Origin of the sequence: Tatumella saanichensis, assembly GCF_000439375.1 — a bacterium.
GTDB lineage: Bacteria > Pseudomonadota > Gammaproteobacteria > Enterobacterales > Enterobacteriaceae > Tatumella > Tatumella saanichensis.
Genome location: NZ_ATMI01000041.1, coordinates 57,672 through 173,014 on the forward strand (window position 1 = coordinate 57,672; position 115,343 = coordinate 173,014).

Below are 115,343 nucleotides of genomic sequence, written 5' to 3' on the forward strand. Positions count from 1 at the left end.
GACCGGTACCATCATGGCACCGCCTATTCCCTGAAGGATACGCGATAGGATCAGTTGATTAAGATCCGCTGACAGCGCACAGCACAGAGAGCCTATTGTGAAGATCACAATAGCGCTGCAAAAAACATTACGGACACCCACTCGGTCTGCCAACCAGCCACTCAGAGGCAGCATCACTGCAACGGTGAGTACATAGCTGACGATCACCCGGTGCATACTTAGCGGGCTGACATTCAGGGCGTGTGCCATGGAGGGCAGGGCTGTGTTAACAATGGTGGTATCCAGCGACTGCATAAAAAAACCAAAGGCGACGATCCATAACTGCCAGCGCACTGAGGGCGGAGTGGACTGGTTTACGGGATCGGGAGTTTCACTCATCAGGTTTCTCCTGAAGCTGAGCTAAAAAGTCAGCATAATCATTATCCGTTGCCTGCTCCCAGGGCGATACACGGTACAATTGCTCAGTCGTCTACAATGAGACCTTTTTATCTTACCCTTTTTTAATGCATTAAGGGGGAAAGGCTGTTGATTGGTTGCTAAAGATCATCATAGCTTGGCATTTTAGGACAAAACTGTGCTTAGCGTCTTTAACCGGAAGGGATGTCGAACATTCCGATATGATACTCAATCGTGCTGGGGAAACTGCTCGAGGTGACGTTGTGACAGAACAGAATAGGGTTATGATTAATACTCAATAAACTCTTAATACCACATCTTTCAGCGGCCAGTGAGCCGGTGGTTTAATTTGTGTTGGAATGACTGCCCACCAAACATTGGTGACACCCCACCTTTTGTCGGAGAGTTTGCCGTTTGGCAGGCAGCGTTGAGATAATTTTATTTCAGGTTGCAACAGCAAACGGATTGTAGAATGGCGTTTGAATAAAAGAGGGTAGACGGATAATTCTGCTATCGCATCCTTACTGTGGGTGAAGGCGAAAAATAGGTAAAGAGATACAGTTATCTAAGGAAGGAGAATTTAGCCAATCGCTCACCGAGAAAATATACAATGGCCGAGAATAATTCCAAGGCCAGAGTGAGGGAAATCGTTGAGCCTGTGAGTCATGGTCAGGGTATCTCGATAATCAATATTATGACCAAGTAAAGCCACCAGCGCAGTTAGGCTATTTGTGATGAGGGAACGTTGATTGTCCCCCGACACTGAGATGTCGGGAGACGTTGGGATCACCAGCCGAAGCCCTGTCCCCGTTGCATTAAACTGATACAGTAAGACGGGTCCTGACGGGCTTTTTCCTGCTGTTTAGAGGATAAATCGCTCCAAATAGAGAGAACCCGCTCACCGGCACCACGGTTGTAGGAGTGTCTTTGCAGTGCATAGTCTGCATTGGTTCCCTCAGTGATATTTTTAAGCATCGCTCTCAAGGCATCATCTTTGATGTCGTAGTGTCTACCGGTTATGGTACACAGCATAGATCCGTAATACCGTATGTTCTCCTGAGTCACATAGGATGGCATTAAGAAAAAACCAACCACTGCGATAACGACTAAGTACCACCACTTAAACTTTTGAAACATTCTATAAGCCCGATCTGATTTATTTGGAACGCCCGACATCAGCGTTCATTATCTTTTATTATAGCCCTTAAAAGTTCCGTAGATCGAGGGGGGAAGGCAATATCAGTGCAGGATGGCATTTGTGGTAAAAATTCACAACGCTTCATTAAGGAATAATGCTAATTTATTTCTTAATGAATGAATAATTGTGTTATGAAACCGTGCGGTTCATACTCTATTACCGAAATATACTGCTGGCAGAACTTGTATTGTGTTATCTGCTGATGAGCGATTAAGCGGGTGATTATCTTCGGACCGAACTGTTGTTGATACGATGTTTATTATTTTACCTGAATTAGAAATGTTTTTCCTGTGTCAGGGAATTAAGGCCTGAGTGATGAATAAAATCTCTTTTCCAATAGCAGTAATTATTACCGGAATTGTCTCCGGAGTTGGCGGTATGCTACTGGCGATGCTTCTTCATACGGTACAGCACTGGACGTTTGGCTACAGCCTGGATGCCATTATCAGTCCTGAAAGTTTTCTCAGTGGCGTCACCCATGCCAGTGGTCTTCGGCGGTTTGCGGCATTAGTGTGTGGCGGATTGGTGGCTGGCGTTGGCTGGTGGCTATTGGGGCGTTATGGCAAAAAACGTGTCTCGGTAGACAGTGCCGTCAAAAATCCGGATAAACCCATGCCAGCCGGCACCACCTTTATTCATGCATTGCTGCAAATTATCACAGTCGGCATGGGTTCTCCTCTGGGCCGAGAAGTGGCCCCCCGAGAAGTTGGTGCGTTAGGCGCCACAGGATTAGCCAGCCTTCTTAAGGTATCCAGTGAACAACGGCGGGTATTGATCGCCTGTGGTGCGGGGGCTGGATTAGCGGCGGTGTATAACGTTCCTCTGGCCGGTGCCATATTTACCCTCGAAGTACTGTTAGTCTCATTCCAATGGTCCTGTATTTTGCCAGCGATATTGACCTCGGCGATTGCCGCAGTCATCGCCAGTCTCGGCCTAGGCAGTGGTAGCCAATATCATTTCCCTACTGTTCACTTTAGCCACAGTTTGTTTTTGTGGGTAGTGCTAACTTCTCCGTTATTTGGCGTGGCGGCCAGCTATTTCAGACGTTTTACCAATAAGGCGAAACAGGGAGTAAAGCAGAACTGGCAGATGCCGGTATTGTGTCTCATGAGTTTTGCTTTGACGGGATTACTGGCTGTCTGGTTCCCGCAACTACCGGGAAATGGTAAGGGGCCGACTCAGTTAGCATTGCAAGGCACCCTCGATGGATCACTGTCGCTGGCGCTTTTAGTGTGCAAAGTGGTGGTTATTATCTGTGTGTTGAGAGCCGGTGCGGAAGGCGGTGTGCTAACCCCAGGTCTGACGGTGGGTGCTTTGATGGCAAATGGCCTGTTTTCGCTGTTCTCGCCGCTGCTGTCGGTCAGTGCTAAACCTGAAATCGTATTGATCGGTGCGGCGGCATTTCTGGGAACGTCAATGTGTATGCCGCTGACTGCGATTTTTCTGGCGCTCGAATTTACCCGTGCAGACAGCTCTCTGGTGGTTCCGTTGGTGATTGGCGTGGTGATAGCCTATTCTTCCAGCCTCCTATTGGAGAAGTCTAAGGCATAGTCGGGACGGGGCGACGTGCCAGCCGTCCCTCACCCTGCAAATCCACCTGTATTAGGTACTCGACCGGCGGCGTTTATCGAGTTTGTCCATCATCAGGAATACCACCGGGGTGGTGTACAGGGTTAACAACTGGCTGATAACCAGGCCGCCGGCGATAGCGATCCCTAGGGGCTGGCGCAGTTCGGCACCGTCCCCTGTGGTAAACACCAGTGGCAAAGCACCGAACAACGCGGCCAGTGTCGTCATCAGTATAGGGCGAAAGCGCAGTAAACAGGCTTGGTAAATCGCCTGTGCGGCGGTCAAGTTGGTCTCTTTTTGTGCCGACAGGGCAAAATCGATCAGCATAATGGCATTTTTCTTAACGATACCAATTAATAACAATACCCCCAACATGGCAATCATGCTGAAGGGGGTTCCTGACAAGCGCAGGGCAATAAAGGCCCCCACCCCTGCGGGTGGTAAGGTCGAAAGAATAGTGATCGGGTGAATAAAGCTTTCATACAGGATGCCGGTCACAATGTAGACAATCGCGATAGCGCCGAGGATCAGCCATAGCTGGTCTGACTGGCTGTCGCGAAACAGTTTCGCATCGCCGGCAAACTCGCCGCGAACCGAGGACGGGACACCAAGGCTGACCATAGTTTTTTCTATGGCATCCGATGCTTGTGAGAGGGCTGTACCGTCTGTCAGGTTAAAGGATAGCGTTGCCGCTGCGGACAATCCTTGGTGATTCACCGAGGTCGGCGTATTGCCCGGTGCCCAGTGGGCGATTTCTGACAAGGGGATCGGCTGCCCAGCGCGGTTAATCAGGTAGAGCTGATTGAGGGCTGACGCATCACGGGTATAGCGAGGATCCACTTCCAGCACCACTTTATACTGGTTCATCGGTCGGTAAATGGTGGAGATTTCACGCTGCCCAAACGCATCATTGAGCAATGCATTGACTTGAGCCACATCCAGTCCCAGCCTAGCCATCGCTGCCCGGTCATAAACCAGTTGTAACTCACCACCATGATCTTCTTGGTCGGAGCTGAGGTCCGTCAGCTCCGGCAATTTGCGAAACGCTGCCAAGACTTTCGGTGACCACTCACGCAGGGCGCTGAGATCATCGGACAGCAGGGTGTATTGGTAACTGGCATTCGATGAGCGGCCACCGGTACGAATGTCCTGTACCGGGTTGAGATAGAGTCGTGCCCCGGGTTCCTTCGCCAAGGCGATACGTAAACGGTCTATCACTTGACGGGCGGTGACGTTTCTCTGTGAAAGGGGCTTCAGAGAGATATACAGCGAACCACTGTTGGTCCGCATGCCACCGGTAAAACCGGTAACGTTATCTACCGCCGGATCTGCACTGACAATTCGCATAAAGTCTGCCAGTTTGCCGCGCATGGCTTGGAAAGAAATGCTCTGGTCGGCAGTAATGTTACCGGAGATACGGCCAGTATCCTGTTCAGGAAGAAAGGTTTTAGGCAAACCGATAAATAGCACCACTGTCAGTGCCACGGTAGCCGCCAGGACGGTCAGCGTTAGTTTCGGATGATCCAGTACTGGGCGCAGCGAGCGGGCGTAGCCTCGCTGTAACAGGTCAATAAATCGGCGAAATAGACAGCGACGATGAGCGGTATCCGACGTGGGTAACGCCAATAATCGGGCACACATCATTGGCGTTAGCGTCACAGAGATAAACAGCGAGATTAGGATCGCTACTGATAAGGTGATGGCAAATTCATTAAAGAAACGGCCCACTAATCCACCAAGAAACATCAGGGGCAGAAATACTGCCACCAATGACAGACTCATCGCCAAGACGGTAAATCCAACCTCGCGTACCCCCTGACAGGCGGCCTTAAAAGGCCGAATACCGTTTTCCACATGGCGGGCGATATTTTCTAACACCACAATGGCATCATCCACCACAAACCCGGTGGCGATAGTCAGCGCCATCAGCGACAGATTATTCAGGCTAAAGCCGCACAGGTACATGGCGGAAAAACTGCCAATCAAGGAGACCGGTACCACCATTGCCGGGATCAGCGTTGCGCGGGCGGAGCCGAGAAAGAAAAATACCACCAAGATCACCAAGGCGACAGCAATGACCAACGACTGTTCCACTTCATCCAGTGATGCACGAATAGTGGGAGAACGATCTTGGGCAATGCTCAGCTGGATGGCGGCGGGGATCTCGGCCTGCAACTGCGGCAGCCGTTCGCGGATCCGGTCCACGGTAGCTATCACATTAGCATCGGCATTTTTACGGATCATCATCAGGATGGCCGGTTTTCCATCACTCATACCAATATTGCGAGTATCCTGCACATCATCACTCAGGGTGGCAACATCGCTCAATCTGACCGCCGCCCCTTGGTTGTAGTGAATAATCAGTGAGCGGTATTGGTCAGCGCTATCCAGCGCATCGTTAGTCGCTAAGTTCCAGCGCTGGTCACCACTGTCGATAGCCCCCAAAGGACGACGTTGGTTAGCATTACTGATACTGCTGCGCACTTGTTCGAGAGAGATCCCTCGGTTAAACAACGCTTGTGGACTGACATCAACACGAACCGCCGGTAGAGAGCCTCCACCAATAGTGACATCACCGACCCCGTCAATCTGAGAAATCGTCTGCGCCAAACGGGTCGTTGCAAAATCATACAGCTGCCCTCGAGAGTAGGTGTCTGAGGTGAGGGTCAGGATCATTACCGGCGCATCAGAAGGGTTCACTTTATGATAGGTCGGCCGTGAGGGCATCCCACTTGGCAGCAGACTTTGTGCCGCATTCAACGCCGCCTGCACATCCCGAGCGGCTCCGTTGACATCGCGGTTTAGGTCAAAGATCAGAATGATGCGAGTGCTACCCAGGGTGCTGGTGGAGGTCATTTCACTGATGCCAGCAATCCTTCCCAGGGATCGCTCTAGGGGCGTGGCAACAGAGGACGCCATGGTTTCCGCTGAGGCGCCAGGAATATTCGCGGCCACTACCACGGCAGGAAAATCGACCTGTGGCAGTGCCGCCACTGGCAGCATGCGCAGCCCCAGTAGCCCGGCCAGTACAATTGCCAAGGCAATCAGTAGGGTGGCTACTGGGCGACGGATAAACTCGTCAGCGCGGATCACTGCCTTTTCTCCGACAGAGAAGCTATGGCGGTACGACGTTGTTTTAAACGCCGCGATAGGCTATCAAACATCAGATAAATGACTGGCGTGGTAAATAAGGTCAGTACTTGGCTGACAATCAAACCACCTGCCATGGCGATACCCAGTGGTCGACGCAATTCAGCCCCGACACCGACACTGAGCATAAGCGGTAAAGCCCCGAACAGTGCAGCCAGAGTGGTCATCAAGATAGGCCGAAAACGCAACAGGCAGGCCTGGTAAATGGCTTGGCTAGGACTCATTCTCTGCTGGCGTTCTGCAGAAAGGGCAAAATCGATCATCATGATGGCATTTTTCTTAACGATGCCAATCAGCAGGATGATAGCGATGATGGCAATGATATCCAGTGGATGCCCGGACAGCATCAGCGCCAATAATGCGCCGACACCGGCGCTAGGCAGCGTCGACAGAATTGTCACTGGGTGGATAAAACTCTCATAGAGGATCCCCAGCACGATATACATACAGATAATGGCGGCGACCACCAGCCAGACGGTGCTACTCAGGGCTGCGCGGAAGGCGAGGGCACTGCCCTGAAACTGAGTGACAATATCAGCCGGTAACTGCAACGACTGGCGAATATTGTTGATCGCACCCACCGCGCTACCCAGTGAGTCACCGCGAGCAATATCAAAAGAAACCGTTGCCGAAGGGAACTGGTCAAGATGATTCACGCTCAACAGCGTACGCTTAGGGGTGAGGGTCGCTAGGGCGGTGAGGGGGACTGTCCCCCCGCTGCTATTGGTCAATCTGATATCCTGCAGGGCTGCCAGGCCCGGTTCTCGACGAGTGTCCTGTCCGAGCACCACGCGGTACTGATTAGATTGTGTGTAAATGGTAGAGATCAGCCGCTGGCCGAAGGCATCGTAGAGCGCATTATCGATATCTGCCATGCTGATGCCTAAGCGGCTAGCCGTGTCACGATCGACGCGGATCATGGCTTCACTGCCCTGATCTTGCCAGTCACTGCTCACATCTCGTAGTGCCGGTGAGCGTTGCAGGGCTGTTACCAGCCGTGGCAGCCACTCTGCCAGTACGGACTGGGAGGGAGCCTGCAGGGTAAATTGATAGGGCGTACGGCTGGCGGTGGTATCAATGGTCAAATCTTGCACGGCCTGCAGCCACAGGCGGATCCCGGCGACTTGACTGACCGACTGTTGTAACCGCTGCTCAATAATAGGAATGCGATCCTGGCGTTGAGACAGCGGCCGTAGGGTAATCTGCAGGCGTGATTCGTTCAGGGCAGCGTTGGTACCATCGATACCGACGAAGGCCGTCACGTTTTCAACATCGGGATCTTTACCAATAATGGCGGCGACCTGACGGGTTCGATCGGCCATCCCTTGCCAAGAAACGGTTTGTGGTCCCTGCAGGGTGGCTTGGATCAGGCCGTTATCCTGTGCAGGGAAGAACCCTTTGGGGATCATTACCCACAGCAGTATGGTTAACATTAGGGTGCCGAACGCTACCCCAAGAGTTAGCCAACGATGACGGAGCACCCGGGTCAACATGCGGCCATAACCGGCAACCAGTCGATCGAACAGCCGCTCGCAGGCTAAGGAGAAACGGTTCTGTTGTGGATGAGCGCCACCTTTTAGCATCCTGGCGCACATCATTGGCGTGAGCGTCAGGGAGACCACTGCGGAGATCAAGATAGAGACCGCCAGGGTGACTGCAAATTCACGGAATAAGCGGCCAACCACATCACCCATAAATAACAGCGGGATCAGTACGGCAATCAGTGAAATGGTCAGAGAAATAATGGTAAAGCCAATTTCACCCGCGCCCCGTAGCGCCGCTTGTAAGGGCGATAAGCCTTTTTCGAGGTGACGGGAGATATTTTCGATCACCACAATCGCATCATCGACCACAAAGCCAGTGGCAATGGTTAGCGCCATCAGGGTCAGATTATTAATGGAAAAACCAAGCAGGTAGATGGCAGCAAAGGTGCCTATCAGTGACAGGGGCACTGCCACCGCAGGAATGATAGTCGCCGGTATATTGCGCAGAAACAGATAGATAATCATAACCACCAGCGCAATCGCCAGCAGGAGTTCAAAGCGAGTATCGCTGACCGAGGCGCGGATATTTTGCGTCCGGTCGCTGACCAATTGCACGGATACGGATGCTGGCAGCGAGCTTTTCAGTGATGGCAATAAGGCTCGGACACTGTCGGCGGTGGAGATAATATTAGCACCGGGCTGGCGCAGAATATTCAGGACAATCGCCCCCTGGCCGTTATTCCATGCCCCCAGCCACTGGTTTTCAGCCCCTTCGGTGACGGTCGCCACATCGCCGAGACGCACCGGCGCATTATTGCGATAACTGACGATCAGTTGGCGGTAGTCATTGGCGTCTCTCAGTTGGTCGTTGGCCGACAAGGTCAGTGAGCGTTCTGCACCATCGAGGCTGCCTTTCGGGGTATTGACATTAGCATTACCAATGGCAGTACGAATATCTTCGCTGGTCAAGCCGAGTGCTGCCAGTGCGGGGGCATTAAGCGCCACCTGTATCGCAGGACGTTGGCCGCCGGATAAGGTCACCAAGCCGACACCACTGACTTGAGAGATTTTCTGTGCAATTCGGGTTTCGACCAAGTCTTGTACCCGGGTCAGGGGGAGGCTTTGGGTCGTGACCGCGAGTGTGAGGATCGGCGGGTCCGCCGGATTCACTTTGTTGTAGACCGGTGGGTTAGGCAGATCGTCGGGCAGATAACTCATGGCGGCGTTGATGGCGGCCTGGACTTCCTGTTCAGCAATGTCGAGTGGCAGCGACAACTGAAATTGCAGAGTGATCACCGATGCACCGCCAGAGCTTGCAGAAGACATCTGTTTGAGGCCAGACATCTGCCCAAGCTGGCGTTCTAACGGAGCGGTGACGGCTGACGTCATGACGTCGGCACTGGCACCTGGGTAGCCAGTCACCACCTGAATGGTCGGGTAATCCACTTCCGGTAAAGCCGATACCGGTAAAAATCGATAGCCCATTATCCCTGCCAGTACGATAGCGATCATTAGTAAGGTGGTGGCAACAGGGCGCAGGATAAATCGGCGAGACGGGCCGCCCTCCTTGACTGGCGTTAACTCACTCATTAACGGAGCTCTCCTCGGTCGTCTCCGCCGCGGACTGCGGATTGACAACCTCGACCAGACTGCCTTCGGTGAGGCGGTCGATGCCATCGGTTACCACCTTTTCACCGGCTGTGACACCTTGAGTGATCACCTGCAGGTCGCCGGTTTGCATACCGGTGGTCACCGGTTGGCGTCGTACTCGATTATTCGCGCCGACCACCCAGACAAAGTCGCCGTCAGAGCTAGTTTGTAAGGCAGGCAGTGGTAGGGTTAGGGCATTTTTTAAGGTGCCGGTTTGTAGGCGGATGTTAACGAATTGATTGGGGAAAAGCTGGTCATCTTCATTACTGAAACGGGCTTTCAGTTTTAAGGTGCCGGTAGCTGCGTCAATCTGGTTGTCGAGGCTCAAAAGGCTACCGCGGGCCAGAAGATGGGTATCGGTACGGTCCCGGGCTTCGGCCAGTAGCGGACCCTGACGCTGTGCTTGCACAATGCGATCAATCACGGCTTCCGGTACGGTAAAGACGACATCTGCAGGATGAGTCTGGGTGATGACGACAATACCGCTACTGTCTGAGGCGGTTATCGTGTTACCAGCATCGACCTGCTTAAGGCCAACCTGTCCGCTGATCGGCGCAGTGATGCGGCTATAGGTTAGGTTTAGTTTGGCGCTATCAATGGCCGCTTGGTCGCTTTTCAGTAAGCCTTCGCTTTCTGCAACTAGGGCTTGTTGGTTATCCAGTTCCTGTTTGGCTACCAGTCCGCTCACTGACAGCTTCTGATAGCGTTGTAAGTCGGCACGTGCATTGGTGAGACTGGCTTGATCTTTTGCCAGCTGCCCTTGTGCTTGCAGCAGTGCGACCTGAAACGGCCGTGGGTCGATTTCTGCCAGTAACTGTCCCGCTTTTACCTGCTGGCCCTCACGGAAATTGAGCGACATCAGTTGACCCTCGACGCGGCTACGCACGGTGACGGTCTCAGAAGCCGTGACAGTTCCCAGTGCCGACAGTTCGCGGGGCAGTGTCTGGGTTTTTACCTCTGCCACCTGCACCGGCGTTGCAGTCCTGCGGTTATTTTGGGTCGACGCTGCTGTGGACGTAGCGGTATCCGACGGCGCCGCATGCCAGAAATGAACCCCGGCGAGTAGGGCAATAATCATCAGAAAAAGGATCACGAAAACGCTGGTGACACGTTGTTTTGCTTTCATGCTGTTATCTGCTCTCCTGCATCAATCAGGCCATTATCCGCACTATGGCTGTTCAGTATAACGGCAAAAATCCCATGAAAGTTGAAGGAAATAAGGAAACAGCAGTTAGATAGGGAGCGATAAAGGGAAACACCGGGGATGCCCCCGGTGAGGCAGCCATTAACGGAACAGATTTTTCGCCCAGCGGGTTAATCCCAAGGTAACCGAGCCAAAATCATCACCGCTGGTAAGAGGGGTCTCCGGCAGAATTGCTGATAAGGCCGCGCGCAGCAATGGAGAACGGGCACTGCCGCCAGTGAGGTAAACCACTTGCGGACGCGTCGCCGAAGTCTCGATGACTTCCTGTACCTGACGGATCATTTTCTCCATCGGCTGGGCGATGGCTTCTTTCATCTGGCTGACATCCAAGGATGCGGATAGCTGGTCGGCAATATAAGAGAGAGGGATCTCGGTATTTGTCTGCTGTGACAGCCTAATTTTGCTTTCTTCGGCGCTGCGGACTAACTGGTAACTCTGTTTGGTTTTCCACACCTGTAACAGATGGCTGACCTGGTCGGCATGCTCAGCATCTTTAATCATCTGACGCAGCAACTGCGCACATTCGGCGGAATAAAACTGGCTCTGTGCGGCGACATCATTGATCGCGACGGCATTCCACCATGGCAGGGCAGGGAGGGCGGTGCCTTTGCGGGTACTGCCACCCAGGCCCATTAACGGCATCAAGGTTTTAAACGCCAACATAATGTCCAGGTCGTTACCGCCGACACGGCATCCGCTGTGGCCAAGTAGGCTTTCGGTACGGTCAGCCCGTTGCTGCCACTCTGGGCCCATCAGTAGCATCGAGCAGTCGGTGGTACCCCCACCGATATCGACCACCAGGACTCGAGTTTCCTGTTGTAGGGTTGCCTCAAACTCAAGCCCCGCCGCGACAGGCTCATACTGGAAAGCGGTATCACGGAAACCGGCCCGCTGGGCCGCCCTTAGCAGGATATTTTCCGCCTGCTGATTGGCTTCCTCACCACCAGGGCCTTGAAAGTTCACCGGGCGGCCAATGACAGCTTGAGTAATGGTCTCCCCGGTCTGTTGCTCTCCCTGCTGGCGAATATGCAGCATCATGGCGCAAACCAGATCCTCGAAAAACGCAATTTGTTGGGATTTTAGCCCTGGCGCACCGAGGAAGGATTTCGGCGATTTAACAAACCAAACATCTTCCGGGTCGGCGATATAGTTTTCCAGGGCTTGCATACCAAAACTGACACTCTGTGTCGTGACCGGCATATCCTCTTCACGGTTGAGCCGCAACGCAGTTTGCAATAACGCGGTATTTTCCGGCGTCGGAAAGGGGATATCATGACAGCGATACAGCCATTCGCTGGGTACCGTCCGTAAAGGTGCGGCAATCATGGAAGGCAGTAACGGCGAGTCCTTTTCCAGTAACAGCTGACGAAATACGCCGTCCTGTTCAGTGGCTATTGAGCAGTTAGCTGTGCCGTAATCAAATCCGATAAACATAGTGCGCCCCCGCGAAGAAAAAAAGGGGGCGACTTTACCCTGTAACGATGACTGCGTAAATGCTGATGTGTTAATAGGCCTGCGAGCTGTGCAGCAGATCGGCGCGAGTATAAGGTTTTTCGATGCCTGCCAAGCGGGCAGACAGCGAGGCCAAAAATTGCTGAGTAGTGGCTGGTTGACCTTTGACGATGATCAGCAATGGGATCACCGCCAACAGCAAGGCTTGAAATAGGCTCACTTTTTTCAGTGCAGTGCGGCGCTGAATCAGTAGATACAGCGAGCTTAAACTGAGGCCGAGTAGCGCGCCACTGATCACTTCACTGGGTGAGTGCGCATGCAGTTGTAGACGGGAAAAACCTATCGCCAGCGGCAACAAGTAGCCGGCAGTCACGAGGAGTCGCCGCCAAGCAGGACGGCGGCCGCCGGTCAGCATCCACATCATGACTGGCCAAAAGGTGGATGACATGGTGGTGTGTCCACTGAAACCGGTAAAATTATAGGCTTTAATACCGAGAAAAAAACCGAGAAACAAGATCTTGGAGAGACTTACGGTTAGGCCAGCGGTACCAAAGGTTACCAACCAGCCAAACGCCGTTTGCCAACGCCCGCTTTTGCATAATAAGAATACCGCCAGCAGCAGTGCAGTAGGCAGCAGCAACATGCTGTCACCGAAGTAAGTCAGATTTTTCCAGTTCATAAGTGTTCCTGGTAATAATAAGTCTTCCTGATATTTTCACGGCAGGGTGAACGGGCGCTGCTCCAGCGAGCGCGGCAGTATACTCAACAATATCGCTGGCGACTATGGTTAAAGTCTTAAGATTGATTGCGCTTTTTTCTGGCATCAGCAAGATGAAATCCCTATAATCGCCGCCGTAAACCCTCTCATTCTGCCGGCTTTTTGTCCGTTTCAGACAGATCCGGCTCCAGTTTCAGGTCTTTAAAACGTATGACTGACTCGTCCTATCCGTGCGTAATCGTGGGCATTGCCGGCGCCTCTGCATCCGGTAAAAGTTTGATTGCCAGTACGCTCTATCGTGAAATTCGTGACCAGGTAGGTGACGAACATATCGGCGTTATCCCCGAAGACAGCTATTACCGGGATCAGAGCCACCTCACTATGGAAGAGAGGATTAAGACCAATTATGACCATCCGAATGCGATGGACCATGATTTATTATTGTCACATTTACAGGCGATCAAAGCAGGACATGCGATCGACCTCCCTCTTTACAGCTATTCAGAGCATACGAGGATGAAAGAAACCCGTAAGCTACCGCCGAAGAAAGTGATTATTCTAGAAGGTATTCTGCTGCTGACGGATGCACGTTTACGTAATGAGCTGAATTTCTCGATTTTCGTGGATACACCGCTGGATATCTGCCTGATGCGCCGTATGAAACGTGACGTTAATGAACGTGGTCGCTCTATGGATTCGGTAATGACCCAGTATCAAAAAACTGTCCGGCCGATGTTTTTACAGTTTATTGAACCTTCGAAACAATATGCTGATATCATCGTGCCAAGAGGCGGTAAGAACCGGATTGCAATTGATATTCTGAAAGCCAAGATTAACCAGTTTTTTGAATAATAACAGGTCGGAAGGGGGTAACCGCTTTCGGATTTTCAGTAACAGGGAGTAGAGCATGAGATTGTGTGACCGTGATATAGAAAGCTGGCTGGACGATGGCAGGCTGGACATTTCACCCCGCCCGCCCGTCGAACGGATTAATGGTGCCACAGTTGATGTGCGTCTTGGTAATCAGTTCCGGACGTTTCGAGGGCATACTGCCGCCTTTATCGATCTAAGCGGTCCTAAGGCAGAAGTCAGTGCCGCCCTGGATCGCGTAATGAGCGAAGAGATCATCCTGCCAGAAGGGGAAGCTTTTTTTTTACATCCCGGTGAACTGGCGCTGGCGGTGACCTTAGAATCTGTGACACTGCCAGATGACCTGGTAGGCTGGCTGGACGGGCGTTCATCTCTGGCGCGGTTAGGGCTGATGGTCCACGTAACGGCTCACCGTATTGATCCAGGTTGGAAAGGCAGGATCGTGCTGGAGTTCTATAATTCAGGCAAGCTGCCACTGGCACTGCGCCCTGGTATGCTTATCGGGGCACTCAGCTTTGAGCCTTTGTCGGGGCCAGCGGCGCGTCCTTATAACCGCCGTCAAGATGCCAAGTATCGTGATCAACAGGGCGCGGTTGCCAGCAGAATAGATAAAGACTAAATCCACGCTCAGGGGAGAGTATGAAGAGACTGATCACTACACTGGCCATATTGCTTGTGGTTATCGTCGTCGGGATGACCGCCCTAGTCATGCTGGTCAATCCTAACGACTTTCGCCAGTATATGGCTCAGCAGGTCGCGAAACGCAGTGGTTATCAGCTCTCCATTTCCGGTGATTTACGCTGGCATGTGTGGCCACGGCTGAGCATTCTTAGTGAGCAGGTCTCTCTAACCGCCCCCGGGGCCACTGTTCCAGCGGTTACGGCAGAAAATATGCGGCTCGATGTGGAATTGCTGCCGCTATTATCTCATCAGCTGAATGTCAGTCAGGTGATGCTAAAAAATGCCGTTATCCGTGATATTCCAGAGGCAACCGGGCAGCATAAAGCTGGTGCACCGGTCGCCCCTCAAGATGAAGAAAACCTCTCCTCTGTCACTCGTGGCTGGAGTTTCTCTATTCGTCAACTTACCCTCGCCGACAGCCTGTTTATCTGGCAGGATGCTCAGGGCAATCAGATGAATTTTCGCGATCTGAACCTGAGTCTGTCCCAGGATAAGATGAGACAAGGTGAGTTCAATTTCAGCAGCAAAATTTCACGTAACCAGCAGAACCTGAAATTAAATATTAACGGTTACCTGGATGCCACCCACTATCCCCAGCAACTGAATCTTGATATCCGTCATGGAGGCTATCAGATTTCAGGCGTCGACCTGCCAGCGGAAGGCATTTCCGGTGAGGCAGTGTTTACAGCCTCCTGGCAACCTGCCGGTGAACAATTTTCTGTCACTAACTTGGCATTGCATGCTAATAACAGTGATTTCTCTGGCAATGTTTCCGGACAGCTATCCCCTTCTTTAACACTGCAGGCTGCACTCACTTCCCAAAATGCAGATTTTGATCGGTTACTGGCTCCAACAGTGAGTCATGATAATCCGACCACCGCCAGACAGGCCAAAGCACCGGTAATTGCTGACAGTGATAGTCAACCTTTACAGGACAGCTGGCTACGCAGTGCTACGATGGCAATCAGTATTCATGCTGGAACTGCTCAGTGGCGTGGACTGCAATTAAAACAGCTTGAACTCTCTGCCCACAATAGTGCTGGCGTGACACATCTTGAGACTTTGAGCGGAGCTTTGGGTAATGGCCATTTCTCGTTGCCGGGACAGCTTGACTGGCGAGGTAACCAGACCCGAATTAACTTGGCACCAGTATTGACGAATATTGATCTGCAACCGGTGCTGGCCTTCCTGCAATTACCTCCAGTACTGAAAGGTGAGGTATCTTTACAAGGGCAGTTTAGCGGTAATGGTCTGTCCCATGCGGATATCAGTCGTCAGTGGCAAGGTAACGGGCAACTGGCCTTGAATCATGGCCAGACCGGTAGCCTCAATCTGCAGCAGATGGTCAGTGACACCGTTGCTCGAAACAGTGGTCGAGTACGTTATTCTGCCCCTAATGACAATACCCTGCCGATGTTGGCTGGCAGTTTCCGCCTTGATCCAGGCGTGCTTAGCTTCACCGATTTACAGGGGCAGGGCAATGATGTCCGCACCCATGCGCAGGGACAAATTAACCTGAATCAGCGTACTCTGGATATGACCTTCAATTTTGCCATGTCAGGCTGGCAAGGGGACCCGAAACTGGTGAAACAGCTTTCCGGGCTGGCTATCCCGGTACGTCTCTACGGTCCGTGGAATCATCTGCAGTATTCACTGCCGGTGGCGGAAATCCTTAATGATACTGTGCGCCAGAGAATGAAAAAACGGCTGGACAAGTGGCTAGATACGCCTGCCATTGGCTCCTCACAATAAGCGACCAAATTGGCCGCGTGAGTAGTGACTGACTGGATAGCATTAGCCAAGAAACAGTTGCTGGAGATGAGATCAGAGGATGCTTAAAAAGACCTTAGGCAATCACTTTTTGTCTAAAGGATCCGATAACCTGTAGTACCCTGCTCATATGATCCTTAATTGTCTCTGCTGAAAAACGGAAAAAATATGACTCAATTAAAAGCTGTCATTCCTGTTGCCGGTCTGGGTATGCATATGCTCCCTGCCACCAAAGCGATCCCGAAAGAAATGCTGCCCATTGTCGACAAACCTATGATTCAGTATATCGTCGATGAGTGTGTCACTGCGGGTATCAAAGAGATCGTGCTGGTCACCCATGCTTCGAAAAATGCCGTTGAGAATCACTTTGACACCACTTATGAATTAGAAGCGCTGCTAGAACAAAGGGTAAAACGCCAACTGCTGAGTGAAGTCAAATCCATCTGTCCGCCGGGTGTGACCATCATGAATGTCCGGCAGCCTCAGCCGTTAGGATTAGGTAACGCCATCCTTTGTGCAAGACCAATGATTGGTGATAATCCCTTTGTCGTCCTGCTGCCCGATATTCTGTTAGATGCCCGCACCGCTGACCACCTGCGCTATAATTTGGCCGCCATGATTGAACGTTTCCATGATAACGGTCATAGCCAAGTACTCTGTAAGCATATGCCCAGTGAAGACTTATCTGAGTATTCAGTGATCACCACTGGTGAACCGCTGGAAAACTCAGGTGATATCAGTACTGTTGAACAGTTTATTGAAAAACCGGAAAAAGGTAGTGCTCCGGATTCTGACCTCTGTGCGGTCGGGCGTTATGTATTGTCTGCATCCATCTGGGATGAGCTGGAAAAAACAGAGGCAGGTGCGTGGGGCCGTGTTCAGTTAACTGATGCGATTGCTTCCTTAAGCAAAAAAGAAGAGGTCGAAGCCTTGTTACTGACCGGCGATGATTATAACTGTGGTCGGAAACTGGGATATATGCAGGCATTTGTCAGTTACGGATTACAGAATACTTCACAGGGCAGGGATTTTCGTGAGACCATTCGTAAAATTATCAGCAACTAAATAATAATACGGCTTTTTATTAACCGGAGTAGTTTATGTCAGTTTTAGTTACAGGTGGGGCAGGCTATATCGGATCACATACTGTGCTTGCACTTCTTGAGCGTGGTGATGATGTGGTGGTGCTGGATAATCTGTGTAATGCTTCAGAGGAGTCATTGCGCCGTGTTGCGCAGTTAGCGGGTAAGACGCCGGTATTTGTTGAGGGTGATATCCGTGATCGTCAATGCCTACAAGGATTATTCGCTGAGCATAATATTACCGATGTCATCCACTTTGCTGCCCTGAAAGCCGTCGGTGAATCCACCCGTATGCCGTTGGAATACTACGAAAATAACGTTGCTGGCACAGTGGTCTTACTCGAAGAGATGCGTAACGCTGGAGTGTGGAATTTTATTTTCAGCTCTTCTGCCACCGTCTATGGAGAAAATGCCCCCGTACCTTATGTTGAGACCACGCCAATCGGCGGCACTACCAGTCCTTACGGCACATCGAAACTAATGATTGAGCAGGTGATTCAGGATTTTGCCCGTGCTGAATCCCGTTTTAATGCCATTGCCTTGCGTTATTTCAACCCTGTCGGTGCTCACCACTCCGGTGAAATCGGTGAGGACCCAGCTGGTATCCCGAATAACCTGCTGCCTTATATCGCCCAAGTGGCTATAGGGAAGCTGGAGCGACTGGGTGTATTTGGAGATGACTACCCGACCCCTGATGGAACGTGTCAGCGTGATTATATTCACGTCGTCGATCTGGCTGAAGGGCATCTCAAGGCCCTTGACCATCTGCAAAACAGCCAAGGCTGTAAAGCCTATAATCTGGGTGCCGGTAAAGGTTACTCAGTGTTAGAGATGATCAAAGCCTTTGAAAAAGCCAGCGGTAAAACCATTCCGTTTGACATGAAACCGCGCCGCAGTGGTGACTTGGCCGCATTCTGGGCGGACCCTTCGCTTGCTGAACGTGAACTGGGGTGGAAAGTGAGCCGCGGTATCGATGAAATGATGAGCGACACTTGGCGTTGGCAAAGCAAAAATCCCAACGGTTATCGTTAAACCCCAAATTTAAGTGCTATATTAGCGGAGTTAAATTCCGGCAGGCCAGGTTATTACCTGGCCTGACATTGTGGACATGGCCAGTGTTCAGGTAGCTGAAAAGCCTGGGGCGGTAGCGTGTCTAAATTTATGATACGCAGCCTTCGGGCCTGGATTCGGATAGGTACAATGAAGTTTTCTGTAGGTTATTTAGTCGATGTTATCTCAGTACTTACTGAGAAAGAGCTCAAAGTTAGGTACAAAAGCAGCTTTCTAGGGTATCTGTGGTCAATCGCTAACCCATTATTATTCGCACTGATTTACTATTTTATTTTTAAATTAGTGATGCGGGTACAGATCCCCGACTATACCGTATTTTTGATTACAGGATTATTTCCTTGGCAGTGGTTTGCCAGTTCTATTGGCAATTCATTATTTTCTTTTATCTCCAATGCGCAGATCATTAAAAAAACGGTGTTTCCACGTTCAATCATCCCGTTTTGTAATGTTTTCATGGAGTTTTTACACTTCTTGTGCACGATACCGGTCATCGTCGTATTTTTGTTTATCTATGGTATGACGCCATCGTGGTCGTGGCTGTGGGGGATCCCCTTGATTAGTTTGGCCCAGATGTTGCTGACTCTGGGACTATCGCTGGCATTGAGTTCATTAAACCTGTTCTTCAGAGATCTTGAGCGTTTTATCCCGTTAGGGATTATGTTGATGTTTTACTGTACACCAATACTTTATTCTTCGGATTTAATCCCAGAAAAATATCACTGGATGCTAAACATTAATCCTATCTCCGAAATGATGCTGGCATGGCGCGACTTATTTATGAAGGGTATTATCCATTATGATGAAGTCGCAAGTATGTATATGTATGCTTTGATATTTCTGGCCGTAGGTAGTTTTATCTTCAATAAACTTAAATTTCGGTTTGCAGAGATTTTGTAATGACAACCGCTATCGAATTCAAAAACGTATCGAAATCTTATCCACTGTATCACCATATCGGCAGTGGGATAAAAGATCTGATTTTTCATCCGAGTAGAGCATTGTCATTGCTTAAAGGACGAAAGTATAAAGCCATCGAAGATATCAGTTTCACGGTAGAGAAAGGTGAAGCGGTAGCATTGATCGGCAGGAACGGTGCTGGGAAAAGTACTTCGCTTGGGCTGGTGGCTGGGGTAATCAAGCCTACAGCGGGTAAAGTGACCACTCATGGCCGCATCGCATCCATGCTTGAACTGGGAGGGGGGTTTCACCCTGAGCTTACCGGACGTGAGAATATCATTCTAAATGCGACATTACTGGGATTACGTAAAAAACAAGCCTTGGAAAAACTCGAAGACATTATTGCGTTTTCAGAGTTAGGTGAGTTTATCGATGAGCCTATTCGTGTTTATTCCAGTGGGATGTTGGCCAAACTTGGATTTTCAGTGATTAGTCAGGTTGAGCCTGAAATACTGATTATTGATGAAGTGCTTGCTGTCGGTGATGTTTCTTTTCAGAAGAAGTGTATTGAGACCATCAGAGAGTTCAAAAAAAGAGGGATTACCATCCTATTCGTCAGCCATAATATGAGTGATGTTGAAAAAATTTGTGATAAGGTCATTTGGATAGAAAATCATAAATTACAGGCTGTCGGTAAGGCTGATATCATTATTCCACAGTATTTTAGCGTAATGTCATAATATGAAAAAAATTAAAATTTATACTAGCCACCATAAGCCGAGCGCTTTTCTCAGTGCGTCTTGTATCGAACCAATACACGTAGGAAAAGCTAATTCTCTAAATACAATTGGTTGTGAGGGGGATGACCGAGGAGATAATATCTCTTTAAAAAACCCCTTTTATTGTGAACTGACTGCTCAGTATTGGGCTTGGAAGCATGCCGATAAAGATTGTGATTATATTGGCTTCATGCATTACCGCCGACACTTGAACTTCTCACAAACACAGAATTTTCCTGAAGATACCTGGGGGGTTGTGGTACACCCCGTGATCGATGTTGACTATGAACAAAAGTTTCAACTCACCGATAAAGGTATCGAAAGTGCCGTTGAAGGTGTTGATATACTTTTGCCTAGAAAATGGTCTGTGCTCAATGCAGGGAGTAAGAACAACTACATCCATTATGCTAAGGGTGAATTTCTCCATATCGAAGACTACGATCTAGCATTAAAAATTCTTCTGGAAATGTATCCTCAGTATCAGGAAAGTGTTGAGAAGTTCAACAATGATACCGAAGGGTATTACACCAATATGTTTGTAATGAAAAAACCAATTTTTGATGAATATTCAGAATGGTTATTTTCAATTAATGATGAATTTGAAAAGCGTTTTTCTTTTAGAAATTATAATGCTCAAGAAAAACGTGTTGTCGGTCATATTTCGGAACGCTTGTTCAATATATTTATTATTCACAAGCTGCAAAATAACCCAGAACTGACCATCAAAGAAGTCCAGCGCACTTTTGTTGCTAATGAAACCTTCAATGGTAAGGTTCAACCAGTATTTGAAAAAAATGCGGTGCCCGTGGTTATCTGTTTTGATGATAATTATACCATTTCAGGTGCTGCTCTCATCAATTCATTGGTTAAAAATTCTGATCCTGCCCGTAATTACGATATTGTGGTATTGGAAAATGGCATCTCCTATAACAATAAGCAGCGACTGAAAGCCTTACTTAATAATGCTGAGAATTTAAGCCTTAGGTTTTTTGATATCAATGCGTTCAGTGAACTGACATCCGTACATACTCGTGGTCACTTTACGGCGGCAACTTATGCGCGCCTATTTATTCCCCGTCTATTTGCACTGTACGATAAGGTGCTATTTATCGATGCAGATACGATCGTCGAAAATGATGTGGCTGAGCTTGCTGAGATTGATCTCGCCGAGCATCTAGTGGCGGCAGTTCGTGATATCGTGATGGAAGGGTTTGTCAAATTTGGGGCGATGTCAGAGTCCTCTGATGGTATTATGCCAGCGAGAAAGTATCTCATTTCTACACTGGAAATGCCAAAAACTGAAAATTATTTTCAGGCAGGAATCATCCTGTTTAATATTCAACAAATGGTAAAAGAAAATACCTATAAAAAGCTCATGGATGCCATGACCGAGAAACAATATTGGTTTCTGGACCAGGACATCATGAATAAAGTTTTTTATGACCGCGTGCTGTATCTGCCTCTGGAATGGAATGTTTACCACGGTAATGGTAATACTGATGATTTTTATCCGAATCTTCAGTTGGCAACCTATAATGAATTTTTACAGGCCAGAAAAAAACCTAAAATGATCCATTTCGCAGGTGAAAATAAGCCGTGGAACACCCGACATGTGGATTATTTCGATAACTTTGAGAAGTATCTTAACGCTACTCCTTGGCAGAATGTATTAATTGAAAGATTATCACCGATGCCCACAGCACAGGCTCAACAGGCTCCGGTCGCCGAAAAGGTACTGTTTCAGACCAAAGTAAAACGTAAGCTTATGCCATTGGTTGACCGATATGCACCTACCGGCAGCCGCCAACGTAACACTATGATTAAATACTATTACAGACTTCGCAGAAAAATTTTGGGGTAATAATGAATAATAATAAAAAAATCCTTATCGTTGGGGCCGGTTTCTCCGGGGCAGTGATCGGACGTGAGTTAGCTGAAAAAGGTCATAGTGTTAAGATTATTGACAGTCGTCCACACATTGCCGGTAACTGCTACAGTGCGCGTGATACTGAAACCGATATTATGGTCCATACTTATGGGCCGCATATTTTCCATACTGACAATCAGCAGGTATGGGAATATGTTAATCGCTTTAGTGAAATGATGCCGTACACCAACCGAGTGAAAGCGACCGTACTCGACCAGGTTTTTTCTCTACCAATTAACCTGCACACGATCAACCAGTTTTTTAAAACGACTTGTTCCCCGGAACAAGCGAAAAAGTTGATCGAAGAGAAAGCTGACACCTCTATCACTGATCCGCAAACCTTCGAAGAGCAGGCAATGCGCTTTATTGGTAAAGAACTCTATGAAGCGTTCTTTAAAGGTTACACCATTAAGCAGTGGGGAATGTCCCCGGCGGAATTGCCTGCCTCTATCCTGAAGCGTCTGCCGGTTCGATTTAATTACGATGATAATTATTTCAACCACAAATATCAGGGCATGCCGAAAGAGGGCTATACCGTACTGGTTGAAAATATCCTCCGTCATCCGAATATCGAGGTTGAACTGAATCGTAGCTACCAGGACGCTGACTCGGATGACGCTGATCATGTGTTCTTTACTGGCCCGCTGGATGCATACTATCAGTATGCCTTTGGTCGTCTGGGCTATCGGACCTTGGATTTTGAAACCATCCGACATCAAGGTGATTATCAAGGAACGGCTGTGATGAACTATTGTTCAGAACAGGTGCCGTTTACTCGTATTACTGAACATAAATATTTTTCACCTTGGGAACAGCACTCTGGTTCAATTTGCTATAAAGAGTTCAGCCGTAAATGCGAGGAAGATGATATTCCTTACTACCCAATTCGTCAGATGGGTGAGATGGCTATGCTCGAAGAATATGTTAGCCTGGCGGAAAAAGAGACTAAAGTCACTTTTGTCGGCCGATTGGCAACGTATCGCTACTTGGATATGGATGTGACGATTGGTGAAGCATTGAAGGTGGCTGAACTCTATTTGAATAGCATTGACAGTGGTAAACAAATGCCGGCTTTTGCGGTTAATGTAAGATGAAGATCGTCAGTCTGATCGTTACCTATAACCGGTGTGAGAAATTGCTGACAACATTGGAAGCAACCCTAGCACTTCCTTTCAGTACTGTTGTGGTTGTGGATAATTGCTCCTCAGACGGTACGTCGGAAATTCTGGCTCAACAAAATGATCCACGATTGGAAGTCCTCACCGCTACACAAAATTGCGGAGGGGCTGCAGGGTTTGCACTGGGAGCCGAATATATCGCTCAACACGTTAAGTCAGACTGGGTTCTTTTTTTTGATGATGATGCTTATCCGGACAGCAGTTTTATCGAACGATTTCAGGAAATTTGTCGTCCGGAGTATTCTTTGTATTGTGCAAAGGTGCTCGATACAAAGGGGCAGTTGTGTAAGATGAATGTTCCTTGGAGGACTTCCCAAGGAACATTCGCCTCTAGTCTAAAATATCTCAAACGGCCACAGGATTTTATTCCACAGGTTGACCAGGTTACTGAGGTTGTAACATTTTCCTTCGTTGGTTGCGTAATAAGCCATGATTTGCTTGTGAGGACATGGCAGTTCATAGATAAAGATATTTTTATCTATTTCGATGATGTCTTCTACTCATGGAAATTACATGTTGCAGGTAAAAAAATCCTTTATCATCCTAATCTAGTGATTCATCACGATATAAAAACTTCCCCGACGGACAGAGTCCCTGCTTGGAAAGTCTATTATTTGGTGAGAAATATGTTACTCTCACGATATATCCTTGCTGGGAAGCCGTTTTTTAGTATGACCGCCATTTCATTACGGTTGATAAAATATCTATTGTCATCGTTACGTGGTCCGGAGAGAAAAAAGCGAATTTATTTTTTCTTTAAGGGCGTGATGGACGGAGTTCTCAATCGCAGGAAGAGCCTCTGAACACTATCCTGAAATCATATGAATAAAATATGTTATTTTATAAATTCCGACTGGTACTTTGATCTTCACTGGTTAGAAAGAGCCCTATCCGCTAAGGGTGCGGGTTATGATGTCTGTGTGATAACCCGTTTCCATGGTGATGAGTTTCTAAAAAAATTTACCGAACTGGGACTGCAATGCTTTCCGCTGCCACTACAAGAAAGGTCCTATAATCTCTTCGGATTTATAAGTTCGGCCCTTAAAACATTTAAAATACTCAGTAAAATTAACCCCTCAATTGTCCATTGTGTGACCATCAAACCGATCATCATTGGTGGGGTCTACTCACGTTTCCGTAAAACACCGATGGTCGCCAATATTGTCGGACTTGGCCGTGTTTTTGAACCCCGCCGTTGGTATGAAAACATTCTCAGAAAGCTGGTATGTCTGCTTTATAGCACTATTTTCTCTAATCCCCGCAGCCATATTGTTTTTGAACATCAGGATGACTTAGCAGTATTTAGTCGTTATGTAAAATTCAATCATCATTACGCATCAGTTATTGATGGTTGTGGTGTGGATACCCGTTTATATGGCTATTCTGAAGAAGCTGAAAGCGGGGTACCTGTGGTCTTTTTTGCCAGCCGTATGTTGCACAACAAAGGCCTAACGACACTGATCAACATCCGAAAAAAACTGGCAGCTGAGGGGATACCTTTCAGACTGTGGGTGGCTGGCATTTTGGTTGCTGACGATCCTGATGCTATCCGTGAAAATGAGATTGAACGTTGGCATTCAGAGGGCGATATTGAGTGGCTGGGTACCCGTAAAGATATCGACTCCTTGATTTCTCAAGCAAACGTCGTGGCGCTACCTACTATGTATCCTGAGGGTGTACCGCGGATTTTACTGGAAGCTGCTTCAAAAGGACGTGCCTGCATCGCCTATGATAGCGGCGGCTGCAAAAGTATTATTGTTGATAGTATTACCGGTTATCTGGTGCACAAAGGTGACGAAGAGCGATTTGGTGCACAGTTGAAAAAATTGCTGACAAGCCCTGAACTTCGCCAAAGGATGGGGCGTAACGGGCGCAATCTGGTCATTGAAAAGTTTTCATCCAGTGGCGTGATCGATAAAACAATGGACGTGTATAAAAATATCCTTCGATGAGCCTTTTCATCAATACTTGGCGCAGACTGCGTTTACAGTCATGACTGATTAGCGCGGTGATGCTCAGTCCTTACACTGTCATTGCCGGATTGTGCGGAAATACTGGTGCACTCTTCCAGATGCTGGTAGTTTTAATGCAAACTTTTATCGTTCATCAGTAAATTATATTATCAGTGAACATACCCTGAGTTGATCTGACAGGAGATTGAGATGTCCAAGCAACAAATCGGTGTCGTCGGTATGGCGGTAATGGGCCGTAACCTGGCTCTTAACATTGAAAGCCGTGGCTACACCGTGTCAATTTTTAACCGTTCTCGTGAAAAAACCGATGAAGTTATCGCTGAGAACGCAGATAAAAAGCTGGCACCTTATTACAGTGTTGAAGAATTTGTTGAATCATTGGAAAAACCGCGTCGTATCCTGTTAATGGTTCAGGCCGGTGAAGCCACAGACAAAACTATCGCATCTCTGACTCCACACTTGGATAAGGGTGATATCTTGATCGATGGTGGTAACACCTTCTACAAAGATACCATTCGTCGTAATAAAGAACTCTCGGAGCAGGGTTTTAACTTTATCGGTACCGGTGTTTCCGGTGGTGAAGAAGGTGCATTGAAAGGGCCTTCTATCATGCCAGGCGGTCAGAAAGAAGCTTATCAGCTAGTTGCTCCTATCCTTGATCAGATTGCTGCTCGTGCAGAAGGCGAAGCTTGTGTTGCCTACATCGGTCCTAATGGTGCTGGTCACTATGTGAAAATGGTTCATAACGGTATCGAATACGGTGACATGCAGCTGATTGCTGAAGCTTATTCTTTACTGAAAGGTGCACTGGGTCTGAGCAACGAACAGCTGGCTGAGACCTTCAGCGACTGGAATGCCGGTGAACTGAACAGCTACCTGATCGACATCACCAAAGATATCTTCACTAAGAAAGATGAAGAAGGGAAATACCTAGTTGATGTGATCCTTGATGAAGCCGCGAACAAAGGAACCGGTAAATGGACCAGCCAGAGCTCTCTGGATTTAGGCGAGCCACTGTCGCTGATCACTGAGTCTGTATTCGCCCGTTACCTGTCATCACTGAAAACTCAGCGCGTTGCTGCCTCTAAAGTGCTGAGCGGTCCAACGGCCAAGACCATCACCGAAGACAGTGCTGGCTTTATCGAAAAAGTCCGTCGCGCGCTGTATCTGGGTAAAATCGTCTCTTACGCCCAGGGCTTCTCTCAGTTACGTGCTGCCTCAGAGCAATACGATTGGGATCTGCAGTACGGTGAGATCGCCAAGATCTTCCGTGCGGGTTGTATTATCCGTGCTCAATTCCTGCAGAAGATCACTGATGCTTATGCAGAGAACGCAGAGATTGCAAACCTGCTGCTGGCGCCTTACTTCAAGAATATCGCTGATGAATACCAACAGGCGCTGCGTGATGTGGTCGCTTACGCGGTACAGAACGGTATCCCAACACCAACCTTCTCTGCAGCGATTGCTTACTATGATAGTTATCGCTCAGAAGTGTTGCCTGCTAACCTGATCCAGGCGCAGCGTGACTACTTTGGTGCGCATACTTATAAGCGTATCGATAAAGAAGGGACTTTCCACACCGAGTGGTTAGACTAAAGTTTTAGTAGGCCGTAATCTCAAACCCGAAGATAATCTCTTCGGGTTTTTTTTCGGCACTCATCAGTGTCCTAGTCTGAGTCGTTAGATTGATTAAGAATTCTGGAATATTCTCAATGTTTTTACCTATTGATACCTGTATCCTTATTAAAAATCATCATTACTGGTCATTGTAATATCATAATGATTGATAAAATAAGGAAGGTATCATGTCAGCGCCAAAAATCACTGCTATTATCACCACTTATAATGCTGAGAGTTATATCTCTGAAACTCTAGAAAGAATTTCGGAGCAGACACTGGCTGAAATTCAGGTGATTTTTATTGATGATGCTTCCGATGATAATACTGCTGACATTATCCGCAATAAATGTGACAGTGATACGCGTTTCAAATTGTTGATCAATGATGATAATCATGGAGCAGGCTACTCGCGAAATCGTGGAATGGAATTTGCTCAGGGCGAATATGTCATTTTCTTAGATGATGATGACATTTACAGTTATGAGATGCTTGAACGCTCATATAATCAGGCAAAGGATACCGGCTCTGATATTGTTGTGTTCCGCAGCAATACCTTGGATGACAATAACGGTAAAATTACCGATGCTGACTGGACGATTTCCCGCGGATCATTGCCTGATACTCAGACTTTTACGGTATCGGACGTCAGGAACAACTTTTTTCGAAGCTTTATCTGGTGGGCATGGGATAAACTGATTAGTCGTGATCTGATTATTCGCAGTGGATTACATTTCCAAGAAATCCGTACCAGTAATGACCTGTACTTTGTCTGTGCAATCATGTTGCAGGCAGACGCAATCAGTGTTTGTGATGAGGTATTAATTACTCATAAAGATAATCGCCAAGGTTCACTTTCTAATACTCGTGAACAGTCGTACCAATGTTCTTTAGAGGCTATCGAAAAACTGAACGGTTTTATCCTATCGTCTGAAGAATATGCGAGCTTGCGTCAGAACTATCTTAATTATAGTGTTGATTTTCTAAGTTGGAGTTTATCGACACTCAAAGACTGGCAGGCCTACAGCCATTTCTATCTATTGCTACAAGCCTATTTCCGCCAGTATGCCATTGCAGAGCGTTCAGAGTTTGAGACAACCTATTTGGCAGATACCTATGAAGCATTGATCAGCAGCCGCCCAGAAGTGATGCTGATGGATCTAAAATGCCGCCTTGAAAATGATATCCGTCATCTGACACAAGCCAATCGTGAGAGCCAGCATCAGATTAGCGAACTGACCACCGCTAATCAGCAGCTCCATTTCAATCACGAAGCCTACGAAACCGGACATCAGCATTTACAGTCACAGCACGACTCACTGCAGAATGAATGCCAAGCATTGGCACATCAGGTGCAAATCCTGACAGGGAAAAAAAATGAGATGACCGCAGCTCTGGAAGCGCAGATTGAGCAGAAAACTGCTCTTGAAAATACCCTGCACACGAGCTTGGAAGCAAACCAACGCCTGACTGTAAAAGTTGAAGAATACCAACATGAACTTCAACGCTTACGAAATAGCCTCTGGGGTAAGCTCTATCAGCTTTTCTCTGGTGGCAATAATAAAAACTAATCCCCGTTAAAGGAACAGGGTAGGCCCATAATTTGGGCCTACCGCTCTAATATCCCTTTATGGTACCAGCAGCGGCCCTTCACGTTTTGCTTCTCCCCCCGCTAGGCGCACCACCAGCATACCTGCAGTCGCAAAACGTACCCAGTGGCGGGCGTATAACAGCCCGGCATGCTGGCAGACCAGTGGCGTGAGTTGATCACTGATCGGATCAAGGATTTCAGCTACCACTTCCCCTGCATTTATCCACTCTCCTGGCTCACGGGTATAGAGGATCACCCCGGCGTGTGGAGCTGTCAGGTATTCACAACCTGCCAATTCTGCCTCCAGCGGTGCAGGAAATTCAGGTAAAGGCGGCACCGGGCCATCGATATAGCCGAGTGCTGTCAGACCATCAATAATCCCCTGAGCATCCTGACGAGCCTGCTCATGACTGACATCTCGGGCTCCGCGTAATTCTAAGGTCACGGGTTTCAGGGCTTCAGGTAGTGGATATTGTGCTGAAAAATGCCGCTGTAGGGTATACCAAGGCTCAGCACAGGCCTCATCAAAGGGTTCCCCCCCCGAAATGTCGGCAATCAATGCCGTCTGACAGCCGAGATAATGGCCGAGTACCGACACTTGTGGCCAGGCTTGCGGAGTGGTGTATAGGTGAGCAACCGCCTCCCAGTCACAATGAATATCAATCATCAGATCAGCTTTACACGCCATTTTCATCAGGATAGCCCGCTGAGATTCAAGCTCAGTGGCTGGCCAATAGTCATTGAAATAATCATCGATGGCGTCACGGATCACTCGGCGATTATGCTCAGCATTGTCCCCAAGATTAGGTTCTACCCGCGCGGCTAGACTCTCCCCGAGGGCGGGAAACTGGCGGTTAAAATCTTGGCCGGAAAGGCTATCGAAGCGACCTAATGGCTGTCCTTGTAAATGCTGTGAGAAACCCAGCGGGTTCGCGACGGGCACAAGCGTGATAGCGGCACGTAGCTTACCCTGACTTTCAAGGGTACTGAATTGTTGCTTTAGATACCATGCCACGGCTACCCCGGGTAGTTCATCGCAGTGAAGGGCGGCTTGGATATAGACGTGGCGGTCCTCACTGTCACCATAGTGGTAGCTGGTGATTTGCCGCTGGGTACCGAAGGTACCAGAACGTATCGGATGGCAGTGTTGCTGCATCGAGTGTGTTTCCTGCATCAGGGCAGGTGTTCATGGTGGAAACCTGCAAGGGAGACTGGCTGAGACGTAGAGAGCCGGGTATCAGAGTAATACCCGGCCTGAGTGTTTATTTCGCTGAAATATCAGTAGTGAAATATTTTTTCTGCAGTTTATCAAAGGTGCCGTCAGCTTTGATTTTCTCGAACGCGGTATCGAGAGCAGTACGCAGTTCGGTATCCCCTTTACGTAGGCCGATCGCAGTTCCTGGGCCGATAATCGGGTCTTCTACGGCTGGACCGGATAAGGCAAAGTCTTTACCTGCCGGCGATTTTAAGAAGCCGATACCTGCTTGCGCGCCATCAGTAAATTCAGCATCAATACGTCCAGCTACGAGGTCATTCTCAACCTGAGCTTGATCGCCGTAAGAGACGATATTCACGCCATTCGGCTGCCATTTGGCGCGAGCATAACGCTCCTGAACGGTTCCTTGCTCGACACCGATGCTTTTCCCTTTCAGAGACTCAGCGGTCGGCAGTAAGCCGGAACCTTTACGGGCCACCAGCATCACCGGCGTGTTATAGATGGGAACGGTAAAGTCGATTTGCTTCAAGCGTTCTTGGGTCAGGCCCATATCCGACAGGATCGCGTCAAATTTGCGTGCTTTCAGGGCTGGGATCATGCCATCAAATTCATTTTCTACCCAAACACATTTAACATCCATTTGCTTACACAAAGCATTGCCGAGGTCGATATCAAAGCCGACCAGTTTTCCATCAGAAGTCTTGGACTCAAAGGGCGGATAGGTAGGGTCCACGGCGAAACGTACTTGCTGCAGTGCAGCTTGACTGATAAAAGGAGCGCCTGCCAGTAAGGCCGTCAGCAAGGATAAACGTAATTTACGGGTGAAAGTCATAGTCTGCACAGTCCTGATAGTGTTGTTGTGATAGTCAATGAGCTCCCGCCTTAGATGACGGGTTATTATCGAACGGGCAGAAAACCGCTGCTGCCCGACGTGATGGGGTCACTCTTTAGTTAATCTATCATATTTTATCATCTGAAACAGACGGTACGCAGAGATAATCATTATGATCCTGTCTGAGAAGGTAAATCCTTTCCGCGGTTAGCGATGGTATGCTGATACCAGTAGTAACTTTTCTTGCATATCCGGCGAGTACTCCCTTGGCCATAATCATCTAAATCAACATAAATCAGTCCGTACCGTTTCTCCATTTGTGAGGAGGAGCAACTGACGATATCAATCGGCGACCACAGACAATAGCCAATCACTGGGATACCGTCGTGGATAGCCTCCAATACCGAACGCAAATGGCCCTGAAGATACGCAATCCGGTAATCATCGTTGATGATCCCCTGGTGCGGAGTATCGAAATAGCCGATGCCGTTTTCGGTGACCATCAGTGGCTTTTGCCAGCGATCCCAATAGATATTTAGGACGGTACGCAGACCTACTGGGTCAATGGCCCAACCCCAAGGGTTTGCTTCCAATAACGGATTGGCACGGCAGTGTTCTGCAGTCTGTGCCACGGTATCACGGTCACTGATCGTGGTGTAGTAGTAAGAGAACGACATAAAGTCAGCGGTATGGCTGAGGGACTGTTGATCATCATCGGTGATGTGTAACGGAATATCCCTGTCAGCAAAATAGCGTAACGCATAGCCTGGATAGCGCCCGCGCAGCAGCACATCTGCCATATAAAACTCCATCTGGTTACGCTGTAGCGTAGCCAGCACATCCTGCGGCTCCGTCCCCGACGGATAGGCGTAATCGCAATACAGCATCACACCAATTTGCAAGTTTGGGTTGAGCTGCTGTGCAAACTGTTTAATTTTGGCTGAGGCCACCATTTCATGATGAACTGCCTGATATTTGGCAGTGTGAATATTCGCCACACTGTCTTCGGGGATCCCAAGGTGGTTAAAGGATTCGAAGTGGATCATATTAATTTGATTGACGGGTATCCAATATCGTACTTGATGCTGATAGCGCTGCAGGCAGACTTTGGCGAAGCGTACAAAAAAGTCGATTAACCGTCGGTCTGACCAGCCGTGATACTCGAGTGCCAGTTGCAGCGGCATTTCATAGTGGGAAAGGGTGATTATCGGTTGCATTCCATGACGACAGATGGCCGATATCAGCCGGTCATACCATTCCAAGGCGTGTGGGTTGGGCTCGACCTCATCGCCGCGGGGAAATAGTCGTGACCAGCTGATTGAGGTACGAAAGGCTTTAATACCGGTGGCGGCAATCAGCTTTAGATCTTCTTCATATCGATGGTAAAAATCGATACCAAGCCGCTTGGGAAAAACACTGTCGGTATCAGCCATTAACCGGCGGATAGTGGCACTGTCGATCTCTTTGTTAGAGAGGCTGCTTAGGGCTTTATCGGGAGTAAAACGGTTAATGTCGGCCACACTCCAGCCTTTTCCTCCTTCTTGCCAAGCCCCCTCGGCCTGATTGGCGGCGATGGCGCCACCCCATAAGAAATCGTGCGGGAACCGTTTTTCGATAGTCATGGAGTTGCTTCCTGTGTCGTGGGTACGCGGTTGCGGTAGCCGAACATCACTACCATAAGTGCGCTGCTGGCCAATGTAATGCCCACCGAGGCCAGATAGAGGCCAGTTGGACTGAAAGCCGGTATGCCGGGCAGGCTGGCAAATGACCACGTCACCATATTGACGCGGTAATAGCCGTTGAACCCACCGCCAATGGCGGCGGCGATGGCGGCATAAATAAATAGTCGGCGGAATGGCATCATCACTCCGTAAATAATGGGTTCTGTGACGCCACTGATCATCGCCGGCAGTAGCGCGCTATTCAGTAACCGACGTAGCTTTTGAGGAGGGCGTGTCAGTAAGACACCGAGAGCTACGCCCATCTGCGAAAAGGCAGCCATACCACCGATAGCAAATATTGGGTCTCCGCCCTGAGCCAAGTTAGCCAGTATCACTGGGACTAACCCCCAATGCAGGCCCATCATCACAATAAAGGTATAAACGGCACCGACGAACACGCCACACAGTAGGCCATTAGTGGTTTGCAGCCAGGTAATGCCCCGTGCCAGTTGTTCACCGAGAGCCATACCGAATGGACCAAACACCAACAGGGTGACTGGAATAATGATCATTAGGCAGAGCATGGGCACCAGTACTAACTGTAAAAAATCCGGTAACAGGGCCAGCAGTCCTTTTTCCAGCCAGTAGCCAGCGCTGACAGCAATAAAGACCGGAAAGACACTGTAGGCGTATTGCGCAGACAGTAGAGGAATGCCCAGAAAGTTGCTGTCCGGCTGGCTGAGCAGTCCGGTTAGGGCGGGGTCTAGCAGGGAGGCTCCGATAATCAGGCCCATATAGGGGTTAGCACCGAGGCGTTTGGCCAGCGAGCACCCCAGCAAGGCAGGTAAAAACCAGAAAGGGGCATTGGCGATCACCGCCAGAACGTGATAACTGCTTTGTGTCGCCATGGAGGGAGTGACAGCCGCTATCACTGTCAGTAGTACTTTCAGCATACCGCCCCCGGCTAATAGACCGATCAGCGGCAGAAAACCCCCAGAAAGGATATCGAAGAGGGCCACTTTTTTCCTCTGCTTGGGAGACTCGGATGCAACCGCCCCGGATGGATATTGGCCTGACAGTTCGGCCAGTTGCTGGTAAACCGCCGTCACTTGGTGGCCGATGATAATCTGATACTGACCGTTGATCGTCACCGTGCCCAGCACACCGTCAAGTTGGCGGATATGGGCATCATTGCAGGCCTCAGGGCGAGCAAGTTGTAGGCGCAACCGCGTTGCACAATGGCTGAAATGGCGAACGTTATCCTTGCCACCGACGGCCTGTAACAGTTGCACTGCTAGGACTGAAGACACTGACATCTGACCTCCCTGTTCGAGTTCTATCCATCACTCCACGCTAAAACAGCCCTTTATTGCTGGCAACTGGATCCATTTTCAGATTTAGGAAAATGAGGAGGTGGCCGCCGTCAGCAGGCTTGTCTGGTGGAGCAGATGACAGACTGTGCTGACCAGCATCTGTGACGAAAAGTAATGGGAGCGGAAGAATCCTGGGATGCGACTGAAGTCTAAGGTGTAATCAAAACCCGGTGATGGGCAGGCAGTGAAGCAGATAGTGGTAGACCGGCTCAGTGGTATAACTAACTCCGGATGGTGCCGCCGCCAGTCGCCGGTCAGGTCGGTCAGTAGCACCGTGTCGCACTGGCGGATAAAGGCGGCTAACAGTTGGCTGTCACTCTGGCGGTGCAGTTGGTAGACCTTACGTTGGTCACAGGTTAGCACCTCACGCAGTAAGCTGGAGCAGGTAAAACTGTAGTCATTTCCGAGCAGCAACAGTTCGCGGCTACTAAACAATGCGCTGGCAATCTGTCGACAAGTGGCCTGGGAGAGGTGGCGATGGATAACCTGTTGCCAGTCTATTTCCTGTAGTCCCGGTTGTGGGTAAGAGGTGGAGGGCGACAGCCAAGCACCTGGGTAAGGCTGTAGATCCTGTTTAAGTGCGAGGAAGCGGGGATAACCGAGCTGTTTACAAAAGCGAGTGACACTGGGCGGTGTGGTATGGGCCTGCAGCGCCACTTCTTCAATGTTGATGGCGGGAAACTGATCTATTTTACGCAGTAATACCAGCGCGATACGGACATTTACCGAGTTTTTTCGGCAGTTAAACAAGTACTCTGAGAGTCTGGTATAGACCGGACTGGAATAATAATTCATCGGACCCTCCCATAAGGTGCTAGTCTGCAGCTTAGCGTGATTCGGAATGGGGTTTGGCGATCGGTCACCGAAAATTTAATAATGGCAGTAGAATTTTAGGCGGGGAGAGCGGGGAATTATTGTAAAACGCCGTCCCGGCGGGTTACCGGGACGGATAGCAGCTGATTACTCTGCTTTTTGATGACGAGCACGCAGATTATTGATCACTGCGCTAAGGTCGAGTTCCTGATCTTGTAACAGTACCAGCAGGTGGTAGACCAGATCCGAGGCTTCGTTAGTCAGTTCGAAGCGGTCATTGACGGTAGCCGCCAGTGCAGTTTCAACCCCTTCCTCACCCACTTTCTGAGCGATACGTTTGGTGCCGCGGGCGTAGAGACTGGCCGTGTAGGAGCTGTCCGGATCCGCCGACTTGCGTGCGGCCAGTAATTGCTCTAACTGATAAAGGAATCCCCAGTCGCTTTCTGCTGGCGAGAAGCAACTGCTGGTACCGGTATGGCAGGTAGGCCCCAGCGGATTGGCTAAGACCAGCAGACTGTCATTGTCACAATCTGGGGTGATACTCACGACTTTCAGGAAGTTGCCGGAGGATTCGCCTTTGGTCCATAAGCGGCCTTTGGTGCGTGACCAGAAGGTCACATTGCCGCTGGTCAGTGTCTCTTCCAGCGCCTGTGCATTCATATAGCCCAGCATCAGGACTTCGCCTGAGACTTTATGCTGAATGATGGCAGGGATCATGCCGTCGGTTTTTTCCCAGTCGAGCTGGGAGAGTTGTTCTGCGGTTAGCACGCGCGGATCTCCACATCATTGGATTGCAGGAAAGCTTTTAACTCTGCAATATTAATCAGTTGTTTATGGAACACTGACGCCGCCAGCGCACCGTCGATATTGGTGTCTCGGAACGCCTCTAAGAAGTGCTGCATGGTGCCTGCGCCGCCGGATGCAATTAACGGCACATGACAACGTTCACGGATCATTTTCAGCTGTTTGAGGTCATAACCATTACGCACGCCGTCCTGATTCATCATATTGAGGACAATTTCGCCAGCGCCACGTTTCTGTACTTCCTGTACCCAATCAGCAGTCTGCCACTGGGTCACTCGGGTCCGGGATTCATCCCCGGTGTACTGATTAACATGGTATAGACCGGTATTTTCATCACACCAGGTATCGATACCCACCACGATGCACTGTACCCCAAAGCGATCCGCCAGACGGCTGATCAGGTCCGGGTCTGCCAGGGCTGGCGAGTTGATCGAAATTTTATCAGCACCGAAGGAGAGCAATTGCGCGGCCTGCTCGGCAGATTTGATACCACCCGCCACACAGAACGGGATATCAATCACTTCTGCGACCCGAGACACCCAGCTTTTATCCACCACGCGCTCATCGGATGAGGCGGTGATATCATAAAAGACTAATTCATCGGCACCTTCTTCTGCATAGCGTTTTGCCAGCGGGACGATATCACCAATAATTTCGTGGTTACGGAACTGGACGCCTTTGACGACCTGGCCGTCGCGCACGTCCAAACAAGGAATTATCCGTTTTGCCAGCATGCAATAGCCTCCGTCACGGTGAATTTACCTTCCAGCAGGGCACGACCAACGATCACGCCTTTGACGCCACTGTTACGCAGGGCAGCGATATCGTCCAATGAGCCGATGCCACCGGAGGACTGAAACGCCACCTGCGGATAGCGGGCGGTCACTTCCTGATACAGCTCGACGTTAGAACCAGCCAAGGTACCGTCGCGGGAGATATCAGTACAGAGTACATGTTTCAGGCCCACAGACTGATAATCTTCGATGACTTGTTCCAGAGTGATACCACTGGCTTCCTGCCAACCGCTGATCGCTACTTCTTTGCGCTGATTTTCATCAATTCGGATATCCAAGGCTAGGACAATGGCATCGGCACCGAACTCGTTAAACCAGGCTTTCACTTCTTGTGGCTGACGGATAGCGGTCGAGCCTACCACCACCCGTGCAGCACCGGCGGCCAATAAGGCGGCCACATCTTCGCGGCTACGAATACCGCCACCTACCTGTACCGGCACGGAAACGCCGGACAGTAATTTTTTCAGCAGTGGGATCTGTCGGGCGGCCGGATCTTTAGCACCGGTCAGGTCAACCAGGTGCAGTACCTCGGCACCTTCCTGCTGGTAAGCCTGCAGGCGTGGCAGCGGATCATTACCGTAATCACGTTGCTGGGCATAATCTCCCTGATGTAGACGAACAACAGTACCTTCAATCAGGTCAAGAGCGGGGATAATCATTACATCTCCAGGAAATTTTTAATCAATTGAGCGCCGGCTTTTCCTGAACGCTCTGGATGGAACTGTACGCCGTAGAAATTATCCTTCTGCACCGCAGCGGAGAACGGCTGACCGTAATCACATTGGGCGATGGTGCAAGCATTCACCGGCATGGCGTAGCTGTGCACAAAGTAGAAATAGCTTTCCGCAGGAATATTACGGAACAGTGGGTGGCCGGCTTGTGGCGTTAGCTGATTCCAGCCCATGTGCGGCAGTGGCAATGAACCGGTTTCCATCTGCGCCACCGGCTCATGGATAATATCCAGAGTATCGATGCCGGTATTTTCTTCGCTGCGCTGACCTAGCAGTTGCATTCCCAAGCAGATCCCCAGCACCGGCTGGGTACAGGTCTTAATCAGTTCTACCAGTTCGCGTTCACGCAGCTGTTCCATGGCGGCACGGGCGGTGCCTACGCCTGGCAGAAATAATTTATCGGCGTTGAGGACCACGTGCTTCTCTCGGCTGACGACAGGTTGATAGCCGAGACGTTCTACCGCCCATCTCACCGAAGAGAGGTTAGCGCAGCCAGTGTCTAAAATAACCACATCCATTACAGAACTCCCTTTGAGCTCGGCAACGTATTACCGTTGACCTGAATGGCTTGGCGTAAGGTACGACCAAAGGCTTTAAACAGACTTTCTGCACGATGGTGATCGTTGTGACCTTTGGTTTTCAGGTGCAGGGTACAGGCCATGCTGTAGGAGAGTGAGCGGAAGAAGTGCTCGATCATCTCGGTGCTCAAATCGCCGACCCGCTGGTAATTAAACTCGGCCTTATACACCAAATAAGGCCGACCAGAGATATCCAACGCACAACGTGCCTGACATTCGTCCATTGGTAGCACAAAGCCGAAACGGCCAATACCGCGCTTATCCCCCAGCGCTTTTAGCAGTGCTTCACCCAGCGCCAAACCCGTATCTTCGACAGTATGGTGATCATCGATATAGAGATCGCCTTTAACATCAATATTCATGCGGAAACCGGCGTGGGTCGCAATTTGATCCAGCATATGGTCAAAGAAGCCGACTCCGGTACTGATTTTGCTGTCACCTTCACGGTCCAGCCATACCTCTGTGGTAATACGCGTCTCTTTGGTATTGCGTTGTACCAGAGCATGACGGTCTCGACGGGTCAGACGCTCGGTGATCTGCGGCCAGAAGTTTTCTTCTTCAGCATAGCGGATCCCCTGGATGCCCATATTCTCTGCCAGAGTGATATCGGTTTGACGATCGCCGATCACGTAGCTGTTGGCTTGATCGATCACACCGTCTTCTAACCACGGCAGGACCATCTTGGTGTGGGGTTTACGACAGTCACAGCCATCTTCCGGCTTATGTGGACAAATCAGCACTTCATCAAAATGGATCCCCTGAGAGGTGAACACCTGCATCATCAGGTTATGCGGGCCGTCAAAATCGGCTTGAGGAAAACTGTCGGTGCCCAGACCATCCTGATTGGTGATCATTACCAGACGATAACCGGCAGCCTGCAAGCTCAGTAACGCAGGGATAACCCCGGCCTCAAAGCGCAGTTTGTCCAGACGATCCACTTGGAAATCAACGGGAGGCTCGGAAATCAGGGTACCGTCGCGGTCAATAAACAGGGTTTTCTGGTTCATGCGTTCTCCGCAGATGTCATGTTGTTCAGGGCAGTCATTAGGATTTCGCATTCCTGTCGGGTGCCGATAGAGATACGCAGGCAGCCAGCCAGACCTGGGTTTTTATTCTGATCGCGCAGAATAATGCCCTGATCCCAAAGGCTACGGAACACCTGCGGGGAGTCGTCAAATTTTGCCAGTAAGTAGTTGGTGGAGCTGTTATAGGCAGCGGTCACCAGTGGACAGGCCTGTAACTGTTCCAGCAGCCATTGACGGGTGTCATTCAGCTCTGCCACACGCTTGCGCATGGCCGCGAGGCCCTCGCGACTCAGTGCCTGGGCGGCGATGTCCGCTACCGGCGTGGACAGCGGGTAGGGGGCAATCACTTTTAACAGCAGGCTTATCACCTCTGGGCTGCCGAGGGTAAAACCACAGCGCAGCCCTGCCAGCGCAAAGGCCTTGGAGAGAGTACGCAGTACTACCAAGTGCGGATAATCACTGATCCAGCCGGTTAGAGAGGCTTCTGGACAGAAATCGATATAGGCTTCATCGGCAATCACCAGTGCTTTACCGGCGGTGGCTTCCAGAAGCTTACGAATATCTTCACTATTCAGCAGGTTACCGGTTGGGTTATTCGGGCTGCACAGATACAGCAGCTTTACGCCATCCAGCTGACTGAGGATGGCGGGCAGATCCAGTTGCCAATCCTCGCGGGCAGGAACGGTGATCGCCTCAATGCCAAAGGTTTCCGCGCTGACGCTGTACATGCCATAGGTCGGCGGACAAAACATAATTTTATCCTGTCCCGGCTCACAGAAAGCGCGCATCAGCAGTTCGATACCTTCGTCAGCACCACGGCTGACCAGCACCTGATTGCTCTCCAGTCCGCAGTAACCGGCGTAGCGTTCGATCACCTGCACGGGCTGACATTCCGGGTAACGGTTCAGTGTCTGTTGAGTGAGTTCAAACGGCACTGCCAGCGGATATTCATTAGCATTTAACCAGACATCCCCTTTGCCCCCCAGGCGACGGGCAGACTGATACGGGGTCAGCTCTCTGACATTTTTACGTGCCAGTTGCTCAACGGAACCTGTCATACTTTCTCCTTAAGGGCATTTACCCGTAACGTAACGGCATTTTTGTGGGCATCGAGACGTTCAGCTGCCGCCAATTGTTCAATCGCCGGTGCCAGCGTTAAGAATCCGACCGGTGATAACTCTTGGATAGTCATGCGTTTTTGGAAATCCGCCAGGCCTAGGCTTGAGTAGGTCGCTGTATAACCGTAAGTCGGTAATACGTGGTTTGTCCCAGAGGCGTAGTCGCCGGCAGATTCCGGTGACCAGTCGCCGAGGAACACTGACCCTGCACTGGTGATCTGCTCCACCCATTGGCGGGCATCACGGGTCTGAATAATCAGATGTTCTGGACCGTATTGGTTGGAGATTTCAATGCATTGTTGCAGGTCACGGGCAACGATCAGACGACTGCTTTCCAGTGCTTGACGGGCGGTATCGGCACGCGGCAATACTGCTAACTGACGGTTAATTTCATCGGCGACAGCTTCTGCCAGTGTGGTGGAAGGAGTCAGTAACACCACCTGCGAATCTGGACCATGTTCTGCTTGAGAGAGCAGATCTGAGGCAACAAAGGCCGCAGTTGCCTGCTCATCAGCGATGACCAAGACTTCAGATGGACCTGCTGGCATATCAATGGCTGCCCCGTCTAAACGCTGGCTGACTTGGCGTTTAGCTTCGGTTACCCAAGCGTTGCCTGGGCCGAAAATTTTATCCACTTTCGGTACGGTTTCACTGCCAAAGGCCATGGCGGCAATCGCCTGTGCACCACCGACTTGGAACACTTCACTGACGCCGCACAGTCTGGCGGCAAACAGGATCTCATCGGCAATCGGCGGCGGAGAGCAGAGCACCACTTTTTCGCAGCCAGCAATGCGCGCCGGGGTTGCCAGCATCAGTACTGTCGAGAACAGTGGCGCGGATCCCCCAGGAATGTAGAGTCCTACCGAACGGATCGGCCTAGTCACTTGCTGACAGCGTACCCCTGGGCGAGTTTCAATATCCACCCCAGGAAATACCTGGGCCTGATGAAACATATCGATATTTTCTACTGCGGTTTGCATCGCCGCTTTCAGCTCTTCGCTGACACGGTTCACTGCTGCATCAATCTCTTGCGCTGACACGGCAAACTGTTGCGGTGTCACGCGGTCAAATTTTGTGCTGAACTCGCGCAGGGCCTGGTCGCCTTTTTCACGAACCTGCGTCAGCACATCGTGAACCGTCTGACTGATGGTATCGGAGGAGGAGAGGGCCGGACGTTTCAGCAATGCTTGCTGTTGTTCCGCAGAACGGGTATTCCAGTCAATCACAGTCTCGAAGCCGCTCATCGCTTACTCCATCATCTTTTCAATCGGCAGGACTAGGATAGAACTGGCGCCCAGCGCTTTCAGTTTTTCCATGGTTTCCCAGAATAAGGTTTCGGTGCTGACCATGTGCATGGCGACACGTGCCTGATCTCCAGCCAGTGGCAGGATAGTCGGACGTTCTGCGCCTGGTAGTAGAGCAACAACCTCTTCCAGACGTTCAGACGGGGCATGTAACATGATGTATTTGGACTCACGGGCTTTGATCACCCCTTGAATACGGGTCATCAGCTTATCGATCAGGTACTGTTTTTCCGTCGGCATTTCCCCTTCACGCTGGATCAAGACGGCTTTAGAGCGGTAGATAACATCCACTTCGCGCAGGCCATTGGCCTCCAGAGTCGCACCGGTGGAAACCAGGTCACAGATAGCATCGGCCAGGCCCGCGCGTGGTGCTACTTCAACGGAGCCATTCAGCATACAAGGTTTGAAAGAGAGGTTTTTACTGTCGAAGTAACGTTTAAGCAGATGAGGATAGGAGGTTGCGATGCGTTTATTGTTGAGACATTCCGGTCCGGTGTAATCGGCATCGGCAGCCATTGCCAGTGATAAGCGGCAGCCACCAAAATCCAGCCGGCGCAGTGTGGTGTACTGCGGATTATCGCCCTGAGCCTGGCGGGTCAGCATCTCTTCTTCAAGCACGTTTTCGCCGATAATTCCCAGGTCAACCACACCGTCCATCACCAGACCCGGAATATCGTCATCGCGCACCCGCAGAATATCGATCGGCATATTTTCTGCAAAGGCGATCAAACGCTGTTGTTGCAGATTAATTTTAATGCCGCAACGGCTCAGCAGTTCACGGGATTCGTCGCTGAGACGACCTGATTTCTGCATCGCAATGCGGATACGTTTGTTATCTAACATCTGTCCTGTCCTCTTAGTGCTTTTCCTGAGCGGAATTATTATTTTTAAAATCGTGTCCATAAAAAAACCCCGGAAGAAATCTTCCGGGGTTTTTGTGCATCCAAACCACTGGAAGATCTTTTCGTCTCCCAGCACACATCGCCTGAAAGACTAGTCAGGGTGATGGTGATGATGGTTAATACGGATGCGATTCATAATTTTTCCAACGATTAAAGTTTCGTGTGTCTTGCAAGTAACCTAACCAAATTCAGGGGCACTGGCAACCCTTTTTTCCATACATAATCATAAATTTGTTTATACAATTATACTGGCCTGTAAACCCTCACAGGAATAAGATCTTTGTTTATCGCAGGCTTATCTTACAAAAGATGATAGAGGCAGGTAATCAGATGAAAAAAGTGGCAATCGTTGGACTGGGCTGGTTAGGCATGCCGCTGGCCAGAGCTCTGTCGGCAAGAGGCTGGGCGGTGAGCGGTACTAAAACAACGAAAGATGGCGTCCAGGCTGCGCGTAACAGTGGCATTGAGGCTAAACGGCTGGATCTAGATCCTGAAATACACTGTGATGCTGAAGACCTCGCGGAGTTGCTGAACGCTGATGCCCTGATTATCACGTTGCCAGCACGGCGCACAGTAGACACCAGCGAACAGTATATTCGTGCGGTGGAAAATATTGTCGATATGGCGTTAGCACGTCATATCCCACGTATCCTATTTACTAGCTCTACCTCAGTCTATGGTGAGGCCATCGGCATTTGTGATGAAACCACTGTACTGGATCCTGTGACACCCGCCGGTAAATCCTTGGTAAAACTGGAGCAATGGCTACATGATCTGCCGGGGACATCGGTGGATATTCTGCGTCTGGCTGGTTTAGTTGGGCCAGGGCGTCATCCTGGGCGGTTTCTGGCGGGTAAAACGGGGCTCAATCATGGGCAGCAGGCAGTGAATTTGGTGCACTTAGATGATGTGATTGCGGCAATTGTGTTACTGCTCGAGGAACCTTCCGCCGCTACCACCTATAATCTGTGTGCGCCGGGCCACCCAAGTCGTGAAGCTTTTTACACCCGGCTGACCCAACAAGCGGGTTGGCAAACGCCACGTTTTGACGGTCCGGACCAACAGGAAAGGGGAAAACAGGTGTCAGGAGAGCGTATTTGTCAGCAGCGTAATTTCCGCTATCAGTGGCCAGATCCCTACGAAATGCCGTTTGTTTCCTGATGTTCGCGACTTTTTCGGCTTTTTCCGAAGGTGGTGTGATAATCGCTTGTACTGACGGGTGTTTTTAGGCAGAATGCGCCCCTGCAAATTTGAGAATAACCGATGCCTATTACAGTATCGGTTATTTTTTTTGCATTAACGTTATAAAAACAAACCTTACGGGGCCGGACATTTTCCGGAGAGATAGTCATTAAAAACACGCTATGGCGTGAGTCAGAGGAAATTTTGATGGGGCTTTTCACCACTTTACCAGATGCGTCTGGTGCACGCTTCCGCGACGACTACGGCGCGACCTGCAACGTACACATGTCTGAACCTTCTTTCCGTACCCTGCGGAACTCCCTTGCGACACAATCTGCCCAGATTGTTACCGAAGGGGGCATCAATAATGCAAACTAATCCCTCTGCCGCACCTAAGCGTGCAAGCCTGAAAAAAACACTGACGCTGATGCCAGTTATAATGATTGGCCTAGCCTATATGCAGCCTATGACCCTGTTTGATACCTTCGGTATCGTTTCAGGCGTGACCAGTGGTCATGTTGCGACTGCGTATATCTTTGCGACCATCGCAATCCTGTTTACTGCCGTAAGTTACGGAAAACTGGTTCGACGCTTCCCGTCAGCCGGTTCTGCCTATACTTACGCTCAAAAATCCATCAGTCCACATGTCGGATTTATGGTCGGTTGGTCCTCTCTGCTGGACTATCTGTTTATGCCAATGATTAATATTTTACTGGCAAAAAGTTACTTTGAATCCCTGTTGCCGGGCATCCCTTCGTGGATCTTCGTGGTACTGCTGGTGATCTTTATGACCGTGACCAACCTGAAAGGGCTGAAAACGGTGGCGAACTTTAACAGTATCATCGTCGTATTGCAGATTGCTGTGATGATCGCCATTTGCGGTCTGATCATGTATGGCGTGGGTCACGACGGTATCGGTGCCGGTACCCTGACTAGTGCCAAGCCTTTCTGGTCTTCGGATGCCCATGTGGTGCCGATGATCACTGGGGCGACCATACTCTGTTTCTCTTTCCTCGGTTTTGATGGTCTGAGTTCACTGTCAGAAGAGACCAAAGATGCAGAGCGAACCATTCCGCGTGCTATCTTTCTGACGGCATTGATCGGTGGTGTACTGTTTGTGGGTGTCTCTTACTTCCTGCAGCTTTACTTCCCAGACATCTCACGTTTCAAAAATCCGGACTCTTCCCAGCCTGAAATCATGCTGTACGTGGCAGGTCGCACCTTCCAGTTCTGCATCCTGATCTTCTCCTGTGTGACCGTACTGGCATCAGGAATGGCTGCCCACGCCGGTGTTTCGCGTCTGATGTATGTGATGGGCCGTGATGGTGTTTTCCCGCACCGTTTCTTCGGTTATATCTCACACAGATGGTCAACACCGACCTATAACGTGATCCTGGTGGGTGTGATTGCCTTACTGGCCATCAACTTTGACCTTGACCGTGCAACGGCGCTGATTAACTTTGGCGCGCTGGTGGCGTTTACCTTTGTTAACCTATCGGTGATCTCGCAGTTCTGGATCCGTGAAAAGCGCAACAAAACCCTGAAAGATAACTTCCATTATCTGGTTCTGCCGGTATTGGGTGCCCTGACAGTCGGCGCACTGTGGCTGAACCTGGAAGAGAGCTCAATGACCCTAGGTCTGATCTGGGCCGCTATTGGTATTATCTACTTGGCCTGTGTCACCCGTGCTTTCCGTAAGCCGGTGCCACAGTATAGCGAAGAAGGTTTATAATTCGCGCTGTAACCTAAGCTTAAAAAGCCCCGCTCGGTTATCCCTGCGGGGCTTTTTTATGGTTTTGGCATAACCGTTATTCGATAATATGTTGTTTAGCTGAGCAGGGTTTCAGCGTAGCGATAGAGAGACTTTAATAGCGTTAGCTTTTGCGGGTCGTCTTGATGCAGAGTAGCCAATTGTTCCAGCTCAGCGATATAGGCTTCAACCCGTGGGGCAGATAATACCTCGCGGCGATGCTCCAGCCACTGGCGTTGTTCCTGCTCATCGAGGGTGCCTGCAAAATTACGGGCGCGATAGCGGAACAGCAGGGGGGCAATACGATCATCGGCAAACGTCAGATCCAGCGCCGGTAAGTTTACTGCATCAGTAGTACGAATAATGTTCATCGACTGGCGATCGGCGTCACTGAAAAAACCGCTGTACAGTTGGGCATCCACATCATTCAGCTCGTCAAAGTCACGGCGTTCCGCAAATATTGTCACCACTTTTTCGCGGATATCGGGATGCTGACGTAATAAAGCCAAGTTATCCAAGCAGAACTGACGGTCAATACCCAGCCGTTGTGCATCCTCCGGACGCAGGGTGCTGGCCGGTGCCAGTACTGGACATTTATTGATATGTATCAGCTTCAACGGTACCGGTGAGTCATCGCCCAATTGTTCCCGCGGTGTGTATAGACGTTCACGCAGGGTGTCAGCATCTTCAGTAATTAACGGCTGAAGATCTCCAGCCAGATCTAAAGTGATCACGGCATTACGGTTATCAGGATGCCAAGCCAGCGGCACTATCCAACTGGTATTACCCCGTGCCGTGCCGAACATTCCGGATACGTGGACTAGGGGCTTCATCTGTGGGATATCGATCAATGTCTGAAGCTTATTTTTATTACGATGACGGAACAGAAACTCGAACAGCTTCGGCTGTTTTTCTCTAACCAGTTTGGCCATCGCCAGTGTTGCATACACATCGGACATGGCATCATGGGCCTGTTCGTGGCTGATACCATTCGCCTTGGTCAGGTGTTCGAGGCGAAAGGAGGGAAAGCCCTCTTCATTTTCCGGCCAGTGGATCCCCTCGGGACGCAAGGCATAACAGGCTCGCATCACATCCAACAGATCCCAGCGTGAGTTACCGTTTTGCCAGCTCCAGGCGTAAGGGTCGAAAAAGTTACGGTAGAAAATATTGCGTGTTACTTCATCATCAAAGCGAATATTGTTATAGCCCACCACACAGGTACCTGGCCCGCTGAACAGGGCATGGATCCGCTGTGCAAACTCTGCTTCCGTGACCCCTTTGGCGATCGCCTGTTGGGGGGTGATACCGGTGATCATCACTGCTTCTGGCTGTGGCAGGTAGTCGTCCGCCGGCCGGCAGTAGAATACCTCCGGTTCGCCGATAACGTTAAATTCTGCATCGGTGCGGATGCCAGCGAACTGCGCAGGTCGGTCGAGCGCCGGATGCTTACCGAAGGTTTCATAATCGTGAAACAGGAAGGTTGGTTGTACATCGTTGTTAGGTTTCATACATAACCGTATTGTTTTGTTGTTTTTTGTACATTTAAATCAATGCCCTATCGTACATTTCTGTTTGTAATGGTACAGGCCTGTATTCTTTTGCACATGCCATATTGCGTACACCATTTTCATTTCGGTGTGTACAGAATACAAAAATGGCAATCATCGATGTAAAACTCAGAAAGTTACTCGGCAAACCATACTATGGCCCAGCTGAAATAACAGATACCGAAGAGCTCGGCGCAAGGATAACCCCTAAGGGATGATCACTTTCCAGTATCGCTACCGCTGGAAGGGTTCCGTTTAACGGGTATCCCTCGGTCGTTAACTGGCAGTATCTTTTCAGCAGGCCAGAAAGATAGTAACAGAATTGCGTGATCTTTACTTTTCAGGTGTGGATCCGAAATCGCACCTTAACAAAGATGAGCCCAGATCGGTAACCGTTGCTGATTGCCTCTCATACTGGAACGATAACTGTGTTGTTACTTCGCTGCGTCCCAAGACACAACACCTATATCAGACCACGGTTATCAAAATCATGGACGGAGTCTTTACTGACAGGCCTTTAGAACAAATTACCACTCGGGAATGGGTAGATTTCTTCACTAAGGAGGAGAGATTCAATCCGCGTCGAGGCCGGCAAGTTCTCTCTCAGCTTCGTTCCGCAATGAGTTGGTGCATCCGTAGGCAGTATGTCGACTGAGAACTTTGTTATTATGGATCCTTAAATTAAAATCGTTACTGCGCAGCGTGATCCGACAAGTGCTGTCGAATATTTCTCATGAGGTCGAGTTGCTGAAGGCGTTGCCTGCGTAGTGAACGTGGATTTCTGATAGGCGTACTGATAACTCTCCAAGAGGGACAGGTTGCTAAGGTGAAGAAATAACCAACCCGAGAACTACTTTAATGACGGCTCTCAGTGTTGGGTTGTAATCGATTTTAAGCAGTTCTCTTTAAGTCTATTTATTGCATCTGGCGGCATTGGTGCTGTCATCATCGCCCTATAGTTCATACAGTCAGGTGTATCATTATGGTATTGATGTTTTTGTGAGCAGCCAGGAACCAAGAAAATTATCGCAACAAAAATGATTAATCTATTCAAATCATCCTCCTATAGTCAGGGATAATTATAGCATCTGCATCACAGAGCACCCTATTGGGTGTTGTTTAATGCAATCAACAGGGAATAGAAATGGCAATGCTGGATTTTGAGGCATTGAATGCACACCCCTGTGCGGAACAGAAAACTAAAGTTCACACTTTTCAAACGAACCTGACATACTAAAAAGCTGCGGCGTACTTCGTAAATCTGTCCGACTGATTTGCACCTTTATCCGTGACAACTCCTGCTGTTGGCCTATTCGTCTGCTTTGTCGAGTGCTGAGTGTTCATCCGAGTGGATTTCAGACTGACAGGACAAATCAACCAGTTCTGGCTGGAGTCCGGTTGCGTTTATGGCTATCGCAAGAACCATCTCGACCTGAAAAATAGCAGGCAACGATGTGGGATTAAGCGGGTGTAGCGGCTGAATTAGCAACGAATAGAAAGTGTCTGGATTATCCGTGACTGTCGAGGATAAGCGTTAGCGAGCCATTTCTGAGCCCCTCATACTGTGTATCAACATTTTTATTGTTCCTGCCCCCTAAACTCATTTTTTATGACTACACTTAAGTTGTGAAGCACAAAGTGAACCTCAACTCGGTTCTCAACATCCCTTCACCCGATAACCCCATTACCCACGCAAGTGGGTTTTTTTATGCAAAGTATCGTCGAGGGAGCGAGTTAAGGTTCACACTGCTGAGCGCGCAGAAAAGGAAAAGCGACGTTGATATTTGACTGCGCGGAAGATACTGACAGAGGCGACCAGAATTAACAGAATGCCTGATACGGAGAAGGCGAGCATTGAAAAAAGGTGAAATGAAAAAATACCAATCAGCCCGCCGGTAAAAAACGAACAGATTGCGGTCAAATGTATACTCAGTAGATAGCGATAACGCCGACGCTCTTCTTCCGAATGTTTTAGCAGTGGCTGCAGCAGTAGGTTAGCCATACTGATACCAGCATCTGTCAGTGTTCCAGTGATATGAGTACTGCGCACTTTGCCCTGCGTCAATTGAGTGGACGTGGCATTATGTAACCCAAGCAGAAAGCCTAGACCATCGACTAGCAGTCTCTGATCAGGGCTGAAGGGTAGCCATAGACTGATAATTACTGGTAGGGTTAGTGATAATCCTTCTGCCAGTAAGATATGCGCATAGATCGTACGTATCTGAAAATATTTACCTGCTGCGACCAGCGCCCGTGAGGTAAAGGCTCCAGCAATAAAGCAAACAATTAATTGAATGAGCCGCCACATCTGTGATTTATCCCATTCTAACACTTCGGTGGATAGCTGAGTGGCGTTACCGGTCATGTTGGAAGGGAACAGCCCAAAAGCTCCCAGAGCGAGAACATTCAGCACTCCTGCAGACCCAGCCAGTGCCACTGCTAATTGCCTGTCTTCACGGCAAGAACGGCCACCTTTCTTTTCTATCAACATTCCGAGCCCACCTTATCCATCTGTAACAGCAGTAGTGTTTAATAATTAAACAAAAATAAACCTGCAGGGATAAGTATTCTCCTAATCAGGCGATAAAAGACCGAGTGATCACTGAGGTTAGCGGCCAAGCTGCGGCTGAGGCGCGAGATAGCAGGGTGATACAGCGTTACTAAATGCGTCAGGCAACGCATAAAATTGACAAAAAAAGAGAAGGGGCAAGGGCTTCAACAAGAATTCCAATGTTCAAGAACGCTCTTTTGGCAGTAGATTGCATTAATAACAGAAGGATCGTTTATAATAGCCGCCGTAAACAGGCGATTTTGCTTAGTTCTGATTTACACTTTCTCACAATTGATAGATGCCAGCGGCCATAAAATACCGTAAAAAGGCGACTAAAACCTGTTAACCCAACATAATCATTAAGGAATTTAGCTTGAAAAGGCGTCTGCTTATCACTGTATCGGGTATGATTTTACTGGCATCCGCGGCCCACGCCGATGACAATAGTTTCCCTGTTTCTATGACGCCACCGCCAATTGATGCGGCTTCATGGGTGTTAATGGATGCAACCACCGGGCAGGTGCTGACTGCCGGTAACCCAGACGAGAGACGTAATCCGGCCAGCTTGACTAAGTTGGTGACAGGTTACGTGGTTGACCGTGCAATTAATGCCAAACGTATTAGCCCTGACGATATCGTGACGGTCGGGACAGATGCCTGGGGTGCTGGTAACCCTGTCTTTAAAGGGTCGTCTCTGATGTTCCTGAAACCCGGCGATAAAATCAGCGTTCGTGATTTAAGTCGTGGCGTTATCGTCGATTCCGGTAATGATGCTTGTGTGGCGTTGGCGGATTACGTGGCTGGCGGACAACAGAATTTTGTGGCGATGATGAACCAGGTTGTCGCGCAATTACACTTGCAGAATACGCACTTTGAAACCGTCCATGGTTTGGATGCGCCAGGTCAGTACAGTACTGCTCGCGATTTAGGGATCGTAGCAATGGCTATCATCCACGGTGAGCCTGAGTTCTATCACATGTACAGTCAGAAGACGATGACATGGAACGGCATCACCCAGAATAACCGTGTTGGGCTGCTGTGGGACAATAGTCTGCATGTGGATGGTATGAAAACCGGTCATACCGAAACCGCCGGTTTTAATATTGTGGCTTCCAACAATATCAATGGCCAGCGTTTGATTGCCGTAGTGATGGGGGCGAAAAGTCCGAAAGGTCGCGAAGATCAAGCCCGCAAACTTCTGGTCTGGGGCCAGAATAACTTTACGACTGTACAATTGTTCCATGCCGGTAAACCCCTGGGTACTGAGAATGTTTGGTTCGGTAATCCGCACTCTGTCAATGTTGGATCGGCCAAAGATGCCTCTCTGACTATTCCGCGTGACGAGATCAACAACGTTAAGGCGAAATATGTGATCGCCAAAAAAGAGCTGGATGCGCCACTGAGCCAGAATGAAGTTATCGGTGAAATCCAAGTGATGGATAAGGATAAGCAGATTGCCAGCTATCCGTTAGTCGCGCTGGAGGATGTCGCCAAAGGCGGCATCATCACTCGCATCACCGATTACATTAAACAGAAAATCTAAGCAGCCTTGTTGCGAACGCCTGCCCCAGTATGTTCTGGGGCTTTTTTTGGGCGGCCAATTGATTAAGGCGTAAAAGGAGTCGGATTTTTATTTGTGGATATGTAAAAATATGTCCCCCAACTGTTAACGGAACTCAATTTTGCGTCCTGACAAACCGATTTCACGCCCCGAATTCTGGCTGTATCGCCATTACCAGACGGTCCACGGTCTGCGTATCGCCATCGCGTTTATCCTCTCTTTCTTACTGGTACGGTTGCTGAATATTCCTGAGGGCAGTTGGCCCTTAATCACCTTGGTGGTGGTGATGGGGCCGATATCCTCTTGGGGCAATGTCTTCCCCCGCGCCGTGCAGCGAATTATTGGCACCTTTGCTGGCTCGGTGTCGGGGCTTATCGCCCTTCGTATCGAACTCTTTTCGCTGCCGTTAATGTTGTTGTGGTGCGCAGTAGTAATGTTTGTCTGTGGCTATCTGACGCTGGGTAAACGACCTTATATGGCGTTACTGATCGGTATCACCCTCGGTGTCATCGTAGGCGCACCGCCGGGTGATTTTCTGACTGCATTATGGCGGGGGGGAGATGTGATTTTCGGATCACTGCTGGCGGTATTATTCACTGGGATCTGGGCGCAGCGAGCCTATACGTTCTGGCGTATTCGTATGTCAGATGCGTTGCTTTCTTCACTGAAAATCTATCACACCGGGTTATCGCCAAATCTGCTGGAGAAACCCCGTCTAAATAAGCCGATTCAGCAATTGGTAAGCGGGTCGGTAAAAATGCGATCGCTGCTTGAACCGTCCAGCAAAGAGACCCGTATCCCGAAATCGGTGTTTGAAGGGATCCAAGTTATCCATCGCAATATGGTGTCTACGCTGGAAATGCAAATCAATGCGTGGTGGGCTTCGCGGGAAAGCCATCTGTTGTTACTTAATGCACCCAGTCTACGGCGTACCCAGGCGTTGACCGAAAATATGTTTCGGACCTTATCCTCCATGCTGGTAACAGGAAAAACCGACCAGGTCGCCACCACCATCGCGGAATTGGATGAAATCAAACGGGAGCTGGATACACTGCTGTCTAAAGCCGAACATGAAAAGGCAGAAGCGGCACCGGTTTATGGCTATGTCTGGCTGAGTCTTGAGTTGCACGGACAGCTGGTGAGATTACATGAGTTGATTCGACTGGTACTGAGAAAGTAACCGAGGCTAACATGTAAATCGTTGTTGTTTGCGTTAAGATAAGGCAACCCGATTGTGGGCACGGCACAGTAACGATGCTGGCCCGGCCCTAAAGCGGTGACTCTGAAACTCATACGCCTGGATGAACAGGCGTCTAACCAAGGTGTTATCATGGAAAATGCTAAACAGTCATTCCAGGATGTTCTTGAGTTTGTTCGTATGTTTCGTCGAAAAAATAAGCTGCAGCGTGAGATCACGGATAACGAAAAGAAAGTCCGTGATAATCAAAAGCGGGTATTGCTGCTGGATAACCTGAGTGAATATATTAAGCCAGGTATGAGTATTGAAGCCATCCAGGAAATCATTGCCAGCATGCGCAGTGACTACGAAGATCGTGTCGATGAGTACATCATTAAAAATGCTGACTTATCAAAAGAGCGGCGTGAACTATCTAAGAAAATCAAGGTGATGGGTGAGCATAAATCCTTCAGTGAGACGGATCAAAAGTAACCTCTTCGCGACCTTGTCGACAGACGCCCAATCCTGTCGGGCGTCTGTTTGAGATCACTGTGACTGTTTTTGGTGCTGATAGACCTGCAAATTAACCCATACTGCATTCAGTAACGGTACCGGCAGGGCATGTCTGTTTGCCCGTACTACTAAATCACCGATGATTTGATCCGCTTCGACTGAGAACCCCTGACTAAGGTCACGGTACATTGACGACGTCATCGGCGTATCCGGCTGACTGAGATGTTGCAGGGTGGAGGCGATGACGGCCGGACGTTGCTGATAGCCACATGCCGTGATCACGGCCAGTACTTCGCGGTAGATTGCTTGCAGGAGGATATCGCCTCCTTGGCTGTGTAATATTTGCTGAGTATTACCTCGGGAAAGAATGGTGACAGCTCCCAAGGTACTGAGCAGTAACCATTTTTCCCACATATCACTCTCAATCTGTAGTGACAGTTTATTGTCAAACCCACAACCGCTCAGTAACTGGTCCAAGGCTCGGATACGCGTGCTGTCTGAACCGTCTCTTTCTCCATAGCAGATCTGGTGTAGGGCAGACATCTGTAAAATTTCGCCTTTGTCATTCAGTGTTGAGTGGATTTTACACAGCCCTCCGAGGACTTTATCCCCGCCAAAGGTCTCACACAGGGTGGCGATATGCTGCATCCCATTTAGCACCGGTAGGATCAGGGTTTGAGCGCCTACTGCCGGGGTGATATCGCGGATAGCCTGAGTGAGGCCAAAGCTCTTCACTGTCAGAATGATGAGATCATAGGGGGCGGTGATCTCACTCGCAGCAAGGGTCTTGGGTTGCAAGGTAAAGGTTCCGCGGTGGGCATGGACCACCAGCCCGTGACGGCCTAGTTGCTCTGCACGCTTCTCTCGTACCAGAAAAGTGACATCACGCCCCTGTTTCGCTAAGCATGCACCGAAATAACCGCCGGTCGACCCGGCACCGACTACCAGTATCCGCATTCTATACCTTCTGTTTTTCATGAAGTCAGACTCTAACCATAAAAGCCCGCCGCCCGAAACACCAGTGTCGAGGGGTAAATATTATTATCTCTAATAGGCGCCGCTGACCATTGCAGGGCTGCAGAAAGGCGGACTTTGGGGGGACAGTATTTTTCCTGATACGACAGTTATCGTCATGGCAAATACCCGCTAGAATACAAGCACAATAATCGAGACAGGATATTAACTAATGAAGGATCAGCAGCCCGCCCTGTTAGAGGCGAAAAATATCAGTTATCGGGCCGGTGAGCGCCAGATTTTACAGAACGTCTCGCTAAATATTAATGCCGGACAGTTTATGTTGATTACCGGGCCTTCCGGCTGTGGTAAAAGTACTTTACTAAAAATTATCTCATCATTGATCTCGGCAGAAGCGGGAGAAATACGCCTTTCTGGCAAGGCTATCGATGATTTTACCCCTGAACACTACCGTCAGCGGGTTTCCTATTGTTCGCAAACACCGGCACTGTTTGGCAAAACGGTGGCGGATAATCTGTTATTCCCTTGGAAGTTGCGAGATAAAACCCCGCCAGAAGGAAAGCTGGTCGCTGACCTGAAACGATTTTCCTTATCGGAAGAGATGCTGAATAAGGGCATTAATGAGCTGTCCGGTGGCGAAAAACAACGGGTATCACTGATCCGCCATTTGCAGTTTTTGCCAGACGTTCTGTTGCTTGATGAAATCACCAGTGCCCTCGACGAAACCAACAAGAAACAGGTAAATGAAATCATCCATCAGTACGTCAAAGAACATCAACTGGCGGTGCTATGGGTGACCCACGATACTAATGAAATCGAACATGCCGATAACGTGATTACCCTCGAAAATCGTAACAAGGTCGCAGAGAAGACCAAGGATGAACAATGAATCAGCACAATATTACGAATAGCTCGCTGATTATGTCGTTGGCACTGGTGCTGGTGGCAATCATTATCAGTTATCGTGAAAAACTAGGACTGGAAAAGGAGATTATCTGGAGTATCTGCCGCGCTATTGTGCAATTGGTGATTGTCGGTTATGTGCTGAAATACCTGTTTGCCCTAGACAATGGGGCGCTGACGGTTCTGATGGTGCTGTTTATCTGCTTCAATGCAGCCTGGAATGCGCAGAAGCGCAGTAAATATCTCGACCGTACTTTTGTGATGTCATTTATTGCCATTACCACCGGGGCGGTGTTGACCTTATCGGTATTGGTGCTGACGGGCTCCATCGAATTTCTGCCGATGCAGGTGATCCCGATTGCGGGGATGATCGCCGGTAACGGAATGGTGGCAGTCGGACTCTGTTATAACAACCTCGGCCAGCATTTTTCCGACAGACAGCAATCGATCCAAGAGATGCTCAGTCTCGGGGCGACCCCGAAGCAGGCTTCTAGCGCCTTATTGCGTGATAGTATCCGCGCGGCGATGATCCCAACCGTAGACTCTGCGAAGACAGTGGGGATTGTCAGCCTACCGGGCATGATGTCCGGACTGATTTTTGCAGGCATTGACCCCGTTAAGGCCATTAAATATCAGATTATGGTGACCTTTATGTTACTGTCTACCGCAGGCTTATCAACGATTATTGCCGGTTACCTGGCCTGCAGGAAGTTTTATAATACCCGCCATCAACTGGTCATCAAAAAAATCCGCTGAGCGGAAGTCAGCTTTAATCAGGCGTTAGAGGGCTGGCATCTGTGACACTCTCTGTCCAGATGCCAGCCAGTAGGCACTGACAGGCGGTAGACAGATTGCCTGAACCGGCTAGCGGTGATAGTCTTCGCGGACGAAAACTGCTGAAAATCTTGAATAATGCCCCCTTTATTACGCCCTACGCCAAACGAAATTATTGCTATCAGAACCCGTCTTGGATTGGGACGTGCTGAGTTCGCGAATGTGTTGGGGATGCCTGCCCACGGAGAACAAACCGTCATCGCCTGGGAAGCCGGAACCAAGATCCCTCCCTACGCTAAGCGTAAAGCGATTCTCAACATGGAGCACAGACTGCAGCATTATGCGCAAACTGCGCCATTCAGGCGGGAGCCGCAGAGAGAGCCTTTTTTTCGGTTTATTGATTTATTTGCCGGTATCGGTGGGATCCGCTTGCCTTTTCAGCAGCGGGGGGGGCACTGCGTGTTTACCTCTGAATGGGATAAATATGCGCAGAAAACCTATCTAGCCAATTACGGTGAGATGCCCGTTGGCGACATTACTCGTGTCCGTGCAGCAGATATTCCCGACCATGATATTCTTTTGGGAGGCTTTCCCTGTCAGGCTTTTTCCTTAGCGGGTCGTAAGCAAGGGTTCAGTGATACGCGCGGCACTATGTTTTTTGAGATCCAGCGCATTTTGGCAGAAAAGAGACCTAAAGCTTTTCTGCTGGAGAACGTTAAGCAATTGCGCGGCCATGATCAGGGACGCACCCTAAAGACAATTATCAATATTTTGCAGGGAACTTATCGCAGCGACATTCCCGATGATATAGCGCTGAGTGAGGAAACACGGCAGGCGTTATCAGATCAACTGAACTATCATGTCGAGTGGCGAGTGTTACGGGCCGGTGATTTTGGCGCACCGCAAAATCGTGAGCGTATTTATATCGTCGGCTTCGATAAGAATTATTTCAGCCAGACTGCTGACCATGAGATTTTTCGCTGGCCGGAGCCGCCATGTACACCGACGCGAGTCGGCGACATTCTGCTCAGTGACACACAGTTAGCGGCGCAGATCGCCGGGAAACGCAAAGATTTCTACACCTTATCGGACAAATTATGGCGAGGACATCAGAACCGACTGGCTTCGCATCAGTTGCGCGGTAATGGTTTCGGTTATAGCCTGTTTAATGCTGACAGTGAATATGCCAATACCCTCAGTGCCCGCTACTATAAAGACGGCTCGGAAATTCTCATTGATCAGACTGCCGCCGGAAAAAATCCTCGTAAACTGACGCCTCGTGAATGTGCCCGTTTGCAGGGATTCCCAGATACCTTTATTGTCGATGCCGTGTCTCATGGGCAGATTTATAAGCAGCTTGGGAATTCGGTGTGTATGAATGTGATTGAGGCCATTGCCAGTGAGATGGTAGCGGCACTGTCGCGTGCTGCCTTGCTAAGCGATAAGGAGACGGCAGCTTAAGCTGCCGTCATAGCCCTCTTTACTCTACCAGTGGAGGCGTGGGAACAGGGGGCTGTTGCCGCGTGTGAGTAGGGCAGTCCGCCAGGGTTTTCTCTGGTTGCAAAAACATCATAGCTATCATGCTGCACAGTGCGATACAGGCCGTCACAATAAACATCGAGTTATAGCCATAATGCTGCGCCAACCAGCCGGATAACATCGGTGATAAAATCGAGGACACATTGGCGATAGCCAGGGTCATGCCACTGTAACTGCCAACCGTCGAGCGCGGCGTCACATCAATCACCACCGACCAGTAAACGTTATTCACCATCGCATTCATCGCATTGCCTGCCGCCATCAATCCAACCACCGCAGCGGCTGACCCGGCCCAGGGGATAGCCATGAAACAGACAGCGGTCAGAAACAGGGCTAGCGCAGCGAAGGCGTTGCGGGCTATACGCAGGTCATTAAAACGTTTCAACAGGAAATCAGAGATCCGTCCCCCCAGCAATACGGTAAAGCAGGCACCGCTCCACGGGATCATCGCCACATACCACAGAGAGTGCAGGTCATAATGGAAACTGTCCTGCAGATATTTTGGCAGCCAGGTGGCGAGGGTGAAGGTGATATACAAAAAAGTGAAATAACCCAGCGCGTTGCACACCAAGGTACGGTTAGTGAAAAAGTGCCACCAAGGTAACGGGCGGCTTGCTTCCAGTGGGGCTTTCTGGCCGCGGCTAATCAGTTGCTGCTCAGCCTCATTAACCCGGGGGTGCTGCTGTGGGGTATTGGTGTACAGTTTGGCAAAAACTAGCATCGCCGCCAGAGAAGCAATACCCAACACTATAAACATAATGCGCCAGTCACCGGTCAATAGTAACAGCCCTACAGCGATAGGTGCGGTGAGCATTGCCCCCACTTGGGTACTGACTAAACCGATACTCAGCGCGAAACCGCGTTCATGGTCCGGTGCCCAAGCAGAAATGGTTTTATTCATCAGTGCATAGGCAGGACCTTCGGAAAAACCAAATAGGATGCGCAGGGTGGCGAAACCGAGGATCGCCGAGCCACCGAACATGGCAATACCCATGTCACCAGCCCAGGCGGTACCAATTTCAAACAACGACCAGCAGCTACCCGCCCACAGCCAGATTTTACGGGTACCGTAGCGGTCAGCCAGAAAGCCGCCACACAGTGACCCGAACAGATAACCAAAGCCGAAATAGCCGAGCACCGCACCCAGTTGAATTTTATCGAGATGATATTCTTGGGCGATGGTATTGGCAGAAAACGATAAGGCACCGCGATCAATATAGTTGATCAGTGCAATCAGAAACATCAGTCCAAAGACCGTGTAGCGAGTCGTGGTTGCTTTCATAGTGGCACTCCCTGGTAGGTAATACCCTAGACACGCAAGATCGGTGCCAGTCTGTGTGACCTTTCCCTGATTGGGTAATAGGGCATTGGCAGGGATCCCCCGCTGCAGAAAGTCATCTTCTGCACCAACAAGGCGTTACTCCGGGCCGTAACAGTGCAGATTATGAGTGATAACTATCATTCATACGGATTATCTATAAATGCCGTGATTGATGTCAGGCTAAGGGTCGTTATGGACTGCTAAGCGCCATTGTTTATTGGAATGACAAGGGGCCAGCACTTACTGGCAGTTAACCGAACGACTGTACAGGAGAGGTGTATTATTTTACATAGCGTCTAGTTTTTAATGGCTTATTAATAACCACCTTGAGTCGGGAGGGGAAGGGGGATCCGCATAAGTCAGCTGTTTGAGGTAAAGATTTGAAGAGTCATGTTTGCAATCACTATGTCTAACCGGACAACTGCTCATGATGAAAACAGGCAAAGCCATAGAGCAGAGCGCCGCAAAGGATTAAAGAAATTAAATTACCGACAGCATTCACCTCACCCAAAAACAGCTTGATTAACAGTGACGAATGTATTTTGCCACGTGCCTTAGCGGCCCTGCGGACCGCTGGTTGTCGTGGACAAACGGAAAAATTCGGACGTGAATGCTGCCGCCGTAAGGTCAACCAGTTACAGACCTGCTTCACAGAATGGGTGCTAACGGATATTGCAATAAACCGTCACGAAACGGCCTGGGCTTGATGAGTTATGTTACCGGCTGTTGAGCGAAAACATTGAGGCGACCTTGGGCCTGAAAATCTTCAAAGAAGCCACATTGCGAGAAGTCGCCGGTACCGCCTGTGCGCCGGAAGACTCCATGAATATTATGCCGATGGAAATGACGGCAGACGATGTGTATAACGCCATGATGGCCGCTAATGAAATGGCCCATCGCCTGAAATAAGCCTGTGTCCCCTCTGCTTAACGTTTTTGCCCACCGGATTTTAGCGAACGATTCAGGTCCTGAATGCGTTTCATCGATTTGAGGGTGCGCGGTGAATCTGAAGAGGCTACCGACAGTATCAGCATTTCTAGACAGACCAGTACTGGGCCATGCAAGGGTATTTTGCCCTTTTCACCACCACGCGGTACCTGGACAACCACATCGGCAGCATTAGCAAAGGTCGACTCGGTGGCGTTGGTCAATAGGATCACCGGATTACCCAATCGCTTGGCTTCTGCTAAGGTCGTCATTCCTTCACGGTGAGCGGATTGTTGCGCCATCATCAACAGGACATCACCACGTTGTAGGCCCAATAGCTGCTCTGCCAGCCCGATACCGGCCCGATTCAAGGGTTGACTGTCGATACCAATCCGCCGGAACTGGCGTGCGGCATACTCTGCTAAAATGCCGGAGGCGTTAATGCCGAAGATGCCGACTTGGCGTGCATCCAATAGCAAGGCAACGGCTCTGGCCAGGGCATCACGGTTTTGCGGAGTGGCTAAACTGTCACAGGTGCGGCGGTGCCCCTCCAGCACAAAATCAATACTGGAATTGATATCGCAACTCAGTGTCTGCAGAGTAGTGCTCATTTTATCGGCGGAAGTCATGACCGGCTCAAACCAGCTGTGCAGGGTTTTTTTCAGATCGCGTAACCCTGCAAAGCCTAAGCCCTGTACTGCACGGATCACCGTTGCATCGGACGTGCCCGTGAGCGCGGCAATATCCAGTGCTGTCGAATCCAGCACCCGCTGACGGTTGTCATTAATATACCAAGCCACTGTCTGCAAACCGGCTGGCAGCTGTGCTACCCGGTTACGTAGCCGTTCTCCGTATACATCTACCCGATAACGGTTCTTGTCAGAAATTGTCATTGCTGAGGGCCTTCTGCCGTTGGCGGTAGACTGAGTCCGGCCAGTTGCGTCTGTACCACTGATACCATCAGGCTCATGGCCGCAAATGAGTTGGAGATGGCTTCTTCACGGGAAACCATTACATAGTGTCCTTGGCGGCAGGCACGGAGAAACTGGCACCAGCCGGGCATAACCGCATTCATGGCCGCTATCTCATCAGCAGGTTGACCGCCGTTATCGCCACGCCATGTATCAAAAATGAGGTCGGCGTCCAGATCAGGCAGCCGTTCAGCGCTCACCGTCAAGCGGCCATCTTCTGGAATATTTTCAATCAACGCTGGGAAATGAAAGCCTGCATCCCGCAACACTTTACCGAGTGCGTGATAACTGTGCATCAGGGCGATTTTGCCATTACTGGCCTGTAGCACTGAAACCGTCACCGTACGACCGGCCAGAGTATTCTTTAATTGTTGGATTTGTGCCTGATAGCGGGCCTGTAGCAGTGCCAATTGGGCCTGGTGGCCGGTCAGCGTTGCTAGACGGCTATAGATGCGCGGCGCGCCGCCTTTAAGGTGGTCAATACTGACGGTTGGCGCTATTTTCTCCAGTTGTGCCACATCGGCACTACGCCCGGGGGAGGTGATGATCAGATCAGGTTTCAGTGTCGCCACCTTTTCGATATCGATGTCAGCACTGCCAATAAAAGCCATACCAGTATTGTCATAATCCATACCGGTCAGCAGTCGCGCAGAGCGTAGAGTATGTTGTCCATTTGCCAGGGTGCGTCCGTGACTGCCCACCGGTACAACCCCCAGTTCCAGTAACGGAATGGTAATGTCCAGATCATGCAGGGAAACGATTCGTTGCGGATGAAGGGGAACAGCAACGGTACGACCAAGGTCATCGGTGAAATTCTGGGTATCTGGCGCTGCGAGCGCGCAGCCACTGAGTAGCAGTAACAGTAAAGTAACAAGACGCATAGACACTCTCACAGGTCAGAATCTGTCTCGGCGATGCCAGAGCAGGATCAGGAAAAATGGGCCGCCCGCTAGGGCGATAATGATTCCGGCAGGTAACTGTAATGGCGCGAAAGCTAGCCTGCCGACGGTATCTGCCAGTAATACCAATAGCGCACCACAGAGGGCGCTGCCGGTCAGTTGTGCGGCTTGGCCCCCACCAAACAGCATCCGTGATAGATGGGGGGCTATCAGACCGACAAAGCCGATACTGCCGGCGCAGGAAACGCAGGTAGCGGTCAGGACCACCGGCGCGATAAAACGCGCTAATGTCAGTCGTGACAATCGGATACCCAGCCCAGTTGCCACCGGTGTGCCAAGCATGGCAATATCCGCTGCTCGGGCAGTGATAAACAGAAGTGCCATCGCAGGGATCCCCCAGCATAACGCCATGACCAGCATTGGCCAGCCCGCGGTATTGAGGCTGCCAGCCATCCATAGCATCACTGTTTGGACTTGGCGAACGTCGGCAGTCGTCATAAACATGGCGATCAGTGCCGCAAAGATCCACGAAATACCGATGCCGGTGAAAATAAAGCGAGGTCGCGAGAAATCGCGAGCAATGGCGACCACCAATAATGCCACTAGCAGGCCACCCGCCATGCCAACCACCGGCTGCCACCATAGGCTGATGGCCGGAAAAAACAGGATCTGTGTCAGCACCAGAATACCAGCGCCTTCTTTCACCCCAAGCAGACCTGGGTCAGCTAGGCCGTTTCTGGTGACCGATTGCATTGCTGCGCCGGCCATTCCGAGTAGCGCACCGATAACGATTGCCATACACACTCTCGGAAGGCGAATTTCTCGAATAATACGCAATGCAGGGTCGCTGCTGCTGTCTGGTATCAATAGCGCCCGTGTCACAGATGAAGCCGGTACCGGCAGGCTACCGTGGCCGAGGCCAACTATCAGCAACAGTATCAGCGCTATCACGCAGAGGGCAAAACGGGCCAGTAAAGCCGGTCGCAGCAGCAGTGAGTAGTGGTGTAAACGCAGGGCACGCCAGCCATTGCTTTGCAGTAATTGCTTCATTTAAACACCTTCGCGGCGAGAAGGATAAACAGCGGAGCCCCGGCTAAGGCAGTCATAATTCCGGTCGCCACCACCTGCGGAGCCAGCAGAGTTCTCGCCGCGATATCTGCCATTAGCATAATGAGGCCACCGATCAGCGCACAGCACGGCAGTGAAAAACGCAGGTCATCGCTAACCAAACGGCGGACAATAGCAGGGACAATCAGCCCTACAAACCCAATAGGTCCTGCGACAGAGACAGCGGCACCGCTCAGCAGGGCGATAGCGACAATGGTCAGCATCCGTGTGCGGCGAAGATTAACGCCTAAACCCACTGCTATGCGGTCGCCGAGGGCCAAGGTGTTCAATGACGGCGCTTGGCTTATGCCCAGTAGAGTCGCCCCAGCAGCGAGGGCGCTTGCGGTGGCGATCACCGGCCAGCTCAGTGCCGATAGGTCACCGGTCAGCCAGGTACGGATTTCAATCATGGTTTGCTCATCCAATAGCAGTACTGTCGCGGTCAGAGATGAAGCAAAGGCTGACAGCGCTACGCCACACAGGGTGACCTTTACCACTGTCAGCCCATTGCGTCCGGCTGAAGAAAAAGTAATCACCAAACTGAACAGGATAGCTGCTCCGCAAGCGGCTACCAGTGGGCGCAATTCCGGGGAACTGACCCAGTGACCAAAAGTGGTGCAGAGTACGACAGCCAGGGCTGCACCAGCATTTAGTCCCAGAATATGCGGCTCAGCAAGCGGGTTGCGGATCACTGACTGCAATAACGCGCCAGCAATCCCCAAGGCTGCCCCGACCAGCAACGCCGCGACGACCCTGATCAGCCGTAGATTAACGATAATATGGTGACTAAACAGGGTAGGCTGATAGTCGGTCAGTGCCTGAAACACGGTTACCGGTGCAATAAAGCGCGCACCGACCGCAAGATCGCCGATCGCGGCGATCAGCACTAGCGTGAGTAACACTAGTAGTAGCGGGATAAAGCGCTGTCCTGAGCGGCCTGGTTTCAGCGTGGGCATACTGACTGAGTCTCTTTGGGCGGAAATGGCAGGAAAAAGGGTTTGCCGGTATGTGGGTTAACCATCATTTGCACATCTAAATCGAACACTGAATGCATCAGTTGTGGTGTACAGTCGGCGGTATCGTCGAGCACCGCAGCCAGTTCCCCTTGCTTGATAAACACTAAGCGATCCGCATAGTTCATCGCGAAATTGACATCATGCAGCACCATAATCACTGTACGCTGATGATAGCGGGTTAGGTCACGTAGCAGCTCCAAGATCTCTACCTGGTAGCGTACATCAAGGAAGGTGGTGGGTTCGTCCAGCAAGATCAGCGGCGTTTGCTGAGCCAAGGTCATGGCAATCCAGCAACGCTGACGTTGACCACCTGAAAGGGTCTCTACGGCTAAGTGAGCCAGTTGCTCTGTACCAGTGAGACGCATCGCTTCTGCTACGGCCAGTTCATCGGCGTCTGACCACTGACGCATAAACCCCTGCCAGGGATAACGCCCACGAGAGATCAATTCCAGTACCGTCAAGCCCTCTGGCAGTAAAGGACTTTGCGGCAAGATCCCAAGCTGACGAGCAACCTGTCGGGTCGGCTGCTGATGAATAGCTTTGCCGTCGAGGATCACTTGACCTGACAGCGGTGAAAGCATTCGCGACAGGGTATTTAGCAGCGTCGATTTTCCTGAGCCGTTAGCACCGCATAAAATAGTCATTTTTTCTGTTGGGATGCTGAGGGAAATTTCCCCAGTCACCGGATGTTGCGGATAGCCAGCCCGTACCCTATCGAGCTGTAATCGCGAAGAGGCGGTAAGATTTTGTGTCGGGGTCAGTGGCAACTGTGCAGCGTCTGACGGAGATTTCATGATTGTGCCCATACGATTACAAATAATAATCAATATCATTATCTTTTGATAATTTTCACCGCTGTGGCTGTAGTAGTCAAGGGGAAACTTATTGTCTGACAGCGATCTCTGTAACATCCTGAAATGGCATGTCGTGTCGATGATATTGTTTTAACTTATTGTATTTAATTAATATTATATTTTTATTTGGTGGTTTTAGTAAATGATTGCTTGTAGTGATCATTTAATTAATTCAGTTTACTACTACACATGTTTATGATTGAATGATTCTCAATAACATTACTATTCGTGTTTCTGCTGGTTTTATGACCGCTGGAACACTGCGCAGCGGGCGGACTCTGTGGGCAGAGAAGCCGCTGTGACTTCTGGGTTGAGGATCATTTTTAGACATGACGATACACACGCATTTTTTCCGGCGATCTGCCGTTGCCCGTCAGCTTATATTGGCGTTGTATGGCACCAGTTGGCTATGGGCTAGCGGTTTAATGGCCGCAGAAATCCCTGATACTTTGACCGTGACGGCCAACGATCAGGCTTCACCGGAAAACAGTTATACGGCACCTACCACCAGTATCGGCAGCCGGACGGAGACCTCACGCCTTGAGGAGACACAGTCAATCAGTGTCGTAACGCCACGCCAGCTCAGCGACTACCAAGTCAGTGACTTGTCGGACGCCATGCGCTTCGTCAGTGGCGTTGCGCAAGGTAATACCTTGGCAGGTACCGAGGATGGCATTATGCGTCGGGGATTCGGCAGTAACTCGGATGGTTCTGTGTACCGCGATGGGATCCGCAGTAGCCAGGGGCTTAACCTGGATGCCACCACCGAACGAGTGGAAGTGCTGAAAGGCTCAGCTTCGTTACTATACGGGATCCAAAACCCAGGCGGAGTCATCAATATTGTCAGCAAAAAGCCACAATATCAGTGGAGCACTAAAGCGTTTGGTCACTACAACAGCACCGGTGGTGGGGCCGGGGGTATTGATGTTACTGGCCCACTTGGCAATGGCTTCGCATTTCGTCTGATTGCCGAAAAACAGGCACAGAATTACTGGCGCGGCTTCGGTAATGATAAACATAATCTGATAGCGCCCTCTTTGCAATGGATCGGTGAGCGTTCCAGCGTGGATATCAGCTATGAGAGTTTTGCTTATGATATACCTTACGACCGCGGTACTGCCTTTATTGACGGAAAACCGGTTGATATCGGCTATAAAACACGGCTGGATGATTACACCAACCATGCTTGGGGGCGTAATCAGACCTTTAGCAGTCACTGGGAATATCAGTTCAATGATACTTGGACTTCCAAGGTCAGCGTCGGCATGAATCAACGCCGCTACAGTAATAACGAAGTACGTGTGACCGCGATTAATCCGCTCACCGGGGCAGTCACGCGCCGTGCCGATGCCAACCGCGGTTATAACCATAAGACCAAATATATTGCTTGGGATATTAGTGGAACGCCAGAACTGTGGGGGATGACCCATAATCTACTAGTGGGTACCGATTATGAAATGAATCAGACCTATCGTGCCCATGCGTATACCGGTAAAACCAATAAGCAGTTTACCCTCGATAACCCGGTTTATGGGATGACGCCTATCACTGATAGCACCACCGAGAAAACCGCGCAGGCTAATCAGCTCAACCGTATCCACAGCCGTTCGGTTTATGCGAAAGACAGTATTGATTTGACCTCTCGCTGGACGCTGGTGGCCGGTGGTCGCTACCAGCATTATGAGCAACGCGAATCGACAGGCTTTGATCCGGTCAGCGAGAAATATAATGATATCGGTAATAAGTTTTTACCGCAGGCTGGCCTTATTTATAAATTGACACCAGACCTCTCACTGTACGGCAGCGTCAGTAAATCCTTCACGCCGTCAACCAGTGTGGATGATAACGGTCAGGTGGGAAAACCAGAACAGGGCACCACTTGGGAGACCGGCAGCAAATGGCAACTTTCACCATCGTTATTTGCCAGTTTGGCTCTCTATAATATTGAAGAACGAGATATTTCCCTGTCGTTGAACGGTAATAACTATGCGGTGGCTAAAGCTCGCTCTCGCGGGGTAGAAGCAGAAGTAAACGGTGAGGTAGGTCACGGCTGGGCGTTAAGTGCGAACTACAGTTACAATCAGGCAGTGATCACCGACGATCAAAATAACGCGGACAATAACGGCAACCGTTTACAGAATGCGCCTCGGCACTCTGGTGCGCTGTACGTAAGTCATCAGGTTCCGGTTTGGTTTGTTCCGGGAGAAGTACGCGCAGGTGGCGGTGTTCGCTATGTTGGCAGCCGTGCGGGTGATCCGGACAACAGCTTCTCATTACCGTCTTACACCGTGGCTGATGCCTTTATTGCTTGGGATAATCAGTTACTCGGTAAGAAAACTCGTTTACAACTCAACGTCAACAACTTGTTTAATAAACAGTATTACACCTCAAGTGGCGGAAACCTGCGGGTGGCGGAAGGGGAAAGCCTTAATGCCGTGGTCAGTGCCAGTGTAGAGTTTTGACAGGTCAGCAGACCGCTGCGTGCGGTCTGCTCTACAGGAATACGAGCAGCCAACCGGCTCAGGTCGCCGGCGGAATGCTGGCGGGCTGTAGCTGATAGACCCAGGCGGTGGTCAAAATCTGATCAGCAGTAGTTACCTCTATTGGGATACGGTCGTATCCCTCTTCAAACTCATCCAGTGCTTGCCAATGTTCATTCAGGTTTTCTGAACTGAACAAATACCCCTGCACCTGCGGTCCCTGAGGGTCAATCACAATGCCTGGAAATCCTTCAGCCGCACCACAGCCGTTATGATAGAAAAAGCCGTGAACACTGGCCTGCTGCCACTCTCCTCCGATGGCATCCATAATATGGGCATTACTGTACCCAGGTCTGAGGGTGCCGTATACAAATAGCCGGTTCATGGTGACCTCCACTATCAGATAATTTTGCAGTCAAAAAGTTACCCTAGCAGATATCACTGCCTGAAGAAATTGGTGATGTTGGTCACTGGCGGAAGGTACTCACTCTCCCCAAGCACGTATTTTTGAAGGAGCTGGAGACCAAGAGTCTGGACGAGTGGCAAGCTAGTTGCTGGGAGTTGGCGGAATATTTAGGAGCAGGGTGAACTCTAATAAAATAGGAGAGGGCGAGCCCTCTCCTAAATGATATTAGAACTGGTAAGTGATCCCCAGCCCGGTGGTGTCGTCAGTCAGGATACCAAACGGCGTCTGTTTGCTAAGCAGGTTGATACGGTAGTCGGCATAGACTGACATGTTCTTATTGAAGTAATAACGCACAGCGACATCGACATACTTCTGCAAGGTCACATCGCCATGGCCTTCGATGTCCTTCCCTGAGGCATAGAAATAGCCAATAGAAGGAGAGAAACCATTTAAGAAGGTATACTGGCTGTAGGCTTCGAAAATTTGACTCTTGTTGGCGTAACCATAGCCTTTGATTGGGGTAATATTCTGACCCTGTGAATATTTCACGGCGTTATAGAATTGACCAGGACTGTACTTCACCCCGACACCCCAAATTTCTGCGTGTTTACCGTCACCCAGCGCTAAGGCATTTTGCTGATCGGTACGGCGAGAGTTTGCAGCGGCGGTCACCAAGGAGAAGTCATTGGTCACTTTCCATTCAGCACTTGCCCCGTAACCGTCGCCGTTACCGTTATACACGGAACGTGAACCGTTATTTTCGCCTTGGTCGTTAGCACCTTGATACTGTACGGCAAAGATAAGTTTGTCCGTCAGACCAAAGAAATTATTATTACGATATGTCAGCAAGCCATTCGCGCGGCTAGTCATAAAGTTATCGACAAAGGTGTCGCCAAGGACATCGTAGATTGGCGCAAAATCGGTGATACTGGCCAGATCATAGTAAACACCGTAAGAACGGCCGTAATCAATGGAACCCCATTGTTTGGACTTCAGTCCAGCAAAGCCCAAGCGGCTTTTATCACCTTTACTCCCTGTACCTTCATCGGCATTTGCTTGCGCCTGATATTCCCATTGACCATAGCCGGTCAGAGTATCGTTAATTTTGGTCTGTCCCTTGAAGCCCAGACGGACATAGCTGAAATCTCCATCTTGGCTGCTCTTGGTGCTGAAATAATGGCGGCCACGGACGCTGCCATAGAAATCGAGTTTATTCCCATCATGGTCATAAATGGTTGCAGCATCTGCACCGCTGGTAAGTAACATTAGTGCAGTGAACATCACTTTATTTTTCATTATTTTCATCCGGAATAGGGTGTTTCAGGTTGTGTAATTGTATTTTTGTAAGTAACAGAAACGGTTTGGCTGTAACCTTTTATCAGGATTTATAGCGGATGATAATTTCAATTTTGACATCGCTGGCTTGATAAAATAGCAAAGCTTAATAATGTCAAAGCAATGTTACTGGTCTGCTAACCTAACTCTAAAAATACTCTCTTACAGGCGCTAATATCATCAATAGATGATTATTCTGATGTGGTTGGTTGAATCAAATAAAATGACTAATGGACTTTAAAATACTCATTATTGTGTGTCAGTGAAAATTGAAAAGATAGTCGGCTGAAAGGTATTATCGGTAGGTTAAAAAACGAACTGATAACAATTCCCCTCCGTATCGACAACAACTTAATAAGAGTTGTTAGCATTTAGGGGGGAGGTGAAAACGGTGAGGGCGGAAATAGATTTCTACTTTATGGGGAAATAACAGTGTAGAGGAAAATAAAAACCGAGAAAAGTTATGAATAGCGTGCGCATTATCAGCCAGGTGAATAATACCTATTCTGGCAATAATCCCCCAATACAGTTTAGGGAAAAGGACCTTAGCTGTGCAGCAGATAAAATTTCGCTTCCGTGCACCGGATGTCCGGATTGAGATCAGTGCATAGGCGGCGGTCCCAGAACTGATCGCGCAGAGTGGATTGCTGAGTTTTATTTCAGAAAACAGCTTAGCTGAACCGGCCTTCACCGATCGGCTAGTGCGGGTTGATGTGCCAGAAATGGTGATGGAACGGGGAGTGGGCATAACCTGTTTACCCGAGAATTGGCTGTCTCCGGCCACCCGGAAAGCGATTGACGTCACTTGCTATTATGCCACCGAAGCGCTACCAGAGGCTTTGGGTGAGATTAAGGAGTAAGCTGTTCAAAGGTAAACGACACCAAGTCATAGAATATTTTAGGCATCTTTGAGATGGACATCAGTAACCGGTTAGCATGCCGGCAACAAGGCTGTGGTAGTAGGCTGGATGAAATTGAGTTTACCGCTATATTGTCTTGATTATAGGTAAAACGACCTGAATTTCATTTTATAAACAAACCATTATCATATTTGCGATTGATTAATATTGAGGTTTTAAGCATCTACATCTATGGATGCTCAGCCATCCTCCGCCCTTCTGAATAAAACACCCCTTTTTTAACTTTTGAGATCCTTATCGTCTACTGCTTGCCAATATCGAGGGAAGATCACTGTATTGCTTTAACCAAACCCTAAAATGACTCAGCAAAAGGCATTGACCCTCAACAGAGCGACAAACATTTCGAGGATATCTCGGTAGGTAACGTTCTAAGGAAAGTAAATCCGACGATGGCAGCGATGGGGTTTTACCTGCGGGTGGGTGATGCGACGACCTGCGGGGGAAAGATACTGACCGGCGATGAAACCTTAAACTGGTACGGGGTTGCGGGCGCACGGGAAGGAGATGCGGTGTCGTGCGGCCAGCATTCCGGGATGTACAGCATTCTCGGGGGGACCGCGGATACATGGGATGAGGGAAGAAGGCTGGCAGGAACACTGGACAGTATCAGCTCCTGCCCATGTGGTGCTCGGTTTATACCGACTATCCCAGATGGCTATATCAAGGATGAACCGCCAACAGACAAAGCACGCTTGCAGGCTATTGCGCAACAAAAGATGGAGGAAAAACAGCAAGCACAAGAACGTGACCGCCAGCGGGTGTTCGCCAAATCTTGCCTGTGAGGTGAGGGGTGTAATGATGCTGGTGAACAGCAGGAACCCCACACAAATTTTGCGGCCATGGGGTTTTATCAGGCCGTTCCCGCTTCCGAGAGAGAGGTGTCCCAATATGGGCAGGGCGCTAAGAAAAAGAACCCTGTCGAGGCAATACCGAAGCCGAAAAAGCGAAGTGCCCTGTATAAATGGCTGAACGGTGATCATGAAGACATCGAATACCAGCAGGCGTTAGCCGCAGCCACCAGTGCTGCTAATGCACAGATGGCTGTTGAAGGTGCCAGCGTTCTGGGATTGGTAGGCGGAAATGCCATTACTTCAGGAACCTGGGCAGTAAAACTGGGTGAGTTAGCCAGCGGAGCCGGTCGAATCGCCGCCAGCGGTCCGGGAGCTCCCCTCGCTGCCATAGTGATGGGCATGATGCCTGGTAAGCTGAATGAGGGGGAGCAAGATTATTTAGACCGCCTGAGACTGGAACAGATGCGTGAAGCCCCCACGCGGGTGCGCTATACCTGGGAGCAGGATGATAAAGGTAATCCAGTTCCCCATGGCTGGCATACGCCCCCCGGTAAAGATAGGGTACGTGTGCGCAAGATGGCGTGGGATAGCAGCCGTCAAGCCTATACGTTCACTACCGAAGAAACGCCAGCTATCACCCTCGTTTGGACGCCAGACAGTTCAGGTGTCAATGTCCCTGCAAATACAGGCAATCAGCACCCGCTGAGGATACCTAACCCTGTCATTGTTGATCCGCTGCCGGAAGATACCCGTATTGAGGCGACGACGACACCGGCTCCGGACGAGAAGACCTTTGCAGATTATATTCTGATCCTGCCGCTATCGAATATTCTACCAATATATATTTATCTGAATGCTGATCATAAATATCATGTGGCTCCAAAGGGAAATCCTCCATTACCTGCCTTCCCAGATGCTAAAACAGCTAAAAAAAGGACCTCGGTTAAGGGCGGGGGATCATTGCGTTCAAGGTGGAAAGATCCTAAAGGGTGTATCTATGAATGGGATTCACAACACGGTACGGTCGAAATTTATGATCGTTCAGGGCACAATCATTTAGGCGAGTTTGACCCAATAACAGGTGAGCAAACTAAACCAGCAGATCCGACAAGAAAGGTAGAAAAATGACAATTATTTATACTATTGATGCTTTCGAACGTGTAGATGAACTACTCGTCTTCGAAATAAATATACCAAAAGAAAAACTCCCGGAAATAGCTAAAGTCATGGTTTGGACGGATGAAGACTATAGTGACTTTAGTGCAGGGATCGGTGGGTGGGATCTTACTAGCCAACAGGTTAAAGCCATTGAGAAAATATTGGATAAAAACTTTTTTCAAGAAGATTTGGATTTTCAAATATCGGGTGGGGGACTCTGAAATAGAGTTATCCTCGCTTTAAAGTGCGTTTTCAATTATCTATCAATTTCAGGGCTGCTCTTGATCGTAATCTTGATGCTATTAAATCAGCGTTATAAGAGAAAGATCCAGCATAAAATCAAATATAATCAGTGAGATAGAGGATGCAAAAACTAAACAGTGAGATGGGGTTATATAAATGACAGTGAATATTGATGCTTTGATAAGCTGTTTAGGAAAAAATATCAGGAACTTATTGATAATGAATTGATCACTTATAAAAGCCCACCTACAGGCTCATCTGGAGAGCCTGACCTAAGTCTTGATATGGCAAAAGAAGGTCTTTTCTTGTCCTTCAAGCGGGTAGGTCGGATATTGCAGGATATCTTCGTAAAAATCCAGAATAATAAGGCTAAAAACTGGATGTTTTCAAATGAATTACCAGAGCCATTGTAGAGAAACATGTTGAGGGAATGGGTTTATGAAAATATAGGTGTGCCATTAAGAAGCAGTCCTCCAAAGGTGGTTATGCGTAGGGCTTTTGGCTGGACAGATCTTTATGAAGTCCAAAACTGATCAACACCTACAATGATGCAGATAAGCTATGACACATCAGATCAAGTCAGGTCTGTGACATTTTTCACTGCTTCAGATCTTCGTTGGTAGCCGTTACTCTTCTTTCAAAAGCCGCAGAGAAAATCTTGTGTGCTGCTTTATTTATTTCCCCTTCAAATATCCAGAAAAAGTACCGCTAACTGTGGCGTACCCTTGCTCACAACCGTTTCTGGATTGAATTCAAGATCCCTTATGCATAGATAAAATCGTCTGAACTTAACCCTAAAAAACGACCTAATATAATATTCTCACGTCATTGATATGAAAGTTTACTGTATCTACATTTATGGATGCTTAGCTATCCACGCACCTTCTTAAAAACGCCACTGTTTTAGACTTTTGTGATCTCTGCTGTCTTCTGCTTGCCAATATCGAGGGCAGATCACCGTATTATTTTAACCTAACCCTGAAAATACCCCGTTAAAAGGAAATGACCGCCAATACAGCGACAAACTTATCCGAGCTCTCTCGGTAGGTAACGTCTAAGGAAAGTAAATCCGACGATGGCAGCGATGGGGTTTTACCTGCGGGTGGGTGATCCGACGACCTGCGGGGGAAAGATACTGACCGGCGATGAAACCTTAAGCTGGTACGGGGTTGCGGGCGCACGGGAAGGTGATGCGGTGTCGTGCGGCCAGCATCCTGGGACGTATAACATTCTCGGAGGGACCGCGGATACATGGGATGAGGGCAGAAAGCTTGCAGGAACGCTGGACAGTATCAGTTCCTGCCCATGTGCGGCTCGGTTTATACAGACCATCCCAGATGGCTATATCAAGGATGAACCGCCAGCAGAAAAAGCCCGCTTGCAGGCTATTGCGCAACAAAAGATGGAGGAAAAGCAGCAAGCACAAGAACATGACCGCCAGCGGGTGTTCGCCAAATCTTGCTTGCGAGGTGAGGGGTGCAATGATGCTGGGGAACAGCAGGAACCCCACACAAATTTTGCGGCCATGGGGTTTTATCAGGCTGTTCCCGCTTCCGTGAGCGATGTGCCCCAATTTGCGCAGAGCGCTAACAAAAAGAACCCCGTCGACGCTATACCCAAGCCGAAAAAGCGAAGTGCCCTGTATAAATGGCTGAACGGTGATCATGAGGAATTCGAATATCAGCAAGCGTTAGCCGCAGCGACCAGCGCGGCTAACGCCGAAAAGGCCGTTGAGGATGCCAGTGTTTTTGGCCTGATTGGTGGCCATGCCATTACCTCAGGAACCTGGGCAGTAAAACTGGGTGAGTTAGTCAGCGGAGCCGGTCGAATCGCCGCCAGCGGTCCCGGTGCGCCCCTCGCAGCCATAGTGATGGGCATGATGCCCGGCAAGTTGAATGAGGGGGAACAAGATTATTTAGACCGTCTGAGACTAGAGCAAATGCGAGAAGCCCCCACGCGGGTGCGTTATACCTGGGAGCAGGATGAAAAGGGGCACTCTGTTCCCCATGGCTGGCATACTCCCCCCGGTAAAGATAGGGTGCGTGTACGCAAGATGGCGTGGGACAGCGGCCGAAAAGCGTATACGTTCACTACCGAAGAAACGCCAGCTATCACCCTCGTTTGGACGCCAGACAGTTCAGGTGTCAATGTCCCTGCAAATACAGGCAATCAGCACCCGGTAAGAATACCTAACCCTGCCATTGTTGATCCGCTGCCGGAAGATACCCGTATTGAGGCGACGACGACACCGGCTCCGGACGAGAAGACCTTTGCAGATTATATTCTGATCCTGCCGCTATCGAATATTCCACCGATCTACATCTATCTACGTAATAATCCCGGACAAGTTACCGGTAAAGGTCAGAAGATTAGCGGGATATGGTTGTCGGATGCTGACACAGGTAATGGTTCTCCTGTCCCCAGTCAGATTGCCGACAGGTTGCGAGGACGGATTTTTGCAAACTTTGACCAGTTCCGGAAGGCATTTTGGTTGGAAGTCTCAAAAGATCCTGAGCTATCAAGGCAGTTTATCCCTAATAATATAAGTCGTATGAAGAATGGTAGAGCACTTCGCTCAAGGTTTATCGATACAGTAGGTAAAAGACGATCATTTGAAATTCATCATATCAAGCCAATAAGTCAAGGTGGCGAGGTTTATAATGTTGATAACATGGGTATCACAACCCCTAAAAGACATATAGATATTCATAGAGGTGTATAGGTTGAATACTTTAAGCGATTACTCAAGAAGTGAGTTCATTGCATTGATTGCAGAAATCATTAGTGATGCTGGTTCAGAAGCCCATCAAGATGCTCTTTTAGAGCGCTTCATTGAACTGGCAGAGCATCCAGCAGGCTCAGATTTAATTTATTATCCTGAACCAGGGAATCAAGCTACACCGGAAGCTATAGCAGAAAAGATTCATCAATGGCGTCAGAAGAATGGTAAATTAGGGTTCAAAAGCTAAGTAAGAAATCATAAAAAGTTAGTTGATCTTTTATCTATTCCCCACAGAAGCAGCACAACAGATCGGTGGTGTTGCTTGTTTTCTTCATTTATATGACTTCATCTAAATGTAAGTAGACCTGTTTTAGTTTCAGACACTTTTTGAGGTTTCCGGTTTTTCAGCCATCAACCGGTATTCTTCCGGCGTCAGGTTATTCAGGGATTCATGAGGTCGTTCACTGTTATATTCCGCCAGCCAGCGTTCTGTGATCTCCCGTACTTCATTCAGTGTTCTGAACAGATAAAAATCCAGTATTTCAGTTCGGTATGTCCGGTTAAATCGTTCAATAAAAGCATTCTGAGTGGGTTTTCCGGGCTGAATGAATTCCAGCTGCACACCGTGATCTTCAGCCCACTGGGCCAGTATCAGTGAGATAAATTCCGGTCCGTTATCCATCCTCAGTTTCAGCGGATAGCCATGGTGAGCAACGATTCGATCCAATACTCTGATGACCCGCTGAGCCGGAATATTCAGGTCAATCTCTATGGCCAGTGCTTCACGGTTAAAGTCATCCACCACATTGAATGTCCGGAAACGTCTGCCGCTGACCAGAGCATCGTGCATAAAATCAACCGACCAGCTCTGGTTTATTGCCTCTGGTATCGCCAGCCGTGCCGGATTACGTACCGGCAAACGCTGTTTTCCTTTACGTCTAAAATTCAGTTTCAGCAGGCAGTAAATTCGGTGAACCCGCTTGTGATTCCAGACATGGCCCTGCCGGCGAATGACCTGAAAAAGCTTCTTAAAACCGTATCGCGGATAGCGCTCAGCGTATTCTGTGAGGGCTTCTATGACAACGTCATTACGCCGTGTATCCGGCTTGTAGAAAAACACCGTCCTGCTCAGTGATAATGTCCTGCATGCCTGACGTGTGCTCATTGTAAACTGCGAGATCAAATAATGGGCGAGCTCACGCTTTATCACTGGTTTTAAAGCTTTTTTTCGATGACATCTTTCAGTGCACGGTTCTCAAGACTCAGATCAGCGAACATCTGTTTAAGACGCCGGTTTTCATCTTCCAGATCCTTGATTTTCCTGATATCAGAAGCTTCCATTCCGCCATATTTTGCTTTCCAGTTGTAATAGCTGGCTTCTGAAATTACGGCCTCGCGGCAGACATCTTTGACCGTTCGGCCGGCTTCAACAGACTTCAGAACGGCGATAATCTGGTGTTCAGTAAATCAGGCTTTACGCATAGCGATCTCTTCAGGAGGACATAATCAGTATGTCGGAAGATCTCTAAAAGAGAATGGTTTGTTTTGCAGGGAGCATAACGGTGTCCCTCGTTTGTTGGTAAAAGGGAAATAGAACCAGCATTACCAGCATTTTTACCATCAAAATGATATGGCTTCGAGTGGTTTTTAGTGAACGAGGATGAACGACTGAAGAAGGATAACCGATTGATAGAAATGCAGAAAGCAGACGTCGGTGAACGTCTGCTTCCCTTAAATTGGCTCCTCTGACTGGACTCGAACCAGTGACATACGGATTAACAGTCCGCCGTTCTACCGACTGAACTACAGAGGAATTGTCGTGAAGACGGGGCAGATACTAGCGTTGCTCGGAGGGCTTGTCAAAGTTGTTTTAGGTTTTCAGAGGCGTTTGCCGACAAATAATACAATGATAACAAAAAGTAAGCAGAAGCGGTTACTCGTTCGCCAGTTAACCGTATGCCCCGTGTAGACGGGGCAGTGACGTTAGTGTGACTGTGGGGACTTAGAACGGTGCATCAATATCGACGATATCGATCAGTTTATGGTTTACAAACTCTTTCAAGCCGAGGCCCAGGAGTTCGCGTCCATAACCGGAACGCTTTACGCCACCAAACGGCAGGTCAGCTTTAACCATGGTCGGGTGATTAACATAGACCATGCCGGTGGTGATTTTCTTGGCCAGTTGATAACCGTATTGCGGGTTGGAGGTAAATACCGAACCGCCGAGACCAAAGTGTGAGTCATTGGCAATATTCACCGCCTCTTCATCATCTTTGGCTTTAAGGATCATCGATACTGGTCCGAAGAATTCTTCGTAATAGGCCGGATTATCCGGGGTGACATTCGTTAGGATGGTCGGCTGAACAAAGGCTCCCTGGGTTGGCACCTTTTCACCGACTTCGATAGCCGTTGCACCCTGTTCGACCGCTTTGGCAATCTGCTGTTTAACCGCGTCAGCAGCACGCTGCGAGGATAATGGGGCCAGCTGAGTTGCCGGGTCCATAGGATCACCGGCTTTTAAGGCGGCAACGCCTGCCGTGTATTTCTCCAAAAAGGCATCGTAGATCTTCTCATTGATGATCATACGCTTGGAAGAGACACACACCTGGCCTGCATTCCAGTGACGGCCGAACACTGCCCAGTTAACGGTCTTTTCCAGGTCCGCATCGGCTAACACCAAAAAGGCATCGGCTCCGCCCAACTCCAAGGTTGATTTCTTCAAGTATTTTGCGGCGGTCTGCGCCACACTGGCGCCAGCCGTTTCAGAACCGGTCAGTGCCACACCCTGAACTCGAGGATCTTTCAAAACATCTTCAATTTTAGTATGCGGCAGGAACAGATTGGTAAAACCGCCTGCTGGCAAACCGGCATCCAGCATCAACTGCTGAAAAGCTTCTGCACATTGTGGGACGTTCGAAGCATGTTTCAGTAGCAAGGTATTACCGGCAGCCAATTGTGGCGCTAAAATACGGGCAATCTGGTAGAACGGGAAATTCCATGGCTCGATGGCTAAGATCACCCCCAGTGGTTGGTGGATCAGGACAGCTTGGCCTTCCGCCGGATCAGCGACCGGCAGTTGCTCATCCGCCAGCAATTTTTCTGAATGCTTTACATAGTATTCAAAGATGGCAGCAGACAGCTCTACTTCAGCCTCGGCTTCGGCAAGGATTTTTCCCATTTCCAAAGTGATGATCTCAGCAAAGCGACGTTTATCTTTACGCAGTAGATCCGCAGCTTTCTGTAGAACCGGGGTACGCTGCGGGATAGTCAGTTCACGCCATGATTTAAAGGTATTGTCGGCCAGGGTGATAGCCGCGGCGATGTCGCTATCAGTGGCATCAGGAAAGGTTTTTAACGTTTCGCCGGTATACGGGTTGGTAGTTGCAAAAGCCATAGGGTACCTTCTTTACTTTGGTTGCTGCTACAGGGCGAGAGCGACTGCAACAGTTATTGTCTGTGTTCGTCAGTTATAGATAAATACCATTAACTATTCCAATCGGATCTGACGATTGGTGCCACAGGTCACACTTTTCAATTAAATAATGATTAACTCTCTGTATTTAATGATTAAAAATAGTTAAGTCAGAAAGTGAAAAATGTTTTTTTGTTCGATAAAAACATGACTAAGACTGTGGATTTACCTTTTCTGATGCTAACGTGACAAAATATGGATGAAATAACGACTTTACTTTACCTGCTATGTTCTGTCTTTTGCAGACGCCGTTATCAATCGCCATGACGCCTTGTCAGTCATCATAGAAACCATCTTGTTGGGTGTCATTCTGAAACCGCATGCAGTGCGAGGCAGAGAGTGTATGAGTGTCTACACTGGGGAGTCATCGTCTCATGATACTGCGATAACCGCTTACAGCTATTGAAACCACACAGGGGTCTTTATGAGTCAACTTTTCAGTCCTGTTCAGTTAGGATCAATGCAACTGGATAACCGTATTGTTATTGCGCCGATGTGCCAATATTCCGCACAACAGGGCAATGCACAGCACTGGCACAGTGTTCATCTCGGACATTTGGCACTGTCAGGGGCTGCGTTGCTGATCATTGAAGCGACTGCCGTAGAACCTGCTGGTCGCATCTCACCTTATGATTTGGGATTATGGGATGACAACAACGAGCAGGCATTGACTGATAGGATTAAAGAGATCCGTGGCTTATCTGATATTAAGGTCGGGATCCAACTCGGGCATGCGGGCCGTAAAGCCAGTACCGACGTTCCTTGGGAGGGAGGAGAGCAATTGGGTCCGCAGCAAGGCGGGTGGCAAACGGTGGCACCTTCTGCCCTCGCTTATGCAGAAGGTGAAAATGCCCCCTTAGCCCTCACGCCGTCGCAATTGGATGCGCTGACACAGAAATTTGTCGACAGCGCTAGGCGGGCTGTGCGTGCCGGCGTTGATTTAATAGAAATCCACGCTGCTCACGGTTATTTGTTACATCAATTTCTGTCACCGCTGAGTAATCAGCGTACTGACCAATACGGTGGGAGTTTGGAAAACCGTATGCGTTATCCATTGGAAGTGTTTAAGGCGGTAAAAGAAGCCGTTGATCCTTCAGTGGTAGTCGGTCTGCGGCTATCGGCAACCGATTGGGTTGCGGGGGGCTGGGATGAAGCTCAATCGGTGACCTTCTGTCAGCAATTGGAAGCGCTGAACTGTGATTATCTGCATGTGTCGAGTGGCGGCCTGTCACCGCAGCAAAAAATCAGTGTTGGCCCTAATTACCAAGTGTCTTTTGCCAATACTATCCGTCAGCAGGTCAGCATTCCGGTCATTGCAGTTGGACTTATTACCGAGCCTCAGCAAGCGGAAGATATTATCACTGACGGTGAGGCTGACTTGGTTGCGTTAGCACGGGGTATTCTCTATGACCCACGTTGGCCGTGGCACGCTGCAGCCGCGCTTAATGCTGAAGTCAAAGCACCGCCGCAATACTTGCGCTGCGAGCCACACGGTGTAAAAGGGACCCTGATCAGTTCAGAGCGAAAAGAGTAATCTGTCCTACTCAACACGGTCGCTCTAAGTTTCAGCCTATGGCCGCCTTAAGGTGGCCATTTTTGCTATAGCAGAAATCCGCTGGCAGCTTGTCTCGTAGACAAATGGTATAATAACCGCCAGACCGAAAAGGTCTCTGTAAACCGTGATGGAGAAAAGATGGTTACCCCAATCCCCCTGAAATTTGTGGATATTGCTGAAGAGTATGCCGAAGAGTCCGCGATGCCGGTCTCGGACAATGAATTACAGCCACTGGCGCATTACTTCCAGCTGTTACTGACTCGTTTGATGAACAATGAAGAGATCAGCGAAGAGGCACAGCATGAAATGGCGAGCGAAGCAGGTATCAATGCACAGCGTATTGATGAAGTTGCGGAGTTTTTGAATCAATGGGGTAATGAATAGTTCTAAGTGCAGTTAAAGGAAATCTCAGGCGGTCAACGATGGCCGCCTAACATCTTTAAGTCGTTCAGTGCTTGGTACAGTGTTCTCATTTAACGCTTACTGAAGCGGATCACGCGCTAGTAAGATTGCACAACGTTTACAAGCCTATTGAGCCAGTCGATAATGCCTAAACGGTAGCATCCTCTAGGATAGGGCATCGATAAGAGCCGTAGATGTAGATGACCGGCTAAAAAGCAAAAACCCAGATATCCGAAGATATCTGGGTTCTTAGAAATGGCTCCTCTGACTGGACTCGAACCAGTGACATACGGATTAACAGTCCGCCGTTCTACCGACTGAACTACAGAGGAATTGTCGTGAAGACGGGGCGAATATTACCGGTGCAGCGTAAGGTTGTCAAAGCCCTTTTCGGCATTCGCGAACCGTTTGCTGATAAAAGCGGCAATCGATGAAAATGGCTATTTTGATGCTGCGGTCGAGAGAAGGAGCAGTACCGCTATGTAAAGAACTACGCACTGTCTGCAAACATTTTGCACTATGGTTGTGCAGTTCTCGGTAAAGGCAGACTGCGAAGCTTAAATTTTCCGCTGGCGAAAAAAGCGCCGAATCGCTTCTTTTCATAGTGTTTTTGTTATGACTGAACCGCTGATAAGGCTGTTTATTCATTTCTGGCCCGCTTATTGCAGTATCTCTGTTATCCAACTGCAGGCCATGCCTGTTTTGAGTTTCGGGTTCGTGACGGGGGAAGAAATGAATTTAAGACGACTGAAATACTTTGTGAAAATTGTCGATATTGGCAGCCTTACTCAGGCCGCAGAAGTATTGCACATCGCTCAACCGGCCCTCAGCCAGCAGGTCGCTACGCTGGAAGGTGAGATGGATCAACAACTGTTGATCCGTACCAAGCGAGGGGTGACGCCTACCGATGCAGGCAAGGTACTTTATACCCACGCCCGTAATATCCTGCGTCAGTGCGAGCAGGCTCAACTGGCGGTGCATAATGCCGGTAATATCCTCAGCGGGCAGGTCTCTATCGGCCTGGCACCAGGAACGGCAGCCTCTTCACTGGTGATGCCGTTGCTGCAAAAAATTCGCGAAACCTATCCTGATATATTGGTTTATCTCCATGAAAATAGCGGTCATGCGCTTAATGAAAAAGTGGTGAGTGGTCAGTTGGATATGGCCCTGCTTTATGATCGCACACCGGTTGCTGGCGTAACCTGCCAGTCGCTGATGAAAGAGGAGCTCTACTTGGTAGGTACTGGGATCTCTCCGGGAAGCAGTGTGGACCTGTCAGATGTGGCCGGAATGAACCTCTACCTGCCGCGTGATTACAGCGCTGTTAGACAACGTGTTGATGAAGCCTTCTCCCTACGCCGTCTCAGTGCTCATATTATTGGTGAAATTGAATCACTGGCCACTTTATCGGCCGCAATTTCCAGTGGTATGGGCGTTTCTGTGTTACCAGAGTCAGCTGCAAAATCGCTGACGGCTCCGATTAACGGCTGGATGGCAAAAATTATTTCCCCCTCGTTGCACTTGCCTCTGTCTTTAAATACCTCATCTGCCTTACCGCTGTCAGGTTCCGCCCAAGCAGTGAAGAACTGTTTAATGTCTCTGACCGAACAACCAGCCGCGGCAGAACGTGAACTGATGCTAGTGAGTTGATCCTTCCTGTTTATCTCTGACGCCGGCTTGCCGGCATCAGCTTTATTTCCATCCGGTAATCACAAAAACTTATTGCTACCGGTGCCACCTATGATTAGGATTGGCGCCGGTAAGAAAACGTTTGCGCAGTTATGGTGCGAAAACCGCTTTTCTGTTTACGAGATATACTGCTGCAATTTTCTACCCGAGCCAGAGACTGGCACGGGTTTTGCTTATGTCATTTTGGGGTGAACTGAAGCTAAACGTCCGTCGGATTTTTCTACGGAGGACATTGTGCTTTTTACAGATCGTCATAAAAACGAAAATCGTGCTAAGCGAGATCAACAAGGGACCGAAACATGCTTGAGAAACTCTTTAAGTTGAAAGCAAATAAGACCACTGTACGTACCGAGGTGATCGCCGGATTAACCACTTTCCTAGCGATGGCCTATATTTTGTTCGTTAACCCGAGCATCCTCGGCGCAACCGGCATGGACAAAGGCGCGGTATTTGTCGCGACCTGTTTGGCAGCCGCCATCGGTTCTGTGCTGATGGGGATGATTGCTAATATGCCTATCGCCTTAGCACCAGGTATGGGGCTGAATGCCTTCTTTACCTATACCGTAGTGCTACACATGGGGTATCACTGGCAGGTAGCCCTAGGGGCCGTCTTTATCTCCGCATTAATCTTTTTTGCCTTATCGCTGTTTAAGATCCGTGAGTGGATCATTAACAGTATCCCGTTACCGATGCGTTCGGCGATTGCTGCAGGTATCGGTCTGTTCCTAGCATTGATTGCCCTTGAAGGTGCAGGTATCGTGGTGGATAACCCCGCTACGCTGGTTGGCTTAGGGGACCTCACAAAACCGAGCGTACTGCTGGCTATCCTCGGCTTTTTCCTGATCGTGGTACTGGAAGCACGCCGTATTACCGGTGCGGTGCTGATCGGCATCCTGGTCGTGACAGTGATTTCTATGTTGGCAGGCTTAACTCCGTTTGCGGGAGTTTTCTCCGCGCCGCCATCGATTGCCCCGACCTTCCTTAAGCTAGATATCGCAGGTGCCTTTAATATCGGTCTGGTGAGTGTGATTTTTGCTTTCCTGTTCGTTGATGTATTCGATAACTCTGGCACCCTGATCGGTGTTAGCCGTCGTGCCGGTCTGACCGACGAAAACGGTAATATCCCTAATATGGGCAAAGCACTCGTCGCTGACAGTACCGCCGCTCTGTTTGGTTCATTATTGGGGACGTCAACCACCACCAGTTTCGTTGAATCTACAGCCGGTGTCAGTGCGGGTGGACGTACCGGTTTGACGTCTATTGTGGTGGCTATACTGTTCCTGCTGTCTCTGTTCTTCTCGCCACTGGCAGGTAGCGTACCGGAGTATGCGACCGCACCAGCGTTACTGTTTGTTGCCGTGCTGATGACCTCCGGTCTAGCAGAGATCGATTGGAAAGATATCACTACTGCTGCGCCCGTAACGGTGACGGCACTGGCAATGCCACTGACCTATTCCATTGCTAACGGTATTGCCTTTGGTTTTATCACTTGGACGGTGGTTAAACTGTTCAGCGGACGTGTTCGTGAACTTAATCCCGCACTGGTTATTCTTTCGATTCTATTCGTAATCAAACTGGGCTGGTTTAACGCCTAATAATACAAAAGGAGCTTCGGCTCCTTTTTTTGCGTTTGTGGTCCGCCCTAAAAGGGTATCAGTCCTCTGTCAGGAACCTTTTCGAATGTTAGATGCGGTACCACGATCCGCCATGGATCACCTTCAGAGTGAACCGCGAGGACACTAGCTTACCTATTGAGTAGTGTTTTTAAACAACCGGGTATAGAATTATCGAACCGCACTTTTGCCTGACGCGGTTTCCCTTTAAGGGAAGGTGTCGTGCAATCCAGCCCCTGATGGCGCTGTTGTACGAAAGTCTGACTCCATTCGTGGGTACCGCGGTGCAAAATCCCGTCTTGGTTGTGTCTGATGCAATAAAACGTAGCGCCTGGTATCCCAGACGGCGTTTTTATACCACGTTGTTGAAACGAGAAATCACCCCGCTGGCGATCCCTATTTTGATTGAAAATATGTGTGTGCTGCTGATGGGGGTGCTAAGCACTTTCTTGGTCAGTTGGCTGGGGAAGAGTGCCATGGCGGGAGTAGGCCTGGCAGATAGCTTTAATATGGTGATTATCGCGTTTTTCGCGGCCACCGATCTGGGTACTACGGTGGTAGTGGCTTTTAGTCTGGCAAAAAGAGATGGCGCTCGTGCTCGTGCGGCGGCCCGCCAGTCCTTAGCATTGATGACCGTATTATCGGTGTTATTAGCATTACTGATTTTTATCTTCGGTGCAGAGATCATTGAGCTGATCGCCGGTCACGCCGAGCCTCAAGTTAAAGCCTACGCTCTTGAATACCTCAGACTATCAGCCTGCAGCTATCCTGCTGCCGCCATCGCACTGATTGGCAGCGGGGCGTTACGTGGGGCAGGAAATACCAAAATTCCGATGTTGATCAATGCTGGGATGAATATACTGAATATTGTGATTACCAGTGTACTGATTTACGGTTGTCTTTCTTGGAAAGGACTTGGATTTACTGGGGCCGGATGGGGGCTGACAATATCGCGGTATATCGGTGCTGCAGTCGTGATTGCCGTACTGGCTCGGCAAAAAAACAGTGCCTTGACCCTACCATTACGCAGTTACTTCAGCCGTTGGAACTTAGCCATACTTTCAGAGGTCTTAAGTATCGGTGTGCCAGCGAGCGTTGAATCGGTGTTATTTAATGGCGGTAAGCTGCTGACGCAGGTGTACGTCGCGGGGATGGGTACCAGTGAGATCGCCGGCAACTTTATCGCGTTCTCCATTGCCTCCTTAATCAATATTCCAGGCAGTGCGCTGGGGTCCGCCTCGACGATCATTACCGGTAAGCGATTGGGCAAAAATCAGATCTATCAAGCTGATGTACAGATACGGCACATTTTTTGGCTGGCGACACTGGGACTGTGTTGCCTTGCTTGGATAGCAGCCCCGTTGGCAGGGGTACTGGCACGGTTCTATACTTCAGACCCAGAGGTTATCCGCGTCACCCGGCATCTTATTTGGCTGAATGCGCTATTTATGCCACTGTGGGCCGCCTCTTGGGTGTTACCCGCCGGGTTCAAAGGGGCTAGAGATGCGCGATTTGCAATGTATGTCTCGATGTTCAGTATGTGGGGGGCCCGAGTAGTGATGGGCTACTTGTTAGGCATTTATTGGGGAATGGGAGTCGCCGGGGTCTGGTTGGGGATGTTCCTAGACTGGACTGTACGTGCTGCCTGTTTCTGGTGGCGACTCACCAGTGGACGCTGGCTAAATAATTACCATCGTTTGCAAGCTAAGGCATTAGCTAAAGCCGCAAAGGTGCGGGAAGAACAGGGAAAACCGGCAGAATAGGCATTATCCTGCCATTTATATAGAGAAGGGTCCGTACGAATTGCTCGTGCCTGATGACTCACATGAAAGCGGGTCACAAAAAATGAAAAATAATAATCTGCGACTAATTACTCCTGGAGCGTCCTCCGGCGGTGAACCCCCCGTAAATCTGGAGGGGTTCAGCATATTTAAAACTCTATTTTTTGATCCCATGCCACTGCCAGGCTGGTGTTTCTTCGAACAAGAACGCAGCGCAATGGCCAACGCCTACTGGCAACAGGCAATGGCTCTGTTACCGGCGGAGCAGAGCGATAACTGGATGAACTGGCTACATCCAGAAGATAGAGCCCAAACTCGGGACGCATGGCAAAAGGCCATCCTGCAGCATAACGTATTTCGCCACAATCTGCGCTTGGCGGTGAAAGAAGGTGATTACCGTTGGTTTGTTGCCTACAGCTATACTGTGCCAGGTGTCGGATGCCGGATGGTGACCTTTTTTGAAGCGGACCAGTTGCAAGAAGACAATGTTAAAGCCTACGCGAATTGGCAGACCTCAAAGAGTATGCTCGATGCTAGCATTGACTGTATCAAATTGATCAATACCAAAGGGGAGCTGATTGATATGAATTCCTCTGGTTGTCAGGCCCTAGGTGTGTCGGCAGCGTCAGGTTTCGGAATGGAGTGGCTGAAATTATTACCGCCGGAAATCGAAGGCCCTGGGCGAGAAGCGTTGAAGCAAGCTGTTGATGGCCATAATGCTCGCTTCTTTGGTAAGAGTGAATCTGGCAGCGGCCAGACCCTGTTTTGGGACAATATCCTGACACCGGTTAAGACCGCATCCGGCGATGTTTCCAGCATCCTCTGTGTGTCGCGGGATATTACCGATCTACACTTGGCTGAGCAGCGCTTTAAATATATCAGCGAGCATGACGAGCTTACCGGTTTACCTAACCGACGTATGTTTAATGCGACCCTGAAGCATTATCTGCAACCGGCGACACCAGCCGCACCTGGGCTGGCAGTAATAGTGATCGATCTAGACTACTTTAAACTGGTTAATGATACCCTCGGCCATCCCGCCGGTGATTTTCTGCTAGAGACCGTGGCACAGCGGTTACAACGGGCTATGCCTGAAAATGCCTTTATTGCACGTATCGGCGGCGATGAGTTTGCGGCAGTGTTGCCGGGTATTGAGACCACGCAAGCTTTATTGGCGGTAGGTAAGCAGCTTATCGCTGACACTACAGTGCCGCTGAGTTATCAGAGCCAAGCTATCCATATTAGCCTTAGCATTGGCGGTGCGCTGTGGCCGTTACAGGCGACAGATAGTACCTCCATGATTAAAGCGGCCGATATTGCCCTCAATGAACTCAAACGCAGCGGCCGCGGCGGCATTTGCTGCTACGAACCGGCTATGGGGGGGCAGGTGGATAAACTCCATAGTCAGATGGAGTTGGCTAAAGAGATCATCTCTGAAGATGCTATTTTTCCATACTATCAGCCGAAAGTGCGCTTATCGGATGGGAAAATCATGGGTATGGAAGCGTTAATGCGTTTCTTTAACCGTAAAGGAGAACTCTGTTTTCCGGGACATATTTGGGCGGCGTTTGAGAATTATGTGCTGGTTGAACGTATCGGCTACCTGATCCGTGACAAAGTGTTCGCTGATATCCGTCAATGGATAAATCAATCCTTAGACGTTGTTCCGGTATCGGTAAACGCCTCGCCGGTAGAATTTATGCGGGATAATTATGGTGAAACGGTGCTGCGACAGATCCGCCAGTATAATCTGCCACCAGAGCTGGTGGAGATTGAGATCACCGAGCATATGTTCGACGGACGTGGAGCCTGTTATGTGTTTCGCGCACTTAATCTGCTGAAATCTGAGGGGGTAAGGATCTCTTTGGATGACTTCGGTACCGGTTATTCGGCGCTGGCCAATATTCGTGACTATCCGGTAGATGTAATCAAAGTAGATCGCACCTTCGTTGATAGCCTAAGTAAAGGGAAAGAGGGGCTTGCGGTGGTTAAGGCTCTGCTGTTACTGGCGACCGAATTGGAGTTAGATGTGGTAGCGGAAGGGGTCGAATACACCGAACAGCGTGAGTCATTGTTAAATGAGGGCTATCAGCTGGGGCAGGGCTTCTTATTCAGTGCAGCGGTGCCCGCTGTTACCATCAGCCGCTTCCTAAATAATCTCGAACGGCATAAGTTGCTGTAAACCGGTTAAACTAGATGCTGACAGGACGTTCAGCCCTGTCAGCCACCGTATCACCCTTTCAGTACTTTGCGGCCTTTTTGCACCGCGGGACGCTGCGCAATTAAATCTGCCCAGCGTTTGAGATGTGTATAGCTGTCGACATCTAGGAATCGGGCAGAGCCTTCATACAAGCCACCCTGAGCCAGCACGCCATACCAAGGCCAAATCGCCATGTCGGCGATAGTATAATCCTCACCGCTGATATAGGTATGTTTGGCCAGTTGTTTATCCAGCACGTCAAGCTGACGCTTAGCTTCCATGGCAAAACGATTGATCGGGTATTCTAATTTTTCCGGGGCATAGGCATAAAAATGACCAAAGCCCCCTCCCAGGAACGGTGCACTGCCCATCTGCCAGAATAACCACGACAGGGTCTGTGCTCGGCCGGCGGGAAGCTCAGGAATAAAACGGTGAAATTTTTCAGCCAGATAAAGCAGGATAGCGCCTGACTCGAAAATATTGATTGGCTTATCGCCACTCTGATCCACTAGTGCTGGAATTTTTGAGTTTGGGTTGATCTCGACAAAACCGGAGCCAAACTGGTCACCTTTCATAATGCTAATCAGATGGGCATCATAGCCCGCATCTTTGATCCCCAATTCCAGTAACTCTTCGAGTAAAATACTGACCTTGATACCGTTAGGGGTGCCTAAAGAATAAAGCTGGAAAGGTCGTGAACCTTTTTCCAGTGGCTGCTGATGTCGGGCTCCCGCCTCTGGACGATTGATACTGCCAAATTTTCCACCGGCAGGCTGATCATTCTTCCATACCTCGGGTGGGGTATATGGGGTGCTGCTCATACAAACTCCTTCCTGACGCTGAGAAACAGAGTCCTTAAGCATATCAGCTCGTTGCTATCAGACTTATCGGCCCGTGCTGCCCTTTTTGTGAACTAGCCCAGTAAGTCATGGCTGTATAAATAACAACCAATAACACAATAAGGTACTTTATAGTTAAAATTTTGTGGTACTTATGCTGGGCAATCGATTGCGTGCGGTTTACTATTCTTTGGTCAGCGTTAGGACACTCAAGCACTGCCAGTCTCTGGCATATTATCCACCTAAACCGGTTACGGTTTGACGATTATCAGGTCATCATGTCTTTCAGCACACCTAAAGAAATTGCCGTTTTGGCGGTACAGTCTGGCATCACCAAGAGCCAGTCCTCATTACAAAACTTATTGATCCTCGGCTTTCTAGGTGGTGCCTTTATCGCTATCGGCTTCCTGCTCGACCTGCATGTAGTCGCGCAACTGCCTGCTGACTGGGGTTCGTTTGGCGGATTACTTGGCGCAATGGTATTTCCACTGGGACTTATACTGACGATTATCGGCGGCGCTGAGTTGCTGACCGGTAATATGATGGTGATGACCTTGGCGGCACTGTCGAAAAAGATCACCTGGGGGGCCTTAATACGTAATTGGTTTTGGGTAACCCTTGCCAACTTTATCGGCAGTATTGCGGTGGCATGGTTTTTCGGCCATTTACTGGGTATGACCGAAGGAACTTTTCTGAAAAAGACTTTGGCAGTGGCTGCGGCGAAAACGGACGCTGACTTTAGTCAGGCGTTTATTTCCGGTATCGGCTGTAACTGGCTGGTGTGTCTGGCGGTTTGGTTAGGTATGGCAGGTAAAGATGCGACCGGTAAAATTCTGGGGATCTGGTTTCCCGTAATGGCCTTTGTGGCCATTGGCTTCCAGCACGTTGTTGCCAATATGTTTATTATCCCCGCAGCCATCTTTGCCGGTCAGGGAACGTGGGCTGAATACTTCTCGAATTTTGTGGCTGTTTTCGCCGGTAATGCAGTCGGCGGGGGCATTTTTGTCGCCCTGATTTACTACCGTGCTTACCGCCCAGAAAAACAGCTGTCCCAAGGTACTCTCTGAGTAGAAAGTACGTTAAGAAAAAGCCACTGCCATTGCCGGCTGTGGCTTTTATTATACAATGCGCTGCACTGGAGTGAACCTCAGGTGCAACCGTTAGCAGCGGATACCCAGTGTGGATTATTTAGAGACATCTTCGCCAAAGTATTTTTCGGAGATTCTCTGATAACTGCCGTCTTTCTTCATTTGGGTCAGCGCGTTATTAATTGCCTGCTGCAGTGAGGTCTCACCCTTTCTCAGCAACACACCGGAGGCACTGGCATTGTCCTGTGATGCAACAATCTTCACTGGTGCATCTGGACGGTGTTTTTTGAAATCAAGGAATGAGATACGGTCATTCACCGTCGCATCGGCACGTCCTTGAACCACTAGGTCGATTGACTGGTTAAAGCCATCGGTACTGATCAAGTTAGCCCCGGCATCACGGGCCAGTTGGCCGTAGTTACTGGTCAGTGACTGGGCGGCGTTTTTCCCTTTCAGGTCGGCAAAACTGTGGATACTGTCATTGCTGTTTTTCACAATCACCACGGCTTTGGAAGCAATGTACGGCTGTGAGAAATCATATTTCTGCTCACGTGCTGGTGTGATGCCCACTTCATTGATCACGACGTCATAGCGCTTGGCATCCAGACCCGCAATCAGACCATCCCATTTACCTTCCACAAATACAGGTTTAACGTGCAATTGCTGAGCGATGCCTCGGGCAATATCGACGTCAAAACCGGTCAGGTCGCCAGAAATAGTGTGATAGGTAAATGGAGCATAAGTACCCTCAGTACCGATTTTAAGCTCACCGGAAGACTTAACCTGTGCCAGGGAGTCATCGGCCATCGCCTGATGAGCAACACCCAGAGAAAGTAACGCTGAGAATAACAGTGTGTTTTTTTTCATTTTAAACTCTCCAAAGCGGATTCAGACCGGAGAAACAGCCGTCAGGCCACCGGTCAGGGTTGCGATATATTGGGCTGTTCGGGCTTTCTGAGGATGCCGGAACAGTTGGTCGGAATCCCCAGTTTCAATAATTTCACCCGATTCCAGAAAAATAGTATGGCTGGCGACAGAGGCCGCCAGCCGTAAATCATGGGTTGCCATCAGCATAGTGGTGCCTTCTTCTGCCAGTTGGCTGAGGACATTCACCACTTCCACTGACAATTCAGGATCTAAGGCCGAAGTGGGTTCATCACAAAGTAATACTTTTGGTGATGGCGCTAGGGCACGGGCGATGGCCACACGTTGCTGTTGCCCACCGGAAAGGGTCGCCGGCATATCATCGCGCTTATGCAGCAGACCGACTTTCTCCAACAGCGTTTCGGCGCGTTGGATAGCCTTTGCCTTCGGCCACTTGTGGACCACCACTAGACCTTCAGTAATGTTTTCCAGTACGGTTTTATGTGGAAATAGCGAGAAGTTTTGGAAAACCATCCCAGTCTGACGGCTGATCCGCTGAACATCTTTAGTGCGCGGTAGTTTACCGTTCAATGTCAGCGTTTCGTTATCTAGGGTGATGCTGCCGGATTGTGGTGTTTCCAGCAGGTTGACACAACGCAGCAGGGTACTTTTACCACTGCCCGACGGACCGATCAGCGCGGTCACTGAACCTTTCGGCAGCTGCAATGAAATATCTTTCAGGACATGGTTATCCCCGAAATACTTATTAATGCCGCTCAATGAAATCATTGCTTAAGCCTCCGTTTTTTCTTCACGGGAGAAATGCTTCTCCAGCTTATTCTGCAGTGAAGAGAGGATAGTACTGAAGAACAGATAAATCAGTGCCGCCTCGCTGTAGAGGATCAGAGGCTGATAGGTCACAGCGGCAATACGCTGGGCCGCTAGGAACATTTCCGGAACGGTGATCACGGACGCCAGTGAGGTATCTTTTACCAGAGAAATAAAGGTATTGGATAATGGCGGAACAGCAATACGGGCGGCCTGAGGCAGAATGATGCGCACCAGCGCTTGACGCCAGCTCATACCAATTGAGTGTGCGGCTTCCCACTGGCTGACCGGCACAGATTTAATGGTGGCACGGATTATCTCAGAAGAGTAAGCCCCAATGTTCAGCGTAAAACCGATTACTGCGGCAGGGAACGCCGAAATAGTGATACCGGCGCTGGGCAGCGCATAAAAAATCAGGAAAAGTTGCACTAATAACGGCGTTCCACGTAGCAGCCAAACATAGAAACGGACCAGTGCTTTGAAGGGCTTCGGACCATACAGCCTGATCAGTGCAATGATAAACCCCAGCGATAACCCCAGTACAAAAGACAACAGAGTTAGGGGTATAGTAAAGGTCAATCCGGCATGTAACATAGGCCAGAAAGATTCAGCGGCGAGAGAAAGCCATGCTGGCACAGTACACCTTCCAACGTTAATGTGAAAAAAAAAGGCCAGTACAAAAGACTGACCGTAGCTGACTATTTTAAGTGTTAACCGACAGTAAGGAAATATTATTTCAGAATAACCTCATGCCGAATGTGATTAACCAGGTGTCGAGTTCGGTTAATCACAGGTTCCGCAGGATATTAACGGCATCTGAAGAAATTAACTCACCGTTTGTGCTGAGGCTTTACGCCGAGCATCCATACCTATAGTACGGCCATTGACCAGCCAGCTAGCCTGTAAAGTTCGTACAGCAGCCAGCACTTAGCTGAATACCCCAGGGGGCCTGTGACAAACACTGTGACAATCCGTGTCTGTGGTGAGGGCAATTGTCGTCAGGGTGCTACGCTTAATACTGACAATCATCGTTATCAGATTTCTGCACCTGACACCCGAAAGCGCCACCGGAGGCAACAGTATGAACAAAAGACGTTCGATACCCGGCATTCACCCTTATGACGGTCCTGCCGGTGGGTGGGGAGCGTTAAAAGCCACCGCGATTGCTGTCCGCAGCCAAATGGACATTGTGACAGGCCCTAAAACCTTACTGCGTACCAACCAGCCTGACGGCTTTGACTGTCCCGGTTGTGCCTGGCCGGATAAAAACCATCATTCCACCTTCCAGTTCTGTGAAAACGGCGCTAAAGCCGTAACCTGGGAAGCGACCAGTAAGCGGGTGACCACAGAGTTCTTGGCGGCCAACACCGTCACTGCATTACTGGAAAAATCCGACTATGAGCTGGAAGGGTATGGACGTCTTACCTGTCCGCTGGCGTACGATCCACAGACAGATACCCTGCAAGAGGTCAGTTGGGAACAGGCAATGACCACTATTGGTGATACTTTGCAGAAACTGGATCCGTCACAGGTGGAGTTCTATACCTCCGGTCGAACGTCAAACGAGGCGGCTTGGCTGTTCCAGCTATTTGCCCGTGAATACGGCACCAATAACTTCCCTGATTGTTCGAATATGTGCCACGAAGCCACCAGTGTCGGACTGCCACAGTCGATTGGCATTGGCAAGGGAACCGTCTCTCTGGACGATTTTGACCACGCCCAACTGGTGATCTCTATTGGCCATAATCCCGGTACCAACCATCCACGCATGATGGGGACGCTTCACGAGTTATCCCGAAAAAATGTCCCGATCATCGTGTTTAACCCGCTACGTGAAAGGGCGCTCGAGCGATTTGCTGACCCGCAAAATGCCGTAGAGATGGCGACCTACAGTTCCACTGAGATTGCGTCCAGCTATTATCAGGTCAGGGCTGGAGGCGATGCTGCAGCACTCAAAGGCATCGCAAAAGCATTACTGGAGCGGGAAGATAACGGTGAAACCTGTCTGGATCATGAGTTTATTGAAACCCACACCCTGGGGTTTGCCGCCTTTTGCGACGATATCGCAGCGACCCCTTGGCAGGAGATAGAAACAGAAAGTGGCCTCAGTCGTGGGAGTCTCGACGCGGTGGCCGAACTGTATATTAAATCAGAGGCTACTATTATCACCTATGGCATGGGGATTACTCAGCATAATAAAGGTACAGAGAATGTTCGCTTGATTGCTGACCTGCTACTGATGCGGGGAAATATCGGCAAGCTTGGCGCCGGGATCTGCCCGTTACGGGGGCATTCAAACGTTCAAGGCAACCGTACTGTCGGGATCACCGAAAAACCGTCAGCAGATTTTCTATCTCGATTGGAGAAAGAGTTTGGTTTCACTCCACCCGCCGAACATGGCCATGATGCAGTCAAAGCGATGGAAGCGATGGTCGCGGGTAGCGCCAAAGCGTTACTCTGCCTGGGCGGTAACTTTGCGGTTGCCATGCCGGACCCGCGGGCCGGTTATCCGGCCATGAAAGCGCTGGACCTGAGTGTGCATGTCGCCACCAAGCTGAACCGTAGTCATCTGCTGGTGGCCCGACAGACCATCATCTTACCTTGCCTTGGCAGAACCGAGCTCGATGTGCAGGCTTCGGGCCGTCAATCGGTCACGGTTGAAGACTCTATGTCGATGGTGCATGCCTCCTCAGGAAAATTGAAACCGGCATCACCGGAATTGCGCTCCGAACCTGCTATTGTCGCGGCAATGGCAAAAAGTACCCTGCCAAACACTCGTGTGGATTGGGATGCGCTGGTGGCGGATTATGATCGCATCCGTGATTTGATTGAAAAAACGGTACCGGGCTTTGATGATTACAATCAGCGGATCCGCCAACCGGGCGGTTTCCGTATGCCGCTACCTGCCACCGAGCGCCGCTGGTCAACGCCCTCAGGTAAGGCTGAGTTTTCGGTATTCCGGGGGGTTCATGAAGATCAACGCGGTGAAGGTGAGGGAGTGGTCCGTTTAATCACTCTGCGCAGCCATGATCAGTATAACACAACGATTTATGCGCTGGATGACCGTTATCGCGGCGTGTTTGGCCGCCGAGATATCCTGTTTATGCATGATGATGACCTGACACAACTGGGGCTTGAGCATGGCGATGTGGTCGATATCGAAACGGCATTACCAGGCAGCGATCGCCGTCTAGAGGGGATTACGGTAGTAGCCTACCCCATCGCCCGTGGTACGGTGGCGTCTTATTACCCTGAAGCCAATGTGCTGGTTCCGCTGGACTATAACGACCCTCAGAGCGGAACGCCTTCCTATAAATCGGTGCCGGTGAGAGTGGTATTACGATCCCATGAAGTTAGCGCCATAGGATCAGTGGCCTGATAATCACCCCTTATTCGTTCTACATGTCGCTAAAGGTTTATGCTCTGCATAAACCTTTTTCTTTGCTTGAACTTTTGAAGGTAATAAGCCCCTCGCTTACGCGTAGATGAAAATATGATAAGCCCGAATCTATCGCCTCCATTTCCGATGATGGCTAATAGGGATGCAGTCTTATGACTGATGAAGTGTTAAGCCTATCAATGCATAAGGCTTATCTGTCTTTACCGCGTCTGCATAAAACGCCACTGTTTTAGACTTTTGTGATCCCTATCGTCCGCTGCTTGCCAATATCGAGGGCAGATCACCGTATTGCTTTAGCCTAACCCTGAAAATACCCCGTTAAAAGGTAATGACCGTTAACACAGCGACAAACTTATCCGAGCTCTCTCGGTAGGTGACGTTCTAAGGAAAGGAAATCCGACGAATGGCAGCGATGGGTTTTTACCTGCGGGTGGGTGATGCGACGACCTGAGGGGGAAAGATACTGACCGGCGATGAAACCTTAAGCTGGTACGGGGTTGCGGGCGCACGGGAAGGTGATGCGGTGTCGTGCGGCCAGCATCCTGGGACGTATAGCATTCTCGGGGGGACTTCGGATACATGGAATGAGGGCAGAAGGCTGGCAGGAACGTTGGACAGTATCAGTTCCTGCCCATGTGCGGCTCGGTTTATACCGACCATCCCAGATTGCTATATCAAGGATGAACCGCCAGTAGAAAAAGTACGCTTGCAGGCTATTGCGCAACAAAAGATGGAGGAAAAACAGCAAGCACAAGAACGTGACCGCCAGCGGGTGTTCGCCAAATCTTGCCTACGAGGTGAGGGATGCAATGATGCCGGGGAACAGCAGGAGCCCCACACAAATTTTGCGGCCATGGCGTTTTATCAGGCCGTTCCCGCTTCCGAGAGCGATGTGCCCCAATTTGCGCAGGGCGCTAACAAAAAGAACCCTGTCGAGGCTATACCCAAGCCGAAAAAGCGAAGTGCCCTGTATAAGTGGCTGAACGGTGATCATGAAGAAATCGAATACCAGCAGGCGTTAGCCGCAGCCACCAGTGCTGCTAATGCACAGATGGCTGTTGAAGGTGCCAGCGTTCTTGGCTTGGTAGGCGGAAATGCCATTACGTCAGGAACCTGGGCAGTAAAACTGGGTGAGTTAGCCAGCGGAGCCGGTCGAATCGCCGCCAGCGGTCCCGGTGCGCCCCTCGCAGCAATAGTGATGGGCATGATGCCCGGCAAGCTGAATGACGGGGAACATGATTATTTAGACCGCCTGAGATTGGAGCAGATGCGTGAAGCCCCCACGCGGGTGCGTTATACCTGGGAGCAGGATGATAAAGGTAATCCGGTTCCCCATGGCTGGCATACGCCCCCCGGTAAAGATAGGGTGCGTGTACGCAAGATGGCGTGGGATAGCAGCCGAAAAGCGTATACGTTCACCACAGAGGAAGAGCCGTGCATCACCCTGATTTGGACGCCAGACAGTTCAGGTGTCAATGTTCCATCAAATACAGGCAACCAGCACCCGGTAAGAATACCTAACCCTGTCATTGTTGATCCGCTGCCGGAAGATACCCGTATTGAGGCGACGACCAGACCGGCTGCGGATGAGAAGATTTTTTCGGATTATATTCTGATCTTGCCAATATCGGATATTCCACCGATATATAGTTATATAAACGCGGATCATAAATACTACACTCCGCCGAAAGAAAATCCTCCACTACCTGCGTATCCTGATGCAAAAAAAGCGCAAGCTAAAACACCTGTTAAAGGAGGTGGGAAACTACGTAATCGGTGGAAGGATTCAATAGGAAAAATCTATGAGTGGGATTCTCAACATGGCAGGGTAGAAGTTTATGATCGTTCAGGTCGCAATCATTTAGGTGAATTTAATCATATCACTGGTGAGCAAACAAAACCCGCGGATCCAACAAGAAAGGTGGAAAAATGACGATAGCATATACTATTGATGTATATAGTAAAGTGGATGAGACGTTGCTTCTTGAAATTGAAATCCCGGAGAATAAACTGTCCGATGTAGCTGAAATTATGGGGTGGAGTGAAGAGGATAAAAAGGAATTTTTATTAGGGATTGGTGTTTATAATATTAATGAAAACCAAGCGATAAAATTAGAAAGCTTGCTATGTAAAAAATTCTATTCCTCTGATAACTCTCTACAGATTTCAGGCGGCAGTGTCTAATACATTACAAATATCTCTGAAGCAGTACGAAATACTTTGGGTGCTGCTTCATCTTTATCCCTTCGCATCAAGGGATTTATATAAATGACAATAAATATTGAGGCATTGATCCGTTGCTTAGGCCAAACGTATCACGAAATGGTTGATCAGAACATTATACCGTATAAAACTAAACCCTCTGGAGAATATGGAGATCCTGACCTTAATCTTGTTATGGTCAAAGAGGGAGTATTTCTTTCTTTCAAACGAGATGGAATGATCCTTCAGGAAATAACGTTACGAATTCAGCGGGATGGTATAAAAGGGTGGATTTTCCCTAATGATTTGCCTACACCACTCAAAGCAGAAATGTCACGACAGTGGATGCATGATACCTTCGGGGAACCAGATAAAGCAGCTCCTCCACGCAAGGTAGCAAACAAGTCCCTTGGATGGACTGAACGTTATGCCTTAGAGGATTTTCATATGCCTGTAGCAATGCAAGTCAGTTACGATCTTGACGAAATGATAAAAAAAATAACTTTTCTCCCAGCTTAAGCCCTTCGTTGGTAGCCGTTACTCTTCTTTCAAAATCCGCACAGTAAATCTTGTGTGCTGCTTTATTTATTTCCCCTTCAAATATCCAGCGAAAGTAACGCCAACTGTGGCGTACCCTTGCTCACAACCGTTTCTGGATTGAATTCAAGATCCCTTATGCATAGATAAAATCGTCTGAACTTAACCCTAAAAAACGACCTAATATAATACTCTCACGTCATTGATATGAAAATTTACTGTATCTACATTTATGGATGCTTAGCTATCCACGCACCTTCTTAAAAACGCCACTGTTTTAGACTTTTGTGATCTCTGCTGTCTTCTGCTTGCCAATATCGAGGGCAGATCACCGTATTGCTGTAGCCTAACCCTGAAAATACCCCGTTAAAAGGAAATGACCGCCAACACATCGACAAACTTATCCGAGCTCTCTTGGTAGGTTACGTCTTAGGATAAGGAAATCCGACAAATGGCAGAGATGGGGTTTTACCTGCGGGTGGGTGATGCGACGACCTGCGGGGGAAAGATACTGACCGGCGATGAAACCTTAAGCTGGTACGGGGTTGCGGGCGCACGGGAAGGTGATGCGGTGTCGTGCGGCCAGCATCCTGGGACGTATAGCATTCTCGGGGGGACCGCGGATACATGGGATGAGGGCAGAAGGCTAGCAGGAACGCTGGACAGTATCAGTTCCTGCCCATGTGGTGCTCGGTTTATACAGACCATCCCAGATGGCTATATCAAGGATGAACCGCCAGCAGAAAAAGCACGCTTGCAGGCTATTGCACAACAAAAAAGGGAGGAAAAGCAGCAAGCAGAAGAACGTGACCGCCAGCGGGTGTTCGCCAAATCTTGCCTACGAGGTGAGGGATGCAATGATGCTGGGGAACAGCAGGACCCCCACACAAATTTTGCGGCCATGGGGTTTTATCAGGCTGTTCCCGCTTCCGTGAGCGATGTGCCCCAATTTGCGCAGAGCGCTAACAAAAAGAACCCCGTCGACGCTATACCCAAGCCGAAAAAGCGAAGTGCCCTGTATAAATGGCTGAACGGTGATCATGAGGAATTCGAATATCAGCAGGCGTTAGCCGCAGCCACCAGTGCGGCTAATGCACAGATGGCTGTTGAAGGTGCCAGCGTTCTTGGCTTGGTAGGCGGAAATGCCATTACGTCAGGAACCTGGGCAGTAAAACTGGGTGAGTTAGCCAGCGGAGCCGGTCGAATCGCCGCCAGCGGTCCGGGAGCTCCCCTCGCTGCCATAGTGATGGGCATGATGCCTGGTAAGCTGAATGAGGGGGAGCAAGATTATTTAGACCGCCTGAGACTGGAACAGATGCGTGAAGCCCCCACGCGGGTGCGCTACACCTGGGAGCAGGATGATAAAGGTAATCCAGTTCCCCATGGCTGGCATACGCCCCCCGGTCAAGACAGGGTGCGTGTGCGCAAAATGGGTTGGGACAGCAGCCGAAAAGCCTATATGTTCACCACAGAGGAAGAGCCGTGCATCACCCTCATCTGGACGCCAGACAGTTCAGGTGTCAATGTTCCATCAAATACAGGCAACCAGAACCCGCTGAGGATACCCAATCCGGTTGTTGTTGATCCGCTGCCGGAAGACACCCGCATCGACGCGACGACGACACCGGCTGCGGATGAGAAGATTTTTTCGGATTATATTCTGATCTTGCCCCTATCGGATATTCCACCGATTTATATCTACTTGCGAAACGACCCTGGTCAGGTAACGGGTAAAGGCCAGAAGGTTAGTGGTATTTGGTTGTCGGATGCTAACACGGGGAATGGTTCTCCGGTTCCCAGTCAGATAGCAGATAAGTTACGAGGGCGAACCTTTGGAAACTTTGACCAATTCCGCAAGGTTTTTTGGTTAGAGGTTTCAAAAGATCTTGAGCTATCAAGGCAGTTTCGGGGGAGTAACAAAATTCATATACGCAATGGAAACTCCCCTTTCACACGAGAACAGGATCGTGCTGGAGGAAGAGAACGCTATGAAATCCATCATATTACTCCAATAAGTCAAGGTGGAGAGATTTATAATGTCGATAATATGGGCATAACTTCACCCAAGCGGCATATCGATATTCATTCAACGAGGCAGAGTAAATAATATGGGTGAAAAAAAAACATTATCTGATTATACAGAAAGCGAATTCTTAGATTTAGTTCGTAAAATTTATAATGCCGAAGGGCCAACAGAAGAGGACGATAATCGCCGAGTTAGGGAGTTTAGACGACTTACTGAACATCCGTCAGGTTCCGACCTTATCTTCTACCCAGAGAATGGGAAAGAGGATAGTCCAGAAGGCGTTGTTCTGGAAGTTAAAGAATGGCGTCAAGCGAAGGGTAAATCGGGCTTTAAGAGTTAGTCTCTGGTTGTATAAATGGGTATAAAACCGCGTCTTAGGGAGCGGCGTTCAATTATCTACCCACTATAGGTAGGTAACGTCTAAGGAAAGGAAATCCGACGATGGCAGCGATGGGATTCTACCTGCGGGTAGGTGATGCGACGACCTGCGGGGGAAAGATACTGACCGGCGATGAAACCTTAAGCTGGTACGGGGTTGCGGGCGCACGGGAAGGTGATGCGGTGTCGTGCGGCCAGCATCCTGGGACATATAGCATTCTCGGGGGGACTTCGGATACATGGGATGAGGGAAGAAGGCTGGCAGGAACACTGGACAGTATCAGTTCCTGCCCATGTGGTGCTCGGTTTATACCGACTATCCCAGATGGCTATATCAAGGATGAACCGCCAACAGACAAAGCACGCTTGCAGGCTATTGCGCAACAAAAGATGGAGGAAAAACAGCAAGCACAAGAACGTGACCGCCAGCGGGTGTTCGCCAAATCCTGCCTACGGGGTGAGGGATGCAATGATGCTGGGGAACAGCAGGAACCCCACACAAATTTTGCGGCCATGGGGTTTTATCAGGCCGTTCCCGCTTCGGAGAGCGATGTGCCCCAATTTGGGCAGGGTGCTAAGAAAAAGAACCCTGTCGAGGCAATACCGAAGCCGAAAAAGCGAAGTGCCCTGTATAAGTGGCTGAACGGTGATCATGAGGAATTCGAATATCAGCAGGCGTTAGCCGCAGCCACCAGTGCGGCTAATGCACAGATGGCTGTTGAAGGTGCCAGCGTTCTTGGCTTGGTAGGCGGAAATGCCATTACGTCAGGAACCTGGGCAGTAAAACTGGGTGAGTTAGCCAGCGGAGCCGGTCGAATCGCCGCCAGCGGTCCGGGAGCTCCCCTCGCTGCCATAGTGATGGGCATGATGCCTGGTAAGCTGAATGAGGGGGAGCAAGATTATTTAGACCGCCTGAGACTGGAACAGATGCGTGAAGCCCCCACGCGGGTGCGCTACACCTGGGAGCAGGATGAAAAGGGGCACTCTGTTCCCCATGGCTGGCATACTCCCCCCGGTAAAGATAGGATGCGTGTACGCAAGATGGCGTGGGATAGCAGCCGAAAAGCGTATACGTTCACTACCGAAGAAACGCCAGCTATCACCCTCATCTGGACGCCAGACAGTTCAGGTGTCAATGCCCCTTCAAATGCAGGCAACAAGAACCCGCTGAGGATACCTAATCCGGTTGTTGTTGATCCGCTGCCGGAAGATACCCGCATCGACGCGACGACGACACCGGCTGCGGACGAGAAGACCTTTGCAGATTATATTCTGATCTTGCCAATATCGGATATTCCACCGATTTATATTTATTTAAGTCAACGAAAAGGAATGCCATATAAAGGCTATTCGTATCATCCAGCTCCAGAAACAGACGAAATAACGGGTATTTCCGATCTTATTGAAGTTAAAGGCCGAACACCTAAACAAGGTGGGGGAGGAACACGAGAGCGCTGGATGGACAGGAAGAAAAGACGGGTTTATGAATGGGATTCGCAACATGGTGAACTGGAAGAATACCGGGTGAGTGATGGGGAACATCTTGGATCCTTGGATCATTTAACTGGCTCTAGATTAAATTCTGCCGTTAAAGGTAGGGATATTAAGCGTTATTTGTGAGGTTGATATGTCTTATAAAATACGATTGCAGTGGTTTAACCAAAAAACATCTCAGGGAGAAGGAAAAGAATTCTCAGATGTTTTAGATAGTAGTATTTATTTTTTGGATAAGATTGGTCTATCTGATGAGCCTCAAATCTATGATGGTGTCTATGATGTAGTCGTCGAATGGTTGCCGTATATACAACCGTATTTTCAGCATCAACTTAATTTGCAGAAATATGATTATCAGCTAGCTTTTCGATCTGATTAACCAATTTATTGCTCTATCAGTCATGGTAGAGCATATTATCAACTTTAAGCGGGCACTGTTAATTACAAAGTTGATGTGCTAAATATAAACCTGAAATATAAATTTCATTTATTTAGATTCGAGATTTTCCTATGGTTTCTCTGACGCCAGGAGGGGGGTGATTCTAGGCCAGCTTATTGAAGATTTTTTTGTAAATACCCCTTAAAAAATTAATTGTTATACTTTTACGCCATAAATATTGACGTTTTAAGCATCTACATCTGCAGATAGCTTAGTTATCCTCAACGTCCAGAAAACTGCCCCTCTTTTGACTTTTGTGATCTGTATCGTCTGCTGCTTGCCAATATCGAGGGCAGATCAGCGTATTATTTTAACCTAACCCTGAAAATACCCCGTTAAAAGGAAATGACCGCCAACACAGCGACAAACTTATCCGAGCTCTCTCGGTAGGTAACGTCTAAGGAAAGGAAATCCGACGATGGCAGCGATGGGATTCTACCTGCGGGTAGGTGATGCGACGACCTGCGGGGGAAAGATACTGACCGGCGATGAAACCTTAAGCTGGTATGGGGTTGCGGGCGCACGGGAAGGTGATGCGGTGTCGTGCGGCCAGCATCCTGGAATGTACAGCATTCTCGGGGGGACCGCGGATACATGGGATAAGGGCCGAAGGCTGGCAGGAACACTGGACAGTATCAGTTCCTGCCCATGTGGTGCTCGGTTTATACCGACCATCCCAGATGGCTATATCAAGGATGAACCGCCAACAGACAAAGCACGCTTGCAGGCTATTGCGCAACAAAAAAATAGAGGTAAAGCTGCAAGCAGAAGAACATGACCGCCAGCGGGTGTTCGCCAAATCTTGCCTACGAGGTGAGGGATGCAATGATGCTGGGGAACAGCAGGAACCCCACACAAATTTTGCGGCCATGGCGTTTTATCAGGCCGTTGCCGCTTCCGAGAGCGATGTACCCCAATTTGCGCAGAGCGCTAAGAAAAAGAACCCTGTCGAGGCTATACCCAAGCCGAAAAAGCGAAGTGCCCTGTATAAATGGCTGAACGGTGACCATGAAGAATTCGAATACCAGCAGGCGTTAGCCGCAGCGACTCGTGCGGCTAACGCCGATAAGGCCGTTGAGGGTGCCAGTGTTTTTGGATTGGTAGGCGGAAATGCCATTACGTCAGGAACCTGGGCAGTAAAACTGGGTGAGTTAGCCAGCGGAGCCGGTCGAATCGCCGCCAGCGGTCCGGGAGCTCCCCTCGCAGCCATAGTGATGGGCATGATGCCCGGCAAGTTGAATGAGGGGGAGCAAGATTATTTAGACCGCCTGAGACTGGAGCAGATGCGAGAAGCCCCCACGCGGGTGCGCTACACCTGGGAGCAGGATGATAAAGGTAATCCGGTTCCCCATGGCTGGCATACGCCCCCTGGTAAAGATAGGGTACGTGTACGCAAGATGGCGTGGGATAGCGGCCGTCAAGCCTATACGTTCACCACAGAGGAAGATCCGCGCATCACCCTCATCTGGGCGCCAGACAGTTCAGGTGTCAATGTTCCATCAAATACAGGCAACCAGACCCGCTGAGGATACCCAATCCGGTTGTTGTTGATCCGATGCCAGAAGACACCCGTATTGAGGCGACGACGACACCGGCTGCGGATGAGAAGACCTTTGCAGATTATATTCTTATTCTGCCACTGCCGTATATTCCGCCGATCTATATCTATCTACGTAATAATCCCGGACAAGTTACCGGTAAAGGCCAGAAGGTTGGCGGGATATGGTTGTCGGATGCTAACACGGGGAATGGTTCTCCGGTTCCCAGTCAGATAGCAGATAAGTTACGAGGACGGACTTTTGCAAACTTTGACCAGTTTCGTAGGGCATTTTGGTTAGAAGTCTCAAAAGAACCTGATTTATCGAGACAATTTAAACGGGGAAACTCCGGTAATATCAATGTAGGTAAAGCCCCAGCACCAAGTGAAAGTGAGCAGGTCGGAGGAAAGATAAAGTATGATATTCATCATATTAAACCAATAATTGAAGGTGGTGAGGTTTATAATGTTGATAATATGGGTATAGTGACTCCGAAACGTCATATAGATATTCATAGAGGCGGATAATATGAAACAAATCAGTGATTATACAGAGGAAGAGTTTTTGAATTTTGTTCGTAAGATATTTGATGTCGATAACACTACTGAAGCAGAAGATATCCAAAATATCCTTGAGTTTAAAAGATTGACTGAGCATCCTAATGGATCAGATCTCATTTACTATCCACGAGAAGATCGGGAAGATAGCCCCGAAGGTGTTGTTCAAGAAGTCAAAGAGTGGCGTCGAGCGAAGGGAAAGTCGGGATTTAAGAGTTAGTCTCTGGTTGTATAAATGAGTATGTCACCGTGTCTGAGGGTACGGTGATCAATTATCTACCCACTTAGGGTCTGTAGATTATAAAACAGGTGAGGAGTTGAAACCTGCAGTTAAATGCCAAAATATTAAAAGATACCTTTGAGGTGAAAGATGGGATTTAAATTAACATTAGAATGGTTTGATAAAAGAGATGAGATCTTGATCAGTAAAGAGACTTCTGCAGATTTAGGTCTGGATGGCTTCCCAATCAAAAAATTTAATTTACCATTTGATGGAAGAATATATGACGGTGGATTCGATGTATTAAGTTCGTGGAAGAACGATTTACAACCATTATTTTTACACCACATTGATTTCGATAAATATGACTACCAGTTAGTATTTAAACGAGACTAATAAAACAATATGCGCTTTCCATTTTAGCGCTTAGTCGTTGTTTAGTGGCAGCACATTGTTCCTTATGTGCTGATTCATTCCTTATTCCTCCTAACATCCAGGCAAAGACCCACCAACTATGGCGTTCCGTCACTTCACCATTACCATCAATCAAGTGATATAAAAGAACGACAGTTAACTATTGCTATATTTATCCGATTGAAAATTATTTATTGATCGAAAAACCAATTTCTTTAATCGATCAATTTGTTTTCTTTGATAGTCTAGATATAGCATTAGTTGTCTATCGATGGAGGTAAACGATATGACGAGCAATAAAAATAATTAAATTCTATTAATTGGTTAAACAGGCTGTTTGTGGGACGGGTATGATGAAGCGAGAAGTAAGATCTCTTATCCTTTGTTTGCTACCAACGCCAAGCTATTCACTTCAATAGAAAGGATGGCGATAAAATCTGACGGGCGTTTAGCGTAGGGGGCTAGCAGGAGAAGGTAATGGTAAGGACGGTATCAACGCCAAAAAGCAAAAACCCAGATATCCGAAGATATCTGGGTTCTTAAATATGGCTCCTCTGACTGGACTCGAACCAGTGACATACGGATTAACAGTCCGCCGTTCTACCGACTGAACTACAGAGGAATTGTCGTGAAGACGGGGCGAATATTAACGGTGGTGTCAGGGGATGTCAACCCTGAAAAACGTTTCTGGAACCAACTGGTTATCTTTAAAGCACTCGCGCTAAGTGCGGGCGGTTGTGGGCAGCAATTTCACTTTTACGGCTGAGAAACCCGCCAGTTAGTGGATAAATGTTAATTTGAAAATTAACAAATTAAACCAACAATTAACAATCTGTCATCTTGTACTATACTTAGTTTCAGTAAGCCATAGGATGGCAGGTCATCGCTGGCATCCGGCGCGATAGTTAGGGCGTCGCGGTGCAGACAATATGTTCAGTACAGGAGCGAACCATGAGTCTCAGTGTTTATTCGGCCAGGCTTTCTGTGGCGCAGGGGATTTATCAGTTACTGAATCCGATCCCTTACGGTTTTTTTGTGGGCGCCATGATTTTTGACATCATTACCCTCTATAGCCCTGAGGTGCTGTGGCAGAAGAGTGCCAGTTGGTTAATTACTCTCGGCCTGATATTTGCCATTATTCCGCGACTGATTAATTTGGTGCAGGTGTGTCGAGGTCCCCGTAGATCCGCCCTCAGTGCGGACCGCTTAGGCTTCTGGTTCAACCTGCTCGCCATCGTAGCCGCGATCGCGAATGCCTTTGTTCACAGTCGGGACGCTTATGCCATTGTGCCCGAAAATGCCATGTTATCGGTGATCACCGTGATTTTCCTTGTTATCGCGGTGTTGGTCGCCGCGACGTCTTCACTCACGCTGACCGGAGGTCGCCAATGAAAATCAGCACCCCATTATGCCCGCTAGTGCTGGCCGGTTTATTGGCACTGAGCGGCTGTGATCAACAGGCGAAACTGACACCTCAGCAGCAATCAGGGGCAGACCCGCAACTTCCGGCAGCTCAGAATTTTATGATCCCGCCGATGCAGGTTCCCAAAGCGGCGGGCTGGGCACAGGGCGCTATGCCAAAAGTGGCGCCAGGCTTGCACATTGAGCGCATTGCCGCCGATCTGAAACATCCCCGTCAGATCTATGTACTACCAAATAATGACATTTTGGTGGTGGAAAGTAACAGTCCTGGTACGGAAGCGGTCACGACGCCTAAGCAGTTAATTGCCAGCATGGTGAAAAATCAGTCTGGGAAAGGGGCAAAAGGTGGAAATCAGATCACGTTACTGCGCCAGACAACCAATGGCTGGGAAAAACATCTTTTTCTACAAAACTTGAATTCACCGTTTGGGGTTCAGTTGATTGGTAATACCCTGTATGTGGCCAATACCATTAATATTATGCAATACCCGTATCGACCCGGTGAAACCGAGATAACCGATGCAGGTAAAGAACTGGCGGATTTGCCGGATACTATCAACCACCACTGGACGAAATCGCTGCTGGCCAGCCCAGACGGTAAGTCATTGTTTGTCGGGGTCGGTTCTAACAGTAATATTACCGAGAACGGACCGGAGGTCGAGTATCGCCGCGCCGATGTCCTGCAGGTCTTTACGGACACTGGTGCCAGTCGAGTCTATGCCAGCGGCATCCGTAACCCGACAGGACTACAATGGGAGCCGGTTAGCGGTAAACTGTGGGCCATCGCCAATGAACGTGATGAAATCGGCGCCGATTTGGTACCAGATTACCTGACCTCGGTGACACAAGGGGCCTTTTACGGTTGGCCGTACAGTTACTATGGTCAGCATGTGGATCCGCGTGCACAGCCGCAGCGGCCGGATCTGGTGGAAAAGGCAGTCAAACCTGATTATGCCTTGGGATCGCATGTTGCACCGTTGGGTCTGTGGTTCTATACGGGGCATCTGCTCCCTGCACAATATCAGGGTGGGGCGTTCATAAGCGAACACGGCAGTTGGGACCGCTCACCGCTTAGTGGCTATCAGGTGTCTTATGTCGCATTCCAGCAGGGACAGCCAACGGGAAAACCCATACCGGTGGTAACGGGATTTTATTCGGATGACCAAAAATCCCTGTATGGTGCCCCAGTTGGCCTGATGCAAGATCAGCAAGGTGCACTGATTATTGCTGATGATGTCGGTAACAGTGTTTGGCGAGTCACCGGCGGCTAAAGTAAGCTGCTCTCCTACCAAGGACGGTAGGGGAATATCAGTCAGTTACCAAAGGTGGCAGACTTTTTGAACGTCGACAGAAATAATCTGATGTATTCTGAAAAATAAACTGTGAAATCATTCAGATAATCATTGGTATACTTAGGCTTTACCCTTACGACACTGTGTTCGGTATTGATGAAGCCTGACAGCCAATGACTAAAAAAAACCGATTTTCCCGCCGCCACTTTCTATTATCTGGACTGGCGGTCAGTCTGCCCGCTTTGGCGAAAGAAGAGTTTGCTAACTTGATTTTTACGCCACTGCATCAGCCTGTCTCCGCCACTCCTACCACAGTAGTGACCACGTCATCGTCTGCACAAAGGATCAATACCCGTAAACTGGTCATGATTGACCCAGGACATGGCGGTAAGGATCCCGGCGCCATCGGTGAAAGCGGTGAGGAAGAAAAACACGTGGTGCTGGATATTGCTCATAATTTGCGGCGTTTATTTGAACATCATCCGCATATTGAGGTGCGATTAACCCGCGAAGATGATCACTTTATTCCCCTTTATCAGCGTGTTGAGATCGCTCACCAACATAATGCTGATATGTTTTTATCGATCCATGCGGATGGCTTTCCCAAACCGCAAGCTCATGGTGCCTCGGTGTACGCGCTTTCCACCCGCGGCGCCAGCAGCACTATGGCCCGCTATCTCTCCCAGCGGGAAAATGCGGCAGATGATTATGCGGATATCAGCGTCCAGACAAAAGATGCTCAGTTGCAGAGGGTGTTATTCGATTTAGTGCAGAACCAAACGATTAAAAGCAGCCTCGATCTGTGCCGACATATGATTAGCCACCTGCGTACGGTACACACTATGCACAGCTACCATCCCGAACAGGCGGCCTTTGTTGTACTCAAATCACCGTCTATTCCTTCTGCGTTGATCGAAACGTCCTTTATTACCAATCCCCAAGAGGAACACTTGCTGGGTACGCCGCAGTTCCGAATGAATATTGCCAAAGCCATCGCCGGCGGTATCGAAAGTTATTTTTCCTGAGACAGTGAGGCCTTGCCGACATACACTTAGACAGATAGGAAAATATCCTACACACGGACTGTGGTGAGTGTTAATGAGGGATCTTTCAGGCAGTGACAGCCACTGCCTGGTGGGTTGCGTAGAATCGATTATGGCTTGCTGAGGTCTGTTGCGACGTGATTCGCTCCTGTCGCGAGGCTGAAATCAAAGGCGTGACTGACATCTACCGGCTTGGGTAACACTTTCTCTTGATAGAAGACATCCGCTGAGTGTTGCAGCGCTTTTTGTAGTGATGAATTAAAGACGACTGGAGATATTTGGGCACTGGCTATCCATGCTTGGGTGACATTACGGGGCATCTGTAACTCATCAGCGAGTGCCACTGAGAATTGTTGAGGGTGCTGCTGTGCCCATCGTTGCGCTTTTGCCAACCGGGTCAGTAAGTCTTCGATGGCTGCGCGTTTATCACTATGGATCGCTTCCTCACGGGCAATGACGAACGAATACCCGCTCATTATTCCTTTGCCGCCACCGCCCGGAACCCGCTGAGCGTTATCAAGGAGCAACGCCGATGACAGATAAGGTTCCCAGGGGATCCAGGCATCGACTGAACCGCTTGATAAAGCAGCTCGGCCATCGGTGGGGGTGAGATAGCGAATTGATACATCGGTACGGGTTAATCCAGCCTTCTGCAGTAATCCTAGTAATAAGTATTCACCCCAGCCACCACGATTGACGGCGATGCGTTTTCCTTTAAGGTCACTCAGAGAATGTATCCCAGAATCAGGTCGTGTGATTAGGGCAATGCTGTCCGGATTGTTTTTCCAGGCACCTACCGCTTTCACCGGTGCGCCAGCAGCGAAGACATAGAGGAAGGGTAAATCGCCTGTAAAGCCGACATCTAGTGCCCCAGCATTTAAGGCTTCCTGAACTGGTGCTCCGGAATCAAATGAGCTGAGGGTAAGATGATAAGGAAGATGCTGTAGTTCACCTGATGCTTTGAGTGCCACTAATCGGTCACCTTTCACATCACCTATCCGTAGGGTGACGGGCTGGGCTGCAAATCCAGCGTGTGCAGAAATCGCTGCCAATAATATTAATGAACGTGCGCGTAATCTCATTAGGCTCTCCTTAATGACTGCGTTTCGGCAGCGACCTTTTGACGGGTAAGTGGGATCAGATGCTTGCCGTATTCGATAGCATCATTGAGTGGGTCGAAACCTCTAATCAGTATTTTATGAATACCGAGCCGGTAATAGGCCAGTATTGCTTCTGAAACCTGATCTGCGGTGCCGACCAGAGCGGTGGAGTTATAGCCACCTGATACCAGTCGGGCAATACCGGTCCATAGGCAGGTATCCAGCCATTCTCCTTGTTCTGCCGCATCGCGAAGTCGTGCTGAGCCAGTACTTTGCGGTTTCGGCAGTCCGAAATGGTGGCCTGACTCAGCGAGCTGTTGTTCCGCGACCCGATAGATATGCGCGGCTTTTTCACGAGCCTCTTGTTCCGTTTTGCCGATAATGGGACGGAATGAGATACTGAAATCAATATTGCGTTGATGCCGTGCCGCACTGGCCTGCACTGCTTTTACGGTTTCAGCGGCACCAGCCAGCGGTTCTCCCCACAGTGCATAGGTATCTGCGTACTGGCCCGCAATTCTGATTGCATCCTGAGAGGCACCGCCAAAGAAAACGGGTAAATGGGACTGCCGGGGTTTGAGCGCGGAGAAGGCGGATTCAGCCTGATAATAATGGCCTTGATGCTGGTAAGGTTGCTTGTAAGTCAAACTTTTCGCGATGACCTCAAGAAATTCCTCAGTACGCGAGTAGCGTTCTACCTTGCTAAGGAAATCGCCATCCCGACGTTGCTCGGGATCGCTGCCGCCACTGATGATGTGTACCGCAAGGCGCCCATCGAGTAACTGATCCAAGGTTGCTAACTGACGGGCTGCCAGAGTTGGAGAGACAAAGCCAGGACGGTGTGCCAGCAAAAACTTTAGACGTGAAGTTTGACTTCCTGCCAATGCGGTGACTAAGAAACCGTCTGGTTGATCGGACCAATATCCGACTAACACGCGGTCAAACCCAGCCTTTTCATGGGCTTGTGCAAACTCACTAATATATTTTTTATCAAAGACTGGACCCTGAGACGGGATAATTTCTGATGCCAATCTGTGTCCAATCATTCCTAAAAATTCAATACTCATATAGCCCCCTACGGCATCTATCAGGCAGTACGTGACGGTTAGGACAGCATAGGGAGGATATAAATATGAGTGAAGCATGTATTTTTTATAAGCTAATATAAAATTTTAGCATATAAGGCTGGCAGGTGGGGGGGTAATTACCGTCTCTCACTCTGTAAGCGACCGCTATATATCTACAGGGTCAGCTGCAATAGTGGCGGTACAACCCCTCACAGACATCCCTCCCATCAGGGCTTATGCCACACTCCATTTGCCTACTTCAGTGACGTACATTCTCTTCGAAAGTAGGGGGCTCCTTTTAGTACTTTGCTGGGTGAGTAACACCGTTAGACAGCCGTACTAGTCAACGCTGATTGTCATCTTAGCTTAGCGAAATTAATGATTTCACGGATGTTTCACGGCTGCATAAGATGCCTATGACTTATTGCACACCATAGGAAAGACCAAAGGGGCCTTTATGTACAGACCATTATTTGCCGCACGCCTTCGTAGGAGCCGCTGGAACGGCTTCGGTTTGCCTGCGTCCTTCAGCACCTTAGTGAAGCAGGTGATGATTCTGCAGAAGGCTCTATGTTGTCTTTCGGCTCACTCTGGCGCGGACACCACGCTAAGGGGATCTACTCCCACATCATTTTTACGCAGGGTACGACCGACTCTCGTCGCCTCGATCGTCGTCAGAGTGGGGTGAGTAATGATTAAAACACTTTCTCTTTTTCTGATGTTGTTCGGTGCCAGCAGCGTGGCCAATGCCGCAGAGGTCACCCTACGGGTTGCTGACCAGAAAGGCGGGATGCGTGCCGTACTGGAAGCCGCCAACAAACTCAACCAGTTGCCTTATCATCTGCAATGGACTGAGTTTCCTGCGGCAGCGCCGCTGGGAGAAGCACTTAATGCGGGTGCAGTCGATGCGGGCATTATCGGTGACGCACCGCTGTTATTTGCCCAAGCGGGCGGTGCACAGGTGAAAGCCATTGCGGTTGCTAAATCTAATCCTTACGGTACCGCATTGCTGGTCAACAATAACAGTCCCCTGAAGTCAGCACGTGACTTGAAGGGGAAAAGTATCGCCACCAATCGTGGTTCGATTGGCCATTTTGTTGCTTTGAAAGCATTGGCGAGTGCGGGGTTAACGGCCAAGGATGTGACTTTTCGGTATCTACCGCCAGCAGATGCCAAATTAGCCTTAAGCCGAGGGGATGTTGATGTCTGGGCCACCTGGGAACCCTACACCGCCTATGCCGAAACTCAAGATCATATGCGGGTACTGGTTAATGGGCGCGGGTTGTGGTCAGGGAATACTTTTGTTGCTGCGACCGATTCAGCGTTAGCGGATCCGGCTAAACGCAAAGCATTGCAGGATTTCCTACAGCGACTGGCCAGTGCTCAGCAGTGGGCCAATCAGCATCCCGATGCTTATAGCGCAACCTTAGCGAAAATGATTGGCTTCCCCGTACAGGCGGTGAAACTCTCTTTTACCCGAAAAAATATGGTCTGGCAGCCGATTGATGCTGCCACCGAGGCGGAACAACAACAGACCGCGGATTTCTATCATCACAGCGGCTTGTTACCAAAAGCCTTACAAGTCGCTCCGGCTTTTGACCGCAGTTTTCTTCTTCACTCGGGGGGCAGCCAAGCAACCTCCGCCGCGAATCATTAATAGGACAGTCTCTTATGGCCATTTTTCCAATCGGTACCACCGTGACTAATGAAAAGAGTGCCCGTCGGTACAATGTACCATTACGGCGTTTATCCAATGCCCTTGTTCCCTGGGCTGTACCTATTGCCATTGTAGTTATTTGGCAGTTGGCAGCGCAGGCTGGCTGGTTATCGGTACGGATTTTACCGGCACCGGTGACGATTGCGAAAACGTTTTGGCGCATGACACTCAGCGGTGAACTCGGCAGTAACTTGGCAATCAGTACCGCCCGTGCATTGACCGGTTTTGTGATCGGCGGCTCGATTGGATTGGTACTTGGCTTTATCACTGGACTTTCACGCTTAGGGGAACGCTTGCTGGATACCTCGGTACAGATGCTGCGTAATATTCCCCATCTAGCACTGATCCCGCTGGTGATTTTATGGTTTGGGATTGATGAAACTGCCAAAATTTTTCTAGTGGCACTTGGGACGCTGTTCCCAATCTATCTGAACACCTATCACGGTATCCGCAACATTGACCGCGGCTTGCTGGAGATGGCTCGCAGTTACGGTGTTAGTGGATTCAGATTGTTTCGGCAGGTGATCCTGCCCGGAGCATTGCCCTCGATAATGGTTGGTGTTCGCTATGCCCTGGGCGTGATGTGGCTAACGCTGATTGTGGCTGAAACGATTTCATCGGATTCCGGTATCGGCTATCTGGCAATGAATGCCCGCGAATTTTTACAGACCGATGTGGTGGTCGTGGCCATTATCTTATATGCGCTGTTAGGAAAAATCGCTGATGTCCTGACGGTAGCTTTAGAACATATTTGGCTGCGCTGGCATCCGGCTTATCAGTCGAAGGAGAAATAATCATGACGACCTGGCAACAAACTGACGGCACAGCGCTAAGCGTTCGACATCTCAGCAAGCATTATGGCGGTACTCCGGTCCTGAATAACGTCGATCTCGAGATCAAAGGTGGTGAGTTTATTGCCGTGGTCGGGCGTAGTGGATGTGGTAAAAGTACCTTTCTGCGGTTACTGGCCGGATTGGAGCAGGCCAGCGGTGGGCAATTACTCAGCGGTCAGCAGTTGCTGGCAAGCGTTCAGGAAGATACCCGACTGATGTTTCAAGAGGCGCGGTTGCTACCGTGGAAAAGTATCCGCGATAACGTCGGCCTGGGACTGAAAGGACAATGGCAGGATGCGGCGGTGGAGGCGCTACGGGCTGTCGGGCTGGCAAGCCGCGCTGGGGACTGGCCTTCGGCTTTGTCCGGAGGACAAAAGCAACGTGTGGCACTGGCACGCGCCTTGATCCACCGGCCTAAATTGTTACTGTTGGACGAACCCTTAGGGGCATTAGATGCATTGACTCGCTTAGAGATGCAGGAACTGATCGAATCCCTGTGGCAAAAGCACGGCTTTACGGTGGTGCTGGTGACCCATGACGTCAGCGAGGCTGTGGCGCTAGCAGATCGGGTGATCCTTATCGATCACGGCCACATTAGCTTGGATCTGCCAGTTGATGTACCGCGTCCGCGGCGTCGCGGTAATGCACAACTGGCCGAACTGGAGGCAGAAGTCCTGAATCATATTCTGACGCCCCCCGCCTCTGCCCTGGGATCGGTAAGGAGAAGTGCATGATAGCACCACATCCGGAGCGCCTCGGTCGGTTTATTAATCAGCTGTCGGCAATACTTGATCAGCTTCCGGCGCATCAACAAGGGGAGATCCTGTCCCGTAGTACCCCTTTAATGGCTGAGTTGGTTCGCGAAGATGACTGGTTAGACGCGACCTTTGCTGAACCACACCCGCAACATTATCAACAATATCTATTGTACCTCGATCCCGAAGCCCGTTTTTCCGTGGTTAGTTTTGTGTGGGGGCCGGGTCAGGAAACTCCCATACATGATCACGGTGTTTGGGGATTAATTGGCATATTACGTGGGGCAGAGCAGTCACGCAGTTTCAGTGTTGATAACAGCGGGCAACTGGTTGCAGGTGATTGTGTGGAGCTACGCCCAGGAGAAGTAGAAACCCTTTCACCGTTGGACGGAGATATCCACCAAGTACGCAATCTGTTCAGCGACCGAGTCTCAGTCAGTATTCATGTTTATGGTGCAGATATTGGTAAAACGGAACGGCGCGTCTTCTTGGCCGATGGCAGTGAAAAGCTCTTTATTTCGGGCTATGCCAATGTCCCTGTAACCCAACCACGGAGTCGTCACTGATGGAAAAAAATCTCTATTTTGCACTACGCAGTGCCGGAGAGATCCGCCAACAGTTGTTGGACGGTCAAGAAGTAGCGCTGGTGGATGTCCGCGAAGAAGCCCCCTATGCGACTGGACACCCGCTATTTGCAGTGAATATCCCGTTATCGCGACTGGATATTGATGTCCTTAGCCGTATACCGCGATTGTCGACGTCGGTGACGGTCTATGATGATGGCGAGGGCTTAGCGCTGCGGGCTGCACAACGCTTGCAACAGTTAGGCTACAGTGATGTGGCCTTGTTGCAAGGGGGGCTTGATGGCTGGCGTAGTCAGGGGCTGGAGCTATTTATTGATGTCAACTCACCCTCCAAAGCCTTTGGTGAACTGGTCGAACACCAGCAGAAAACACCGTCATTGGCTGCTGAAGAGGTTGCCGCACTGTTACAGCGCTCTGAAGATGTTCGTGTGGTGGATGTGCGTCGTTTCGATGAATATCAGACCATGAATATTCCCAGTAGTACCAGCCTGCCTGGCGGTGAATTACTGCTACGGATCCGTGATTTACTGCCTTCAGCGCAGACGACTGTGATTGTTAACTGTGCCGGACGTACCCGCAGCATTATTGGTACCCAGACCCTGATTGATGGTGGACTGGAGAATCCCGTTTATGCGTTACGTAATGGTACCATCGGCTGGACTTTGGCCGGTCAGACCTTGGAAAAGGGCCAGTCGCGACAGTATGGCGAACTGAGTGCCGCGACCACTGCTCGGGCACGGATAGATGCTCGTCGTGTGGCAGAGAAATACGGGGTTAAAGTTATTGATGCTCAGCAGTTAGCTGACTGGCAACAGCAGAGTGACCGTACCTTGTATCTGTTCGATATCCGTAGTGAAGCGGAGTACCTGGCGGGTCATTTGCCTGGTAGTCGTCATGTGCCCGGCGGGCAACTAGTTCAGGAAACCGATCACTATGCGAGTGTGCGGGGTGCCAGAATTGTACTGATTGATGATCTGCAGGCCAGGGCTGACATCACGGCTTCTTGGTTGGCGAGAATGAACTGGGAGGTGGCAGTACTTGATCCTGAACAGGCGATAGCCTTTAGCGAAATAAGACGCTGGCAGCCTCCTGTGCCAGAGGCCGGTTTACATCCAAGTGCTGAACCGGCGATTGTGGCCAATTGGTTAGAGAGTGGGACGACCCAGGTCCTCGACTTTACTACCAGTGCTAATTACGTCAACGGCCACATTCCGGGCGCTTATTGGTTATTGAAAGCAGATCTGCCAACCTTGGCCGCGAAGGGGCAACTGCCGGCAGCTGAACGTTACGTTGTCACGTGCGGCAGCAGCTTATTGGCAAAATATACTGTCAATCAGTTGCAGTCGCTGACCGGTAAGCCCGTGGTGGTGCTTGAAGGCGGTAATGCGGCGTGGCGGACCGCCGGGTTGCCGCTTGTGACCGGTGAGAGTGCATTGTTATCAGAACGTATTGATCGCTATCGGCGGCCTTATGAAGGTACCGATGTGCCACCTGAGGTAATGCAAGGGTATCTGGACTGGGAATATGGACTGGTGGCTCAGTTAGATAACGATGGTACCCACGGTTTCCGTAGCTGATCACGGCCTGCGGCCCTACATCGGCCATTAGGTCTGCCGCTGACATAATTCCCATGACAGTGTGCTGCGGGTGGATTATCTTATTGATGATAATAAGAGATTCCAACAGGCAAACCTTAATGGCCGGTGAAAAAATGACAGAAACTCGAAAAAATGTGGCCGCCGCCGATACGGATCGATCACTGGATAGGTTCGATATCGCAATACTGAAGATCCTGCAAAAAGACAGCTCGGTCTCTAATGTGGCCTTGGCGAATAAAATAAACCTCAGTCCGCCGGCCTGTCTGCGCCGCGTAGAACGCCTAAAACAGCAAGGTTTTGTTCAAGGAACTGTCGCGTTACTCAACCCACAAGCCCTAAAAGCAGGCCTGGTGGTGATGATTGGGGTCGTTCTCGATAGGTCTACCCCGGAAATCTTCAAAGAGTTTGAAGGGGCAGTCCATAACATTCGTGGTTGTATGGAGTGTCACATGGTCAGCGGTGAGTTTGACTATATTATGTTGTTGCGCACCACCGATAATCAGAGTTTTAACAAGCTGCATGCGGAGCAGTTACTGTTCCTGCCAGGTGTGAGGCAGATCCGTTCGTTTATTGGTTTACGTGAAGTGTTCTCTACTACCGAAATTCCCCTCTAAATTTTGTTCATCCCGGGTCGCAGACAGTGTTCCTGGGTGATCAGTTTACTTCTCCCGATCGCTTTTTAACCGTTTTTCGGCTTTCAGCCTGTTTATTTGGTGTTGCGTTTAGCACCAGAAAACAGGCTGTAACCCTGCCTGTCGCTAACCTATTATCAGTTCGTTTTAATTCATTGAAAATATTGGATATTTTATTTAACCCTTTAGAGGGTGACATTTTAATTGAGAAATATTATTTCTAAAAAATTGATTTGATCATAATTAAATTAAGTTTAATTGTTTTTTGTGTTTTTTTTATTACGTAAGTTTCATAAATTACGAAATTTACAAAAATAACGAATACTGTAAGGTAGTGATCAACAACTTAAGGGGCCGGAATCGTTATCCGGGCTACCAATATCACCAGGAGATAAATGATGAATCTTGAGAAATTTGCCCGTTACCCGTTAACTTTCGGACCCTCGCCAATCACCCCTCTGAAACGTCTGAGTGCGGAACTAGGTGGTAAAGTTGAAATTTATGCGAAACGTGAAGACTGCAACAGTGGTCTAGCGTTTGGCGGTAACAAAACCCGTAAAATGGAATACTTAATTCCTGAGGCTCTGGAGCAGGGTTGTGACACTCTGGTGTCTATCGGTGGGATCCAATCGAACCAGACCCGTCAGGTTGCTGCGGTTGCTGCGCATTTGGGCATGAAATGTGTGCTGGTTCAGGAAAACTGGGTTAACTACTCTGATGCCGTCTATGACCGT

General features: G+C 49.5%; 99 protein-coding genes, 3 tRNA genes, 3 pseudogenes and 1 other annotated feature (2 of these 106 cut by a window edge). Of the genes and pseudogenes, 63 read left to right on the forward strand and 42 right to left on the reverse strand.

Annotation, left to right across the window (positions count from 1 at the left end; translation table 11 throughout):
- Positions 1-378: the start of a multidrug transporter subunit MdtD gene (mdtD, locus tag DW47_RS0111855; RefSeq protein ID WP_051150928.1), read on the reverse strand. It extends 1,050 nt beyond the left edge of the window; 378 of the gene's 1,428 nt are visible here — the first part of the coding sequence; its start codon is at positions 376-378; its stop codon lies off the left edge, out of view.
- A gap of 804 nt (positions 379-1,182) precedes the next feature.
- Entirely contained in the window at positions 1,183-1,428 is a 246-nt protein-coding gene (locus DW47_RS16445; RefSeq protein ID WP_038027546.1) for a hypothetical protein, read from the reverse strand.
- Between the two features lie 481 nt (positions 1,429-1,909).
- On the opposite strand from DW47_RS16445, the gene DW47_RS0111870 reads away from it, so the two are divergent.
- Positions 1,910-3,145 (forward strand): chloride channel protein, encoded by a 1,236-nt coding sequence (locus DW47_RS0111870; RefSeq protein WP_029686632.1) that lies wholly within the window; start codon positions 1,910-1,912, stop codon positions 3,143-3,145.
- 51 nt (positions 3,146-3,196) lie between these two features.
- Here DW47_RS0111870 and mdtC read toward each other — a convergent pair whose 3' ends face one another.
- The 5 genes from mdtC to DW47_RS0111895 form a co-directional block, all read right to left on the reverse strand.
- Entirely contained in the window at positions 3,197-6,256 is a 3,060-nt protein-coding gene (mdtC, locus tag DW47_RS0111875; RefSeq protein WP_029686633.1) for a multidrug efflux RND transporter permease subunit MdtC, read from the reverse strand.
- A complete protein-coding gene (locus tag DW47_RS0111880; RefSeq protein ID WP_029686634.1) occupies positions 6,253-9,387 on the reverse strand; it encodes an MdtB/MuxB family multidrug efflux RND transporter permease subunit in 3,135 nt (1,044 codons plus the stop codon). Before DW47_RS0111880 ends, mdtC begins: the two co-directional genes overlap by 4 nt.
- A complete protein-coding gene (locus tag DW47_RS0111885) occupies positions 9,380-10,573 on the reverse strand; it encodes an MdtA/MuxA family multidrug efflux RND transporter periplasmic adaptor subunit (protein WP_029686635.1) in 1,194 nt (397 codons plus the stop codon). The genes DW47_RS0111880 and DW47_RS0111885 overlap by 8 nt, the downstream gene beginning before the upstream one ends.
- A 159-nt stretch (positions 10,574-10,732) precedes the next feature.
- Positions 10,733-12,085: a molecular chaperone gene (yegD, locus tag DW47_RS0111890; protein ID WP_029686636.1), complete on the reverse strand. Its 1,353-nt coding sequence runs from the start codon at positions 12,083-12,085 to the stop codon at positions 10,733-10,735.
- A 70-nt stretch (positions 12,086-12,155) separates the two neighbouring features.
- Positions 12,156-12,782, reverse strand: a complete 627-nt coding sequence (locus tag DW47_RS0111895) for a phosphatase PAP2 family protein (protein ID WP_029686637.1) — start codon at positions 12,780-12,782, stop codon at positions 12,156-12,158.
- Between the two features lie 249 nt (positions 12,783-13,031).
- Here DW47_RS0111895 and udk point away from each other — a divergent pair, with 249 nt between their 5' ends.
- The 13 genes from udk to DW47_RS16675 all read left to right on the forward strand — a co-directional run bounded on the left by udk (position 13,032) and on the right by DW47_RS16675 (position 28,237).
- The gene (udk, locus tag DW47_RS0111900) at positions 13,032-13,673 is read left to right on the forward strand and encodes a uridine kinase (RefSeq protein WP_029686638.1); all 642 of its coding nucleotides are present in this window, start codon (positions 13,032-13,034) and stop codon (positions 13,671-13,673) included.
- A gap of 55 nt (positions 13,674-13,728) precedes the next feature.
- Complete coding sequence (gene dcd, locus DW47_RS0111905; protein WP_029686639.1) at positions 13,729-14,310, forward strand: dCTP deaminase; 582 nt, start codon at positions 13,729-13,731, stop codon at positions 14,308-14,310.
- Positions 14,311-14,330: 20 nt separating this feature from the next.
- A complete protein-coding gene (asmA, locus tag DW47_RS0111910) occupies positions 14,331-16,124 on the forward strand; it encodes an outer membrane assembly protein AsmA (RefSeq protein WP_029686640.1) in 1,794 nt (597 codons plus the stop codon).
- A 186-nt stretch (positions 16,125-16,310) separates the two neighbouring features.
- Positions 16,311-17,207 (forward strand): UTP--glucose-1-phosphate uridylyltransferase GalF, encoded by an 897-nt coding sequence (gene galF / locus DW47_RS0111915; RefSeq protein ID WP_029686641.1) that lies wholly within the window; start codon positions 16,311-16,313, stop codon positions 17,205-17,207.
- Between the two features lie 35 nt (positions 17,208-17,242).
- Positions 17,243-18,256, forward strand: coding sequence for a UDP-glucose 4-epimerase GalE (gene galE / locus DW47_RS0111920; protein WP_029686642.1), 1,014 nt, complete (start codon positions 17,243-17,245; stop codon positions 18,254-18,256).
- Between the two features lie 168 nt (positions 18,257-18,424).
- A complete protein-coding gene (locus DW47_RS0111925) occupies positions 18,425-19,192 on the forward strand; it encodes an ABC transporter permease (protein WP_029686643.1) in 768 nt (255 codons plus the stop codon).
- Positions 19,192-19,932: an ABC transporter ATP-binding protein gene (locus tag DW47_RS0111930; RefSeq protein WP_029686644.1), complete on the forward strand. Its 741-nt coding sequence runs from the start codon at positions 19,192-19,194 to the stop codon at positions 19,930-19,932. The genes DW47_RS0111925 and DW47_RS0111930 overlap by 1 nt, the downstream gene beginning before the upstream one ends.
- A 1-nt stretch (position 19,933) precedes the next feature.
- Positions 19,934-21,832: a DUF4422 domain-containing protein gene (locus tag DW47_RS0111935; RefSeq protein WP_029686645.1), complete on the forward strand. Its 1,899-nt coding sequence runs from the start codon at positions 19,934-19,936 to the stop codon at positions 21,830-21,832.
- Between the two features lie 2 nt (positions 21,833-21,834).
- Complete coding sequence (glf, locus tag DW47_RS0111940) at positions 21,835-22,992, forward strand: UDP-galactopyranose mutase (RefSeq protein WP_029686646.1); 1,158 nt, start codon at positions 21,835-21,837, stop codon at positions 22,990-22,992.
- Entirely contained in the window at positions 22,989-23,879 is an 891-nt protein-coding gene (locus DW47_RS0111945; RefSeq protein ID WP_029686647.1) for a glycosyltransferase, read from the forward strand. Before glf ends, DW47_RS0111945 begins: the two co-directional genes overlap by 4 nt.
- 18 nt (positions 23,880-23,897) lie before the next feature.
- Positions 23,898-25,028: a glycosyltransferase family 4 protein gene (locus tag DW47_RS0111950; RefSeq protein WP_029686648.1), complete on the forward strand. Its 1,131-nt coding sequence runs from the start codon at positions 23,898-23,900 to the stop codon at positions 25,026-25,028.
- Positions 25,029-25,238: 210 nt separating this feature from the next.
- A complete protein-coding gene (gene gndA, locus DW47_RS0111955) occupies positions 25,239-26,645 on the forward strand; it encodes an NADP-dependent phosphogluconate dehydrogenase (RefSeq protein ID WP_029686649.1) in 1,407 nt (468 codons plus the stop codon).
- A 209-nt stretch (positions 26,646-26,854) separates the two neighbouring features.
- A complete protein-coding gene (locus DW47_RS16675; protein WP_051150929.1) occupies positions 26,855-28,237 on the forward strand; it encodes a glycosyltransferase family 2 protein in 1,383 nt (460 codons plus the stop codon).
- Positions 28,238-28,294: 57 nt separating this feature from the next.
- Here DW47_RS16675 and DW47_RS0111965 read toward each other — a convergent pair whose 3' ends face one another.
- The 13 genes from DW47_RS0111965 to hisG form a co-directional block, all read right to left on the reverse strand.
- Positions 28,295-29,413, reverse strand: a complete 1,119-nt coding sequence (locus DW47_RS0111965) for a succinylglutamate desuccinylase/aspartoacylase family protein (RefSeq protein WP_029686651.1) — start codon at positions 29,411-29,413, stop codon at positions 28,295-28,297.
- A gap of 106 nt (positions 29,414-29,519) precedes the next feature.
- Positions 29,520-30,305: an ABC transporter substrate-binding protein gene (locus DW47_RS0111970; RefSeq protein ID WP_029686652.1), complete on the reverse strand. Its 786-nt coding sequence runs from the start codon at positions 30,303-30,305 to the stop codon at positions 29,520-29,522.
- A 170-nt stretch (positions 30,306-30,475) separates the two neighbouring features.
- The gene (locus DW47_RS0111975; RefSeq protein WP_029686653.1) at positions 30,476-31,927 is read right to left on the reverse strand and encodes a glycoside hydrolase family 1 protein; all 1,452 of its coding nucleotides are present in this window, start codon (positions 31,925-31,927) and stop codon (positions 30,476-30,478) included.
- Positions 31,924-33,282, reverse strand: a complete 1,359-nt coding sequence (locus DW47_RS0111980; protein ID WP_029686654.1) for a PTS transporter subunit EIIC — start codon at positions 33,280-33,282, stop codon at positions 31,924-31,926. Before DW47_RS0111980 ends, DW47_RS0111975 begins: the two co-directional genes overlap by 4 nt.
- 81 nt (positions 33,283-33,363) lie before the next feature.
- Entirely contained in the window at positions 33,364-34,134 is a 771-nt protein-coding gene (locus DW47_RS0111985) for a MurR/RpiR family transcriptional regulator (protein WP_029686655.1), read from the reverse strand.
- A gap of 165 nt (positions 34,135-34,299) precedes the next feature.
- Positions 34,300-34,920, reverse strand: coding sequence for a bifunctional phosphoribosyl-AMP cyclohydrolase/phosphoribosyl-ATP diphosphatase HisIE (gene hisIE / locus DW47_RS0111990; protein ID WP_029686656.1), 621 nt, complete (start codon positions 34,918-34,920; stop codon positions 34,300-34,302).
- Positions 34,914-35,690: an imidazole glycerol phosphate synthase subunit HisF gene (gene hisF, locus DW47_RS0111995; RefSeq protein ID WP_029686657.1), complete on the reverse strand. Its 777-nt coding sequence runs from the start codon at positions 35,688-35,690 to the stop codon at positions 34,914-34,916. The genes hisIE and hisF overlap by 7 nt, the downstream gene beginning before the upstream one ends.
- A complete protein-coding gene (gene hisA / locus DW47_RS0112000) occupies positions 35,672-36,409 on the reverse strand; it encodes a 1-(5-phosphoribosyl)-5-[(5-phosphoribosylamino)methylideneamino]imidazole-4-carboxamide isomerase (protein WP_029686658.1) in 738 nt (245 codons plus the stop codon). The genes hisF and hisA overlap by 19 nt, the downstream gene beginning before the upstream one ends.
- Positions 36,409-36,999: an imidazole glycerol phosphate synthase subunit HisH gene (gene hisH, locus DW47_RS0112005; protein ID WP_029686659.1), complete on the reverse strand. Its 591-nt coding sequence runs from the start codon at positions 36,997-36,999 to the stop codon at positions 36,409-36,411. Before hisH ends, hisA begins: the two co-directional genes overlap by 1 nt.
- Positions 36,999-38,066 carry a bifunctional histidinol-phosphatase/imidazoleglycerol-phosphate dehydratase HisB gene (gene hisB, locus DW47_RS0112010; RefSeq protein ID WP_029686660.1) on the reverse strand — a complete coding sequence of 356 codons (1,068 nt, stop codon included), beginning with the start codon at positions 38,064-38,066 and terminating at the stop codon, positions 36,999-37,001. The genes hisH and hisB overlap by 1 nt, the downstream gene beginning before the upstream one ends.
- Positions 38,063-39,142 carry a histidinol-phosphate transaminase gene (gene hisC, locus DW47_RS0112015; protein ID WP_029686661.1) on the reverse strand — a complete coding sequence of 360 codons (1,080 nt, stop codon included), beginning with the start codon at positions 39,140-39,142 and terminating at the stop codon, positions 38,063-38,065. Before hisC ends, hisB begins: the two co-directional genes overlap by 4 nt.
- Positions 39,139-40,446, reverse strand: coding sequence for a histidinol dehydrogenase (gene hisD / locus DW47_RS0112020; protein ID WP_029686662.1), 1,308 nt, complete (start codon positions 40,444-40,446; stop codon positions 39,139-39,141). Before hisD ends, hisC begins: the two co-directional genes overlap by 4 nt.
- Before the next feature lie 3 nt (positions 40,447-40,449).
- Entirely contained in the window at positions 40,450-41,349 is a 900-nt protein-coding gene (hisG, locus tag DW47_RS0112025) for an ATP phosphoribosyltransferase (protein WP_029686663.1), read from the reverse strand.
- Positions 41,350-41,406: 57 nt separating this feature from the next.
- Positions 41,407-41,524: a sequence feature (His leader region), on the reverse strand.
- A 214-nt stretch (positions 41,525-41,738) separates the two neighbouring features.
- Here hisG and DW47_RS0112030 point away from each other — a divergent pair.
- Positions 41,739-42,569, forward strand: coding sequence for an SDR family oxidoreductase (locus tag DW47_RS0112030; RefSeq protein ID WP_029686664.1), 831 nt, complete (start codon positions 41,739-41,741; stop codon positions 42,567-42,569).
- Positions 42,570-42,957: 388 nt separating this feature from the next.
- Entirely contained in the window at positions 42,958-44,322 is a 1,365-nt protein-coding gene (locus DW47_RS0112040; RefSeq protein ID WP_029686665.1) for an APC family permease, read from the forward strand.
- 95 nt (positions 44,323-44,417) lie between these two features.
- On the opposite strand, the gene sbcB is transcribed toward DW47_RS0112040, so the two are convergent.
- A complete protein-coding gene (gene sbcB / locus DW47_RS0112045; RefSeq protein WP_029686666.1) occupies positions 44,418-45,848 on the reverse strand; it encodes an exodeoxyribonuclease I in 1,431 nt (476 codons plus the stop codon).
- A gap of 1,254 nt (positions 45,849-47,102) precedes the next feature.
- Between sbcB and DW47_RS17715 the strand changes: the two are divergent.
- Positions 47,103-47,358 (forward strand): annotated as a pseudogene (locus DW47_RS17715) (IS3 family transposase); the annotation flags it as partial.
- A gap of 270 nt (positions 47,359-47,628) precedes the next feature.
- On the opposite strand, the gene DW47_RS0112050 reads toward DW47_RS17715, so the two are convergent.
- On the reverse strand, positions 47,629-48,378 hold the full coding sequence (locus tag DW47_RS0112050; protein WP_029686667.1) for a YoaK family protein: 750 nt from the start codon (positions 48,376-48,378) through the stop codon (positions 47,629-47,631).
- A gap of 433 nt (positions 48,379-48,811) precedes the next feature.
- Between DW47_RS0112050 and dacD the strand changes: the two genes are divergently transcribed.
- The 3 genes from dacD to DW47_RS0112065 all read left to right on the forward strand — a co-directional run bounded on the left by dacD (position 48,812) and on the right by DW47_RS0112065 (position 51,668).
- A complete protein-coding gene (dacD, locus tag DW47_RS0112055) occupies positions 48,812-49,981 on the forward strand; it encodes a serine-type D-Ala-D-Ala carboxypeptidase DacD (protein WP_029686668.1) in 1,170 nt (389 codons plus the stop codon).
- A gap of 139 nt (positions 49,982-50,120) precedes the next feature.
- Positions 50,121-51,179 carry an FUSC family protein gene (locus tag DW47_RS0112060; RefSeq protein WP_029686669.1) on the forward strand — a complete coding sequence of 353 codons (1,059 nt, stop codon included), beginning with the start codon at positions 50,121-50,123 and terminating at the stop codon, positions 51,177-51,179.
- Between the two features lie 150 nt (positions 51,180-51,329).
- On the forward strand, positions 51,330-51,668 hold the full coding sequence (locus DW47_RS0112065; RefSeq protein ID WP_029686670.1) for a DUF496 family protein: 339 nt from the start codon (positions 51,330-51,332) through the stop codon (positions 51,666-51,668).
- Between the two features lie 54 nt (positions 51,669-51,722).
- On the opposite strand, the gene DW47_RS0112070 is transcribed toward DW47_RS0112065, so the two are convergent.
- Complete coding sequence (locus tag DW47_RS0112070; protein ID WP_029686671.1) at positions 51,723-52,646, reverse strand: ketopantoate reductase family protein; 924 nt, start codon at positions 52,644-52,646, stop codon at positions 51,723-51,725.
- A gap of 229 nt (positions 52,647-52,875) precedes the next feature.
- Between DW47_RS0112070 and fetA the strand changes: the two genes are divergently transcribed.
- The 3 genes from fetA to dcm all read left to right on the forward strand — a co-directional run bounded on the left by fetA (position 52,876) and on the right by dcm (position 55,802).
- On the forward strand, positions 52,876-53,553 hold the full coding sequence (gene fetA / locus DW47_RS0112075; protein WP_029686672.1) for an iron efflux ABC transporter ATP-binding subunit FetA: 678 nt from the start codon (positions 52,876-52,878) through the stop codon (positions 53,551-53,553).
- Complete coding sequence (gene fetB, locus DW47_RS0112080) at positions 53,550-54,323, forward strand: iron efflux ABC transporter permease subunit FetB (RefSeq protein WP_029686673.1); 774 nt, start codon at positions 53,550-53,552, stop codon at positions 54,321-54,323. Before fetA ends, fetB begins: the two co-directional genes overlap by 4 nt.
- A 156-nt stretch (positions 54,324-54,479) precedes the next feature.
- Positions 54,480-55,802: a DNA cytosine methyltransferase gene (gene dcm, locus DW47_RS0112085; protein ID WP_051150930.1), complete on the forward strand. Its 1,323-nt coding sequence runs from the start codon at positions 54,480-54,482 to the stop codon at positions 55,800-55,802.
- Between the two features lie 19 nt (positions 55,803-55,821).
- On the opposite strand, the gene DW47_RS0112090 is transcribed toward dcm, so the two are convergent.
- On the reverse strand, positions 55,822-57,162 hold the full coding sequence (locus tag DW47_RS0112090) for an MFS transporter (protein WP_051150931.1): 1,341 nt from the start codon (positions 57,160-57,162) through the stop codon (positions 55,822-55,824).
- 765 nt (positions 57,163-57,927) lie between these two features.
- Between DW47_RS0112090 and DW47_RS0112095 the strand changes: the two genes are divergently transcribed.
- Positions 57,928-58,110, forward strand: a complete 183-nt coding sequence (locus DW47_RS0112095; RefSeq protein ID WP_029686676.1) for a hypothetical protein — start codon at positions 57,928-57,930, stop codon at positions 58,108-58,110.
- 17 nt (positions 58,111-58,127) lie between these two features.
- On the opposite strand, the gene DW47_RS0112100 is transcribed toward DW47_RS0112095, so the two are convergent.
- From DW47_RS0112100 to DW47_RS0112120, 5 genes are read right to left on the reverse strand one after another with little or no spacing between them, the layout of a single operon-like run.
- On the reverse strand, positions 58,128-59,021 hold the full coding sequence (locus DW47_RS0112100) for a MurR/RpiR family transcriptional regulator (RefSeq protein ID WP_029686677.1): 894 nt from the start codon (positions 59,019-59,021) through the stop codon (positions 58,128-58,130).
- On the reverse strand, positions 59,018-59,980 hold the full coding sequence (locus tag DW47_RS0112105) for an ABC transporter substrate-binding protein (RefSeq protein ID WP_029686678.1): 963 nt from the start codon (positions 59,978-59,980) through the stop codon (positions 59,018-59,020). The genes DW47_RS0112100 and DW47_RS0112105 overlap by 4 nt, the downstream gene beginning before the upstream one ends.
- Positions 59,981-59,995: 15 nt before the next feature.
- Positions 59,996-61,048, reverse strand: a complete 1,053-nt coding sequence (locus DW47_RS0112110) for a FecCD family ABC transporter permease (protein WP_029686679.1) — start codon at positions 61,046-61,048, stop codon at positions 59,996-59,998.
- On the reverse strand, positions 61,045-62,061 hold the full coding sequence (locus DW47_RS0112115) for a FecCD family ABC transporter permease (protein ID WP_051150932.1): 1,017 nt from the start codon (positions 62,059-62,061) through the stop codon (positions 61,045-61,047). The genes DW47_RS0112110 and DW47_RS0112115 overlap by 4 nt, the downstream gene beginning before the upstream one ends.
- Positions 62,049-62,915, reverse strand: a complete 867-nt coding sequence (locus DW47_RS0112120) for an ABC transporter ATP-binding protein (protein WP_084689071.1) — start codon at positions 62,913-62,915, stop codon at positions 62,049-62,051. Before DW47_RS0112120 ends, DW47_RS0112115 begins: the two co-directional genes overlap by 13 nt.
- A 389-nt stretch (positions 62,916-63,304) precedes the next feature.
- On the opposite strand from DW47_RS0112120, the gene DW47_RS0112125 reads away from it, so the two are divergent.
- A complete protein-coding gene (locus DW47_RS0112125; RefSeq protein ID WP_029686682.1) occupies positions 63,305-65,437 on the forward strand; it encodes a TonB-dependent siderophore receptor in 2,133 nt (710 codons plus the stop codon).
- Between the two features lie 58 nt (positions 65,438-65,495).
- Here DW47_RS0112125 and DW47_RS0112130 read toward each other — a convergent pair whose 3' ends face one another.
- Entirely contained in the window at positions 65,496-65,840 is a 345-nt protein-coding gene (locus DW47_RS0112130) for a gamma-glutamylcyclotransferase family protein (RefSeq protein WP_029686683.1), read from the reverse strand.
- Between the two features lie 246 nt (positions 65,841-66,086).
- Positions 66,087-67,157 carry a porin gene (locus DW47_RS0112135; RefSeq protein WP_029686684.1) on the reverse strand — a complete coding sequence of 357 codons (1,071 nt, stop codon included), beginning with the start codon at positions 67,155-67,157 and terminating at the stop codon, positions 66,087-66,089.
- Positions 67,158-67,840: 683 nt separating this feature from the next.
- Here DW47_RS0112135 and DW47_RS0112140 point away from each other — a divergent pair.
- From DW47_RS0112140 to DW47_RS0112170, 7 genes and pseudogenes are all read left to right on the forward strand, one after another.
- Entirely contained in the window at positions 67,841-68,056 is a 216-nt protein-coding gene (locus DW47_RS0112140; protein ID WP_029686685.1) for a type 2 periplasmic-binding domain-containing protein, read from the forward strand.
- A 449-nt stretch (positions 68,057-68,505) separates the two neighbouring features.
- Positions 68,506-68,898 carry a PAAR domain-containing protein gene (locus DW47_RS16680; protein ID WP_071846646.1) on the forward strand — a complete coding sequence of 131 codons (393 nt, stop codon included), beginning with the start codon at positions 68,506-68,508 and terminating at the stop codon, positions 68,896-68,898.
- Between the two features lie 96 nt (positions 68,899-68,994).
- On the forward strand, positions 68,995-70,035 hold the full coding sequence (locus DW47_RS16685) for a colicin E3/pyocin S6 family cytotoxin (RefSeq protein WP_241430741.1): 1,041 nt from the start codon (positions 68,995-68,997) through the stop codon (positions 70,033-70,035).
- Positions 70,032-70,286, forward strand: a complete 255-nt coding sequence (locus DW47_RS0112155) for a pyocin S6 family toxin immunity protein (protein ID WP_051150934.1) — start codon at positions 70,032-70,034, stop codon at positions 70,284-70,286. Before DW47_RS16685 ends, DW47_RS0112155 begins: the two co-directional genes overlap by 4 nt.
- Before the next feature lie 246 nt (positions 70,287-70,532).
- Positions 70,533-70,841: pseudogene (locus tag DW47_RS17720) on the forward strand (DUF6392 family protein).
- A gap of 542 nt (positions 70,842-71,383) precedes the next feature.
- Positions 71,384-73,030: an S-type pyocin domain-containing protein gene (locus DW47_RS0112165; RefSeq protein WP_029686689.1), complete on the forward strand. Its 1,647-nt coding sequence runs from the start codon at positions 71,384-71,386 to the stop codon at positions 73,028-73,030.
- Between the two features lies 1 nt (position 73,031).
- Complete coding sequence (locus tag DW47_RS0112170; protein ID WP_420911405.1) at positions 73,032-73,277, forward strand: bacteriocin immunity protein; 246 nt, start codon at positions 73,032-73,034, stop codon at positions 73,275-73,277.
- 129 nt (positions 73,278-73,406) lie between these two features.
- Here DW47_RS0112170 and DW47_RS0112175 read toward each other — a convergent pair.
- From DW47_RS0112175 to DW47_RS0112190, 3 genes are all read right to left on the reverse strand, one after another.
- A protein-coding gene (locus DW47_RS0112175; protein ID WP_241430751.1) for an IS3 family transposase occupies positions 73,407-74,482 on the reverse strand; the annotation gives its coding sequence in 2 pieces (ribosomal slippage) (positions 73,407-74,251 and positions 74,251-74,482; 1,077 coding nt in all).
- Between the two features lie 285 nt (positions 74,483-74,767).
- Positions 74,768-74,843: transfer RNA gene (locus DW47_RS0112185), tRNA-Asn, on the reverse strand.
- 189 nt (positions 74,844-75,032) lie between these two features.
- On the reverse strand, positions 75,033-76,424 hold the full coding sequence (locus tag DW47_RS0112190; protein ID WP_029686692.1) for an NAD-dependent succinate-semialdehyde dehydrogenase: 1,392 nt from the start codon (positions 76,422-76,424) through the stop codon (positions 75,033-75,035).
- Between the two features lie 502 nt (positions 76,425-76,926).
- Between DW47_RS0112190 and DW47_RS0112195 the strand changes: the two genes are divergently transcribed.
- Complete coding sequence (locus DW47_RS0112195) at positions 76,927-78,036, forward strand: NADH:flavin oxidoreductase/NADH oxidase (RefSeq protein ID WP_029686693.1); 1,110 nt, start codon at positions 76,927-76,929, stop codon at positions 78,034-78,036.
- Between the two features lie 159 nt (positions 78,037-78,195).
- A complete protein-coding gene (locus tag DW47_RS0112200) occupies positions 78,196-78,441 on the forward strand; it encodes a DUF2543 family protein (protein WP_029686694.1) in 246 nt (81 codons plus the stop codon).
- Between the two features lie 274 nt (positions 78,442-78,715).
- Here DW47_RS0112200 and DW47_RS0112205 read toward each other — a convergent pair.
- Positions 78,716-78,791 (reverse strand) — tRNA-Asn (locus DW47_RS0112205).
- Positions 78,792-79,191: 400 nt separating this feature from the next.
- Here DW47_RS0112205 and nac point away from each other — a divergent pair.
- The 4 genes from nac (at position 79,192) to DW47_RS0112225 (ending at position 85,724) form a co-directional block, all read left to right on the forward strand.
- Positions 79,192-80,109 (forward strand): nitrogen assimilation transcriptional regulator NAC, encoded by a 918-nt coding sequence (nac, locus tag DW47_RS0112210; protein WP_029686695.1) that lies wholly within the window; start codon positions 79,192-79,194, stop codon positions 80,107-80,109.
- Positions 80,110-80,447: 338 nt separating this feature from the next.
- Positions 80,448-81,743, forward strand: coding sequence for an NCS2 family permease (locus DW47_RS0112215; RefSeq protein ID WP_029686696.1), 1,296 nt, complete (start codon positions 80,448-80,450; stop codon positions 81,741-81,743).
- Between the two features lie 323 nt (positions 81,744-82,066).
- Positions 82,067-83,524, forward strand: a complete 1,458-nt coding sequence (locus tag DW47_RS0112220) for an EmmdR/YeeO family multidrug/toxin efflux MATE transporter (RefSeq protein ID WP_051150959.1) — start codon at positions 82,067-82,069, stop codon at positions 83,522-83,524.
- Positions 83,525-83,606: 82 nt separating this feature from the next.
- The gene (locus DW47_RS0112225) at positions 83,607-85,724 is read left to right on the forward strand and encodes a putative bifunctional diguanylate cyclase/phosphodiesterase (RefSeq protein WP_152473170.1); all 2,118 of its coding nucleotides are present in this window, start codon (positions 83,607-83,609) and stop codon (positions 85,722-85,724) included.
- Positions 85,725-85,774: 50 nt separating this feature from the next.
- On the opposite strand, the gene yghU is transcribed toward DW47_RS0112225, so the two are convergent.
- Positions 85,775-86,563: a glutathione-dependent disulfide-bond oxidoreductase gene (gene yghU, locus DW47_RS0112230; RefSeq protein WP_029686699.1), complete on the reverse strand. Its 789-nt coding sequence runs from the start codon at positions 86,561-86,563 to the stop codon at positions 85,775-85,777.
- Positions 86,564-86,859: 296 nt separating this feature from the next.
- Between yghU and DW47_RS0112235 the strand changes: the two genes are divergently transcribed.
- On the forward strand, positions 86,860-87,648 hold the full coding sequence (locus DW47_RS0112235) for a formate/nitrite transporter family protein (RefSeq protein ID WP_029686700.1): 789 nt from the start codon (positions 86,860-86,862) through the stop codon (positions 87,646-87,648).
- A gap of 117 nt (positions 87,649-87,765) precedes the next feature.
- Here the strand turns inward: DW47_RS0112235 and DW47_RS0112240 are convergent, their stop codons facing one another.
- Genes DW47_RS0112240 through DW47_RS0112250 form a run of 3 tightly spaced genes read right to left on the reverse strand, consistent with a single transcriptional unit; the run spans position 87,766 to position 89,997 of the window.
- Complete coding sequence (locus DW47_RS0112240) at positions 87,766-88,536, reverse strand: amino acid ABC transporter substrate-binding protein (RefSeq protein ID WP_029686701.1); 771 nt, start codon at positions 88,534-88,536, stop codon at positions 87,766-87,768.
- A 21-nt stretch (positions 88,537-88,557) separates the two neighbouring features.
- Complete coding sequence (locus DW47_RS0112245) at positions 88,558-89,322, reverse strand: amino acid ABC transporter ATP-binding protein (protein ID WP_029686702.1); 765 nt, start codon at positions 89,320-89,322, stop codon at positions 88,558-88,560.
- Positions 89,323-89,325: 3 nt separating this feature from the next.
- Positions 89,326-89,997, reverse strand: a complete 672-nt coding sequence (locus DW47_RS0112250; protein ID WP_029686703.1) for an amino acid ABC transporter permease — start codon at positions 89,995-89,997, stop codon at positions 89,326-89,328.
- 445 nt (positions 89,998-90,442) lie between these two features.
- Between DW47_RS0112250 and DW47_RS0112255 the strand changes: the two genes are divergently transcribed.
- The 13 genes and pseudogenes from DW47_RS0112255 to DW47_RS0112315 all read left to right on the forward strand — a co-directional run bounded on the left by DW47_RS0112255 (position 90,443) and on the right by DW47_RS0112315 (position 102,548).
- Positions 90,443-92,740: an FdhF/YdeP family oxidoreductase gene (locus tag DW47_RS0112255; protein ID WP_029686704.1), complete on the forward strand. Its 2,298-nt coding sequence runs from the start codon at positions 90,443-90,445 to the stop codon at positions 92,738-92,740.
- A gap of 751 nt (positions 92,741-93,491) precedes the next feature.
- Complete coding sequence (locus tag DW47_RS16465) at positions 93,492-94,694, forward strand: colicin E3/pyocin S6 family cytotoxin (RefSeq protein WP_152473171.1); 1,203 nt, start codon at positions 93,492-93,494, stop codon at positions 94,692-94,694.
- The gene (locus DW47_RS0112265) at positions 94,691-94,945 is read left to right on the forward strand and encodes a DUF7683 domain-containing protein (RefSeq protein WP_029686706.1); all 255 of its coding nucleotides are present in this window, start codon (positions 94,691-94,693) and stop codon (positions 94,943-94,945) included. The genes DW47_RS16465 and DW47_RS0112265 overlap by 4 nt, the downstream gene beginning before the upstream one ends.
- 84 nt (positions 94,946-95,029) lie before the next feature.
- On the forward strand, positions 95,030-95,482 hold the full coding sequence (locus tag DW47_RS0112270) for a DUF6392 family protein (protein WP_029686707.1): 453 nt from the start codon (positions 95,030-95,032) through the stop codon (positions 95,480-95,482).
- A 469-nt stretch (positions 95,483-95,951) separates the two neighbouring features.
- Entirely contained in the window at positions 95,952-97,607 is a 1,656-nt protein-coding gene (locus DW47_RS0112275) for an S-type pyocin domain-containing protein (RefSeq protein ID WP_051150937.1), read from the forward strand.
- A gap of 1 nt (position 97,608) precedes the next feature.
- Positions 97,609-97,866: a bacteriocin immunity protein gene (locus DW47_RS0112280; RefSeq protein ID WP_029686709.1), complete on the forward strand. Its 258-nt coding sequence runs from the start codon at positions 97,609-97,611 to the stop codon at positions 97,864-97,866.
- Between the two features lie 101 nt (positions 97,867-97,967).
- A complete protein-coding gene (locus DW47_RS17725; protein WP_051150938.1) occupies positions 97,968-99,524 on the forward strand; it encodes an S-type pyocin domain-containing protein in 1,557 nt (518 codons plus the stop codon).
- Between the two features lie 7 nt (positions 99,525-99,531).
- Positions 99,532-99,777 (forward strand): colicin E3-like toxin immunity protein, encoded by a 246-nt coding sequence (locus tag DW47_RS0112290; RefSeq protein WP_029686711.1) that lies wholly within the window; start codon positions 99,532-99,534, stop codon positions 99,775-99,777.
- A 478-nt stretch (positions 99,778-100,255) separates the two neighbouring features.
- Complete coding sequence (locus DW47_RS0112295) at positions 100,256-100,615, forward strand: PAAR domain-containing protein (RefSeq protein WP_051150939.1); 360 nt, start codon at positions 100,256-100,258, stop codon at positions 100,613-100,615.
- Between the two features lie 505 nt (positions 100,616-101,120).
- Positions 101,121-101,446, forward strand: a pseudogene (locus DW47_RS17845) (S-type pyocin domain-containing protein); the annotation flags it as partial.
- A 117-nt stretch (positions 101,447-101,563) separates the two neighbouring features.
- The gene (locus DW47_RS17850) at positions 101,564-101,902 is read left to right on the forward strand and encodes an HNH endonuclease signature motif containing protein (RefSeq protein WP_338155270.1); all 339 of its coding nucleotides are present in this window, start codon (positions 101,564-101,566) and stop codon (positions 101,900-101,902) included.
- A 1-nt stretch (position 101,903) separates the two neighbouring features.
- Entirely contained in the window at positions 101,904-102,152 is a 249-nt protein-coding gene (locus DW47_RS0112310; RefSeq protein WP_029686713.1) for a bacteriocin immunity protein, read from the forward strand.
- 150 nt (positions 102,153-102,302) lie between these two features.
- Positions 102,303-102,548 (forward strand): colicin E3-like toxin immunity protein, encoded by a 246-nt coding sequence (locus DW47_RS0112315; protein WP_029686714.1) that lies wholly within the window; start codon positions 102,303-102,305, stop codon positions 102,546-102,548.
- Between the two features lie 564 nt (positions 102,549-103,112).
- Here DW47_RS0112315 and DW47_RS0112320 read toward each other — a convergent pair.
- A tRNA-Asn gene (locus tag DW47_RS0112320) sits at positions 103,113-103,188 on the reverse strand.
- A 329-nt stretch (positions 103,189-103,517) separates the two neighbouring features.
- Between DW47_RS0112320 and DW47_RS0112330 the strand changes: the two genes are divergently transcribed.
- From DW47_RS0112330 to DW47_RS0112340, 3 genes are all read left to right on the forward strand, one after another.
- Positions 103,518-103,958 carry a DUF2231 domain-containing protein gene (locus DW47_RS0112330; RefSeq protein WP_029686715.1) on the forward strand — a complete coding sequence of 147 codons (441 nt, stop codon included), beginning with the start codon at positions 103,518-103,520 and terminating at the stop codon, positions 103,956-103,958.
- Positions 103,955-105,259 carry a PQQ-dependent sugar dehydrogenase gene (locus DW47_RS0112335; RefSeq protein WP_029686716.1) on the forward strand — a complete coding sequence of 435 codons (1,305 nt, stop codon included), beginning with the start codon at positions 103,955-103,957 and terminating at the stop codon, positions 105,257-105,259. Before DW47_RS0112330 ends, DW47_RS0112335 begins: the two co-directional genes overlap by 4 nt.
- Before the next feature lie 194 nt (positions 105,260-105,453).
- Positions 105,454-106,305 (forward strand): N-acetylmuramoyl-L-alanine amidase, encoded by an 852-nt coding sequence (locus DW47_RS0112340; RefSeq protein ID WP_029686717.1) that lies wholly within the window; start codon positions 105,454-105,456, stop codon positions 106,303-106,305.
- Between the two features lie 128 nt (positions 106,306-106,433).
- On the opposite strand, the gene DW47_RS0112345 is transcribed toward DW47_RS0112340, so the two are convergent.
- On the reverse strand, positions 106,434-107,405 hold the full coding sequence (locus DW47_RS0112345) for an ABC transporter substrate-binding protein (protein WP_029686718.1): 972 nt from the start codon (positions 107,403-107,405) through the stop codon (positions 106,434-106,436).
- A complete protein-coding gene (locus DW47_RS0112350; protein WP_029686719.1) occupies positions 107,405-108,490 on the reverse strand; it encodes an LLM class flavin-dependent oxidoreductase in 1,086 nt (361 codons plus the stop codon). The genes DW47_RS0112345 and DW47_RS0112350 overlap by 1 nt, the downstream gene beginning before the upstream one ends.
- A 570-nt stretch (positions 108,491-109,060) precedes the next feature.
- Between DW47_RS0112350 and DW47_RS17810 the strand changes: the two genes are divergently transcribed.
- From DW47_RS17810 to DW47_RS0112385, 8 genes are all read left to right on the forward strand, one after another.
- The gene (locus DW47_RS17810) at positions 109,061-109,189 is read left to right on the forward strand and encodes a hypothetical protein (RefSeq protein ID WP_277618937.1); all 129 of its coding nucleotides are present in this window, start codon (positions 109,061-109,063) and stop codon (positions 109,187-109,189) included.
- Positions 109,182-110,147, forward strand: a complete 966-nt coding sequence (locus tag DW47_RS0112355) for an ABC transporter substrate-binding protein (RefSeq protein ID WP_051150941.1) — start codon at positions 109,182-109,184, stop codon at positions 110,145-110,147. The genes DW47_RS17810 and DW47_RS0112355 overlap by 8 nt, the downstream gene beginning before the upstream one ends.
- Before the next feature lie 14 nt (positions 110,148-110,161).
- Positions 110,162-111,001, forward strand: a complete 840-nt coding sequence (ssuC, locus tag DW47_RS0112360) for an aliphatic sulfonate ABC transporter permease SsuC (protein WP_051150942.1) — start codon at positions 110,162-110,164, stop codon at positions 110,999-111,001.
- Between the two features lie 2 nt (positions 111,002-111,003).
- Entirely contained in the window at positions 111,004-111,774 is a 771-nt protein-coding gene (gene ssuB / locus DW47_RS0112365) for an aliphatic sulfonates ABC transporter ATP-binding protein (RefSeq protein WP_029686722.1), read from the forward strand.
- Complete coding sequence (locus tag DW47_RS0112370) at positions 111,771-112,361, forward strand: cysteine dioxygenase family protein (RefSeq protein WP_029686723.1); 591 nt, start codon at positions 111,771-111,773, stop codon at positions 112,359-112,361. The genes ssuB and DW47_RS0112370 overlap by 4 nt, the downstream gene beginning before the upstream one ends.
- The gene (locus tag DW47_RS0112375; protein WP_029686724.1) at positions 112,361-113,956 is read left to right on the forward strand and encodes a rhodanese homology domain-containing protein; all 1,596 of its coding nucleotides are present in this window, start codon (positions 112,361-112,363) and stop codon (positions 113,954-113,956) included. The genes DW47_RS0112370 and DW47_RS0112375 overlap by 1 nt, the downstream gene beginning before the upstream one ends.
- Positions 113,957-114,090: 134 nt before the next feature.
- Positions 114,091-114,591 carry a winged helix-turn-helix transcriptional regulator gene (locus DW47_RS0112380; protein ID WP_029686725.1) on the forward strand — a complete coding sequence of 167 codons (501 nt, stop codon included), beginning with the start codon at positions 114,091-114,093 and terminating at the stop codon, positions 114,589-114,591.
- A gap of 416 nt (positions 114,592-115,007) precedes the next feature.
- Positions 115,008-115,343 carry the 5' end (the start) of a 1-aminocyclopropane-1-carboxylate deaminase gene (locus DW47_RS0112385; RefSeq protein WP_029686726.1) on the forward strand. The gene runs 681 nt beyond the window's last position, so only the first 336 of its 1,017 coding nucleotides appear in the window; its start codon is at positions 115,008-115,010; the stop codon falls past the right edge of the window.

Coding starts and splice junctions, on each gene's coding strand:
- DW47_RS16445 (WP_038027546.1), bottom strand. CDS start 1,428: ATGCTGTGTACCATAACCGGTAGACACTACGACATCAAAGATGATGCC.
- DW47_RS0111870 (WP_029686632.1), top strand. CDS start 1,910: ATGAATAAAATCTCTTTTCCAATAGCAGTAATTATTACCGGAATTGTC.
- DW47_RS0111880 (WP_029686634.1), bottom strand. CDS start 9,387: ATGAGTGAGTTAACGCCAGTCAAGGAGGGCGGCCCGTCTCGCCGATTT.
- DW47_RS0111885 (WP_029686635.1), bottom strand. CDS start 10,573: ATGAAAGCAAAACAACGTGTCACCAGCGTTTTCGTGATCCTTTTTCTG.
- yegD (WP_029686636.1), bottom strand. CDS start 12,085: ATGTTTATCGGATTTGATTACGGCACAGCTAACTGCTCAATAGCCACT.
- DW47_RS0111895 (WP_029686637.1), bottom strand. CDS start 12,782: ATGAACTGGAAAAATCTGACTTACTTCGGTGACAGCATGTTGCTGCTG.
- udk (WP_029686638.1), top strand. CDS start 13,032: ATGACTGACTCGTCCTATCCGTGCGTAATCGTGGGCATTGCCGGCGCC.
- dcd (WP_029686639.1), top strand. CDS start 13,729: ATGAGATTGTGTGACCGTGATATAGAAAGCTGGCTGGACGATGGCAGG.
- asmA (WP_029686640.1), top strand. CDS start 14,331: ATGAAGAGACTGATCACTACACTGGCCATATTGCTTGTGGTTATCGTC.
- galF (WP_029686641.1), top strand. CDS start 16,311: ATGACTCAATTAAAAGCTGTCATTCCTGTTGCCGGTCTGGGTATGCAT.
- galE (WP_029686642.1), top strand. CDS start 17,243: ATGTCAGTTTTAGTTACAGGTGGGGCAGGCTATATCGGATCACATACT.
- DW47_RS0111925 (WP_029686643.1), top strand. CDS start 18,425: ATGAAGTTTTCTGTAGGTTATTTAGTCGATGTTATCTCAGTACTTACT.
- DW47_RS0111930 (WP_029686644.1), top strand. CDS start 19,192: ATGACAACCGCTATCGAATTCAAAAACGTATCGAAATCTTATCCACTG.
- DW47_RS0111935 (WP_029686645.1), top strand. CDS start 19,934: ATGAAAAAAATTAAAATTTATACTAGCCACCATAAGCCGAGCGCTTTT.
- glf (WP_029686646.1), top strand. CDS start 21,835: ATGAATAATAATAAAAAAATCCTTATCGTTGGGGCCGGTTTCTCCGGG.
- DW47_RS0111945 (WP_029686647.1), top strand. CDS start 22,989: ATGAAGATCGTCAGTCTGATCGTTACCTATAACCGGTGTGAGAAATTG.
- DW47_RS0111950 (WP_029686648.1), top strand. CDS start 23,898: ATGAATAAAATATGTTATTTTATAAATTCCGACTGGTACTTTGATCTT.
- gndA (WP_029686649.1), top strand. CDS start 25,239: ATGTCCAAGCAACAAATCGGTGTCGTCGGTATGGCGGTAATGGGCCGT.
- DW47_RS16675 (WP_051150929.1), top strand. CDS start 26,855: ATGTCAGCGCCAAAAATCACTGCTATTATCACCACTTATAATGCTGAG.
- DW47_RS0111965 (WP_029686651.1), bottom strand. CDS start 29,413: ATGCAGCAACACTGCCATCCGATACGTTCTGGTACCTTCGGTACCCAG.
- DW47_RS0111970 (WP_029686652.1), bottom strand. CDS start 30,305: ATGACTTTCACCCGTAAATTACGTTTATCCTTGCTGACGGCCTTACTG.
- DW47_RS0111975 (WP_029686653.1), bottom strand. CDS start 31,927: ATGACTATCGAAAAACGGTTCCCGCACGATTTCTTATGGGGTGGCGCC.
- DW47_RS0111980 (WP_029686654.1), bottom strand. CDS start 33,282: ATGTCAGTGTCTTCAGTCCTAGCAGTGCAACTGTTACAGGCCGTCGGT.
- DW47_RS0111985 (WP_029686655.1), bottom strand. CDS start 34,134: ATGAATTATTATTCCAGTCCGGTCTATACCAGACTCTCAGAGTACTTG.
- hisF (WP_029686657.1), bottom strand. CDS start 35,690: ATGCTGGCAAAACGGATAATTCCTTGTTTGGACGTGCGCGACGGCCAG.
- hisA (WP_029686658.1), bottom strand. CDS start 36,409: ATGATTATCCCCGCTCTTGACCTGATTGAAGGTACTGTTGTTCGTCTA.
- hisH (WP_029686659.1), bottom strand. CDS start 36,999: ATGGATGTGGTTATTTTAGACACTGGCTGCGCTAACCTCTCTTCGGTG.
- hisB (WP_029686660.1), bottom strand. CDS start 38,066: ATGAACCAGAAAACCCTGTTTATTGACCGCGACGGTACCCTGATTTCC.
- hisC (WP_029686661.1), bottom strand. CDS start 39,142: ATGACAGGTTCCGTTGAGCAACTGGCACGTAAAAATGTCAGAGAGCTG.
- hisD (WP_029686662.1), bottom strand. CDS start 40,446: ATGAGCGGCTTCGAGACTGTGATTGACTGGAATACCCGTTCTGCGGAA.
- hisG (WP_029686663.1), bottom strand. CDS start 41,349: ATGTTAGATAACAAACGTATCCGCATTGCGATGCAGAAATCAGGTCGT.
- DW47_RS0112030 (WP_029686664.1), top strand. CDS start 41,739: ATGAAAAAAGTGGCAATCGTTGGACTGGGCTGGTTAGGCATGCCGCTG.
- DW47_RS0112040 (WP_029686665.1), top strand. CDS start 42,958: ATGCAAACTAATCCCTCTGCCGCACCTAAGCGTGCAAGCCTGAAAAAA.
- sbcB (WP_029686666.1), bottom strand. CDS start 45,848: ATGAAACCTAACAACGATGTACAACCAACCTTCCTGTTTCACGATTAT.
- DW47_RS0112050 (WP_029686667.1), bottom strand. CDS start 48,378: ATGTTGATAGAAAAGAAAGGTGGCCGTTCTTGCCGTGAAGACAGGCAA.
- DW47_RS0112065 (WP_029686670.1), top strand. CDS start 51,330: ATGGAAAATGCTAAACAGTCATTCCAGGATGTTCTTGAGTTTGTTCGT.
- DW47_RS0112070 (WP_029686671.1), bottom strand. CDS start 52,646: ATGCGGATACTGGTAGTCGGTGCCGGGTCGACCGGCGGTTATTTCGGT.
- fetA (WP_029686672.1), top strand. CDS start 52,876: ATGAAGGATCAGCAGCCCGCCCTGTTAGAGGCGAAAAATATCAGTTAT.
- fetB (WP_029686673.1), top strand. CDS start 53,550: ATGAATCAGCACAATATTACGAATAGCTCGCTGATTATGTCGTTGGCA.
- dcm (WP_051150930.1), top strand. CDS start 54,480: ATGCCCCCTTTATTACGCCCTACGCCAAACGAAATTATTGCTATCAGA.
- DW47_RS0112090 (WP_051150931.1), bottom strand. CDS start 57,162: ATGAAAGCAACCACGACTCGCTACACGGTCTTTGGACTGATGTTTCTG.
- DW47_RS0112100 (WP_029686677.1), bottom strand. CDS start 59,021: ATGACAATTTCTGACAAGAACCGTTATCGGGTAGATGTATACGGAGAA.
- DW47_RS0112105 (WP_029686678.1), bottom strand. CDS start 59,980: ATGCGTCTTGTTACTTTACTGTTACTGCTACTCAGTGGCTGCGCGCTC.
- DW47_RS0112110 (WP_029686679.1), bottom strand. CDS start 61,048: ATGAAGCAATTACTGCAAAGCAATGGCTGGCGTGCCCTGCGTTTACAC.
- DW47_RS0112115 (WP_051150932.1), bottom strand. CDS start 62,061: ATGCCCACGCTGAAACCAGGCCGCTCAGGACAGCGCTTTATCCCGCTA.
- DW47_RS0112120 (WP_084689071.1), bottom strand. CDS start 62,915: ATGAAATCTCCGTCAGACGCTGCACAGTTGCCACTGACCCCGACACAA.
- DW47_RS0112125 (WP_029686682.1), top strand. CDS start 63,305: ATGACGATACACACGCATTTTTTCCGGCGATCTGCCGTTGCCCGTCAG.
- DW47_RS0112130 (WP_029686683.1), bottom strand. CDS start 65,840: ATGAACCGGCTATTTGTATACGGCACCCTCAGACCTGGGTACAGTAAT.
- DW47_RS0112135 (WP_029686684.1), bottom strand. CDS start 67,157: ATGAAAAATAAAGTGATGTTCACTGCACTAATGTTACTTACCAGCGGT.
- DW47_RS16680 (WP_071846646.1), top strand. CDS start 68,506: ATGGCAGCGATGGGGTTTTACCTGCGGGTGGGTGATGCGACGACCTGC.
- DW47_RS0112155 (WP_051150934.1), top strand. CDS start 70,032: ATGACAATTATTTATACTATTGATGCTTTCGAACGTGTAGATGAACTA.
- DW47_RS0112165 (WP_029686689.1), top strand. CDS start 71,384: ATGGCAGCGATGGGGTTTTACCTGCGGGTGGGTGATCCGACGACCTGC.
- DW47_RS0112190 (WP_029686692.1), bottom strand. CDS start 76,424: ATGGCTTTTGCAACTACCAACCCGTATACCGGCGAAACGTTAAAAACC.
- DW47_RS0112195 (WP_029686693.1), top strand. CDS start 76,927: ATGAGTCAACTTTTCAGTCCTGTTCAGTTAGGATCAATGCAACTGGAT.
- DW47_RS0112200 (WP_029686694.1), top strand. CDS start 78,196: ATGGTTACCCCAATCCCCCTGAAATTTGTGGATATTGCTGAAGAGTAT.
- nac (WP_029686695.1), top strand. CDS start 79,192: ATGAATTTAAGACGACTGAAATACTTTGTGAAAATTGTCGATATTGGC.
- DW47_RS0112215 (WP_029686696.1), top strand. CDS start 80,448: ATGCTTGAGAAACTCTTTAAGTTGAAAGCAAATAAGACCACTGTACGT.
- DW47_RS0112225 (WP_152473170.1), top strand. CDS start 83,607: ATGAAAAATAATAATCTGCGACTAATTACTCCTGGAGCGTCCTCCGGC.
- yghU (WP_029686699.1), bottom strand. CDS start 86,563: ATGAGCAGCACCCCATATACCCCACCCGAGGTATGGAAGAATGATCAG.
- DW47_RS0112235 (WP_029686700.1), top strand. CDS start 86,860: ATGTCTTTCAGCACACCTAAAGAAATTGCCGTTTTGGCGGTACAGTCT.
- DW47_RS0112240 (WP_029686701.1), bottom strand. CDS start 88,536: ATGAAAAAAAACACACTGTTATTCTCAGCGTTACTTTCTCTGGGTGTT.
- DW47_RS0112245 (WP_029686702.1), bottom strand. CDS start 89,322: ATGATTTCATTGAGCGGCATTAATAAGTATTTCGGGGATAACCATGTC.
- DW47_RS0112255 (WP_029686704.1), top strand. CDS start 90,443: ATGAACAAAAGACGTTCGATACCCGGCATTCACCCTTATGACGGTCCT.
- DW47_RS16465 (WP_152473171.1), top strand. CDS start 93,492: ATGGAGGAAAAACAGCAAGCACAAGAACGTGACCGCCAGCGGGTGTTC.
- DW47_RS0112265 (WP_029686706.1), top strand. CDS start 94,691: ATGACGATAGCATATACTATTGATGTATATAGTAAAGTGGATGAGACG.
- DW47_RS0112270 (WP_029686707.1), top strand. CDS start 95,030: ATGACAATAAATATTGAGGCATTGATCCGTTGCTTAGGCCAAACGTAT.
- DW47_RS0112275 (WP_051150937.1), top strand. CDS start 95,952: ATGGCAGAGATGGGGTTTTACCTGCGGGTGGGTGATGCGACGACCTGC.
- DW47_RS0112280 (WP_029686709.1), top strand. CDS start 97,609: ATGGGTGAAAAAAAAACATTATCTGATTATACAGAAAGCGAATTCTTA.
- DW47_RS17725 (WP_051150938.1), top strand. CDS start 97,968: ATGGCAGCGATGGGATTCTACCTGCGGGTAGGTGATGCGACGACCTGC.
- DW47_RS0112290 (WP_029686711.1), top strand. CDS start 99,532: ATGTCTTATAAAATACGATTGCAGTGGTTTAACCAAAAAACATCTCAG.
- DW47_RS0112295 (WP_051150939.1), top strand. CDS start 100,256: ATGGCAGCGATGGGATTCTACCTGCGGGTAGGTGATGCGACGACCTGC.
- DW47_RS0112310 (WP_029686713.1), top strand. CDS start 101,904: ATGAAACAAATCAGTGATTATACAGAGGAAGAGTTTTTGAATTTTGTT.
- DW47_RS0112315 (WP_029686714.1), top strand. CDS start 102,303: ATGGGATTTAAATTAACATTAGAATGGTTTGATAAAAGAGATGAGATC.
- DW47_RS0112330 (WP_029686715.1), top strand. CDS start 103,518: ATGAGTCTCAGTGTTTATTCGGCCAGGCTTTCTGTGGCGCAGGGGATT.
- DW47_RS0112335 (WP_029686716.1), top strand. CDS start 103,955: ATGAAAATCAGCACCCCATTATGCCCGCTAGTGCTGGCCGGTTTATTG.
- DW47_RS0112340 (WP_029686717.1), top strand. CDS start 105,454: ATGACTAAAAAAAACCGATTTTCCCGCCGCCACTTTCTATTATCTGGA.
- DW47_RS0112345 (WP_029686718.1), bottom strand. CDS start 107,405: ATGAGATTACGCGCACGTTCATTAATATTATTGGCAGCGATTTCTGCA.
- DW47_RS0112350 (WP_029686719.1), bottom strand. CDS start 108,490: ATGAGTATTGAATTTTTAGGAATGATTGGACACAGATTGGCATCAGAA.
- DW47_RS17810 (WP_277618937.1), top strand. CDS start 109,061: ATGTTGTCTTTCGGCTCACTCTGGCGCGGACACCACGCTAAGGGGATC.
- DW47_RS0112355 (WP_051150941.1), top strand. CDS start 109,182: ATGATTAAAACACTTTCTCTTTTTCTGATGTTGTTCGGTGCCAGCAGC.
- ssuC (WP_051150942.1), top strand. CDS start 110,162: ATGGCCATTTTTCCAATCGGTACCACCGTGACTAATGAAAAGAGTGCC.
- ssuB (WP_029686722.1), top strand. CDS start 111,004: ATGACGACCTGGCAACAAACTGACGGCACAGCGCTAAGCGTTCGACAT.
- DW47_RS0112370 (WP_029686723.1), top strand. CDS start 111,771: ATGATAGCACCACATCCGGAGCGCCTCGGTCGGTTTATTAATCAGCTG.
- DW47_RS0112375 (WP_029686724.1), top strand. CDS start 112,361: ATGGAAAAAAATCTCTATTTTGCACTACGCAGTGCCGGAGAGATCCGC.
- DW47_RS0112380 (WP_029686725.1), top strand. CDS start 114,091: ATGACAGAAACTCGAAAAAATGTGGCCGCCGCCGATACGGATCGATCA.